111 protein-coding genes and 1 tRNA gene (1 of these 112 cut by a window edge) are annotated in these 109,860 nt (G+C 64.7%); 57 read left to right on the plus strand and 55 right to left on the minus strand.

All coding sequences use genetic code 11. The features are described 5' to 3' along the window. Positions 1-131 precede the first annotated feature (131 nt). Both AC0L3C_RS00260 and AC0L3C_RS00265 read right to left on the minus strand, forming a co-directional pair. Positions 132-1,985, minus strand: coding sequence for a potassium transporter Kup (locus AC0L3C_RS00260; RefSeq protein ID WP_473407098.1), 1,854 nt, complete (start codon positions 1,983-1,985; stop codon positions 132-134). Between the two features lie 215 nt (positions 1,986-2,200). Next, positions 2,201-2,458, minus strand: a complete 258-nt coding sequence (locus tag AC0L3C_RS00265) for a hypothetical protein (protein ID WP_473266511.1) — start codon at positions 2,456-2,458, stop codon at positions 2,201-2,203. A 247-nt stretch (positions 2,459-2,705) separates the two neighbouring features. Here AC0L3C_RS00265 and coaD point away from each other — a divergent pair, with 247 nt between their 5' ends. From coaD to queA, 5 genes are all read left to right on the plus strand, one after another. Continuing rightward, positions 2,706-3,200: a pantetheine-phosphate adenylyltransferase gene (coaD, locus tag AC0L3C_RS00270; protein WP_007610644.1), complete on the plus strand. Its 495-nt coding sequence runs from the start codon at positions 2,706-2,708 to the stop codon at positions 3,198-3,200. Between the two features lie 41 nt (positions 3,201-3,241). Beyond that, positions 3,242-3,805: a peptidylprolyl isomerase gene (locus tag AC0L3C_RS00275; RefSeq protein WP_473266509.1), complete on the plus strand. Its 564-nt coding sequence runs from the start codon at positions 3,242-3,244 to the stop codon at positions 3,803-3,805. 8 nt (positions 3,806-3,813) lie between these two features. Next, positions 3,814-4,239, plus strand: a complete 426-nt coding sequence (locus tag AC0L3C_RS00280; RefSeq protein ID WP_063996246.1) for a hypothetical protein — start codon at positions 3,814-3,816, stop codon at positions 4,237-4,239. Then, positions 4,236-4,700 (plus strand): peptidylprolyl isomerase, encoded by a 465-nt coding sequence (locus tag AC0L3C_RS00285; RefSeq protein WP_473266507.1) that lies wholly within the window; start codon positions 4,236-4,238, stop codon positions 4,698-4,700. Before AC0L3C_RS00280 ends, AC0L3C_RS00285 begins: the two co-directional genes overlap by 4 nt. A gap of 143 nt (positions 4,701-4,843) precedes the next feature. Next, on the plus strand, positions 4,844-5,926 hold the full coding sequence (gene queA / locus AC0L3C_RS00290) for a tRNA preQ1(34) S-adenosylmethionine ribosyltransferase-isomerase QueA (RefSeq protein WP_473266513.1): 1,083 nt from the start codon (positions 4,844-4,846) through the stop codon (positions 5,924-5,926). 106 nt (positions 5,927-6,032) lie between these two features. Here the strand turns inward: queA and AC0L3C_RS00295 are convergent, their stop codons facing one another. Together AC0L3C_RS00295 and AC0L3C_RS00300 are read right to left on the minus strand one after the other, a co-directional pair. Then, positions 6,033-7,070, minus strand: coding sequence for an aspartate-semialdehyde dehydrogenase (locus tag AC0L3C_RS00295; protein ID WP_473406853.1), 1,038 nt, complete (start codon positions 7,068-7,070; stop codon positions 6,033-6,035). Between the two features lie 220 nt (positions 7,071-7,290). Then, positions 7,291-7,893 (minus strand): PepSY domain-containing protein, encoded by a 603-nt coding sequence (locus AC0L3C_RS00300; RefSeq protein WP_473266503.1) that lies wholly within the window; start codon positions 7,891-7,893, stop codon positions 7,291-7,293. Here AC0L3C_RS00300 and AC0L3C_RS00305 point away from each other — a divergent pair. Beyond that, on the plus strand, positions 7,892-8,062 hold the full coding sequence (locus AC0L3C_RS00305; RefSeq protein WP_473266501.1) for a hypothetical protein: 171 nt from the start codon (positions 7,892-7,894) through the stop codon (positions 8,060-8,062). The two genes, AC0L3C_RS00300 and AC0L3C_RS00305, sit on opposite strands and share 2 nt — an antisense overlap. A gap of 81 nt (positions 8,063-8,143) precedes the next feature. Here the strand turns inward: AC0L3C_RS00305 and AC0L3C_RS00310 are convergent, their stop codons facing one another. Then, complete coding sequence (locus AC0L3C_RS00310) at positions 8,144-8,890, minus strand: TetR/AcrR family transcriptional regulator (RefSeq protein ID WP_473266499.1); 747 nt, start codon at positions 8,888-8,890, stop codon at positions 8,144-8,146. Positions 8,891-9,025: 135 nt separating this feature from the next. Beyond that, positions 9,026-10,210 carry a patatin-like phospholipase family protein gene (locus tag AC0L3C_RS00315; RefSeq protein WP_473406854.1) on the minus strand — a complete coding sequence of 395 codons (1,185 nt, stop codon included), beginning with the start codon at positions 10,208-10,210 and terminating at the stop codon, positions 9,026-9,028. Positions 10,211-10,438: 228 nt separating this feature from the next. On the opposite strand from AC0L3C_RS00315, the gene tgt reads away from it, so the two are divergent. After that, positions 10,439-11,587, plus strand: a complete 1,149-nt coding sequence (gene tgt / locus AC0L3C_RS00320; RefSeq protein ID WP_473406855.1) for a tRNA guanosine(34) transglycosylase Tgt — start codon at positions 10,439-10,441, stop codon at positions 11,585-11,587. Positions 11,588-11,620: 33 nt separating this feature from the next. On the opposite strand, the gene AC0L3C_RS00325 is transcribed toward tgt, so the two are convergent. Continuing rightward, the gene (locus tag AC0L3C_RS00325; RefSeq protein ID WP_473266492.1) at positions 11,621-11,839 is read right to left on the minus strand and encodes a hypothetical protein; all 219 of its coding nucleotides are present in this window, start codon (positions 11,837-11,839) and stop codon (positions 11,621-11,623) included. Between the two features lie 222 nt (positions 11,840-12,061). Between AC0L3C_RS00325 and cysK the strand changes: the two genes are divergently transcribed. Together cysK and AC0L3C_RS00335 are read left to right on the plus strand one after the other, a co-directional pair. Then, on the plus strand, positions 12,062-13,039 hold the full coding sequence (gene cysK, locus AC0L3C_RS00330; protein WP_473266489.1) for a cysteine synthase A: 978 nt from the start codon (positions 12,062-12,064) through the stop codon (positions 13,037-13,039). 3 nt (positions 13,040-13,042) lie between these two features. After that, positions 13,043-13,285, plus strand: coding sequence for a BrnA antitoxin family protein (locus AC0L3C_RS00335; protein WP_007610629.1), 243 nt, complete (start codon positions 13,043-13,045; stop codon positions 13,283-13,285). A 75-nt stretch (positions 13,286-13,360) separates the two neighbouring features. Here the strand turns inward: AC0L3C_RS00335 and AC0L3C_RS00340 are convergent, their stop codons facing one another. Both AC0L3C_RS00340 and AC0L3C_RS00345 read right to left on the minus strand, forming a co-directional pair. Beyond that, on the minus strand, positions 13,361-14,779 hold the full coding sequence (locus AC0L3C_RS00340; RefSeq protein WP_473406856.1) for a caspase family protein: 1,419 nt from the start codon (positions 14,777-14,779) through the stop codon (positions 13,361-13,363). A 219-nt stretch (positions 14,780-14,998) separates the two neighbouring features. After that, on the minus strand, positions 14,999-15,874 hold the full coding sequence (locus AC0L3C_RS00345; protein ID WP_473282331.1) for a DMT family transporter: 876 nt from the start codon (positions 15,872-15,874) through the stop codon (positions 14,999-15,001). Positions 15,875-16,025: 151 nt separating this feature from the next. Here AC0L3C_RS00345 and AC0L3C_RS00350 point away from each other — a divergent pair, with 151 nt between their 5' ends. Beyond that, the gene (locus AC0L3C_RS00350) at positions 16,026-16,424 is read left to right on the plus strand and encodes a RidA family protein (RefSeq protein WP_473266481.1); all 399 of its coding nucleotides are present in this window, start codon (positions 16,026-16,028) and stop codon (positions 16,422-16,424) included. 52 nt (positions 16,425-16,476) lie between these two features. Here AC0L3C_RS00350 and AC0L3C_RS00355 read toward each other — a convergent pair whose 3' ends face one another. The 3 genes from AC0L3C_RS00355 to AC0L3C_RS00365 form a co-directional block, all read right to left on the minus strand. Then, positions 16,477-17,004 carry a hypothetical protein gene (locus AC0L3C_RS00355; RefSeq protein WP_473406857.1) on the minus strand — a complete coding sequence of 176 codons (528 nt, stop codon included), beginning with the start codon at positions 17,002-17,004 and terminating at the stop codon, positions 16,477-16,479. Continuing rightward, positions 16,949-17,293: a hypothetical protein gene (locus tag AC0L3C_RS00360; protein ID WP_473266478.1), complete on the minus strand. Its 345-nt coding sequence runs from the start codon at positions 17,291-17,293 to the stop codon at positions 16,949-16,951. Before AC0L3C_RS00360 ends, AC0L3C_RS00355 begins: the two co-directional genes overlap by 56 nt. Before the next feature lie 225 nt (positions 17,294-17,518). Continuing rightward, entirely contained in the window at positions 17,519-18,106 is a 588-nt protein-coding gene (locus AC0L3C_RS00365; RefSeq protein WP_473266476.1) for a formyltransferase family protein, read from the minus strand. 187 nt (positions 18,107-18,293) lie between these two features. Between AC0L3C_RS00365 and AC0L3C_RS00370 the strand changes: the two genes are divergently transcribed. Both AC0L3C_RS00370 and AC0L3C_RS00375 read left to right on the plus strand, forming a co-directional pair. Further along, a complete protein-coding gene (locus AC0L3C_RS00370) occupies positions 18,294-18,581 on the plus strand; it encodes a hypothetical protein (protein WP_473266474.1) in 288 nt (95 codons plus the stop codon). A 338-nt stretch (positions 18,582-18,919) separates the two neighbouring features. Then, the gene (locus AC0L3C_RS00375) at positions 18,920-19,156 is read left to right on the plus strand and encodes a hypothetical protein (RefSeq protein WP_473282334.1); all 237 of its coding nucleotides are present in this window, start codon (positions 18,920-18,922) and stop codon (positions 19,154-19,156) included. Positions 19,157-19,159: 3 nt separating this feature from the next. Here the strand turns inward: AC0L3C_RS00375 and AC0L3C_RS00380 are convergent, their stop codons facing one another. The 4 genes from AC0L3C_RS00380 to AC0L3C_RS00395 all read right to left on the minus strand — a co-directional run bounded on the left by AC0L3C_RS00380 (position 19,160) and on the right by AC0L3C_RS00395 (position 22,247). Continuing rightward, the gene (locus tag AC0L3C_RS00380) at positions 19,160-19,462 is read right to left on the minus strand and encodes a hypothetical protein (RefSeq protein ID WP_007590765.1); all 303 of its coding nucleotides are present in this window, start codon (positions 19,460-19,462) and stop codon (positions 19,160-19,162) included. Between the two features lie 93 nt (positions 19,463-19,555). Further along, the gene (locus AC0L3C_RS00385; protein WP_473406858.1) at positions 19,556-21,598 is read right to left on the minus strand and encodes an acetoacetate--CoA ligase; all 2,043 of its coding nucleotides are present in this window, start codon (positions 21,596-21,598) and stop codon (positions 19,556-19,558) included. 118 nt (positions 21,599-21,716) lie between these two features. Beyond that, complete coding sequence (locus AC0L3C_RS00390) at positions 21,717-21,944, minus strand: hypothetical protein (RefSeq protein ID WP_007610605.1); 228 nt, start codon at positions 21,942-21,944, stop codon at positions 21,717-21,719. Positions 21,945-22,028: 84 nt separating this feature from the next. Beyond that, positions 22,029-22,247, minus strand: coding sequence for a hypothetical protein (locus AC0L3C_RS00395; protein WP_473406859.1), 219 nt, complete (start codon positions 22,245-22,247; stop codon positions 22,029-22,031). 141 nt (positions 22,248-22,388) lie between these two features. Here AC0L3C_RS00395 and AC0L3C_RS00400 point away from each other — a divergent pair, with 141 nt between their 5' ends. Both AC0L3C_RS00400 and AC0L3C_RS00405 read left to right on the plus strand, forming a co-directional pair. Continuing rightward, positions 22,389-23,498, plus strand: coding sequence for an AI-2E family transporter (locus tag AC0L3C_RS00400; protein WP_473406860.1), 1,110 nt, complete (start codon positions 22,389-22,391; stop codon positions 23,496-23,498). Between the two features lie 143 nt (positions 23,499-23,641). Next, positions 23,642-24,028: an NUDIX hydrolase gene (locus tag AC0L3C_RS00405; RefSeq protein ID WP_027518066.1), complete on the plus strand. Its 387-nt coding sequence runs from the start codon at positions 23,642-23,644 to the stop codon at positions 24,026-24,028. A 1-nt stretch (position 24,029) separates the two neighbouring features. On the opposite strand, the gene AC0L3C_RS00410 is transcribed toward AC0L3C_RS00405, so the two are convergent. The 4 genes from AC0L3C_RS00410 to AC0L3C_RS00425 all read right to left on the minus strand — a co-directional run bounded on the left by AC0L3C_RS00410 (position 24,030) and on the right by AC0L3C_RS00425 (position 25,550). Beyond that, a complete protein-coding gene (locus AC0L3C_RS00410; RefSeq protein WP_473406861.1) occupies positions 24,030-24,323 on the minus strand; it encodes an OapC/ArvC family zinc-ribbon domain-containing protein in 294 nt (97 codons plus the stop codon). 104 nt (positions 24,324-24,427) lie between these two features. Next, positions 24,428-24,667: a hypothetical protein gene (locus AC0L3C_RS00415; protein ID WP_473248989.1), complete on the minus strand. Its 240-nt coding sequence runs from the start codon at positions 24,665-24,667 to the stop codon at positions 24,428-24,430. Positions 24,668-24,823: 156 nt separating this feature from the next. Beyond that, a complete protein-coding gene (locus AC0L3C_RS00420; protein WP_007590794.1) occupies positions 24,824-25,066 on the minus strand; it encodes a hypothetical protein in 243 nt (80 codons plus the stop codon). A gap of 313 nt (positions 25,067-25,379) precedes the next feature. Next, entirely contained in the window at positions 25,380-25,550 is a 171-nt protein-coding gene (locus tag AC0L3C_RS00425) for a hypothetical protein (RefSeq protein ID WP_007590796.1), read from the minus strand. Positions 25,551-26,013: 463 nt separating this feature from the next. On the opposite strand from AC0L3C_RS00425, the gene AC0L3C_RS00430 reads away from it, so the two are divergent. Next, positions 26,014-26,676, plus strand: a complete 663-nt coding sequence (locus tag AC0L3C_RS00430) for a hypothetical protein (protein ID WP_473266458.1) — start codon at positions 26,014-26,016, stop codon at positions 26,674-26,676. Positions 26,677-26,863: 187 nt separating this feature from the next. Then, the gene (locus AC0L3C_RS00435) at positions 26,864-27,070 is read left to right on the plus strand and encodes a hypothetical protein (RefSeq protein ID WP_473406862.1); all 207 of its coding nucleotides are present in this window, start codon (positions 26,864-26,866) and stop codon (positions 27,068-27,070) included. A gap of 833 nt (positions 27,071-27,903) precedes the next feature. Here the strand turns inward: AC0L3C_RS00435 and AC0L3C_RS00440 are convergent. From AC0L3C_RS00440 to AC0L3C_RS00450, 3 genes are all read right to left on the minus strand, one after another. Then, a complete protein-coding gene (locus AC0L3C_RS00440) occupies positions 27,904-28,095 on the minus strand; it encodes a hypothetical protein (protein ID WP_473266454.1) in 192 nt (63 codons plus the stop codon). 47 nt (positions 28,096-28,142) lie between these two features. Further along, positions 28,143-28,526: a hypothetical protein gene (locus AC0L3C_RS00445; RefSeq protein WP_473266452.1), complete on the minus strand. Its 384-nt coding sequence runs from the start codon at positions 28,524-28,526 to the stop codon at positions 28,143-28,145. A gap of 116 nt (positions 28,527-28,642) precedes the next feature. Then, positions 28,643-28,999, minus strand: a complete 357-nt coding sequence (locus AC0L3C_RS00450; RefSeq protein ID WP_473282344.1) for a hypothetical protein — start codon at positions 28,997-28,999, stop codon at positions 28,643-28,645. A 283-nt stretch (positions 29,000-29,282) separates the two neighbouring features. Between AC0L3C_RS00450 and AC0L3C_RS00455 the strand changes: the two genes are divergently transcribed. Next, a complete protein-coding gene (locus tag AC0L3C_RS00455) occupies positions 29,283-31,136 on the plus strand; it encodes a caspase family protein (protein WP_473406863.1) in 1,854 nt (617 codons plus the stop codon). A gap of 278 nt (positions 31,137-31,414) precedes the next feature. Further along, positions 31,415-33,262 carry a caspase family protein gene (locus AC0L3C_RS00460; protein ID WP_473406864.1) on the plus strand — a complete coding sequence of 616 codons (1,848 nt, stop codon included), beginning with the start codon at positions 31,415-31,417 and terminating at the stop codon, positions 33,260-33,262. A 421-nt stretch (positions 33,263-33,683) separates the two neighbouring features. Here AC0L3C_RS00460 and AC0L3C_RS00465 read toward each other — a convergent pair. From AC0L3C_RS00465 to AC0L3C_RS00475, 3 genes are all read right to left on the minus strand, one after another. Further along, a tRNA-Lys gene (locus tag AC0L3C_RS00465) sits at positions 33,684-33,759 on the minus strand. A 316-nt stretch (positions 33,760-34,075) separates the two neighbouring features. Beyond that, on the minus strand, positions 34,076-36,751 hold the full coding sequence (locus AC0L3C_RS00470) for a glycosyltransferase (protein WP_473264638.1): 2,676 nt from the start codon (positions 36,749-36,751) through the stop codon (positions 34,076-34,078). Between the two features lie 214 nt (positions 36,752-36,965). Beyond that, entirely contained in the window at positions 36,966-37,559 is a 594-nt protein-coding gene (locus tag AC0L3C_RS00475; protein WP_473264639.1) for a beta-1-3, beta-1-6-glucan biosynthesis protein, read from the minus strand. Between the two features lie 330 nt (positions 37,560-37,889). Between AC0L3C_RS00475 and AC0L3C_RS00480 the strand changes: the two genes are divergently transcribed. Beyond that, positions 37,890-39,449: a glycoside hydrolase family 17 protein gene (locus AC0L3C_RS00480; protein ID WP_473406865.1), complete on the plus strand. Its 1,560-nt coding sequence runs from the start codon at positions 37,890-37,892 to the stop codon at positions 39,447-39,449. Here the strand turns inward: AC0L3C_RS00480 and AC0L3C_RS00485 are convergent. Further along, positions 39,409-39,789, minus strand: coding sequence for a hypothetical protein (locus tag AC0L3C_RS00485; RefSeq protein ID WP_063996284.1), 381 nt, complete (start codon positions 39,787-39,789; stop codon positions 39,409-39,411). The two genes, AC0L3C_RS00480 and AC0L3C_RS00485, sit on opposite strands and share 41 nt — an antisense overlap. A 184-nt stretch (positions 39,790-39,973) precedes the next feature. On the opposite strand from AC0L3C_RS00485, the gene AC0L3C_RS00490 reads away from it, so the two are divergent. After that, positions 39,974-40,120 carry a hypothetical protein gene (locus AC0L3C_RS00490; RefSeq protein WP_473264641.1) on the plus strand — a complete coding sequence of 49 codons (147 nt, stop codon included), beginning with the start codon at positions 39,974-39,976 and terminating at the stop codon, positions 40,118-40,120. Between the two features lie 24 nt (positions 40,121-40,144). Here AC0L3C_RS00490 and AC0L3C_RS00495 read toward each other — a convergent pair whose 3' ends face one another. Together AC0L3C_RS00495 and AC0L3C_RS00500 are read right to left on the minus strand one after the other, a co-directional pair. Next, positions 40,145-40,300 carry a hypothetical protein gene (locus AC0L3C_RS00495; RefSeq protein WP_473406866.1) on the minus strand — a complete coding sequence of 52 codons (156 nt, stop codon included), beginning with the start codon at positions 40,298-40,300 and terminating at the stop codon, positions 40,145-40,147. A gap of 114 nt (positions 40,301-40,414) precedes the next feature. Next, complete coding sequence (locus AC0L3C_RS00500; RefSeq protein WP_473406867.1) at positions 40,415-41,764, minus strand: hypothetical protein; 1,350 nt, start codon at positions 41,762-41,764, stop codon at positions 40,415-40,417. Positions 41,765-41,939: 175 nt separating this feature from the next. On the opposite strand from AC0L3C_RS00500, the gene glmU reads away from it, so the two are divergent. Further along, positions 41,940-43,307, plus strand: a complete 1,368-nt coding sequence (glmU, locus tag AC0L3C_RS00505) for a bifunctional UDP-N-acetylglucosamine diphosphorylase/glucosamine-1-phosphate N-acetyltransferase GlmU (protein WP_473406868.1) — start codon at positions 41,940-41,942, stop codon at positions 43,305-43,307. A 6-nt stretch (positions 43,308-43,313) separates the two neighbouring features. Here glmU and AC0L3C_RS00510 read toward each other — a convergent pair whose 3' ends face one another. Further along, the gene (locus tag AC0L3C_RS00510; RefSeq protein WP_063996287.1) at positions 43,314-43,532 is read right to left on the minus strand and encodes a hypothetical protein; all 219 of its coding nucleotides are present in this window, start codon (positions 43,530-43,532) and stop codon (positions 43,314-43,316) included. 219 nt (positions 43,533-43,751) lie between these two features. On the opposite strand from AC0L3C_RS00510, the gene glmS reads away from it, so the two are divergent. From glmS to AC0L3C_RS00525, 3 genes are all read left to right on the plus strand, one after another. Then, positions 43,752-45,578 (plus strand): glutamine--fructose-6-phosphate transaminase (isomerizing), encoded by a 1,827-nt coding sequence (glmS, locus tag AC0L3C_RS00515; RefSeq protein WP_473406869.1) that lies wholly within the window; start codon positions 43,752-43,754, stop codon positions 45,576-45,578. 89 nt (positions 45,579-45,667) lie between these two features. Beyond that, a complete protein-coding gene (locus tag AC0L3C_RS00520) occupies positions 45,668-46,438 on the plus strand; it encodes a DUF502 domain-containing protein (protein WP_473264647.1) in 771 nt (256 codons plus the stop codon). Between the two features lie 104 nt (positions 46,439-46,542). Next, positions 46,543-47,400 (plus strand): NAD(P)-dependent oxidoreductase, encoded by an 858-nt coding sequence (locus AC0L3C_RS00525; RefSeq protein ID WP_473264648.1) that lies wholly within the window; start codon positions 46,543-46,545, stop codon positions 47,398-47,400. 28 nt (positions 47,401-47,428) lie between these two features. On the opposite strand, the gene AC0L3C_RS00530 is transcribed toward AC0L3C_RS00525, so the two are convergent. Beyond that, complete coding sequence (locus tag AC0L3C_RS00530) at positions 47,429-47,944, minus strand: P-loop NTPase family protein (RefSeq protein WP_473406870.1); 516 nt, start codon at positions 47,942-47,944, stop codon at positions 47,429-47,431. A gap of 103 nt (positions 47,945-48,047) precedes the next feature. Between AC0L3C_RS00530 and panE the strand changes: the two genes are divergently transcribed. After that, positions 48,048-48,977 (plus strand): 2-dehydropantoate 2-reductase, encoded by a 930-nt coding sequence (gene panE, locus AC0L3C_RS00535; protein ID WP_473406871.1) that lies wholly within the window; start codon positions 48,048-48,050, stop codon positions 48,975-48,977. Here the strand turns inward: panE and recG are convergent. Beyond that, positions 48,974-51,082, minus strand: a complete 2,109-nt coding sequence (gene recG / locus AC0L3C_RS00540) for an ATP-dependent DNA helicase RecG (RefSeq protein WP_473406872.1) — start codon at positions 51,080-51,082, stop codon at positions 48,974-48,976. The genes panE and recG overlap by 4 nt on opposite strands. 184 nt (positions 51,083-51,266) lie before the next feature. On the opposite strand from recG, the gene AC0L3C_RS00545 reads away from it, so the two are divergent. Next, positions 51,267-51,557: an FAD assembly factor SdhE gene (locus tag AC0L3C_RS00545; protein ID WP_027518026.1), complete on the plus strand. Its 291-nt coding sequence runs from the start codon at positions 51,267-51,269 to the stop codon at positions 51,555-51,557. Next, positions 51,554-55,072: a transcription-repair coupling factor gene (gene mfd / locus AC0L3C_RS00550; RefSeq protein WP_473406873.1), complete on the plus strand. Its 3,519-nt coding sequence runs from the start codon at positions 51,554-51,556 to the stop codon at positions 55,070-55,072. The genes AC0L3C_RS00545 and mfd overlap by 4 nt, the downstream gene beginning before the upstream one ends. A gap of 125 nt (positions 55,073-55,197) precedes the next feature. On the opposite strand, the gene AC0L3C_RS00555 is transcribed toward mfd, so the two are convergent. The 3 genes from AC0L3C_RS00555 to AC0L3C_RS00565 all read right to left on the minus strand — a co-directional run bounded on the left by AC0L3C_RS00555 (position 55,198) and on the right by AC0L3C_RS00565 (position 59,867). Continuing rightward, positions 55,198-56,424 (minus strand): GGDEF domain-containing protein, encoded by a 1,227-nt coding sequence (locus AC0L3C_RS00555; protein ID WP_473264653.1) that lies wholly within the window; start codon positions 56,422-56,424, stop codon positions 55,198-55,200. A gap of 85 nt (positions 56,425-56,509) precedes the next feature. Continuing rightward, positions 56,510-58,012: an AMP-binding protein gene (locus tag AC0L3C_RS00560; RefSeq protein ID WP_473406874.1), complete on the minus strand. Its 1,503-nt coding sequence runs from the start codon at positions 58,010-58,012 to the stop codon at positions 56,510-56,512. 4 nt (positions 58,013-58,016) lie between these two features. Continuing rightward, on the minus strand, positions 58,017-59,867 hold the full coding sequence (locus tag AC0L3C_RS00565; RefSeq protein ID WP_473407099.1) for an extracellular solute-binding protein: 1,851 nt from the start codon (positions 59,865-59,867) through the stop codon (positions 58,017-58,019). A gap of 259 nt (positions 59,868-60,126) precedes the next feature. On the opposite strand from AC0L3C_RS00565, the gene AC0L3C_RS00570 reads away from it, so the two are divergent. Then, positions 60,127-60,927: an invasion associated locus B family protein gene (locus tag AC0L3C_RS00570; protein ID WP_007610528.1), complete on the plus strand. Its 801-nt coding sequence runs from the start codon at positions 60,127-60,129 to the stop codon at positions 60,925-60,927. A gap of 78 nt (positions 60,928-61,005) precedes the next feature. Here the strand turns inward: AC0L3C_RS00570 and hspQ are convergent, their stop codons facing one another. Beyond that, complete coding sequence (gene hspQ / locus AC0L3C_RS00575; RefSeq protein WP_007590865.1) at positions 61,006-61,338, minus strand: heat shock protein HspQ; 333 nt, start codon at positions 61,336-61,338, stop codon at positions 61,006-61,008. A gap of 106 nt (positions 61,339-61,444) precedes the next feature. Here hspQ and AC0L3C_RS00580 point away from each other — a divergent pair, with 106 nt between their 5' ends. Further along, positions 61,445-62,398 (plus strand): AEC family transporter, encoded by a 954-nt coding sequence (locus AC0L3C_RS00580; RefSeq protein WP_473282372.1) that lies wholly within the window; start codon positions 61,445-61,447, stop codon positions 62,396-62,398. Positions 62,399-62,405: 7 nt separating this feature from the next. Here AC0L3C_RS00580 and AC0L3C_RS00585 read toward each other — a convergent pair whose 3' ends face one another. Then, a complete protein-coding gene (locus AC0L3C_RS00585; protein ID WP_473406875.1) occupies positions 62,406-63,590 on the minus strand; it encodes a UbiH/UbiF family hydroxylase in 1,185 nt (394 codons plus the stop codon). A gap of 87 nt (positions 63,591-63,677) precedes the next feature. On the opposite strand from AC0L3C_RS00585, the gene pcsA reads away from it, so the two are divergent. The 3 genes from pcsA to AC0L3C_RS00600 all read left to right on the plus strand — a co-directional run bounded on the left by pcsA (position 63,678) and on the right by AC0L3C_RS00600 (position 66,226). Then, complete coding sequence (gene pcsA / locus AC0L3C_RS00590; RefSeq protein WP_473264656.1) at positions 63,678-64,445, plus strand: phosphatidylcholine synthase; 768 nt, start codon at positions 63,678-63,680, stop codon at positions 64,443-64,445. Next, entirely contained in the window at positions 64,442-65,176 is a 735-nt protein-coding gene (locus AC0L3C_RS00595) for a TerC family protein (protein ID WP_473282376.1), read from the plus strand. Before pcsA ends, AC0L3C_RS00595 begins: the two co-directional genes overlap by 4 nt. A 75-nt stretch (positions 65,177-65,251) precedes the next feature. After that, positions 65,252-66,226: a quinone oxidoreductase family protein gene (locus tag AC0L3C_RS00600; protein ID WP_473264658.1), complete on the plus strand. Its 975-nt coding sequence runs from the start codon at positions 65,252-65,254 to the stop codon at positions 66,224-66,226. A 166-nt stretch (positions 66,227-66,392) separates the two neighbouring features. On the opposite strand, the gene AC0L3C_RS00605 is transcribed toward AC0L3C_RS00600, so the two are convergent. Next, a complete protein-coding gene (locus AC0L3C_RS00605) occupies positions 66,393-67,589 on the minus strand; it encodes an acetylornithine transaminase (RefSeq protein WP_473406876.1) in 1,197 nt (398 codons plus the stop codon). Between the two features lie 403 nt (positions 67,590-67,992). On the opposite strand from AC0L3C_RS00605, the gene AC0L3C_RS00610 reads away from it, so the two are divergent. The 3 genes from AC0L3C_RS00610 (at position 67,993) to AC0L3C_RS00620 (ending at position 69,849) form a co-directional block, all read left to right on the plus strand. Beyond that, a complete protein-coding gene (locus AC0L3C_RS00610) occupies positions 67,993-68,940 on the plus strand; it encodes a hypothetical protein (protein WP_473406877.1) in 948 nt (315 codons plus the stop codon). Positions 68,941-69,065: 125 nt separating this feature from the next. Beyond that, the gene (locus AC0L3C_RS00615; protein WP_473406879.1) at positions 69,066-69,512 is read left to right on the plus strand and encodes a MerR family transcriptional regulator; all 447 of its coding nucleotides are present in this window, start codon (positions 69,066-69,068) and stop codon (positions 69,510-69,512) included. Beyond that, positions 69,430-69,849 carry a carboxymuconolactone decarboxylase family protein gene (locus AC0L3C_RS00620; RefSeq protein ID WP_473282430.1) on the plus strand — a complete coding sequence of 140 codons (420 nt, stop codon included), beginning with the start codon at positions 69,430-69,432 and terminating at the stop codon, positions 69,847-69,849. The genes AC0L3C_RS00615 and AC0L3C_RS00620 overlap by 83 nt, the downstream gene beginning before the upstream one ends. 83 nt (positions 69,850-69,932) lie before the next feature. On the opposite strand, the gene rimO is transcribed toward AC0L3C_RS00620, so the two are convergent. Then, positions 69,933-71,258, minus strand: a complete 1,326-nt coding sequence (rimO, locus tag AC0L3C_RS00625; RefSeq protein ID WP_473406880.1) for a 30S ribosomal protein S12 methylthiotransferase RimO — start codon at positions 71,256-71,258, stop codon at positions 69,933-69,935. A 111-nt stretch (positions 71,259-71,369) separates the two neighbouring features. On the opposite strand from rimO, the gene AC0L3C_RS00630 reads away from it, so the two are divergent. The 5 genes from AC0L3C_RS00630 to AC0L3C_RS00650 all read left to right on the plus strand — a co-directional run bounded on the left by AC0L3C_RS00630 (position 71,370) and on the right by AC0L3C_RS00650 (position 77,200). Next, entirely contained in the window at positions 71,370-71,960 is a 591-nt protein-coding gene (locus AC0L3C_RS00630) for an ANTAR domain-containing response regulator (RefSeq protein ID WP_007610503.1), read from the plus strand. Next, the gene (locus tag AC0L3C_RS00635) at positions 71,957-73,120 is read left to right on the plus strand and encodes a CmpA/NrtA family ABC transporter substrate-binding protein (protein WP_473406881.1); all 1,164 of its coding nucleotides are present in this window, start codon (positions 71,957-71,959) and stop codon (positions 73,118-73,120) included. Before AC0L3C_RS00630 ends, AC0L3C_RS00635 begins: the two co-directional genes overlap by 4 nt. Positions 73,121-73,452: 332 nt before the next feature. Beyond that, positions 73,453-75,231, plus strand: coding sequence for a NirA family protein (locus AC0L3C_RS00640; RefSeq protein WP_473264665.1), 1,779 nt, complete (start codon positions 73,453-73,455; stop codon positions 75,229-75,231). Further along, entirely contained in the window at positions 75,228-76,847 is a 1,620-nt protein-coding gene (locus AC0L3C_RS00645) for a sulfite reductase subunit alpha (RefSeq protein WP_473406883.1), read from the plus strand. Before AC0L3C_RS00640 ends, AC0L3C_RS00645 begins: the two co-directional genes overlap by 4 nt. 200 nt (positions 76,848-77,047) lie before the next feature. Then, positions 77,048-77,200: a hypothetical protein gene (locus AC0L3C_RS00650; RefSeq protein WP_007590908.1), complete on the plus strand. Its 153-nt coding sequence runs from the start codon at positions 77,048-77,050 to the stop codon at positions 77,198-77,200. Here the strand turns inward: AC0L3C_RS00650 and AC0L3C_RS00655 are convergent, their stop codons facing one another. The 3 genes from AC0L3C_RS00655 to pxpB are packed head-to-tail and all read right to left on the minus strand — an operon-like array spanning position 77,201 to position 79,769. Continuing rightward, positions 77,201-77,971 (minus strand): LamB/YcsF family protein, encoded by a 771-nt coding sequence (locus AC0L3C_RS00655; RefSeq protein WP_473406884.1) that lies wholly within the window; start codon positions 77,969-77,971, stop codon positions 77,201-77,203. A gap of 32 nt (positions 77,972-78,003) precedes the next feature. Next, positions 78,004-79,041 carry a 5-oxoprolinase subunit C family protein gene (locus tag AC0L3C_RS00660; protein WP_473406886.1) on the minus strand — a complete coding sequence of 346 codons (1,038 nt, stop codon included), beginning with the start codon at positions 79,039-79,041 and terminating at the stop codon, positions 78,004-78,006. Continuing rightward, positions 79,038-79,769: a 5-oxoprolinase subunit PxpB gene (pxpB, locus tag AC0L3C_RS00665; RefSeq protein ID WP_473406887.1), complete on the minus strand. Its 732-nt coding sequence runs from the start codon at positions 79,767-79,769 to the stop codon at positions 79,038-79,040. Before pxpB ends, AC0L3C_RS00660 begins: the two co-directional genes overlap by 4 nt. Before the next feature lie 247 nt (positions 79,770-80,016). Here pxpB and AC0L3C_RS00670 point away from each other — a divergent pair, with 247 nt between their 5' ends. Beyond that, positions 80,017-80,715, plus strand: a complete 699-nt coding sequence (locus tag AC0L3C_RS00670) for a ribonuclease activity regulator RraA (protein ID WP_473406888.1) — start codon at positions 80,017-80,019, stop codon at positions 80,713-80,715. A gap of 25 nt (positions 80,716-80,740) precedes the next feature. Beyond that, positions 80,741-81,145, plus strand: coding sequence for a (R)-mandelonitrile lyase (locus AC0L3C_RS00675; protein ID WP_473264670.1), 405 nt, complete (start codon positions 80,741-80,743; stop codon positions 81,143-81,145). 62 nt (positions 81,146-81,207) lie between these two features. On the opposite strand, the gene AC0L3C_RS00680 is transcribed toward AC0L3C_RS00675, so the two are convergent. The 3 genes from AC0L3C_RS00680 to AC0L3C_RS00690 all read right to left on the minus strand — a co-directional run bounded on the left by AC0L3C_RS00680 (position 81,208) and on the right by AC0L3C_RS00690 (position 83,617). Continuing rightward, positions 81,208-81,558 (minus strand): hypothetical protein, encoded by a 351-nt coding sequence (locus AC0L3C_RS00680; protein WP_473282392.1) that lies wholly within the window; start codon positions 81,556-81,558, stop codon positions 81,208-81,210. 180 nt (positions 81,559-81,738) lie between these two features. After that, positions 81,739-82,662: a DUF2147 domain-containing protein gene (locus AC0L3C_RS00685; RefSeq protein ID WP_473406889.1), complete on the minus strand. Its 924-nt coding sequence runs from the start codon at positions 82,660-82,662 to the stop codon at positions 81,739-81,741. 172 nt (positions 82,663-82,834) lie between these two features. After that, on the minus strand, positions 82,835-83,617 hold the full coding sequence (locus tag AC0L3C_RS00690; RefSeq protein ID WP_473406890.1) for a transporter substrate-binding domain-containing protein: 783 nt from the start codon (positions 83,615-83,617) through the stop codon (positions 82,835-82,837). Between the two features lie 138 nt (positions 83,618-83,755). On the opposite strand from AC0L3C_RS00690, the gene AC0L3C_RS00695 reads away from it, so the two are divergent. Then, the gene (locus AC0L3C_RS00695) at positions 83,756-84,253 is read left to right on the plus strand and encodes a DUF1993 domain-containing protein (protein ID WP_473264712.1); all 498 of its coding nucleotides are present in this window, start codon (positions 83,756-83,758) and stop codon (positions 84,251-84,253) included. A 33-nt stretch (positions 84,254-84,286) separates the two neighbouring features. On the opposite strand, the gene AC0L3C_RS00700 is transcribed toward AC0L3C_RS00695, so the two are convergent. From AC0L3C_RS00700 to AC0L3C_RS00725, 6 genes are all read right to left on the minus strand, one after another. Further along, complete coding sequence (locus AC0L3C_RS00700; RefSeq protein WP_473406892.1) at positions 84,287-84,784, minus strand: hypothetical protein; 498 nt, start codon at positions 84,782-84,784, stop codon at positions 84,287-84,289. Between the two features lie 186 nt (positions 84,785-84,970). Beyond that, positions 84,971-85,960, minus strand: coding sequence for a hydroxyacid dehydrogenase (locus AC0L3C_RS00705; RefSeq protein WP_473264673.1), 990 nt, complete (start codon positions 85,958-85,960; stop codon positions 84,971-84,973). A gap of 33 nt (positions 85,961-85,993) precedes the next feature. Next, on the minus strand, positions 85,994-87,094 hold the full coding sequence (locus AC0L3C_RS00710; RefSeq protein ID WP_473264674.1) for an ABC transporter ATP-binding protein: 1,101 nt from the start codon (positions 87,092-87,094) through the stop codon (positions 85,994-85,996). 6 nt (positions 87,095-87,100) lie between these two features. After that, on the minus strand, positions 87,101-88,012 hold the full coding sequence (locus tag AC0L3C_RS00715) for a carbohydrate ABC transporter permease (protein ID WP_018457902.1): 912 nt from the start codon (positions 88,010-88,012) through the stop codon (positions 87,101-87,103). After that, positions 88,012-88,950, minus strand: coding sequence for a carbohydrate ABC transporter permease (locus tag AC0L3C_RS00720; RefSeq protein ID WP_354047776.1), 939 nt, complete (start codon positions 88,948-88,950; stop codon positions 88,012-88,014). Before AC0L3C_RS00720 ends, AC0L3C_RS00715 begins: the two co-directional genes overlap by 1 nt. A 148-nt stretch (positions 88,951-89,098) precedes the next feature. Then, positions 89,099-90,439, minus strand: a complete 1,341-nt coding sequence (locus tag AC0L3C_RS00725) for an ABC transporter substrate-binding protein (protein WP_063996315.1) — start codon at positions 90,437-90,439, stop codon at positions 89,099-89,101. 483 nt (positions 90,440-90,922) lie between these two features. Between AC0L3C_RS00725 and AC0L3C_RS00730 the strand changes: the two genes are divergently transcribed. Next, entirely contained in the window at positions 90,923-91,711 is a 789-nt protein-coding gene (locus AC0L3C_RS00730) for a Spy/CpxP family protein refolding chaperone (RefSeq protein WP_473406893.1), read from the plus strand. A 111-nt stretch (positions 91,712-91,822) separates the two neighbouring features. Next, positions 91,823-92,200, plus strand: coding sequence for a response regulator (locus AC0L3C_RS00735; RefSeq protein ID WP_473406894.1), 378 nt, complete (start codon positions 91,823-91,825; stop codon positions 92,198-92,200). A 61-nt stretch (positions 92,201-92,261) separates the two neighbouring features. Here the strand turns inward: AC0L3C_RS00735 and AC0L3C_RS00740 are convergent, their stop codons facing one another. From AC0L3C_RS00740 to glk, 3 genes are all read right to left on the minus strand, one after another. After that, positions 92,262-92,417 (minus strand): hypothetical protein, encoded by a 156-nt coding sequence (locus AC0L3C_RS00740; RefSeq protein ID WP_473406895.1) that lies wholly within the window; start codon positions 92,415-92,417, stop codon positions 92,262-92,264. Between the two features lie 142 nt (positions 92,418-92,559). Then, positions 92,560-92,763: a hypothetical protein gene (locus AC0L3C_RS00745; RefSeq protein ID WP_018457896.1), complete on the minus strand. Its 204-nt coding sequence runs from the start codon at positions 92,761-92,763 to the stop codon at positions 92,560-92,562. A gap of 142 nt (positions 92,764-92,905) precedes the next feature. Then, the gene (gene glk / locus AC0L3C_RS00750) at positions 92,906-93,877 is read right to left on the minus strand and encodes a glucokinase (protein WP_473406896.1); all 972 of its coding nucleotides are present in this window, start codon (positions 93,875-93,877) and stop codon (positions 92,906-92,908) included. Between the two features lie 254 nt (positions 93,878-94,131). On the opposite strand from glk, the gene pncA reads away from it, so the two are divergent. From pncA to ilvD, 12 genes are all read left to right on the plus strand, one after another. After that, positions 94,132-94,770, plus strand: a complete 639-nt coding sequence (gene pncA, locus AC0L3C_RS00755) for a bifunctional nicotinamidase/pyrazinamidase (RefSeq protein WP_473406897.1) — start codon at positions 94,132-94,134, stop codon at positions 94,768-94,770. Between the two features lie 16 nt (positions 94,771-94,786). Further along, positions 94,787-95,902 (plus strand): alpha/beta fold hydrolase, encoded by a 1,116-nt coding sequence (locus AC0L3C_RS00760; protein WP_473406898.1) that lies wholly within the window; start codon positions 94,787-94,789, stop codon positions 95,900-95,902. Positions 95,903-96,052: 150 nt separating this feature from the next. Next, a complete protein-coding gene (locus AC0L3C_RS00765) occupies positions 96,053-98,086 on the plus strand; it encodes an NAD(+) synthase (RefSeq protein ID WP_473406899.1) in 2,034 nt (677 codons plus the stop codon). A 14-nt stretch (positions 98,087-98,100) separates the two neighbouring features. Continuing rightward, a complete protein-coding gene (locus tag AC0L3C_RS00770) occupies positions 98,101-98,487 on the plus strand; it encodes a GrlR family regulatory protein (protein ID WP_473264683.1) in 387 nt (128 codons plus the stop codon). Between the two features lie 109 nt (positions 98,488-98,596). Beyond that, positions 98,597-99,862 carry a DUF1236 domain-containing protein gene (locus AC0L3C_RS00775; protein WP_473406901.1) on the plus strand — a complete coding sequence of 422 codons (1,266 nt, stop codon included), beginning with the start codon at positions 98,597-98,599 and terminating at the stop codon, positions 99,860-99,862. A 462-nt stretch (positions 99,863-100,324) separates the two neighbouring features. Next, entirely contained in the window at positions 100,325-101,140 is an 816-nt protein-coding gene (locus AC0L3C_RS00780) for a sugar phosphate isomerase/epimerase family protein (RefSeq protein ID WP_473282417.1), read from the plus strand. A 30-nt stretch (positions 101,141-101,170) separates the two neighbouring features. Next, positions 101,171-102,808 carry an ABC transporter substrate-binding protein gene (locus AC0L3C_RS00785; RefSeq protein ID WP_473282419.1) on the plus strand — a complete coding sequence of 546 codons (1,638 nt, stop codon included), beginning with the start codon at positions 101,171-101,173 and terminating at the stop codon, positions 102,806-102,808. 3 nt (positions 102,809-102,811) lie between these two features. Then, the gene (locus AC0L3C_RS00790) at positions 102,812-103,795 is read left to right on the plus strand and encodes an ABC transporter ATP-binding protein (protein WP_473406902.1); all 984 of its coding nucleotides are present in this window, start codon (positions 102,812-102,814) and stop codon (positions 103,793-103,795) included. After that, complete coding sequence (locus tag AC0L3C_RS00795; RefSeq protein ID WP_473264688.1) at positions 103,792-104,784, plus strand: ABC transporter ATP-binding protein; 993 nt, start codon at positions 103,792-103,794, stop codon at positions 104,782-104,784. Before AC0L3C_RS00790 ends, AC0L3C_RS00795 begins: the two co-directional genes overlap by 4 nt. Further along, on the plus strand, positions 104,784-105,713 hold the full coding sequence (locus AC0L3C_RS00800) for an ABC transporter permease (RefSeq protein ID WP_456764320.1): 930 nt from the start codon (positions 104,784-104,786) through the stop codon (positions 105,711-105,713). Before AC0L3C_RS00795 ends, AC0L3C_RS00800 begins: the two co-directional genes overlap by 1 nt. 13 nt (positions 105,714-105,726) lie before the next feature. Next, the gene (locus AC0L3C_RS00805; RefSeq protein WP_473264689.1) at positions 105,727-106,587 is read left to right on the plus strand and encodes an ABC transporter permease; all 861 of its coding nucleotides are present in this window, start codon (positions 105,727-105,729) and stop codon (positions 106,585-106,587) included. A 281-nt stretch (positions 106,588-106,868) separates the two neighbouring features. Next, positions 106,869-108,719: a dihydroxy-acid dehydratase gene (gene ilvD, locus AC0L3C_RS00810; protein ID WP_473406904.1), complete on the plus strand. Its 1,851-nt coding sequence runs from the start codon at positions 106,869-106,871 to the stop codon at positions 108,717-108,719. A 1-nt stretch (position 108,720) separates the two neighbouring features. On the opposite strand, the gene AC0L3C_RS00815 is transcribed toward ilvD, so the two are convergent. Continuing rightward, on the minus strand, positions 108,721-109,860 hold the final stretch of the coding sequence (locus AC0L3C_RS00815; protein WP_473406905.1) for an autotransporter outer membrane beta-barrel domain-containing protein. 2,271 nt of this gene lie beyond the right edge of the window; only the last 1,140 of its 3,411 coding nucleotides appear in the window; its start codon lies off the right edge, out of view; it ends in the stop codon at positions 108,721-108,723.

Consider the following 109,860-nt stretch of genomic DNA (forward strand, 5'->3'; position numbering starts at 1 on the left):
CTCTGGGGCGCCGCCCGGGTGCTGGGCGGCACCCCCGGTGACCCCGGTGGCGCCCTACGAAAACGCGGGGACTCTCCGCGCGGCGCAAGAAACCCGGATTTCGCTTCACTCCATCCGGGCTACGAACTGCCCTAAATCTCCAGCTCTGTGCCGAACTCCACCACCTGCTTGGTCGGCACGCCGAAGAACGCGGCGGAGCGTTCGGCGTTGCGTTGCAGGAAGGCGAATACGGTTTCGCGCCAGACCCACATGCCCGGCACGTCCTCGCGCGGGATGATGGTTTCGCGGCCGACGTAATAGGTGATGTCGGAGAGGTCGATGCCGGGGAGCTTGCCCTGGCGGCAGGCCAGGGTCAGCCCTTCGTAGATCGTCGGGTTCTGCATGAAGCCGTAATGCAGGACGACGCGGGTAATGCCGGGAATGATCTCGATCACCTCGATGCGGTCTTCGTCGGCGATGTGAGGAAGTTCCTCGATCAGCACGGTGACCAGGACGATGCGCTCGTGCAGCACGTGGTTGTGCTTGACGAACTGGGTCAGCGCCAGCGGCACGCCGCGGGGCGCCGAGGCCAGGAACACGGCGGTCCCGGGGAGTCTGGCGCTGCACTTGTTGACCGCGGTCTCGATCAGATCCTCTTCGGGCTGGCGCAGCTTCGCGCGTGCCGCTTCGACGAGCTTCACGCCGCTTCGCCAGGTCAGCATCAGGAAGGCGACGAGGGCGGCGAGCATCAGTGGAAACCAGCCGCCCTCGAACAGCTTGATCGAATTGGCCGAGAAGAAGATCACGTCGATCACGAAGAAGAATCCGTTCACGGCCACCACGAGCCATGGCGAATAGCCCCACTGGATCGCGACCAGGGCGGCGAGCAGCGTGGTGATCGCCATCAACAGCGACACCGCGATGCCGTAGGCGCCGGCCAGCGCATCCGAGCTGCCGAAGCCCAGGACGGCGCCGAGCGTTGCGGCGGCGAGCAGCCAGTTCACCAATGGCACATAGATCTGGCCGATCGCGTCGCTCGTGGTGTGACGGATCTGCATGCGGGGCAGGAAGCCGAGCTGGATCGACTGCTGCGTCAGCGAGAACACGCCGGAGATGATGGCCTGCGAGGCGATCACGGTTGCGACCGCCGAGAACGCGACCAGCGGATAGTGCAGGGCGTCAGGACAGAGCTGGAAGAACGGATTTTCGATCATGGTGGGATCGGTGATCAGCAGCGCGGCCTGGCCGAAATAGTTCAGCACCAGCGCGGGGAGGCAGATCGCGAACCAGGCCAGCCGGATCGGCAGGCGGCCGAAATGCCCCATGTCGGCATACATGGCTTCGCCGCCGGTCACCGCGAGGAAGGCGGCCCCCAGGATCGCGAAGGAGACATGAAAATCCTGGTGGATCAGGAAGTCGAAAGCATAGAGCGGGCTCAGCGCCGCCAGCACCGCCGGCGCCTTGACGATGCCGTGGATGCCGAGCGCTGCCAGCACGAAGAACCAGGCCAGCATCACCGGCCCGAAGATGCGGCCGATGAAGCCGGTGCCCTGCTTCTGCATCATGAACAGTCCGATCAGGATGACGACGGTCACGGGCACAACCGCCGGCGCGAGCGATGGTGCGTCGACCTTCAGACCTTCGATGGCTGAGAGCACCGAGATCGCCGGCGTGATCGCGCCATCACCGTAGAGCAGGGCGGCGCCGACGAGGCCGACGACCAGCAGATGCGCGCGCCAGGTACCGGGTTGGGCGTTGCGGGCATGCAGCAAGGCCAGCAGGGCGACGATGCCGCCTTCGCCGCGGTTGTCCGCACGCAGAATCAACAGCGCATATTTCAGCGAGATGATCAGCAACAGCGCCCAGAGGATCAGGGAGGCAACGCCCAGAACGGCATCGTTCGTCAATGTGCCGCCGTGGGCGGCAGCCTTGGCGGCTTCCTTCAGGGCATAGAGGGGGCTGGTGCCGATATCGCCATAGACCACCCCGAGGGCGCCCAAGGTCATGGCAAGCGGCAGTGGATCAGGTTGATGGCCGGAGGCGACTGCGGGCGTACTGGACAATGGTAACCCCCCGATGGGTTCGCGCCCGACGGGTCATTCCGGCGGGCGCGAGCATCGGGCAGTCTGCGACGGGACGTCGCAAATATCCATGGGTTATCTTTGCGGTTTATCGTTGGGACTAATCGGGAGGTTTCCTGACGCGAAACTGACAGCCCGCGCTACGGAGTGCGGTTGGCGGTCACGAGGCGGGCCTCGCGGATGTCGGCTTTGGTGCCGGCCTGGCGAAGGCAGGACGCCTCGAAATTCGGCCAGGCCTGCCGCGAGCAGTCCTTGCCGATAGTGCGGATATCGAGCCGGTCGCCCTTGGCGAGCGGTTGCGGCACGCTCGCTTCGACGGTGGGGGCGAAGCCGGGCAGGAGGGTGAGGGCGGCAGCAACACACGCAGAGATGGCGATCGCCGAAAAAGCCTTGATCATGACTGTCCCCTGTGATGCGGCCGCTACGCCCAGTGTGCGGCCCGTCGTTCGTTGGCCGGATTAGTAACCATGGCCAGTTTCCGGACGTCTTCGCGAACGCGGGAAATGGTTTCGTTCGCGCTCCGTTTTGTTTCGTGGCCGCCCTCAGGACGAAACAATTCAGCGCATTCCGACACGGTTTTGCGGAAAAACCGCCAGGGAACCGGACCGGCTTGCCGGGCCGGGCAGGGCGCGGTAGGACGTGGCCATGCCCCGCATTGCCTTCTATCCAGGTTCCTTCGACCCCATCACCAACGGCCATCTGGACGTGGTCCGGCACAGCGTGTCGCTGTGCGACAGGCTCGTTGTCGCGATCGGGGTGCACCCCGGCAAGAAGCCGCTGTTCTCGACCGAGGAGCGGCTCAAGATGCTCCATGACGTCTGCGGGCCGGTGGCGGCCCAGGCCGGCTGCGTGCTCGAAGCCGCGACGTTTGACGATCTGTCGGTGACATCGGCGCGCAAGCACGGTGCGACGATCATGATTCGGGGCCTGCGCGACGGCACCGACCTCGACTACGAGATGCAGCTCGCCGGCATGAACGAGGCCATGGCGCCCGAGGTGCATACGGTCTTCCTGCCGGCTTCTCCCATGGTCCGCCCGATCACCGCCACTTTAGTGCGCCAGATCGCAGCCATGGGCGGGGACGTCTCGGCTTTCGTCCCGCCGCTGGTTGCGGCCCAGCTCAAGGCAAAATTCGCCTGATAACGGCGCGTTTCCTTTCTCATCTCTGATCCGGAGTTATCATGATCCGAATTCTCGCATTTGTTGCCGCGGTTCTGTTCGCGGTGCCGGCCTTCGCGCAAGCCTTGCCGGCCGGCCTCGACAAGGCCAACGCCATCGTCATCGACTCCACCAAGGGCCGCATCGTCATCAAGCTGAGACCGGACCTCGCGCCCCAGCACGCCGAGCGCATCAAGCAGCTCGCGCGCGAGGGCTACTACAACAACGTGCCGTTTCACCGCGTCATGGACGGCTTCATGGCACAGACTGGTGACGGTCAGAACTTCAACGGCACCGGCGGGTCGAAATATCCGAACCTGAAGCAGGAATTCTCCAAGGTGCATTTTGCGCGCGGCATCGTCGGCATGGCCCGGCGCGGCGACAGCGTGGACACCGCCAATTCGCAGTTCTTCATCATGTTCGCCGACGGCGGCAGCCTCGACAACCAGTACACCGTGATCGGCGAGGTCGTGCAGGGCATGGACGTCGTCGACAAGCTCAAGAAGGCGCCTCCCGGATCGAGCGGCGGCACCGTCACCGATCCCGACAAGATGGTGAAGGTGCAGGTCGCTTCCGACATCAAATAGGAGAGACGATGGCGCGCTGCGGTGGCAAGCTCCTGCTGGTTGCCGCGGTGCTGCTGCTCGGCGTTCCCGGCGCAATCGCCGAGGACGCACAGGTCAACACCATCCAGGACATCTTCCGGCATCTGCGCACCTGCTGGAAGCCGCCGCCCGCCGCCAGGGCCCGCCCGATCGACATCACCGTCGTCGTGAGCTTCAACCGGGCCGGAAACATTCTGGGCCATCCGAGGATTACCTATGAATCCGCGGAGGCCTCCGACGAGGACCGACTGCAATACCGGGTCGCGGTGATGGAGGCATTGCAACGCTGCACGCCGATGCCATTTACCGATGCGATGGCCGGCGCCGCTGCGGGGCGTCCATTCGCGATCCAGTTTCGCAACCGCAAATCTTCACCTGACAGGACTTCACCCCCAACCCAAGAGAGACGAGCATGAGCGCCACCGAAAACACCCTGATCCTCGAGACCACGCAGGGCCCCGTCACCATCGAGATGCGGCCTGATCTGGCGCCCGGCCACGTCGCGCGCATCAAGGAACTCGTGCGCGAAGGCTTCTACGACGGCATCGTGTTCCATCGCGTGATCGACGGCTTCATGGCGCAGACCGGCTGCCCGCAGGGCACCGGCACCGGGGGCTCCGGCAAGAAGCTGAAGGCCGAGTTCAACAAGGAGCCGCATGTGCGCGGCACCACCTCGATGGCGCGCGCCGCCAGCCCGGATTCCGGCGACAGCCAGTTCTTTATCGTGTTCGACGACGCCCGCTTCCTCGACAACCAGTACACGGTGTGGGGCAAGGTCACCGAGGGCATGGAGAACGTCGACAAGATCAAGCGCGGCGAGCCCGTGCAGAACCCCGACAAGATCGTCAAGGCGCGGATGGCGGCGGATAAGGAGTAAGCGTTCAACCCTCATCCTGAGGAGCGCGGAACGCGCGTCTCGAAGGATGAAGGCCCCGCTGCTGCAGCTCGGCCTTCATGGTTCGAGACGGCGCTACGCGCCTCCTCACCATGAGGGTCCAACTGTACGGCCCCGAGCACGCGATGCGCACCGACCTCTTCGATTTCCACCTGCCGCCCGAGCGCATCGCGTTGCGCCCGGCGAGCCCGCGCGACTCCGCGAAGATGCTGGTTGTCGATCACGGCACGTTGCGCGACCAAATCGTCGCCGATCTGCCGCAATGGCTGAGGCCGGGCGACCAGCTCGTCGTCAACGACACCAAGGTGATCGCGGCGCAATTGAGCGGCCGTCGCATCGGCCGCGAGACCGAGCCAAAGATCGAGGCAACGCTGATCAAGCGCCTCGACGGCTCGCGCTGGCAGGCGCTCGTGAAGCCTGCCAAAAAACTCACAGCCGGCGACCGCATCCGCTTCGGCAATGAGGGCAAGGTCTGCCTGCTCGGCCATCTCGACGCCGAGGTCGAGGCCAAGGGCGTGGAAGGCGAGGTGACGCTCTCATTTTCGTTTCACGGCCCGACGCTGGATCAAGCCATCGCCGATCTCGGCAGCCCGCCGCTGCCGCCCTACATCGCCTCGAAACGTACGCCTGACGATCGGGATCTCGCCGACTACCAGACCATGTTCGCGGCGAATGAAGGCGCCGTTGCCGCGCCGACAGCCGGCCTGCATTTCACGCCGGCGCTGGAGCAGGCGCTGCACGCGCGTGGCGTCGGCATCAACCGCGTCACGCTGCATGTCGGGGCAGGGACCTTCCTGCCGGTGAAGGTGGACGACACCGAAGGCCACAAGATGCACGCCGAGTGGGGCACGCTCTCGGCCGAGACGGCGGAACGGCTCAACACCGCGCGCAAGAACGGCGGCCGTATCATCGCGGTTGGCACCACGTCGTTGCGCCTGCTCGAGAGCGCAGCCGGCGAGGACGGCACCATTGAGCCGTTCGCCGCCGAGACTTCGATCTTCATCACTCCCGGCTATCGCTTCCGCGCCGTCGATATTCTACTGACCAATTTCCATTTGCCGAAATCGACACTGTTCATGTTGGTGTCGGCGTTCTCCGGGCTGGAGACGATGCAGCAGGCCTATGCACACGCGATCGCGACCGGCTATCGGTTCTATTCGTATGGCGATGCGTGTTTGTTGTTTCGGGCGAGCGGTAGGGTGGGTTAGCGAAGCGTAACCCACCACTGTTTGTCTCCGCGGAAGCGAAAGAGGCGGGTTCGCCAAGCGGACTGCGCTTCGCGCAGCCGCCTGGCTAAGCACCCTACGATACCCGCTACGCCATCTGCCGCTGCGGCAGGAGCTCCGCGATCTGCACCGCGTTGAGTGCAGCGCCCTTGAGCAGCTGATCCGCCGCCACGAACATCGAGATCGAATGCCCGGAGGGGTCGCTGAGGTCCTTGCGGATTCGGCCGACCAGGACGTCGTCCTGACCCGAGGCGTCGATCGGCATCGGAAAGTAGTTCTTGGCTCGGTCGTCGACGATCTTGACGCCGGGCGCTCGCGCCATGATGGCGCGGACCTGGTCCTCGGTGATCGGCTTCTCGCATTCGAAGGTGATGGCCTCGCAATGAGCCCGCAGCACCGGCACGCGCACGCAGGTGACGCCGATCGCGATCTTGTCGTCCTCGAAGATCTTGCGGGTTTCGTTGATGACCTTGGTCTCTTCGTCGTTGTAGCCGGTGTCGGGGTCGATCGCCGTGTTGTGGTTGAAGAGGTTGAAGGCGTAGGGATGCGGCATCACCTTCGGCGTATAAACCTGCCCGTTGAGGTTGGCGCGGGTGGACTCGACCAGCTCGTCCATGGCGGCAGCGCCGGCGCCGGAGGCCGCCTGGTAGGTCGAGATGATTACGCGCTCGATGCGGTTGTTTTGGTGGATCGGCCACAGCGGCACCAGCGCCGTAATGGCGGCGCAGTTCGGGTTGGCGATGATGCCCTTGTGGTCGCGGATGCGGTTCGCGTTGATCTCGGGGATCACCAGCGGCACGTTCGGGTCCATGCGGAAGGCGGAGGAGTTGTCGACGACGACGGCACCCGCCTTGACCGCGATCGGCGCGTACTTCTTGGAGATGCTGCCGCCGGCGGAGAACAGGGCGATGTCGACGCCTTCGAGGGCGCGTTCGGTCAGCTCCTCGATGACGACGTCTTGCCCGCGGAACGACACCGTCTTGCCGGCCGAGCGGGCGCTGGCCAGCGCCTTGAGCTTGCCGACGCGAAAGCCGCGCTTGTCCATGGTGGCGATGAATTCGGCGCCCACCGCACCGGTGACGCCGACAATCGCGACGACGGGATCGTTACTCACTTTGTCCTCCATTGATTTGAGAATTCAGACAACAAAAAAGCCCCGGACCAACGAGGGCGGGGCTTCGGTAGAGTAGATTGCGTTCTAGTCGACGACTACACGCGCACGCCTCCCCGGGCCCCGAAGGCCGTGGTGGTTTTAGTCGTGCGTTTGGTGGTCGCGAACATGGCGGGAGCTTATGCGGGAGAGTTTTGCGCCCGTCAATGGCTTTTCGGCGGAATTGGCGCTACCGCTATTTGGTCCGGGCGCCCGGCGGTTCGAGGATGACCTCCTTGAGGTTGTCGCCACTGATGACGACGATCGCGAAATTCAGCCGGCCGCGTTCGCGCACCAGTCCGCCGCTGATCGCCTTGCCGGAGGCCGCGCGTTCGGCGACGTCCACGGCATCCGCCAGACGGTGCTTGATGGCACCGAGCGCTGCGAGGTTGCTGCGGTCGTCGAGGTCGAGCTCGGCGAGGGGCAGGGCGGCTTCGCCGCCGACGAGCTCGCCGGTCGCGGCATTGATGGTGTGGCGCCAGATCCGGTCGTTGTGCAGTGTCTTCACCCGGTAGACCGGCACGCCGGAGGCTCCGTCGAAACTCACATCCGCCGTGGTGGCACCGGCGTGGCGGGCTTCCGCAATCGCCATGGCCTGGTTGATCGAGATCGACGAGCTGCGGAATCGCTCGATCTCGCGACTGACCGCTTGGCGGTCGACCTCAGTGTCACCATCTGTGTCGCTATGAAGGGCGGTCGGCGTGCCCCCGCTCACGATCGCCCGCGCCGGCGCCGGGAGGAGGAGTGCGGACACGGCGATCGCGAGCAATCCCGAGATCCGTCGTTTGGCTGTCGTCATGCTCGAAACCCTCGGCCAGCGAGTGTGCCGGATGATCGTAAAGAATTTGCGGCCGACCTTGGGCATCGGTCGGCCGCTGAGCGTCGTGACGGGCTATTTCCGCCGCGGCGATCGAGGCGGTGCGGACCTCTTTGGGGCTGGTGAAAAAGCGATCCGCATCGCCCTATAATTAAACCATACCGTATCGTTTTGTTTTGGTCAACGGCGCGGGCGCGGAATCCCGTGGGAAGATCGCAGCCTCACGGAATTGTCAGCGGGATGGGCGCCGCCGCCGCGCGGTCTTGGCGGCGTCCTGAAGGCGGTCCGGAGGGCCAAGCGCACCGGCCAGGAACAGCTTGATGGCAACCCGCATGCGCTTTTCGGCGTCTTTCAGCTCGAGCGTCGTTCCGAACGTCGCCATGCGGTGGGTGTGCCCCACGACGACGTCGAGAAACACCTCGGCTGCGATCGTGGTGTCTTCGATGTCGAGCGCGCGTTGCGCCACCAGATGGTCGAAGAAGCGTGCCGTGGTGGCGACGGCCTTGAGCCAGCCTTCCTCCTTGCCGAGCTTGGCGATGTCGGGGAAGTTGATGGCCTGCGACGTCATCATGCGGCTGAAGGCGACGGCATCGGGACCGCAGGTGAATGTCAGCATCTCGCGCCCGATCTCGACCAGCCGCTGCTCGACCGAGATATCCGAGGCGCTGCCGAGCTGGGTCTCGGCAGCCGCCGATAGCGGTGCAAGCCATCGCGCGATCTCGCGCCGCAGCACGGCGGCGAACAATCCGCGCTTGTCTCCGTAACGGGCATAGACGGTGGGCTTGCTCACCCGCGCGGCTTCCGCGACCGCATCGAGCGAGGTGGCATCGAAGCCGCGATCCAGGAACAGGCGGGTGGCGACCTCGATCAGCCGCTGATCGCGCTCGATCGCGGCGCTTTTCGTCGGCCGGCCGCCGCGCGATTTCGGCACCTCGCGCCGCTGAGCTGCCGGTCTGGTCCTGGTCGCAGTCAATCCCATGCCCAATGATTCCTGCGCGGTCGTGACATCAGTGGTTGCTCTATAACGCGCAGCAGCGGGTGCGTCATGGCTAATCTGGCCGAATGAGCCCCATCGTCAACCGTCTCGGCGCGGCCCCGTTCCTCAGCGAGCGTGTCACGGAAGCGTTGACGTCCAGGCTTGGCCTGACGCCGCCTTCTCGTATCCGTACTGATACAGCGCCCGCATATAGGCGGTGTCGAATCCTTCCGAGGGGGCGGCCGGATAGTCGCGCGCGATGTAGGAGAGATGGAAGCCCAGGCGGTTGCGCCTGGCAAAATCATAGGTCGAGAAGATGATTGAGCGGGTCTGCGACTGGGTGATCGACGACAGGCTGCGTGAGGCGACGTCGATGGTGCTGTTGGAGACGAGCTCGAAATTGCGTTCGATCTTCTTGTTGACGAGGATGTAGATGTCCAGCTTCGCGGGGCCGGGCAGGCGACTGCCCTGGAAAAGCAGGGCTTCCGGCAGCGTCAGCACCGGGGCCGTCACGCCGCCGTCGACATGCATCTCCTGAAACCTGCGGCCCTCGCCTTCGGCGTCGATCATGATCGGCGGAAACACCAGCGGTATGCTGGCGGAGGCCGCCATCACGTCGCGAAACAGCTTGAGCGCCTCGGGTGTGCCGACCGCGGCGATCCTGCCCATGTCCCAGATTGCCGTGCGCTGGGTGTCGAGATCTGTCGTCACCACCAGCAGCCTTCGGCCCTTGGCGTTTTCACGGGCGACCTGCGCCATGATCTCCCGCCCGACATAGCGGGCGACGAGTTCGCGCAGCCGCGTGTTGCCGAACAGACCGGATCCGAACAGCACGCGCATGATGCTGGGATCACTCAACAGGCTCTCGGCGACGCCGCTGGTGTAGACCTCCTTCAGCGTGTCATCATATCGCGAGCCGAGAAACGCGAAAGGTGCGATCAGGCCGCCGGTGCTCACGCCCGAGACGACAGAGAAGCTGGGACGCGTTCTGGCCGCGGTCCAGCCGTTCAGCACGCCGACACCATAGGCGCCATCCGCGCCGCCGCCTGACAGCGCCAGGTAGGACTTGGTCGCGGTGCTGGTGTCCTTCTCGAAGCTGAATTTCGTGATGGGTTCGTCGGCGTAGCGCCGGAGGCCGTCGATATCGAGCACGCGCGACGTGCTGGCTTCGGTGGCCGTATAGGGCGTGCGGGGCAGGGAGGTGCAGGCGCCGAGCGCCAGGCTGCACGTCAGGACCAGGAACCCGAACAGGCGAGCGCCGGTCTGCCTTGTCCAGCCATGCGAACGGGAGGACGGCTCAGTCGAACTTGATGGGAAGGGCATTGTCGGTGGCTGGCGATCACGTGTCTACCGCCGCCGGCAACATCGCCGCGGCATCTCGTCCAACCCCCGAGGTAAAACTACACTGTGTCGTTTTGTTTAACAAGCGCCGACGCGCACAATTCCGTGTCCCAGATGTTGGTGGCCGTTGTCCCAGTCTGATGCATAAGCCGGCCGAAGCATCGCCTGAGCGGGTTGATCGGCCTGCTCCGACACGCAATAAGCACCGTCATGAATCGTCCTGACACCGGCCTGCCCAATCATTTCGAACTGCTCGCCACCGATGGCGCCGCGCGCACCGGGCGCCTGACCACGCCGCACGGCGTGGTGCGCACGCCCGCCTTCATGCCGGTCGGTACCGCCGGCGCGATGAAGGGCATGCACTGGCGCGAGGTGCGCGAGGCCGGTGCCGACATCGTGCTCGGCAACACCTATCATCTGATGCTGCGTCCCGGCGCCGAGCGGATCGCGGCACTTGGCGGCCTGCCGACATTCACCGGCTGGAACGGGCCGATGCTGACGGATTCCGGCGGCTTCCAGGTGATGTCGCTGGCGGATCTGCGCAAAGTCAGCGAGCAGGCCGTGACGTTCCGTTCGCATATCGACGGCGCCAAGGTCGAGCTGTCGCCGGAGCGCTCGATCGAGGTGCAGCGTTTGCTCGGCTCCGACATCGCCATGCAGATGGACGAATGCGTGCGACTGCCGGCCGAGCGCGCCGACATCGATCGCGCGATGCAATTGTCGCTGCGCTGGGCCGAGCGAAGCAAGCGCGCCTTCGAGAGCGCGCCCGACGGTTACATGCTGTTCGGCATCGTGCAGGGCGGCGACATCTCCCAGCTTCGCCATGCCAGCGCGCAAGGCCTCATCGAGATCGGATTCCATGGCTATGCGATTGGCGGCCTCGCCGTCGGTGAGCCGCAGGCCGTGATGCTCGCGATGATCGACGAGACAGCGCCGCTGCTGCCGAAAGAGCGGCCGCGCTATCTGATGGGCGTCGGCACACCCGACGACATCCTCGAGGCGGTCAAGCGCGGCATCGACATGTTCGACTGCGTGATGCCGACGCGCAATGGCCGGCACGGCGTTGCCTTTACACGCTTCGGCCAGGTTAATTTGCGCAACGCGCGCCACGCCGACGATCCCCGTCCGCTCGACGAAGAGAGCTCCTGGCCGTCGGCGCGTAGCTACGCGCGCGCCTATCTGCATCATCTCGTCAAGGCGGGCGAGACGCTGGGTGCGATGCTGCTGTCCGAGATCAATATCGCTTACTACCAGTCCCTGATGCAGGGCATCAGGGACGCGGTCGCACAGGGAACGTTCGAGGAGTTCTATCGGCGTACGCGCGAGGACTGGGCGAGGGGCGACATCGCCCCGCGCTAGGTCAATTCCGCAAGGTTGGATGAAGAGGAAACGTCAGTTGCAGACGATCCGCTGCTTGACGGCGTGCTTGGTCACGAAGCCGTAGCCGCAATTGTCGCAGGTCCAGAGATAGCTGATCAGGTGTTCCGACACATACGCAGAACCTTCGGCGGCGACCATGGAGTCGGCGCAGACGGGACAGGTGGGCAACTCACTGCACCGCGGAGCGCGGTTCGGTGCGACGGTCGACAACATTTCAGCGACTGCTGACATCGTGGTGACCTCCCAGCTTTGAGACCTAAGTCTAACATAAGCAGAATCAGTTGACGAGGTCGCAACACAAATGCGTTGGTTTTCTGATAATTACAGCTCACGTGATTTTGCGATGCAGCGTATTTAACATGTGCCGCAATGTCGCTTGCGTGTCGCCGCAGGCTGTCTCTAACTGCGCAACAGCTGCAACAGAAGCACAATCATCGCCACAGGGAGTTCATCATGGACGCATCGTCCACCACGGGTGCAGCGCACCAACCCGGCCGCGGCCGGATCTATGACTCGATCGTCGATGCTTTTGGCGACACGCCGATCGTGCGCTTGCGCCAGTTGCCGGGTATGCATGGCGTGAACGCGACCATTTTGGCAAAGCTCGAATATTTCAATCCCGCCGCAAGCGTGAAGGATCGCATCGGCGCGGCGATGGTCATCGCGATGGAGAACGCCGGCATCGTCAAGCCCGATACCGTGCTGATCGAACCGACCTCCGGCAATACCGGCATCGCGCTGGCCTTCGTCGCGGCGTCGCGCGGCTACAGGCTCAAGCTGGTCATGCCGGAGTCGATGTCGATCGAACGACGCAAGATGCTGGCCTTTCTGGGCGCTGAGCTGGTGCTGACACCGGCCGCGCAAGGCATGAAGGGCGCGATTGCGACGGCCGAAGAGCTGTTGAAGACGACGCCGAATTCGGTGATGCCGCAGCAGTTCAAGAATCTCGCCAATCCCGAGGTGCACCGCCGCACCACCGCGGAGGAGATCTGGAACGACACCGGCGGTAACATCGACTTCTTCGTCGCCGGCGTCGGCACCGGCGGCACCATCACCGGCGTCGGCCAGGTGCTGAAGCCGCGCAAGCCCTCGCTGCGCGTGGTCGCGGTCGAGCCGGAGGAGAGCCCGGTGCTGTCGGGCGGCCAGCACACGCCGCACAAGATCCAGGGCATCGGTGCGGGCTTCGTGCCTGACATCCTTGACCGCTCGGTGATCGACGAGATCCTGAAGATCAACTCGACGACGGCGATCGAGACCTCGCGGGCGCTGGCGCGGCATGAGGGCATTCCGGGCGGCATCTCCTCGGGCGCGGCGATCGCCGCGGCCCTCGAGATCGGCAAGCGGCCGGAAGCTGCGGGAAAGACCATCCTGGCTATAGTGCCGTCCTTCTCCGAGCGGTATCTTTCGACGGCTCTGTTTGAGGGAATCTAGGACATGGCGGATCAACCACCGAGGCGGCCGCGGACGTTGGGCGACGCCAGGACGGAGGCCGAGGCGGCGTTCAAGAAGGTGACGGCGAAGGTCGCTGCGGCGCCGCCGAAGCAGAACGTGGCGCCGGGGGTCAAGGAGCAGGTCACGCTGCGGATAGACCAGGACGTGCTCGAGCATTTCCAGTCCGGCGGGCCCGGCTGGCAGGATCGCATCAACGAGGCGCTGCGAAAGGCCGCGGGGAAGTAGACGCCAAAGGTTGAGGGACTCGCAACGAAAAAGCCCGGCGCGAGCCGGGCTTTTGTATTTGCGATTGGCCTCGCCTCAGCGGCGGAACATGCCGCCCATCATGCCGCCGACCACACCGCCGACGAAGGCTGCGCCAGCGTCGCCGCCGCCGCGATGCTGGGCCGGTGCGCTCTGCGCCTGGGCCGGGGCACGTCGGGCCGGCTTCGCGCTTTCATCGCTCGCAGTGGCCGGCGCGGAGGCCACGATCTCCGACAGCAGGGCCTTGTGCTGGAGCTTGTTGAGATAGCCCGTCGACGGATAGCCACGTGCCGCCTGCCAGCGCTTGAGCACTGTACGGGTGTCCTCGCTGAACGCGCCGGTGACCTTGGTGTCGAATCCAAGTCCGGTCAGGCGACGCTGCACGTCGCGGCGCTGGCCCTTGTCGAGGCCGATCTGGTCCTCGGTGAGTTGGCTGGCGTCGTCGGTAAAGGTAGCAGGATCGACGCCGGCGTTGAGGTTGCGGGTCGTCGTCGACGGGCCGCTCTTGATCGCGGCGAGCCGCGCCAGTGCCAGCGCCTTGAACTGGCCGTTCGGGTAGGTGGAGAGGTAGGCGTTGAGCTCTTCGGGCTTGTTGCTCTCCTTGACCGAGCGCCAGTATTCGAGCTCGACACCATCCGAATTGCCGCCCGTTGCCGCGGGCACGACGCCAGCAGCCGTCGGTGCCGCATTGGCGACCTGCGTCGTCGGAGCCTGGTTGAGATAGACCGCGCCGATCAAATTGGTGTGGCCCCAGGGGAGCTGCCCCTTGTGGGTCTCCTCATTGACCTGGGCGCGGACCGACGTCATCGCCTGCTGGATCTCGACACCGGGCTTGGTGATGTTGTCGATCAGCGCACGGGTGAACGGGCTATTGTTGCCCTCCTGGCCGTCGAGCGCGGTCTGGCCCGGGCCGGTGGCGAACGCGATCAGCGTGCCTTCGCCGGATTTCATCTCGGCAAGACCGCTCTGTACGTTGACGCTGCGAGTCGCGGAGTTCGACTTGATCTTGGCGGCGAACGGATTGTCGCGGCAGGCGTCGAGGAAGACCAGCTTGACCTTGGCGTCGCCCATGGTCTGCTCTAGCGTCAGATCGATGTTGATGGCGGCACCGAGCTTGACGTCCATCTCCGATTTGATGTCGGCGTCGACAGGCAGAAGATAGTTGGAGCCGCCGACCGCGATGCCGTGACCGGCATAATAGAACACTGCGACATCGGAGCCCTGCGCCTTGCGGCCGAAGTCGAGCAGCTTCTCCGTCATCTGGTCGCGCGAGAGGTTCGAACCTTCGATCACCTCGAAGCCGACATTGCGCAGCGTTGCCGCCATCGCCTTGGCGTCGATCGGCGGGTTCGGCAATTGTGCGACGTTCTTGTAGGTGCCGTTGCCGACGACGAAAGCAACACGGCGGTCGGCCTTCGCGGCACTGACCGACAGTGCCATGCACATCAGCGACGCGAGGAGGGTGAGAGTGCGCATCTGGAATCCCCAACAGAATCGAAATTGGCAGGCAGCAACAAATTGGCAACGAACTTACACGAAGAGCCCGATTTGGCCACCAAGACTTGGCGCCACCAAAACGGCAGTTCGTCGCGTTCAACCCGCTGCTGTGTGGCAGAATGTGCACGATGGAGTCCCTCTCCAGCGTGATCCAAATCACACGGCCACTTGGTTTTGTCGCGCGAGGCGGCGCGAGGTTCAGCGCGCGCGGGCGGGAAACGGCGAAGCCGGCTTTAGATTCAGGAGATTGCCGAACAGGATCAGCGCGGCGCCGACCAGCGTCCAGGTGTCAAGCCGCTCCGAATACAGCAGCCAGCCAGCGGTCGCGGTCAATGGAACCCGCAGGAAGTCCATGGGAACAACGATGGTCGCATCCGCATAGCGCATCGCGCTGGCGAGGCAGTAGTGCGAAAACGTGCCGCAGACGCCGATCACGCCGACCCATGCCCAGACATAGGCGGAGGGCCACGTCCAGACGAACAACGTCGGAATCAAGCCCGCGACCGATTGCACCACCAGCATCCAGAACAGGATCGATAGCGCACTTTCGGTACGGGTCAGCGATTTGACCAGCACCATGGACACGCCAAAGCCCATCGCGGCGCCGAGCGCAATGAGCTGACCGGGATTGATCTCGCCGGTGGCGGGTCGGACGATGACGATCACACCGAAAAGGCCAAGCGCGATGGCGGCGATCTTCCACGACGTCATGCGCTCAGAGAGGAGGCTCGCTGCGAGCAGCGCCGTCCAGATTGGCATGGTGAACTCGATAGCCACCACTTGGCCGATCGGGATCAGCGTCAGCGCGAAGAACCAGCCGAGCTGCGCAACATAGTGCACCAAATTGCGCCCGATGTGCTGCGGCAGGCGCGATGTCCTGAGCACCTTGAAGCCGCCGGCCCGATAGATGATCGGCGAAAGCAACAGGAAGCCTAGCAGCGAACGCACTTCCATGATCTGAAATACGTTCAGCTCGCGCGTGGTCTCGCGCCCGGCGACCGCCATGACCAGCATCAGCGACAGCCAGCCCGCCATCCACAGGGCAGCCATCGTTTTGGACGGTGTGGTGTTCATCGGCGCGGGTGTGGGAGGCGAGGGTCCTGAGGGAGGGCCGGTATCGGCGACATCGTCGCCGTTTGCAACGGCCAAATCTGCCGGTGCAGCGATGCATGGCGGCGTGCTAAGGCATCACCGAACAACGAGAAAAATCGGGAGATCTTCGCTTATGGACATCTTGCAGCCGGCCGAGTGGAAAAAACCGCGCGGCTTTTCCCATGGTGTCGTGGTCGAGGGGCCGGGCCGCTGGGTGGTGCTGGCCGGCCAGACCGGCAGCGACGAGACCGGCAATTACGCGCCTGACATGGCAGCGCAGGTCGGGACCGCGCTGAAGCGGATCATCAAGCTGCTGGGCGAGGCCGGCGCCGGCCCCGAGCATATCGTCCGCCTGACCTGGTACCTGACCAGCCGAAGCGAATATGAGGCAGCCGGGGCCGGCATCGGCGCGGCCTGGAAGGAAACGCTGGGGCGCAATTTCCCGCCCTCGACCTTGCTCTACATCGGCGGCCTCGTGGACGACCGGGCCAAGGTCGAGATCGAGGTCACGGCGTTCGTGCCGGGCACATAAAAAATCGACCCGGCGAGATCGCCGGGTCGATTGTCAATCTACTCGTATCGGGCTAGCGCGACAGCGAGATGTTGGCGCCGCGGAACTGGCTGTCGGCGCGCATCGTGACGTTCTGCTTATTGCCGGACGTCTTCAGCGAGATGTTGGCGTTGAAGCCGGCGGTGGAGGCGAGCAGCTCATAGTTTCCGCCGGCGCCGCGACCTGAAAGGGAGCCGCTGATATTGCGGCTGGCCTCGGACCAGCTGCCTGCGATGGCGCTGCCTTCAGCCTTGACGTTGGCGCCGAGGTTGAACTTGTAGGCGTCGCTGGCGCAGGTCAGAGACAACTCCATAGTCGGTCCGATCGGAGCGTATTTGGCCCGGCAGCGGATCCGCTCGGTCGAGCCGTCATCCAGGGTCACCGTTCCTGAGCCGCTCCAGCTGCCGGCCAGCGGGGCGAACGGACCGGACTGGGCCTTGCTCTCGGAATTGGCAATTCCGGCCGCAAACATAACGGCGGCCGCGAGACCGCTGGTCAAGATTTTTCTATTGGCGCGATGCTTCCCATCGCCCGCTGCACGGTATGCCTGCAGATGCTCCATTCCACTTCCCCGATCCGGCGTTGCCGCTGAGTTGACCGTTGGCATATGCACCATTGATCGAAACTTTCACAAGACCCTCCCGGCCGATGGTGCCGGAAACGTTAGCGCCGGGGGCGGTGATCTTGCCGTCGGCAACCGTCAGCAAGGAGCTTGCGGTCGGCTCGCAGGAACCGCTCTTGGTGACGATGGTGACCTGCCAGTTGCCATCATAGGGAGTCTGGGCGAAAGCGGGCGCGGCGAGGGAGATAACTGAAGCGGCACAGAACGCCGCAATGCGAGCAAAACGCATAAAATCCGTCCTTGAATTTGTCTGATATGCTGACCCTTATTCGGGCCAAATGTGACGGAAATTTGGTGCGGTGCCAAATCGAAAATTGTTCCTGTGGGAACAATGGTTTATTTGGGTTTCCGGCTGCAATTTTCGAAGCAGAATCAACGCCCCTTCACGTTAAGGGTAAACGTCGGGACAGCGACTCAGGAAACGGGCTCAGGAAAGGGGATCAGGAAAGGGGCTTTAGGAAAGACTTGGCGCCGAGGTCGCGAACTGCTCGTCCTGAGTCTTGGACGGCAGCGCCTTGTGGACCTTGGCATAGTCGATCACGTCGGCCAGCAATTTGAGCCCGAGCGGGGCCAGCGCGCGCTCCCACAGCTCCCGGGCCGTCTCGCCCTTCTTGACGAAGCACCACTCCTGGGCGGCGATGGCGCCGGCGTCCATGCGGTCGGCGAGGTGATAGATCGTGCCGCCCGCGATCGGATCGCCTTCCTTGATGGTCCATTCCACGGCCGCCTTGCCGCGGTGGCGCGGCAGCAGCGAGGGATGATAGCCGATCCCGCCCAGCTTCGCTGCCTCGAGCGCGTCCTTGCCGATCCGGGCGTGGCTGTGCGCGGTGACGATCAGATCGGTGTCAGGGGCGATCTCGGAGGCGACCACCAGCTTGGGATTGGCCTGGACCACGACGTCGATGCCTGCCGCCTTGGCGGTTGCGGCGAGACGATCCTCGGCGTCGGCCACCACGACCCGCACGATCGAGACACTGTGCTCCCGGAGCATGTTCAGGGTGGTCACGCCGAAATGGCGGGAGCCGACGAGGGTAATGCGCATGGGTGTCCGATCCGTCTCGCAACTGCGTCATCTCCCGATAACACGTCCGGACGTCCTGTCACCACCCGCGCCGGGTTTGCGCCGGTTATCAACAATGCGCCGGGCGAGGGTGCGATGAATTCCGCGATTGCGGCGCCGGCCGGTCCGGTGCTTCCATGCGCGCATGGCATCGGCTCGGAGCGAACGCATGCGGAGCGCGTGGTTTGTCCTTCTCGCGGCCCTGGTCGCAACCACTCCGGCGTACGCCGGCGGACCACCCTATCCGGCGGTTCCGCCCGAGGTTGGGGTGGCACCGTTCATCGGCCCGACCTGGGACACCTATCGCTGCGCGGAAGGGCCGGTCATCAATTTCTATCACGGCGCCTATTACGGCGAGGAGCCGCCGGCACTCTATCGGGGCTACGTGTACCGGCCGCATTACCGCTACAGCGCCTACCGCAGGCTGCCGCGCAAATATTTCTGCGCCACAGACTAGCCGTGCCACGCCGCCACGGTCGGGCGTCGATTAGAGATAGGCCTGTTCCTGTGTTTCGTTTTTAACACAGAGATCCAGGATTTGCCGTTAGAACGTGGATCCACCGGGGCTGGCGACATTTCAACCCGCATTCGTTTTCGAACCCGGATTTGGCCGCTGGCGTAATTGCCAGCGGCTTTTTCGTGTTCGGCCATCACGAAATCATCTGACGGTAACATGATCTCAACCAGCTTGGCGTATCGACGAATCCGTCGCGGATTTGTATTGCGTACCGCGACACCGAGATCGTCCCGCCGGCGTGGGTGCGCCGTGCGGGCTTTTTCGCCGGGACCGATTTCATGCCGAGCGCGATTGAGCAGATCGTCGACGTCTATGTCCGACTGAAGAACCGGCGCGGCCTCGACGAGCTGATGATGCACAGACAGCGGCTTGCGGTCGATCTGAAGAGCAGGTCCGGCTACGACTTCAGCCTGCCGATCGGCCAGATCGACGACGAGATCGCGATCATCGAAGCCGGCCTCAGCCGGCTCAAGGCGGGCGATACCGCCGCGACGGACGACGGCCGGCCAGTTTGACGCTCAGTCGCGCCGGCCGCCGTCGATGACGGTGAACAACGGCCGTGCCGAGGTCGGCTCGACCAGCAATTCCTCAACCAGCGCGGTCGCCGCATCGACATATTTGCGCGTCGGCTTGTCGAGGGGGCGCGTGGCCTCGTCGTCGAGCGCGACCTTTGCGGCCTCGACCAGCTTGCGCATTCGCGCGGCGTGGTCATCGCCCGCCGTCAGCGTCGCGCGGGCCAGCGAGCGCAGCACGAACAGCTCGCCCTCGAGGCGGAGCAGACGGTCGTTGAGCCTGGTGAGGACGGCGTTGAGGTCGGCCATGGCGCGCGTTCGTTTTCGGAAGATCCATCCTGCTCTAGCGGCGATCGGTGAACGGAGTCCAAACGACATCGGCGCAATTGGGGCGATCTCCGCTCAAGGTGCGCTCCGCGCCAGATAGTCGCGCGCGAAGGCGAGATACCAATCGAGGCAGGCGGGATTGGCCATCGCCTCCCGGTTGATGACCTTCTCGACGGGCTGGCCGAGCAGCAGCTTCTTGATCGGCAGCTCCTGCTTCTTACCCGAGAGCGTGCGCGGAATCTCGGCGACCGCAAAAATCTCGTTGGGCAGGAAGCGGCGCGAAAGGCCTGCCTCGATCGCCTTGTTGATCCTGGCCCGCATCGCCTCGTCGAGCGCGACGCCTTCACGCAGCACCACGAACAGCGGCATGTAGCTGTCACGGCCGAGATATTCGAGATCGACGACGAGGGAATCCAGCACCTCGGGCAAGGCCTCGATCGCGGAATAGAGTTCGCTGGTGCCCATGCGCAGGCCATGCCGGTTGATGGTGGCATCGCTGCGGCCATAGATGATGCAGGAGCCGTCCGGGTCGACTTTGAGCCAGTCGCCGTGCCGCCACACGGGCCCGCGGCCGCTGCCGTCGAAATTGTCCGGATAGGTCTCGAAATAGCTCGCGCGATAGCGCGCATCGCCCTTGTCGTTCCAGAAATAGAGCGGCATCGACGGCATCGGCTCGGTGCAGACGAGCTCGCCGACCTCGCCGATGACGGCGCGGCCCTGTTCGTCGAAGGCTTCCACGGCAGCACCCAGCAGACGGCACTGCATCGCACCCGGCGTCTGCGGCAGTTCGCGATTGCCGCCAATGAAGGCGCCGGCGAAATCCGTGCCGCCGGAGATGTTGGCCCACCAGATATCGGCCTGCGCCTTGCTGCCATTGGCCTTCGCGAGCGCCGCGAAGCGGTCGTTGAACCAGGCTTGCGTGTCGGCGCTCAATGGAGAGCCGGTCGAGCCGAGACAACGCAATCGCGAGAGATCGCCGGCGGCGAGGTCAACCTCGGCCTTGGCGCAGTTGGCGAAGAACGCCGCGCCCGCGCCGAAGAAGGTCGCTTTGGATTGCGCGACGAAGCGCCACAGCGTGGTCCAGTCCGGCTTGTCCCTGGCGCCGCCGGGACTGCCGTCGAAAATGCAGCAGGTGGTGCCGCTGAGCAGGCCGCCGACTTGCGAGTTCCACATGATCCAGCCGGTCGAGGAGTACCAGTGATAGCGCTCGCCGAACGAGTTCTCGTGGTAGGAGCAGCCGAGATCGTTGTGCAATCCCAGCAGCGCCAGCACCACGATGACGATGCCGCCATGGCCGTGCACGATCGGCTTCGGCAGGCCGGTGGTGCCGCTGGAATAGACGATCCAGAGCGGATGATCGAACGGCAGCCACGCGGGCTCGAACGCGTCGATCTCCGCGCCCGTCGTTGCGACAATGTCGGAGAGCAGGGCGTCCGCCGCTGCGGGCGCGGCCTCGCCGTGCAGGATGACGTGCTCGACCGTCGGCAGCGATCGCTGCAACTCGGCGAGGACGTCTTTGCGATCGTGCCGGCGGCCGGCATAGGTGACGGCGTCGCAGGCGATCAGCACTTTGGGTTCGATCTGCTTGAATCGGTCGATCACGGCTGGCGCGGCCATGTCGGGCGCGCACACGCTCCAGACCGCGCCGATGCTGGCGCTCGCCAGGAATGCGATGATGGTCTCGGGGATGTTGGGCAGATAGGCGGCGACGCGGTCGCCGGGCTTGATGCCTTTTTCTTTGAGATGCAGTGCGAGGGCAGCGGCCTTGCGCCGCAGCTCCGGCCAGCTCGTCTCGCAAAGCTTGCCGTCCTCGCCACAGCTGACGATCGCGGGCAGGCCGGCGGCATCCGCCGCGTCAACATGGCGAAATACCTGCCGGGCATAGTTGACCTGGGCGCCGGGAAACCAGACCGCGCCGGGCATCTTGCGCTCGGTGATCACGGCCGCAAACGGCGTTGGCGATTGCAGATCGTAATAGTCCCAGATGCTACGCCAAAAGCCGTCGAGATCGCGCACCGACCATTGCCGCATGTCCTCGTAGCTGGCGAAGGTGAGGCCGCGCTGCTCGGCGAGCCAGGTGCGGTAAAGGGCGATCTGCGGAACGAAAGCTGCGGTCATTGCGTGTCGGCTTCAGTTGCGGGGCGGCGAGTTTAACCGGCGCCGCAGAGGAGCAGAAGCCGCAGTTTGGGCAGGCCGCTTTGACGGGAGTAGCTGGTCTGGGTCCGCTGGAAGCAGCCTACCAACCGGCCCCGGCCCAGCGCCGTCCGAACACGGGTGGCTTGGTCTTCACCGCTTCCCAGCCGAAGAAATGGTGCTTGCCGGACCATGTGTGCACCACGCCGCTGCAGATGCTGCACTTGAAGCTGCCGGAATGGGCTTCGGCGTGCTCCTCCCGTGTCGCGGTGTAGTTCATGCTGCAACCCGCGCAGGTGAATTCTTCGATCGTCCAGATGGTATTGGCCATTGCACCGAAAGTGTTTTGGGGGACCTCGGTGGAAGCCTAGGTGCGCGCCTTTGCAACGGCGTAAACCGGTCGGCCGAAATCCGGTTAACCGTCGTTAATGCTCCGCATGTCCCGGTCGATGCGCATCTGCACGCGCCTGATGGCGAGCAACGGCAGCCTGCCTTGCACGCGCCCGCAGCGGGCCCTGTCGCCGACGGCATAGGCGTAGCGCCAATAGCCCGGTGCGGCGTTTGGCTTCAGCGAAAAGTGGACGCCGCGGTGAATGCCTGCGTGGGTGACGGGCTCTCTGGGGCGGCGTGCCATCGTCTCGGAATGCACAATGGCCCGATGTGTTCCTAATCGCCGGTTCGGGCCGGCCCGGTCGTCTTGACGCCGGGTGCGCGGCTGGCAATAACGCTGGGCCGCGCAAGTGCCGGAACCCGCGTCAATGCCGCAAGGAAAGCCGTGCCCGTGAAAAGTCTGCGTCAGCTCCTGACGGGCGAGGACATCATCCAGCTCGTGATCCGCGTCGGCCTGCTCGGCCTGCTGATCATCTGGACCTTCCTGATCATCCGCCCCTTCGTGCCGATCCTTGCCTGGAGCGGCGTGCTCGCGGTCGCGTTCTACCCGGCCTTCAGCTGGGTCGCGAAGATTCTGGGCGGCCGGCCCAAGACCGCAGCGGCGATCCTGACCCTGATCACGCTCGGCGTCGTCATCGGTCCTGCGACCTGGCTCGGTATCAGCGCAGTGGACGGCGTGCGCGAGCTGGCGCACCAGCTCGGCACCGGCGACCTCGCGCTTCAGTCGGCGCCGGAGCAGCTCAAGTCGTGGCCGCTCGTCGGCCCCTGGCTATTCGACCTCTGGGAGCAGGCCTACAACAACATCCGCGCAGTGCTGCGCGAGGTGGCGCCTTATCTCCAGCCGCTGGCGGGACCGCTATTGTCGCTCGCGGGCGACGCCGGCGTCGGCACGCTCCAGTTCCTGGTCTCGGTGTTCGTGGCCGGCTTCCTGTTTCCGCACGGGCCGAGGCTGGTCGCGGCCGGCCGCGGCTTCCTGTTTCGCATCGTGCCCGAACAGAGTGAGCATTTCCTGGGGCTCGCAGGCGCGACCATCCGCGCCGTGGCGCAAGGCGTGATCGGCGTCGCGATCGTGCAGGCACTGCTCGCCGGCATCGGCTTCAAGCTTGCCGCGGTGCCGAGCGCAGGCCTGCTCGCCTTCATCGTGCTGCTGCTCTCGATCGTGCAGATCGGCGCCTTCCTGGTGCTGCTGCCGGTGATCATCTGGATCTGGACCGCCAAGGACGTCACCACTGCGCTGCTGCTCACCGTGTTTCTCGTCGTCGTCGGCTTCCTCGACACCATGTTGAAGCCGCTGGTGATGGGACGCGGCCTGACCACGCCGACCATCGTCATCTTCGTCGGCGTGATCGGCGGCACGCTCGCCCACGGCATCGTCGGCCTGTTCATCGGCCCGATCATCCTGTCGGTGGCCTGGGAAATGATGATGGCCTGGATCAGGACGGAGGACCGGGCCGAGGCGGGATCGAGGGCGGGGACAGCGGCGGGCGAGGGTTGATCTGGCTCCCTCGAACGGCGGGATCTGCCTGCCGGGTTCGATCAGACCTGGCGGCCTTCCCCATGTGATCAAGGTCCACGGAACTTGTCTATCCGACTAGACAAGTTACCATGGGCTCGATTCTTTTTTCGATTACGGCGGACATGGCGAAGTCTTCCAAACTGGTTGCCGCCAAGCGCGGCAAGGTCTTGTTGGTCAGACGCCGGTCGGACGGCCTGTGGATGTTCCCGGGCGGCCGCAAGCGTGCGCGCGAGTCCGACAAGGACTGCCTGCGGCGGGAAATCAAGGAAGAGCTGCCCAAGCTGAAGCTCGGCCGGATCAGCCTCTGGAAGGAAGTGACGGCCAGGAACAAGCGCTCCGGCCGCAAGATGAGCGACGCGATCTTCATCGCCAAGGGCGCCAAGGGCAGGCTCGCGATCGGCGACAAGAACGAGATCGACCGCGCCGTCTGGCAGAAGCCGCGCGGCATCCGCCTGACGCCGACCTCACGCTATATCCGCGACCGCCTGTTTCCGCGGAAGCGCGGGTGAGCTAGTCCTCCTCGGCTTCCGACGACGCGTGCTGTATCCGTCCGGTGTGGGCCCGCGAAGAATTGGCGCGCGCTTGCGGCGCGGACACCCTGGCCATTTCGGTTTCGCGCTGCTCCTTGCGAGCCTTGCGCGCGCGCTTCATGGCCTCCTTGACCTGAGGGTTCGGCGAATCCTCGGCGAAGAACAGCACCACCTCGCAGCTCGGACATTGCCTGGAATAGCCGTCCTGCAACCGTCCCGCGCGGTCGCGGAACACGGTCTTGCAGCGCGTGCACTGAATCTGGACGAAACTCATGCGCGGTCGATCGACGATGACTGATGGAAATGGATCGTCAGGTGATCCCAAATGTCTGAAGAAAGCCTGAACGGGTCGGCGAGTTCAAGCCGCTCCATCAGCCGCTATTGCTTGGCCGCTATCGTGTCCAGGCAATGGTTGAGATAGACGGTGCGATCCCTGGGCAGCACCTTCTCGAGATCCGCCTTCAGCGCGCATTCGCGCTGCCGCATCTGCTCGGCCCGCCGCTTCTCGGCCGCCTCGCGATATTCGGGAGCAACCTTGTTGGGATCGACGAGGGCCTGCGAGCGGGCGGGAGCCGTCACGGCGAGTGCAATGGCGGTGATGATAATGAACTGTTTCAAATGAGCCTCCGTTAAAAGGCTCATTCTAGCGCTCGGGCGGCAAGGGCTCAAACGGCAAATTCGCCGAGACACCCGGCAGCGCAGCTGTCCGCGGAAAGTCGCCGGCACCTGGCAGAGTTGATTTCAACTACCTGAAGTTGGGACGAGGGGAGGCGCTCACTTCGGGACGTGGTCGATCTTGTGGCCGAGATGCCCGGTGTCGTGATCGCGACGCAGCTGGCTCAGCGAGGTCTCGTTCAGCTGATGCAAGACCTCGCTGAGTTCAGTCGTATCCGGATAACCGGCGGCAAAACCCTTACCGTAGATCTTGCGCAACGTACCGACCAGCGTGTTGCCGTGCTTCTTGCTGATCGCGCCATCCTTGTCGCGGTGGCGGTGATCCAGGCCCGTGTCCTTCATGGCTTTCTCCCTGAGCGGCGTCTGCGCGCCTGGAGAGAGCGTGCTCCCAAACAAGTTGATTGGCAACGGCACGGCGCCGCCGTTGAGCATCGTCAAGGTGTGGAAAGATCGAAGTCTGTGTGAAGCGGTTCACAAGCGGTTGTCGAGATCGCTGCTACGAAGGCTTCATTGCTTGACCAATTGATATTTTGAAAACGCCCCAGCGCTCCACCAGGCGCTGGGGTTTTCACGTCCGAGTCACAGCCACGGCCAGAGCGCGCGACGCGCGATCGGATGGGCGGGTGGTTTCCGAATGCTGCCGAAAGGCGGGCGACTACGCGGCTTGCTCCTCGAACGAGGTGTAGACCTGGCCACCTGGACCAATCACCTGAACGCCCCAGCATCCGTCGGCGATGAGCTCCTTGGCCTTCTTGAGGGCGGCGGTGAGTGACAGCCGCTTGAGGCTGACGATTCCTGCCGTGTCGAAACCGCTGATTTCAAACATGCCGCTCCTCCCTGTTTTGTCGAATCCTACACTTTTTGAGCGGGTTGTCTCGCGGCTTTTGGGACTGGGATACAAAACCGCGAAAACAACCCCATGCACAGTAGCTAAGTCCTGCTGGCGCAACGCTTTCTTTTTGGCGCACGGCGGTCTTGCATCCGGTTGAGACGCCGGTTGACGCGTCGGGCAAAACAGGGGTAGTCTGCCAAATTCGGAAAATCCGCTTCCGGCCTTGGCGACGTCCCGGGATCGGGAGGAGCTCTTGTACGGCATGCGAGTCATGTCCGTCGCACGGACCCCGTAGTCGGCCGGGGTGGCGGGGTCTGCGGAAGGCCGCGGCCGCTAACGTGGAATTAAGCTGAAAAGCCCACAATTTTAGACAGTTGTAGATGGGTGCTGCGTAAGGGAGCCGTCGCGAGGACGTTCCGGCGACGGCTTCCTATTGCTCTCATTTGGGGTCAATGCCATGACCGCGACTTTCGAAACCCAAGGCCTTGTCGAACAGCTCGACCCTGCAGCACTGGCTGCGGCCATCGCGGCCGACGAACCCGCAAGCTCGGACGCTCCAGAACCGGTCAAGCGGTCCAGCCGGACGTCGGTCATGGCACTGTCGGTATGTGCCCTGGCCATCAACGGCGCGGCGGCGATCTACACATGGCCCTCGGGCGTGCCATCGCTGAATCTGAGCAGCCTGGCTGATCTGCTACCGCGGCAAGAGGCTTCAGCGCCAAAGCCGGATCCGGTTGTCGCTGCCTTGAAGGATATTCAGTCGACCCAGCAGCAACACACGGCTTCGCTGCAGGAGAGCAACCAGGCACTGCAGCAAAACGCGGCTGTGCTGCAGGCGGATTCGATGGTGCTGCTTTCGCTGCGACAGAGCATCACGGACGAACGGGTCGATGTGAAGAAGGTATCTTCCCAGCTGTCCACGCTGATCGCGAAGATCGACGCGCTGCAAAACACCATGATGTCGGACGTCACGTCCTCCGTTCGAAGAGCGCATGCGCGCTATGGGCTGTCCGCCGCCATCCGCAAACGGATCGCCCGGCAGTCGAAATCGGTCGGGCCGGTTTCGGTTGGAGGCGCTCCGCTCAGCACGCCGGCGACAGTTTCAGCCCCCGAAAGCTGAAGGCAAGTCAAGCAAATCACTCAAGCAAATCATCTGGGGCTGCGTGCGCGATGCTGGCCGCGGGGTCGCGATGACGAGCTCCGCCGGTCCACGCGCAGGCCTCGACCTAGCTTTAAGAAATCGTTGGACGACGGTGCTATATTGGATACAACAACGCCTGTCTCAGCGTCAGTTGCGTCCGGAAGTCATGATTACGTACAAGCAGTACCATATCGAACGACTTGAGCACGGGCCCAAGCGCTGGATTGCGCGCATCACGCGGACAGACGGCCAGAACATCCGCACGATTCTGCCGGCGACCGAGCTCCCCTACCTCGATACGAAGCCGACAACGTCCGCCGAGGAAGCCGAGGCGCTCGCCAAGGAAGGCATCGACTTCGGCGGCGTGGTGTAGTCCGGCGTCGCGGTCTCCTGATTATCGTTCGCGAATTCGACGGCGACTTCATCGGCAGCGGTGGTGCGGTCCGTGCAGCTTTATCCGTTACCGGTGATCTGCTCGACATGGTCGTTGATTGCTACGATCAGCGGCGCGCTGGCATTCACGCGTATCCAGTTATGGGTACAGGCCCTAGCGCGAGATCAATAGACCGTTCATCGAAGGGGTAGAGCTACGGAGGATACGGCAACAGAAGGTGCTTTAGTTCGTCGGCCTCGCTCGCCAGCCGTTTTCCTGATGGGGAATGGTGGCAGTGATATCGACGTCTCTCACAGCGGATTGGCGCCACGCTGCCACCCCGAAACACAGGGTCAGAGTCATAGCGGTCGCCAGCAGCAGCACGGACAAAAACTGGCTCACGCGCCCCCCACAATCAGAACATCTCTGAGTTAGCGAGCACGCACAGGCGATTCGGAAAATGCAGGCGCGCTGACCTGAAGGCAGTTTTCCCCAGGTTGTAAAACGGTGGATTAGCACCTTCGACCTTGCGCCCGCCGCGGCTCCGGAGCCGCTATTGCAGGCCGGCTTTTCACCCGAAAACTATTGTGGCTCGGTTGGCTTATCTCGCTCATGGCTCTCGGCTTCGGCGGCCGCGCACGCATCCATGCCATGGCATTTGCTTAGATAGTACCGGGTGCCCGCGAAGATGGAGCAAACAACCACCACGGAAACCAGCAGGAAGATCATCCACCGTCGGTTCAACATTCCCATGACCTTTTGCACCCTCCATCCGACGCGGCCCGTTCGCCCGACCGGCCCAACCAGGCGAGGCGAAGGGGCGTAAGCTCAAATCAGACCTTGCGCTTCGGATTTAGCTTAGCCTCACGCTCCAGCCGCTCGGACTTCAGGCGTTTGAGGTTTTCCTGAAACTCCGGCGTGGCTTGACTGTCGGCTATCGTCTGCCTCGATCCTATTGGATTGAGGGTCCGTCGCTCGGCTTCGTCCGCGACTTGTTGCTCGGCCGAACGTTTGGGTTTGATCATTTGCTTTTTGCCTTCAGGCGAGATTGACCAAGCGGTCGCCGGTCAATTCATTTTCGATTTGGCCGGTCGCGTCGAACGTTCTGGAATTCCTCGGGCCCCTTGACGAGCCGCCGCTTGCGGCTGGCCTGGTCATCCGGGCTCGCTTTGTTGTCTTTGAGCTTGTCGATCGCGTTGCCCGCCATTTCCCGAGCCCGCTCGGACGAGGCCTTGGCGGCAGACGTGACCCCTTGGGCAGGGGCGGGTTTGCCCAAGCCAATCTCCACCAGCCGACGGATGGATTCAGAGCGAGCCGGAGTGTCCTCCTGCCGCGACGCCCATGCGTCGATCTGAACGACAGTCGCCTCCGGCCAGCGCGTGCCGATCTGGACGCCCTGACCAGTCGCGGGGCGGCCGCGATGTTTTTTGGCACGAATCTTTTTTGCTGGTTTCATTTTATTTGGTACCAAAAAATCAGGCGGAGGTGAAGCGCGAACTTCCGATCAATGTGCTTGTTTAGCGCACTGTTATCGCATCAATCCCACGCAACATCGTGATCGCAGATTTGCTGTCAGGCGGCGCCCCGTAGAGGAAGCGCCAGTTGTACAGCAAACGGTCGGGAAGCATTGGCCTGGACGAAGGCCTGCAAGGCCGGAGTGATCTCGCTACTCGTGACACGCACGGCAAGCTCATCTGCGATCTCGCTGGTGGCATCGCGAGACCAGCCCTCGATCGCGTTGAAGGCGACAATACGGACCGGATAGGCATACTGCCCGGAGAGCAGGTCGCGGATGATGGTCTCGACGTCGGTGTCCTGCTCGTCGGTCTCGCGCCAGGAGCAGCCGGCGCGCGCGCCGAAGTCCTCCAGCACCAGGTAAATTTCCCGGTCGAGCCGATCCAGCGGCACAATCGACGGCGCATGACGCATGACGCAACTCCTACGAAAGAGGAGCAATTGCGCTGCCATGGGGATCGTTCCGTTCCCGCGTGAGGGGTAAGGCTCATGCGAAAAAAAGCTGTCCGCTGAGGCGGCCTTATTCCTTGTCCTCAGTCCAAGTGCGGTCGCCGCACCGGCACTCATAGACCCGGACCGTCAGCCCGCGCATTTTCCGAGCACAGCTCAGGACCGGATTGTGACGATGGTCACAGACCAGCCGCTTGCCTTCCGAGAGGGTCCGAATACTCTGATCACATTGTGATTTGGGACATTTATGGGCGCGCTTCGGCTTTTGGGATTGTTCCTTTTCAGCGTCTGGCTCGGCGCCGCTCCTGCGCAGGCCGAGCGCCGCGTTGCCTTGGTGATCGGCAACTCCGCCTACAAGAGCGTGCCCCGGCTCGCCAATCCCGTGAACGACGCCACGCTAGTCGGCGGCATGTTCAAGAAGGCCGGCTTCGACGTTGTCGATACCAAGCTCGATCTCAGCGTCGTCGAGATGCGCAAAGCCCTGCGCGAGTTCGGCGCCAAGGCGCGGGATGCGGATGTGGCCGTGATCTATTACGCTGGCCACGGTATCGAGCTGGACGGCAACAACTACCTCATCCCCACGGACGCCGCGCTCGAGACCGACACAGACGTGTTCGATGAGACATTCCCGCTCGATCGGGTGTTGTTTGCGATCGAGCCGGCCAAGCAGCTCAGGCTCGTCATCCTGGACGCCTGCCGCGACAACCCGTTCGCCAAGACGATGAAGCGCACGGTGGCCTCGCGCGCAATCGGCCGCGGCCTTGCCAAGATCGAGCCAACCAGTCCGAACACCATGATCGCTTTTGCCGCCAAGGCCGGCTCGACCGCCTCGGACGGCGACTCCAGAAACAGCCCGTTCTCCACGGCCTTGGTCGAGCGTCTGCCGACGCCAGGCCTCGACCTGCGCAAGGCCTTCGGGTTCGTCCGCGACGACGTCCTCAAGAACACCGGCTACAAGCAGGAGCCCTATGTGTACGGCTCGCTGGGTGGCGACGACGTCCCGCTGGTCCCGGCGAAGCCGGCAGTCGCTCCTGGACCGCAGGCAAGCCCTCAGGATGCGGTTCGCAGAGACTACGAGCTGGCATTGCAGGCAGGCGAGAAAGACGCATGGCAGGCCTTCCTGCGGACGTACCCGGATGGCTTCTATGCTGATCTCGCCAAGGTCCAGTTGAGGAAGATCGAAGCCGAGCAGACGCGCGCCGCTGCCGCCGATAAGGCCCGGCAGGCCGAGGATGAGAAGGCCCGGCTTGCGGCGGACCGCGCCAAGAAGGCCGAGCAGGACAAAGCGGCTGCCGCCGCAAAGATTGCCGAGGACGCTCGGCTTGCTGCCGAGAAGGCCAAGCAGGTCGAAGAGGCGAAAGCCGTCGCTGCCGAGCAGCGAAGGAAGGACGCCGAGGCAGCAGTCGCCAAGGCCCTGGCCGACAAACAGTCTGCCGAGAAAGCTCTGGCTGAGAGGATCGCGAGCGACAAGGCGGCTGCTGATCAAGCCGCAAAACTGGCGGCCGAGAAGAAGGACCAGAGCGAGAGCGAGCAGAAGGTCGCGGCCCTTGCGCCGACCTCATCGCCGCCGAGCTTGTCTCCGCAGGAGACCGCAAAACTGGTGCAGTCCGAGCTGCGCCGGGTCGGATGTCTATCCGCCGCTGCTGACGGAGACTGGAATGCCTCATCACAGAGATCGCTCTCGATCTTCAACAAGTACGCCGGAACCAAGTTCGACGCCAAGCTCGCGAGCCTCGACGCTCTCGATGCGATCAAGGCCAAGCCGGGCCGGGTCTGCCCGCTGATCTGCGACCATGGCTTCAGAGCTGATGGCGACACTTGCGTGAAGATTACCTGCCGCGCTGGCTATCGCGTCAACGACAATAACGAGTGCGAGAAGGCGGAAGATAAGAACCCGGCTGCTACGCGAAATGACGTCAAACAGCGAAACGAACAGCGCAAACAAGTAGAAGCCACGCCGTCCAAGCCGCAGGCTTCCGGACAATTGATCTGCAACGACGCCGGCTGCCGCCCCGTCAAGAGTGGGTGCCGACTAGAGCAGGCCTCATCCGCAGTCAACTCGCGCAGAACCACCGATCGAGCTGTCGAGGTGTGCAATTAAAAGTCGGGGAGCCCGCCTGGGCTCGCTTGATGTTGCTGGCTCACTCAACCGCGACAGGCGACTTTCGCTTGTGACCCATACCGTACAGCGGTAGAATCGTGCCTCGTTGGCTGTCAGAGGCAAATCGGACGCCGGTCCGCTTCAAGTCCACCGCCGCCTCTGGCCTGTTGCAGAGGTTCGACGACCAGCCGGACCATGAGCGTGATCAGAATCACACAACAGTAGCTTGCCTTTCGATAGGCTCTACATACGCTGCGCACATATTGCTCGGGGCTTCGATGGGCGCGTTTCGCTGGTTTTTATTGTTCTTTTTCATGTGGCTGACCTGCGGCTCTGCGCAGGCCGAGCGCCGCGTTGCCTTGGTGATCGGCAACTCCGCCTACAAGAGCGTGCCCCGGCTCGCCAATCCCGTGAACGACGCCACGCTAGTCGGCGGCATGTTCAAGAAGGCCGGCTTCGACGTTGTCGATACCAAGCTCGATCTCAGCGTCGTCGAGATGCGCAAAGCCCTGCGCGAGTTCGGCGCCAAGGCGCGGGATGCGGATGTGGCCGTGATCTATTACGCTGGCCACGGTATCGAGCTGGACGGCAACAACTACCTCATCCCCACGGACGCCGCGCTCGAGACCGACACAGACGTGTTCGATGAGACATTCCCGCTCGATCGGGTGTTGTTTGCGATCGAGCCGGCCAAGCAGCTCAGGCTCGTCATCCTGGACGCCTGCCGCGACAACCCGTTCGCCAAGACGATGAAGCGCACGGTGGCCTCGCGCGCAATCGGCCGCGGCCTTGCCAAGATCGAGCCAACCAGTCCGAACACCATGATCGCTTTTGCCGCCAAGGCCGGCTCGACCGCCTCGGACGGCGACTCCAGAAACAGCCCGTTCTCCACGGCCTTGGTCGAGCGTCTGCCGACGCCAGGCCTCGACCTGCGCAAGGCCTTCGGGTTCGTCCGCGACGACGTCCTCAAGAACACCGGCTACAAGCAGGAGCCCTATGTGTACGGCTCGCTGGGTGGCGACGACGTCCCGCTGGTCCCGGCGAAGCCGGCAGTCGCTCCTGGACCGCAGGCAAGCCCTCAGGATGCGGTTCGCAGAGACTACGAGCTGGCATTGCAGGCAGGCGAGAAAGACGCATGGCAGGCCTTCCTGCGGACGTACCCGGATGGCTTCTATGCTGATCTCGCCAAGGTCCAGTTGAGGAAGATCGAAGCCGAGCAGACGCGCGCCGCTGCCGCCGATAAGGCCCGGCAGGCCGAGGATGAGAAGGCCCGGCTTGCGGCGGACCGCGCCAAGAAGGCCGAGCAGGACAAAGCGGCTGCCGCCGCAAAGATTGCCGAGGACGCTCGGCTTGCTGCCGAGAAGGCCAAGCAGGTCGAAGAGGCGAAAGCCGTCGCTGCCGAGCAGCGAAGGAAGGACGCCGAGGCAGCAGTCGCCAAGGCCCTGGCCGACAAACAGTCTGCCGAGAAAGCTCTGGCTGAGAGGATCGCGAGCGACAAGGCGGCTGCTGATCAAGCCGCAAAACTGGCGGCCGAGAAGAAGGACCAGAGCGAGAGCGAGCAGAAGGTCGCGGCCCTTGCGCCGACCTCATCGCCGCCGAGCTTGTCTCCGCAGGAGACCGCAAAACTGGTGCAGTCCGAGCTGCGCCGGGTCGGATGTCTATCCGCCGCTGCTGACGGAGACTGGAATGCCTCATCACAGAGATCGCTCTCGATCTTCAACAAGTACGCCGGAACCAAGTTCGACGCCAAGCTCGCGAGCCTCGACGCTCTCGATGCGATCAAGGCCAAGCCGGGCCGGGTCTGCCCGCTGATCTGCGACCATGGCTTCAGAGCTGATGGCGACACTTGCGTGAAGATTACCTGCCGCGCTGGCTATCGCGTAAACGGCGATAATGAATGCGAGAAGGCACCGGAGAAGAGCCCAGTTGCCACGCGCGAAGAAACAAAGAGGCGGGATGCTGGCAGGCAGATCGAGACTGCTCCAGCGAAGCCTCAGGGCAGCGGTCAGATGGTCTGTAACGGCGCTGGCTGTCGGCCGGTTCGCCCGGGTTGCCATCTGGAAGTTTATCAACAAGGTAAGCACGGGGCTGGGAGCTGGGGCATGAACCAAGAGGTGTGCAACTGATCTCTCGTCCGCCCCAGCACGGCGTGACCCTTGGTGCTCCAGTCGGGCTTGACATCGGCGCCGCGCCCGCCGCAGGCGGAGCAGACGTAGCGCTCCTCGATCTCGCTCAGCCTCATTTCATCGCCCCAAGTGTCGGCGCTGACCGCGACGTGATGGCCGCAATGGCACCAGACCAAGACGCCGCTCAGGCCCATCTCGCGCAGCTCGCCGAAGGTGATCTTCTGCTCTCGCATCCGGCCATCAAAACGCAGGCGGTGACGGGGAGCAATTGACGGTTCGTCGGGAGGGCGGGAATGCCCCATCAAACCGCGCTCAATGCGGCCGGCAAGCTGTGTCTACAGCGGCAATCGATTTGCAGACACAGTGCAGACACAGAGGTTTTGTCGGAGAGCGCTGTTTCGATCTAACATATTGATTTGGTTGGTGAGCGCGCTGGGGCTCGAACCCAGGACCCCGTGATTAAAAGTCACGTGCTCTACCGGCTGAGCTACGCGCTCCCATGGCCGCTGATGGCTTCAAAGAAATCGCCATCGTCTTCGGTCATTTGGAAAAGCATGTCTTGCCGCCACATCGACGCAAGCGTTGCGGAAAAACCGGCTGTTTCCGGATCATGCTTTCGGCCCGCGCTGTGTAGGGGGATGGGGCGCGGAGGTCAATAGCTCGGGTGGTTGCCGAAGTTGAAGGCAACAGCGGGAATTCGCTCGCCGTTTCCAATGCTTGAGCCGGGATTTTCAACCGGAATGGCGGGCCGCCATCCACGCCGAAGAACCCGCGACGTCCGCCCATGGGCCGGATGCCGCGTTTGGAGCCCCGTCAGTTCGCTTCTCGCCGGACCTCGCTCGGCACCGGCACTTGCTGCGGCGTGCCGGCGGGGGTCGGTAGCGCGACCGGGCGCAGGCCGATCAGCTCGGCAGTGCGGATCGCGCTGTCGCGCCAGAACTGGAACGAGTTGATGCGGCTGAGCTCGAGGATGGCGATCGCGACCGCAGCCAGGAACGGCAGGCTTTGGAGCACCAGCACGCCGGCGAAGATGTAGATCTCGGTGATCTGGCGATAGCTGTTGGAGGCCACCAGCACGCCGGCGCCGATCAGGAGCAGGGCGCCGATCACAGCCTCCCAGAACGCCTGGAACTCGATCGACATCCTGGACAGGCCGCCCTTGGACGTGCGCGCGAACGCGATGTGCTCGGTGATCAGTCCCTGCGCCACCGCGCGCGACACCGTCCACTGCACGCTCATCGCCGCGATCATCGCGCCCAGCATCTGGCCGGGCTTGATCGCGACGCGCGCGCGGTACATCGACAAGAAGTGCGCGAGCGAGACGATGAAGGCGCCGATGATCGGCAGCGTCAGGATCTTGTCGGGAATGGCGATGTCGGCGAAGGCGACGATCGGCACCCAGACGAGATTGAGCAGCGCCACGACCACGCCGAGGCTTTCGGCACCCAGCCAATTCAACCAGCCGAGGCCATATTCGCGCTTCTGGTCGGGCGTCAGCCGGCTCCGTCCGGGCAGGAAGTTCCGCCAGTGCTTCTTGACGATCTGGAGGCCGCCATAGGCCCAGCGGTGACGCTGCTTCTTGAAGGCCTCGTAGGTGTCGGGGAGCAGCCCCTGGCCGTAGCGGTGGTTGGTGTAGTGCGTGGTCCAGCCGAGCTGCTGGATCGAAAGGCCGAGATCACTGTCCTCGCAGATCGTGTCGGACGACCAGCCGCCGGCCATGTCCATCGCGGCGCGGCGGATCAGGCACATCGTGCCGTGCACGATGATGGCGTTGGTCTCGTTGCGCTGGACCATGCCGATGTCGAAGAAGCCGGCATATTCGCCGTTCATGATGTAGTGCATGATCGACAGGTCGCCGTCGCGATGTTCCTGCGGCGCCTGCACCAGGCCGACGCTGGGATCGGCGAATGCCGGCACGAGGTCCTTGAGCCAGTCGGGATCGACGACGTAGTCGGCATCCAGGATGCCGATGATCTCGGCGTCGACGGCGGTGCGGTCCATCGCGATGCGGAGCGCACCGGCCTTGAAGCCCTGCACCTTCTCGGCATTGATGAACTTGAAGCGTTCACCGAGCGCGCGGCAATGATCCTGGATCGGCTGCCAGAAGGCAGGGTCCGGCGTGTTGTTGATGATGACGACGCATTCGTAGTTCGGATAATTCAGCCGCGACAGCGCATCGAGCGTCTGCTTGAGCATCTCGACCGGCTCGAAATAAGCGGGGATGTGGATCGAGACCTTCGGAAAGTAATTCTCGGGCACGTTCTCGACCGGCTTGCCTTTCGCGAGCAGCCGCTGCGGCGGCCGGCCGAACGCGACGGCCGCGATCTCGTCGATGCGCGCCATCGCGATCAGCACGAGGGGAACAAGCAGGATCATGCCGAGCGTGAGCGCGAAGGCGGAGCCGAAGATGAAATAGTGCCCGTTCCAGAACGCGAACACGGTGGCGGCCCAGGCGCCGACGCCATTGGCGGTGGCCGACAGCAGGAACGCCTGCTTCGCCGTCGGCTGCTGCAGCCGCAGGATCGGCAGCGACAGCAGGATACCGACCAGGAGGGCGACACCCATCAGCTTCCAATAGTCGGGATTTTGCACCGGGCCGGTCCAGGCGAATTTCGGCTCGCGGCTGGCGTTGAGGATGCCCCAGTACGGACCGACGCCGCCTTCGAAGTATTTCCAGGGCTGATCGATGGCCTCGACGATGTTGTATTCCATGCCGATGGCGTCGGCGCGGCTGACGAAGTTGCGCAGGGTCAATGCCTGCTGGAACGGACCTGGGTCGGCGTTGCGCAAATTGTAACCCGCGCTCGGCCAGCCGAACTCGGCGATCACGATGCGCTTGCCGGGGAACAGGTTACGCAACAGATTGTAGCGGTCGACGGCCTGGTCGACCGCCTGGTCCGACCGGAAGTTTTCCCAATAGGGCAGCACGTGGGCGGCGATGAAGTCGACGTTGGAGCCGAGGTCGGGATTGTCGCGCCAGATGTTCCAGATTTCACCGGTCGTGACGGGCACGCGGACCGAGCCCTTGACCTTCTTGATCATCTCGATGAGGTCTTCGACCTTCTGCTCGCCGCGGTAGATCACCTCGTTGCCGACGACGACGCCGTTGACGTTGCTGTTCTTGCGGGCGAGCTCGATGGCGGCCTTGATCTCGCGCTCGTTGCGATCCTTGTCCTTGTCGATCCAGGCGCCGACGGTGACCTTGAGGCCGAACTCGGCCGCGATCGGCGGCACCAGTTCCACGCCGCCCGTGGACGAATAAAGACGGATCGCGCGGGTCATCGTCGACAGCGTCTTCAGGTCGGCGCGGATTTTCTCCACCGTCGGAATGTTGTCGATGTCGGGATGAGCCGAGCCCTCAAACGGCGCGTAGGAGACGCTGGGCAGCAAGCCCTTGAAGTCGGGCGCGGGTTCCTTGTCGCGCAAGACTCCCCAGAGGCCGGCGTGGAGCGCGGACACAAGCAACAGAACGGCGGCGACAACCCGCATCGCGGCTAAACCAAAAGGGGCTGAGGGGGCAGGGAAGCGGATCCGACCCCGAGATCCGACCAAGTCCGCGGCAAATGGAGCATACCTCTGCCGCGCGGTTTCACAACTGTCATCGCCTCATGACCGTATGAGGGCATGCACATCTCGAAATTCGCAGCAGTGCCAATTGCCTCTATCGCCGATCGTTCCTGAACGCAGGCTGAAACAATCGCGGCTATTTCGGGGGCGCCGGTGACGCGCTTGCCGCGGGCGAGGGGCTCGCGGCCGGCTGCGGCTGCGCATTGCCGGCGGCCGGCGCGGCAGGCTGCGAGGCCGCGGCTGCCGCCTGTTGCGGCTGCGACGCCGGGTTGATCCAGCAAGCGTGCACACGGCTGTCCAGGGTCTCGGCGACCTTGGGATCGATCTGGCCGCCGAAGCGGGTCAGGCAGCGGAACGCAGCCTGGATGTGGCCGCCGGGACAGCCGAAGCGGTCGTAGAGGTCGAGATGGCGGAATGCGGTATCGAGGTCGTCCCGCCACATCAGCCGCACCACGCGCCGGCCGAGCCAGACGCATTCGGGGTTGCCGGCCGGGCCGCCGATGACCTGGGCTGCTTCGGCGAATTCGTCGGTGCGGCGTTGATTCTGGGCGGCATCCTTGGCGGCGGCATCGGCGGGCTGGGCGGCTGCCTTGCTCTGGTCGGGGGCGGGCGTGCCGCTCTGGGCGGAGGCCGCGCCGATACCCATCAGGATGACAAGGGAAGAAACGGCCAAGGTGGCGGCGAACTGCCGCAGGACCGCATTTCGTAACTCGAACACCCGTTGCCGCATGAATTCCCCAATATATCACTGACCGTCCGCGTCAGGACCTTCGCGGACGCGCCTGCGTGATGGCGTCCAAATGGGTCTCCAATGCGGCGGAAAAGTCCTCACGAGTCCATGGCCTGAATCTGGAATTTTGTCCAGCAAAGTCACGATCCTAGGCCTCGGTCGAACGGCCGCAGGTAAATTCCTCAGGGGAGGGAAGGATCCATAACGGAGTCACCCCCTTGGCAGATGGCGTGCTAGCAGGTAATCGACGGCCCTTCGCGGAGGACGGAACCGATTTCTCTTCGTACGCCACTGGCGCTTCTGCTCGTTTCATTGGGTGCGATCGCTGCCGTGTGGTGGTGGCTTGCCACGCCGATCTCGCTCGCGCGCGCCCCGATCGATCCCGCCGACAAGGTCCAATGCGTCTCCTACGCGCCGTTCCGCGGCGAGCAGTCGCCGCTGAACGCATGGACTCATATCGAGGCCGACCAGATCGAGCAGGACCTGCGCCAGCTCAAGGAGATCACCGACTGCGTCCGCACCTATTCGATGGAGAACGGGCTCGACCAGGTGCCGGCGATCGCGGCCCGGATCGGCGGGCTGAAGGTGCTCCAGGGCATCTGGCTCTCCAGCAACCGCACCAAGAATTTCGAGCAGGCTGCGCTCGCCATTCGTCTTTCCAAGGATTTCCCCGGAATCATCACCAGCATCATCGTCGGCAACGAAGTGCTGTTGCGCGGCGAGATGACGACCGCGGACCTCGTCTCCATCATCCGCTCGGTGAAGGCCCAGGTCAGCGTGCCCGTCACCTATGCCGATGTCTGGGAGTTCTGGCTCAGGAATCGCGAGATCTATGACGCCGTCGACCTCGTCACGATCCACATCCTGCCCTATTGGGAGGACTTCCCGGTCAAGGCGAAGTTTGCCGCCTCCCACGTCGAACAGATCCGCGAGCGCATGGCCGTCGCGTTCCCCGGCAAGGAGATCCTGATCGGCGAAACCGGCTGGCCGAGCGAAGGACGCATGCGCGAAGGCGCGCTGCCGTCGCGCACCAACCAGGCGCGCGTGGTCTCGGAGATCCTGAGTCTCGCGAAAGCGCAGAAATTCCGCGTCAATCTGATCGAGTCTTACGACCAGCCGTGGAAGCGCAAGCTGGAAGGCACCGTCGGCGGCTATTGGGGCCTCTATGACTCGGTGCGTCGGAGCCTGAAATATCCGCCGGGCCAGCCGATCAGCAATTTCCCTTACTGGAAATGGTATATGGGCGCCGGCATGGGCCTCTGCGTGCTGGTGTTCGCTGTCGCCGGCCTGACGTTGCGGCGCAGGCCCTGGACGCCGCGCTTCTCGGCGTGGCTCGGTGTGGCGATCTCGGCGACCTCGGCAGGCATCCTGCTCGGGATCGGCGCCGACAAGATGTACTACGAGAGCTACGGCATCGGCGGCTGGCTGCTCTGGGGCACGCTGCTCGCGGCCGGCATCCTGTCGCCGATCTTCTGCGCGCAGGCGATGGTGATCGGCCGCAGCCTTCCGACCTTCCTCGATCTGCTCGGTCCGCGCGAGGGCCGGAAATGGTCGAAGCTCACCGCCGTGCTGGGTCTGACGCTGGCAGTGACGGCGGTGATCGCGGCGCAGACCGCGCTCGGCTTCGTGTTCGACCCGCGCTACCACGACTTCCCCTACGCCTCGCTGACGATGGCGGTGGTGCCGTTCGCGCTTTTGATGTTGAACCGGCCGCAGATCGGCCAGCGTCCGATCGCGGAGTCGGTCTTCGCCGGCGTGCTGACGCTGTCGGCGGCCTATGTGCTCTTCAACGAGGGCCGCGACAATTGGCAGTCGCTGTGGACCTGCGCGATCTATCTCTTGTTCGCGCTCACGCTGTGGCGGGCGCGGGCCGAGCAAATCCAAGAATGAGCAGGCCGATCGCCAGGCCCGACAGCACTACATTGTAGAGCACGATGCCGAGGCCGGCGGCGATGATGCCGACGGTGAGCAGCACGATCGACGGCCGCATCAGGTTCAGCGTTGCCACTACCAGCGCGACAATGCCGAACACCGAATTCTTGAACAGCACGGTCGAGACCGAGCGCGCCTTGCAGACCAGGGTCTGAAGCCCGGCGTCGCAGGCGAGACCGACCTGCGAGTTTTCGATTCCGAGGTAGCGCAGATAGAGCGCATAGCCGACGGATGCGAAGCCGACGACGATCAGGAACTGCACCTGGTAGGGCGTGAGGCGGAAGGGCTTTTTTGTCATGGCGGCAATATGGTCGGGAAGGTGGAACGGGGCAACAGGGAAGGTGAGTTTATGTCGGTCGCGGGCGGTTCCGGGACGAGCAAGGCGGCCGCGCCTGGCCCCAAGATATCCAGGAACAGGCTGGGGTCGCGCCGGTTCTGAATGGTGTGACCGCACGAACGCATGCTGCATGCAAGGAGCGAGCATGGAAAAGCCAACCCAGCAGCAATTGGACGAACTCAAGAGGCTGAGCAAGGAAGCTCGGGTCGAGGATTGGTCGGAGCTCGTCCGGTCGAAGGATGAAGCTGAGAACCGCATTCGCGACCTGAAGGAAAAGGCCCGCATCGAGTAGGTGATTGCGCGCGCCAATGAGCTCTCAAGGGCGAGTTTGCATCGGCTGGTTCTGGTCCCTCAGCCGACGTTCGTATTTTTCCGCCAAGGCCAGCAATCGCTTCTTGATATAGGGGTCGGCCTGTTCGGCCAGCTCGCGGATGAGCGCGAGGTGCTGGCGCAGAAACGTCTCGTCCGCCATCTCCGCTCCGAATCATGTTCGTCGCGGATACTGCCGTTTCGGGTTGGAGGCCTTCGTATCGTTTGATACGTCGGCCGCGAGACCGTTTTCACCGCCACAGAGTGGATGCCGCGCCTACCGCCTGAAGAACGATGACAGCGTCGATCCCGCCGACGCGGTCTCCGGCTTCGGCTGTGCGGCCGGCTGCGCCGCAGGAGCAGGCGCGGGCTCCTCACGCTTCGACGAGCGTTTTGAGGAATAGCTGCGGCGATGCTTGTCCGGCTTGGCGGCGGGCGCGGGCGCCGGGGCGGTTTCGGCTTGCGGCACCGAGTCCTGGGTCTTGTCGGAGTTCTTCTCTTGGACTCGATCCTGAGTCTTCTCTTGTTTTTCCTGGCCGCCGCGCATTGACAGCCGCTGGCCGTCGAACACCGTCGTCTCGCAGTGGCGGTCGTTCTCGGCGAGGCCGGCGCAGAGTTTTGCTGCAGCCGCGGCGTTGATCAGCGGGCCGGCACCGAGGCGGAGCTGCATGCCGAGGCCGGTGTTGCCTTCCTTGATCATGATGATCGGCCGCAGCGCTGCGATTTCGGGATTGGATTTGGTGAGCCCGCGCCACAATGCGCGCAGGCCGTCGAGCGAGTTGGCGCCACCGAGATCGATCGCAAAGCGCGTCTGCTGGACCGCAATCGCGGGAGCCTCGCTTTCGGCGGCCTCCGGCGGCTTGGCTGGTGCCGCAGCGACTTCGATCGGCGCGGGCGCCGGATCGGGCTTCTTCTCGGCAGCCTTCTCAGTGGTCTTCTCAGTGGCCTCGTGCTGAACCAGTTTCGGGGCGGCCGGATCGGGCGGCGCCATGATCGATTTGGATGGGACCAGCGGAAGCATCGGCAGTGCCGAATTCGTCGCCGGCAACTGCGCGACGAGCGAGGCTGCGGCCGCGCTTTGTGGCGGCGGGCTCGACGGCTCCTTTGTGGCCTCGGCGCGCGGCTTGTCGTTGGCCGGAGCCGGCGTCGAGGCGACCGGCGCGATGCCGGGCGCCGGCGGTCCGATCAAAGCCGGCGCGTCCTGAGGTTTCGCAACGGACGCCTGCGGCGGCGTTGTCGTCTGCTTGGCGATCGCGCCGGTGACGGAATCGAGCCCCTGCTCCAGCACGGTGACGCGCGAATAGAGCCGGTCGCGATCGGTGTTCAGCGTCTCGATGGCGGAGGCGAGGCGGCGGGCCTCGTTCTGGCTCTCCTTGCTCAGCATCTGGAGCCGGTCGGCCTGGCGCGCGAGATCGGCGGACGCAACCTGGTCGCGCCGCCAGCCGAGCTGGGCCTGATTGGCGAACACGGCAAGCACCACGGCGCCGACGGCCGCCACGCCCCATGAGCCCAGCCGCCACATCATGCCGCGATCGAACGAACTCTCCTCGGCCACAAGTTCGGAGAACAGCCCGCCGGTCTCCTTGGCGCCGAAGGCATCCGCCAGTGGGTCGGAATCCTTTGCCATGAACGTTAAGTGCCCAACCCCTGTCCGGCTTCCCCGAATCAATCAGGGAACATTAACAGGAAAAGCGTGTCGCACTTGAACTCCGGGCGTTTGCGGGGGTAGCAAGGCGATAGCTGATGAGGGCGGCCCGTCGCCCGCTGGCGCCGATTGATTCGGCCGGATTGACAGGATTTCGATGACCGCCCGTTCCAGCCTCACGATCGTGCTCGCCGCCGGCGAAGGCACGCGTATGCGCTCTCACCTGCCGAAAGTGCTGCATCCGGTCGCGCACCAGAGTCTGCTCGCCCACGTGCTCGCCGCGGCGCCCAGGGGAACCGGCACCTCGCTCGCAGTCGTGATCGGACCCGACCATCAGGCGGTGGCGGACGAAGCAAAGCGCATCCGCCCCGACGCGCTCACCTTCGTGCAACAGGAACGGCTCGGTACCGCGCATGCGGTGCTGGCGGCGCGTGATGCCATTGCGCGGGGCGTGGACGATTTGCTGATTGCGTTCGGCGACACGCCGCTGATCTCGGCCGAGACCTTTGCGCGGCTGCGCGCGCCGCTGGCCAAAGGCGCCGCGATTGCGGCGCTCGGCTTCCGCGCTGCCGATCCCACCGGCTATGGCCGCTTCATCGTCGAGAGCGACCGCCTGGTCGCGATCCGCGAGCAGGCCGATGCCAGCGCCGAGGAGCGCAGGATCGACCTCTGCAATGCCGGGGTCATGGCGATCGACGGCCGCCGCGCGCTCGGGATCCTCGACAAGATCGGCAATGCGAATTCCAAGGGCGAATATTATCTGACCGACGCGGTCGGCGTTGTCAGCGAACAGGGATGGGATGCCGTGGTGATCGAAACCAGCGAGGACGAAGTGCGCGGCATCAACACCAAGGCGCAGCTCGCCGAGGCCGAAAGCGTGATGCAGGCGCGGTTGCGGAAAGCGGCGATGGAGGCCGGCGTCACGCTGATCGCGCCCGAAACCGTCTATCTTGCCGCGGATACCGTGTTCGGCAAGGACGTCACGATCGAGCCCTTCGTGGTGATCGGCCCCGGCGTTTCGATCGGCGACGGCACGGTGGTGCATTCCTTCTCGCATATCGTCGAGACCAAGCTCGGCAAGAAGGTCTCCATCGGCCCTTATGCGCGGCTGCGGCCCGGCACTTCGCTCGGCGACGGCGCGCGCATCGGCAATTTCGTGGAGACCAAGGCCGCGACGCTGGAGGCCGGCGTCAAGGTCAACCATCTCTCCTACATTGGCGACGCCACAATCGGCGCCAATTCCAACATCGGCGCCGGCACCATCACCTGCAACTACGACGGCTTCAAGAAGCACAAGACGATCATCGGGCAGGGCGCCTTCGTCGGCACCAACTCCTCGCTGGTCGCACCGGTGACCATCGGCAACGGCGCCTATATCGGCTCGGGCTCGGTGATCACGCGCGACGTGCCTGATGACGCCATGGCGCTGGAGCGTAGCCCGCAGACCATCCGCGACGGTGGTGCGGCGCGCTATCGCGAGATGAAGACGGGTGGCAAAAAGCTTGAAAAGAAGCCGGCGAAATGAGCGCCGCTATTCGTCGTCGGCGAATTCCGAGAAGATCGCGCGCGTCAGGCGCCAGCCACGCGCCTTGGCACGCTTGGCCGGCTCGCCGGCGGCGTGCTTGATGAAGACGGGCTTGCTTTCCTTGCCGCGCTGGGGCGGCGGCCAATGCGCAAGGTGCGTGCCGGTGGTCTCGCTGGCGCTCACCGACATCGATGACAGACCTTTGCGGTTGGATGAGCCTTTCATGGCCTCTCTCCTTGGTACGCAAGGGTTGGCCAAATTCGTTGACAACAAGTTAATGCGCGCGGTTTAAGGCTCAGCCAGTTCGACGCAGGCGAGGCGCCTTGCCGTCGGTGCTGTCTCAATCAGCAATAATTATTGAGTATCTGGTTCCTTAGGAACTTCGCTAAAAACCGAGCGCGTCGTTTAGGCGATTTTTCGACGATTTGGGGGATATTGATCCGCATGTGCGGGATTGTCGGCATTCTCGGGCGCGAGCCGGTTGCAGAGCAATTGGTGGATTCGCTCAAACGTCTTGAATATCGCGGCTATGATTCCGCGGGCGTCGCCACGCTCGAGGGCAAGCATCTCGAGCGCCGACGCGCCGAGGGCAAGCTGAAGAATCTGGAGAAGCGGCTGGAAGCCGAGCCGCTCAAGGGCACGACCGGAATCGGTCACACCCGCTGGGCCACCCACGGCAAGCCGACCGTGAACAATGCGCATCCGCACGCGACCGAGCGCGTCGCCGTCGTTCACAACGGCATCATCGAGAATTTCCGCGAGCTGCGCGAGGAGCTCGAGAAGAAAGGCACGGTGTTCCACACCCAGACCGACACCGAGATCGTGCTGCATCTCGTCGACGATCTGCTCACGCGCGGCAACAAGCCAGTGGAAGCGGTGAAATTGACGCTGGCGCGGCTGCGCGGCGCCTTCGCGCTCGGCTTCATCTTCGCCGGCGAGGACGATCTGATGATCGGCGCCCGCAACGGTCCGCCGCTCGCGATCGGCTATGGTGACGGCGAGATGTATCTCGGCTCCGACGCCATCGCGCTCGGCCCGTTCACCGACACGATCAGCTATCTCGAGGACGGCGACTGGGTCGTGCTGACCCATACGAGCGCTGCGATCTTCGACAAGGACGGCCACGCCGCCCAGCGCGAGAAGACCAAGCACGCTGCCTCGACCTCGCTGGTCGACAAGGCCAACTACCGCCACTTCATGGCCAAGGAGATCCACGAGCAGCCGGAAGTGGTCGGCCACACGCTGGCACGCTATGTCGACATGGCGACCGAGCGGGTCTTGCTGCCAGCCAAGCTGCCGTTCGACTTCAAGGACATCCAGCGCATCAACATCACGGCCTGCGGCACTGCGAGCTACGCCGGGTTCGTCGCAAAATACTGGTTCGAGCGTTTCGCGCGCGTTCCGGTCGAGGTCGATGTCGCCTCCGAATTCCGCTACCGCGAGGCGCCCTTGCGCAAGGGAGATCTCGCGATCTTCATTTCGCAATCGGGCGAGACCGCCGACACGCTGGCCGCGCTGCGCTACGCCAAGGATCAGGGCGTGCACACGGTGGCCGTCGTCAACGTGCCGACCTCGACGATCGCGCGCGAGAGCGAGACCGTGCTGCCAACGCTGGCCGGCCCCGAGATCGGCGTCGCCTCGACCAAGGCTTTCACCTGCCAGCTCATGGTGCTGGCAAATCTTGCGATCGCGGCCGGCAAGGCCCGCGGCGAACTGTCCGACGAGGACGAGACCAAGCTCGTCCACGGGCTCGTCGAGATTCCGCGTTTGATGTCGGATGCGCTCACCACCGAGCTCCAGATCGAGAAGCTCGCGCGCGAGATCGCCAAGTCGCGCGACGTGCTCTATCTCGGCCGCGGCACCAGCTTTCCGCTCGCCCTCGAAGGCGCGTTGAAGCTGAAGGAGATCTCCTACATCCACGCCGAGGGCTATGCCGCCGGCGAGCTCAAGCACGGCCCGATCGCGCTGATCGACGAGACCATGCCCGTCGTCGTCATCGCGCCCTACGACCGGGTGTTCGAAAAGACCGTCTCCAACATGCAGGAGGTCGCCGCCCGCGGCGGCAAGATCATCCTGATGACGGACGCCAAGGGCGCGGCGGAGGCGACCGTCGAGTCCCTCGTCACCATCGTCATGCCTGATATGGCGGCGGCGTTCACGCCGATGGTCTACGCCGTCCCGGTTCAGCTGCTCGCCTATCACACGGCGGTCATCATGGGGACCGACGTCGACCAGCCGCGCAATCTCGCGAAATCCGTGACCGTGGAATAGGCAGAAGGGTCGAGTGCGGAACGCTTCGTGGTCTTCCAAAACCTGCTAGAAGACCCTAGCTTGGACGAAGCGACTGACCTGGAACCCGAATGACCCCCCGTGACGACGCGCCAGCGCCTCTTGATCCCGTGCCGGAGCCGCATACCGGCCTGATGGGCCGCTTCCGCAATTATTTCCTCACCGGTCTCGTCGTGACGGGACCGGTTGCGATCACCTTTTATCTGGTCTGGTGGTTCGTCACCTGGGTTGATGGCGTGGTGCGGCCGTTCGTGCCGCTGGCCTATCGGCCTGAAACCTACATGCCGTACGTCATCCCCGGCTGGGGACTGATTGTCGCATTCTTCACGTTGACTCTGGTCGGCTTCCTCGCGGCCAATTTGATCGGGCGGACGCTGGTCGATGTCGGCGAGACCTTCCTCGGCCGCATCCCGGCGGTGCGCGCCATCTACCGCGGCCTGAAGCAAGTGTTCGAGACGCTGTTCTCGGGCAAGGGCTCGAGCTTCCGCAAAGTCGGCCTGGTCGAGTTTCCCTCGCCGGGCATGTGGTCGATCGTGCTGATCTCGCAATCGCCGAACGAGGATGTCTCCCGCAGCCTGCCGGGTCAGGAGGAGCACGTCTCGGTGTTCCTGCCTTGCTCGCCGAACCCGACCACCGGCTTCTTCTTCTACGTGCCCAAGAGCAAGATTGTCGAAGTCGACATGAGCACCGAGGATGCCGCGACCCTGATCATGTCGGCCGGCGTCGTGCAGCCGGGCTCGGCGCCCGATTCGAAGAAGGCAGCGGCGCTGGCGGGCATGGCGAATGCCGCGCGTATCGCCAACGCCTCGGCGCTCCAGCCCCAGCCTGCGAAGGTGGAGTAGGGCCATTCCTCTGCGGGATGGCCGCCGTTCACGCGGGTGTCCCGTCCTCTGCTAGTCTCCGATTGAATTGAGCGCGTTGCTCGGGATTCGATCTGGAGTGCACGATGTCCAAAACCATTGCGATCCTCGCGCCCGGTGCCATGGGCAGTGCCGTGGCCCGTCGTCTCGGCGACCACGGTGCGCGCGTGCTGACGTCGTTGAATGGGCGGAGCGAGGCGACGTGCAAACGCGCGGCGGATGCCGGCATGATCGGCGCCGAGGACGACGCGATCGCGGACGCCGACATCATCCTCTCGATCGTGCCGCCGGGCGAAGCCGTGGCGCTCGCCGAGCGGCTGGCGGGGCTGATCGTCCGGCGCGAGAAGAAGCCGGTCGTGGTCGATTGCAATGCCGTCAACGTCGATACCGTGATGAGGATCGAAGAGATCATCGGCTCGGCACAGGCGCCGTTCGTCGACGCCGGCATCATCGGGTTCCCGCCCCAGCCCGGCGGCAAGAGCCCGGCCTTCTACATGTCCGGCGAGCACGCCAAGGACGTCGCCGTGCTGAAGGACCTCGGGCTCGACGTGCGGATCGTCGACGGGCCGGTCGGGGCCGCGTCCGCGCTGAAAATGTCCTATGCCGGTATCGTCAAGGGCCTCGCCGGGATCGGCTCGGCGATGGTGGTCGCGGCAACGAAGGCGGGAGCTGCGGACGCGCTGCGCGACGAACTCGCACTCAGCCAGCCCGCGGTACTGGCCCGGCTCGAAGTCGCGCTGCCGGACATGATCCCGAAGGCCTATCGCTGGGTTGCGGAGATGCGGGAGATTTCCGGCTTTCTCGGCCCCGATCATCCGGCCAGCCAGGTTTACGAGGGCTTTGCACGCTGGTTCGAGCATCTCGCCGAGGACGCGAAAGGCGAGGCGGCGGATACCGACCTGATGAAGGCATTCGCCGCGCGTATCGTGCAGAAGAAATCCTGATCGTCCGGTCTCACGTCACGGCCATCGATCATGTGCCGTGCACCGAATCCAGAAAACCCTGGATATCCCGATCGCGTCTCAAGCGCACGACCGGGACGTCAGCGCCGTACTGCACACGCTCGGCCTCGATGATAGGCGCGCGCTCGGTGTCGTAGCGCCACGCCTCGCGCATCAATTTCCAATCGAACTGTTCGGGACACCCTTCCGGGAGGTCAGGCCGGGTCTTGTCGCGATCGAAGGCGGAGCGCAGGAGAATGCGCCACTGGCAGAGCCAGCGGGGGCGGTTGATGACGACCAGCGTATCGGCGCGCGCGAGCGTGAGATCGAAAGCAAGTCCCGAGAAGCTGCCGTCGACAACCCATGCGTCGCCCGCGATCGCATCAGTGACGCGCGCCCGGAAGCTCGGTTTGTCCGATGGCTTCCAGCCCGGCCGCCAGTAGAGCACGTCGAGATGCACCACCGGCAGCCCGAGCTTTCGCCCGAGATTCCGGGAGAGGCTCGTCTTTCCGCTACCCTGACAGCCTACGACGATGATCCGGCGCATCGCTGCAAGGTTTCACGAAAACAGTCGAGGCGGAAGATTGGATTTCAACTTGCCGTTCCAGGGGCGGGATGGCTGAATGGCCGCGTTTGACATGGGAGTTCGAATGAGAGTGCTCGTCATCGGCGCGGGAGCGCTTGGAGGCTATTACGGAGCGCGCCTGGTCCGGGCCGGCAGCGACGTGACCTTTCTGGTGCGGGCCGGGCGTGCGGAGCAATTGCGGCGGAATGGATTGCAGGTCGTGAGCCCGCACGGCGATTTCGCCGTGCAGCCGAAGATCATTCTGGCCACCGATCTCAAGGAAACGTTCGACGTCGTGTTCGTCGGCGTGAAATCCTACTCGCTCGACGATGCGATGGCCCAGTTTGCCCCGGCGGTCGGCGCCGACACGATGATTTTGCCGATCCTCAACGGGCTGAAACATGTCGACGCCCTGACTGCGCGGTTCGGCGCGAGCTGCGTCCTCGGCGGACTCGCGAACGTCAGTGCCGGGCTCGATGCGGATGGCCGTGTCGTTCAGTTCATGGCCAACCAGACCATCGTCTTCGGCGAGGTCGAGGGTTTGTTGAGCGAGCGTGTGCTCGCCCTGGAGACGCTGCTGCATGTGCCCGGTATCGACGTGCGCGCCAGCGAAGCGATCATGCAGGACATGTGGGAGAAGTTCGTTCAGCTGAGCACGCTCGCCGGCATCACCTGCCTGATGCGTGCAAGCATCGGAGACATTCTGGCCGTGCCGAACGGCGAGCAATCCATCTTCCGCCTGTTCGCCGAATGCTGCGCCGTCGCGACGGAATCGGGTTTTGAGCCGCGAGCGCCTTTCATCGAGTTTGACCGGAAGCTGTTCACGACCCCGGACTCCCCGCTCAAGGCCTCGATGCTGCGTGACATCGAGCGCGGCTCGATCACCGAGGCGGAGCACATCCTCGGCGATATGGCCAACCGGGCCCGTGCGCTTGATATCGACACGCCGCTGCTGGATCTCGCCCGCGCGCATCTGGCGGCTTATGAGGTTGGGCGGCAGCGAGCGGCCAGCTAACCCGCCCCGATCAGCGGGATCGCTTCATCGCGCTCATACAGATACAGCAGGCATCGCAGGGCCTCGCCGCGCTCGCCCTTGAGTTTCGGATCGTCCTTGAGGATGCGCAGCGCCTCGTCGCGGGCCTGGGTGATGAGCTGGCCGTGCACCTCGGAGCGGGCGATGCGGTAGCCGGGCAGGCCGCTCTGGCGCACGCCGAGCACATCGCCTTCGCCGCGCAGCTTCAGATCTTCCTCGGCGATGCGAAAACCGTCGGTGGTCTCGCGGATCACCTTCAGCCGCGCCTTCGACATCTCACCGAGTGGCTCGGAGTAGAGCAGCAGACAGGTCGAGGCTTCCGAGCCGCGGCCGATGCGGCCGCGGAGCTGGTGCAGTTGGGCGAGACCGAAGCGTTCGGCGTTCTCGATCACCATGATGGTCGCCGCCGGCACGTCGACACCGACCTCGACGACGGTGGTCGCGACCAGCAGGCCGATCTCGTGGGCGGCGAACTGGCCCATGACGCGGTCCTTCTCCGTGCCCTTCATCTGGCCGTGGACGAGGCCGACGCGATCGCCGAAACGCTTTTGCAGGCTTTCGAAGCGCTTGGTGGCATTGGTCAGGTGCTCGGTGCCCTCGGCCTCGGATTCCTCGACCAGCGGGCAGATCCAGTAGACCAGCTTGCCGGATTCGAGCGCGCGGCCGACGCTGTCGGTGACCTCGCCGAGGCGGCTCATCGATATGGTGCGGGTTTCGATCGGCTGGCGGCCGGCCGGCTTCTCCCTGAGCTCGCTGATGTCCATGTCGCCGAAATAGGTCAGCACCAGCGTGCGCGGGATCGGCGTGGCGCTCAGCACCAGCACGTCGACGGCCTCGCCCTTTGACGTCAGCGCCAGCCGCTCGCGCACGCCAAAGCGATGCTGCTCGTCGACGACGGCGAGGGCGAGATCGTTGAAGATCACGTCGTCCTGGATCAGCGCATGGGTGCCGACGAGCAGGTCGATCTCGCCGGCTTCGAGTTGTGCCAGCAGCTCCCGCCGCTCCTTGCCCTTTTCGCGGCCGGTGAGGATCGCGACCCGCATGCCCGCGCGCTCGGCGAGCGGCGCGATGGTCTTGATGTGCTGGCGCGCCAATATTTCGGTCGGGGCCATCAGGGCCGCCTGCTTGCCGACCTCGGTGACCGCAGCGGCGGCCAGCAGCGCGACCACGGTCTTGCCGGAGCCGACGTCGCCCTGGAGCAGGCGCAACATGCGCACCGGCTGTTGCAGATCGTCGGCGATGGCGGCTGCCGCGTCGCGCTGCGAGGACGTCAGGGCATAGGGTAGGGCATCGATGATCTTGTTGCGGAGGTGCCCGTCGCCGGCGTTGCGCACACCGGCAGGGCGCCGCAATTGCGCGCGAATCAGGGCAAGCGCAAGTTGCCCGGCGAGGAGTTCGTCGAAGGCGAGGCGCGACCAGAACGGCTGGTCGGGCAGAATGTCAGTGAGGTCCACCGGCTGGTGCACGCGGGTGAGCGCCTCGGTGATCGGCGGGAAGTTGCAGCGCCGCAGCACTTCCGGGCTGATCCATTCCGGCAAGGCCGGCAGCTTTTGCAGAGCCTGCGCGACCGCGCGGCGCAGCGAGCCGAGTGCAAGACCTTCGGTCAAGGGATAGACGGGATCGATGCCGGAGAGTTTTGAAATCGCCTCCTCGTCCAGCACCCGGTCGGGATGCACGATCTGCGGAATGCCGTCGTACATCTGGAGCGTGCCGGAGACGAAGCGCTTCTCGCCGATCGGCAGCAGCTTCTCGACATAGCCGGGCTTTGCGCGGAAGAACGTCAGCACGACGTCGCCGGTATCGTCGCTGGCGTAGACGAGGTAGGGCGCGCGGGCATTGCGCGGCGGGGGTGGGCGGTGACGGTCGACCGTAACCTCCAGCGTCACCATGGTTCCCTGCATGGCGTCGACGATCTTTGGCCGCGCGCGGCGGTCGATGACCTGGCTCGGCAAATGCAGCAACAGATCGACCAGCCGCGGCGTCTCATTGCGGCTGAGCAGATATTGCAGCAGCTTGTCCTGCTTCGGACCGACGCCGGGCAGGCTGGTCACGGGGGCAAACAGCGGGTTGAGAAGGCTGGGGCGCATCAGGCGAATCTAGGACCGTTTTCGCTCGTCATGCCCGGCTTTATGCCCGGCATCCACGTGTTTTTTCGTGTCCCTGCGGCGGCAGCGGGCCATGATAAATCGAGGGCTGACATGGCCCGTCCGAGTGGCTATATCACCCCGGCCCGGCACGTCCGGGCTTTTGGCGTTTGACTGGAATTGAGACATGACGGGAACGACACGATCGAGCAATGGGCTGGACGACCGCCGCAAGCGGCTTCTGTTCCGCTGCTGGCACCGCGGCACGCGCGAGATGGACCTGATCCTCGGTCGCTTCGCGGATGCCGAGATCGGCAATCTGTCCGAAGACGAGCTGACGCAGCTCGAGACCCTGCTCGAAGAGGCCGATCCCGACCTCTATGCCGCCATCACCGGCGACAAGGTGCTTGCCGCCGAAGTCATCGGCCCGCTGTTTGCGCGCATCAAGGCGTTTCCGATCGCGGACCGCGACGTATGAAGCAGGGGATGAAATCGCCGGCCGAGCTGCTCACGCCCGGCCGCGCGCTGACGCTTGCCAATGTCGCCGAGGGTGCCGAGGGCCTCGTTGTCTCCGATCTCGCGCGCGCCATCGCGGCGCGGCCGAAGAAGCCGGCCGTCAGCCTCGCGGTGATCTGCCGCGACGGACCGCGGATGCAGCAGCTGGAACGTGCCCTGCAATTCTTCGCGCCCGATTTGCCCGTGCTGACTTTCCCGGCCTGGGACTGCCAGCCCTATGACCGCGTCTCGCCGCATGGCGGCGTGCTCGCGCAGCGCCTGACGACGCTGGCACGGCTTGCGTCCCTGACCGGTAGCGACAAGCCGCTGATCGTGCTGACCACGGTCAACGCCGTCGTTCAGCGCGTGCCGGCGCGCGACCTCGTTGCGGCGCAGGCGCTGTCGGTCGCGCCGGGCAACGTCGTGCCGATGGACACCATCGTCGCCTGGCTCGAACACAACGGCTACAACCGCTCCTCGACCGTGCGCGAGCCCGGCGAATATGCGGTGCGCGGCGGCATTCTGGACCTGTTTCCGGCCGGCCTGGAACAGCCCGTCCGTTTCGACTTCTTCGGCGACAGCCTGGAATCGATCCGCACCTTCGATGCCGAGACCCAGCGCACGCTGCTCGACATGCGCGCGCTCGATCTCGTGCCGATCTCCGAATTCCAGCTCGTCACCGACACCATCCGCCGCTTTCGGATGGGCTATGTCGCCGAGTTCGGCGCGCCCGAGCGCGACGATGCGCTGTACGAGGCCGTCAGCGAGGGCCGCCGTCATCCCGGCATGGAACATTGGCTGCCCCTGTTCCAGGACCGGATGGACACGCTGTTCGACTATCTGCAGGGCGCGGCGATCGCGATCGAGCCGCAGGTCGAGGATGCCGTCCGCGAGCGCTTCAAGCAGATCCTTGATTATTACCAGGCACGCCGCGATGCGATGGAGCATCCGGGCGGCGGCGCCATCTACAAGCCGCTGCCGCCTGACCGGCTCTATCTGACCGAGGAGGAATGGGGCAAGCGCGAGAGCGGGATGCCGCTGGTGCGGCTGACACAGTTTTCGGTACCTGCCGATGGTACCAGCGTGCTCGATGCCGGGGCACGCAAAGGCCGCGACTTCGCGCCGGAGCGCAACGATAGCAAGGTCAACGTCTTCGAAGCCGTCGTCGCACATGTGCATGGGCTGCTGACGAGCCGCAAGAAGGTGGTCATCGCGCTCTGGACGGAGGGCTCGCGCGACCGTATGACCTCGATGCTGCGCGATCACAAGCTCACGCCTGTGACCAGCGTCAACAGCTGGCGCACGGTGCAGGCGACCCCGCGCAACGAGACCATGCTCGCCGTGCTCGGCCTGGAAAGCGGTTTCGAGACCGACGAGATCGCGCTCATCAGCGAGCAGGACATCCTCGGCGATCGCCTGGTCCGGCCGCGCAAGGCGAGCCGCAAGCTCGACAATTTCATCTCGGAGGTGACGAGCCTTGCCGCCGGCGACATCGTGGTCCACGTCGACCACGGCATCGGCCGCTTCATCGGCCTGCAGACGCTGGACGTCGCCGGCGCGCCGCATGACTGCCTCGAGCTGCATTATGCCGCCGAGACAAAACTGTTCCTGCCAGTCGAGAACATCGAGCTGCTGTCGCGTTATGGCTCCGACCAGACCACGGTCGAACTCGATCGTCTCGGCGGCTCGGGCTGGCAGACGCGCAAGGCCAAGCTGAAGAACCGCATCCGCGAGATCGCGGGCGAGCTGATCAAGATCGCCGCCGAGCGCCACCTGCACGAGGCGCCGAAGCTGCCGGTGCAGCCGGGCCTCTACGACGAGTTCTGCGCGCGCTTCCCCTATGACGAGACCGAGGATCAGCTTGGCGCGATCGAGTCCACGCTGAAGGATCTCGAGCTCGGCCGTCCCATGGACCGGCTGATCTGCGGCGACGTCGGCTTCGGCAAGACCGAGGTGGCGCTACGCGCCGCCTTCGCGGTCGCGCTGGAAGGCAAGCAGGTCGCGGTCGTGGTGCCGACCACGCTGCTCGCTCGCCAGCACCACAAGACGTTCACGGAGCGGTTCAAGGGTTTCCCGGTGCAGGTCGCGCAGGCCTCGCGCCTGGTTCCGGCCAAGCAGCTCAATCTGGTCAAGAAAGGCCTCACGGACGGCTCGGTCGATATCGTCGTCGGCACCCACGCGCTGCTCAGCAAGTCGATCAAGTTCCGCGACCTCGGCCTGCTGATCGTCGACGAGGAGCAGCATTTCGGTGTCACCCACAAGGAGCGGCTGAAGCAGCTCCGCGCCGAGGTGCACGTGCTGACGCTGTCAGCGACGCCGATTCCGCGCACGCTTCAATTGGCGCTCACCGGCGTGCGCGAGCTCTCGATCATCGCATCGCCCCCGGTCGACCGCCTCGCGGTCCGCACCTTCGTCGCCCCGCACGATCCGCTGATGATCCGCGAGGCGCTGCTGCGCGAGCGCTATCGCGGCGGCCAGGCGTTCTACGTGGTGCCGCGCATCGACGACCTCGCCGAGGTCAAGGACTTCCTCGACAAGAACGTGCCGGAGATGAAGGTCGCGGTCGCGCACGGGCAGATGCCGCCCGCCGTGATCGAGGACATCATGACCGCGTTCTACGACGGCAAGTTCGATATCCTGCTGTCGACCACGATCGTGGAATCCGGCCTCGACATTCCCAATGCCAACACGCTGATCGTGCATCGCGCCGACATGTTCGGCCTCGCCCAGCTCTATCAGCTCCGCGGCCGCGTCGGCCGTTCCAAGCTGCGGGCCTATGCGCTGTTCACGCTGCCGGCGCAGCAGAAGATCACGGCGCAGGCCGAGCGCCGGCTCACCGTGCTGCAATCGCTGGAGACGCTGGGCGCGGGCTTCCAGCTCGCCTCGCACGACCTCGACATCCGCGGCGCCGGCAATATCCTGGGCGAGCAGCAGTCCGGCCATATCAAGGAGGTCGGCTTCGAGCTCTACCAGTCGATGCTGGAGGAGGCGATCGTCAACCTCAAGGCCGGCGTGTCCGAGCCCGCCGCCGATCGCTGGTCGCCGACCATCACCATCGGCATGCCCGTGCTCATTCCGGAGGACTATGTCGGCGATCTCTCGGTGCGGCTGTCGCTCTACCGGCGGCTCGCCGACCTCGACAGCGAGGAGGAGATCGAGAACTTCGGCGCCGAGATGCGCGATCGTTTCGGCGTGCTGCCGGACGAGGTGCGCTATTTGTTCAAGGTCGCCGCGATCAAGGCGTTCTGCCGTCAGGCCAATGTCGGCAAGATCGACGCCGGCCCGAAGGGCGCCGTGATCGCCTTCCGTGATAATTCATTCGCCCATCCCGATCGGCTAGTGAGCTTCATCCGCAGCCACGGCCAGGCCGCGAAGGTGCGGCCCGACATGAAGGTGGTATTCCTGCAGGACTGGGAGACGCCGGAAGAGCGCCTGGCCGGCACCACCGAGATCATGCGCCAGCTGGCGCAGCTCGCGCAGAGCAAGAAGGCGGCGTAGGCTTCAGGTCTCACCACGTCATTGCGAGCGCAGCGAAGCAATCCAGACTGTTCCCCGCGGAAAGATTCTCGATTGCTTCGCTACGCTCGCAATGACGGTGTTTGTTGTGGCAGCTCGCGAGGTACCTACGAGGCCGCGCGCGACGCGTCGGCCGACAGCCGTCCGAGCAGCGACCGTGCCGTATCCGACGGCGATAGCGAATCCACCGAGACGACGGGATCGCTCCGCATCTCGTGCTTGCCATTGGACGTGTGCCGCATCACTGCAGAGAGACGGCGGGCGATCATGTGCGCGGTGCGGAAGTCGGTCTCCGCGAACACGACGATGACCGAACCGTCCTTCTGCGCCACGCCAAAATCCATCTGCCGCATCAGGCGGCTGAGAATGCGCGCGGCATCGAGCTGGGCGCGGGAATTGCCGGGGTCGAAGGCGAAGCGCGCGACCGAGAGGCCGCCGCCACGAGCCAGCGTCTGCTCGACCGCCTTGGCAAAATCGCGCGCAAAGGCCTCCACCGTGAGCAGGCCGCTGCGCGGGTCGAGCCAGCCGCCGGCATCGATCGAGCGCAGCGTGCGGCTCAGTTGGGCTTCCATCGCGTGTTGGCGGATCAGGGGCAGCGCGTTGGCGGCGACCTTGGCCGGCTCGCCGGGGATCAGCTCGAGATTGGGCAGGTCGTAAGTCTGCGTGAGCTGATGCGCAGTGACGATCACGGGCAGGCTGCGGAAGCGGGTATCCTCGGCGAGCACAGTGAGGAAGGCATCGGTCACGCGGGCGGTAAAACCTTCGGCGAGCACGACGCCGTCGAGGTCGCGGGTGTTGAGATGTTTGGCCGCGGCCTCGATCGAGAGCGCACCGACGACGCCGACGCGCTCGCCGAGCGCGACGGAAAGCGCAGGGTAAGCCGCGCCGCGGCCGATCAGAAGCACCGTGGCATCCCGAATGGGATCGGCCTCCGGCAGGGCGACCTTCACCTCGGGCAGCCGGCGCAGCACCGTGGCATGAAGCGTGCGAATGCGCAGCGCGGCGCGAAGCCGCGCGATCAGGCGTTCGGAATGGCCGACGCGCGAGGAGGAGAAGGGCAGGGCGTTGTGCGGGAGCGCGCCTGCCGCATCCAGCGCCACGAAGGGAAGGTAGGGCGATTGCTCTGCGATCTTCCTGGCGAGCAGCGCCAGATGCGGCTCGTGCCCGGCATCCATCGCGGCGAGAACCACGGCCGGCTGCACCTCTTCGACCGCGCGCGTCGCGCCGGCCCAGCCGGTGTCGATCACAGGGAAGAATCGCGCCTCGTCCAGCGCCGCGATGAAGGCCGGCCGCTCGCCATTGGACACAAACAGGATCGGGCCAGCCTGGGACATCGAGAGACTCTGATCACGCGACAGGTGCCGCGCAATCTAGTCCGGCCGCCTTAATGCAGCGTCAATGGAACAGTCGAAATGACCCTCAACCCGGCCCGGAACGGTCGCGAAAAGCTTCGACCATCAGGGGGTTAAGCCCGAGTTCGCTGAGCGCCTCGCGGGCGCGGGCATTGTCCTGGGCGCGGCCCGCGAGCCGGTGACCGGAGAGCCGGTCAGGCAGCGCGGTCAGCAGGGCGCCCTGGCCGAGCCGGCGCGCCCATTCCTGGAGGTCGTTGGAGAGGAAGCGGTAGCCGCCGACCGCCATGATCCCGGAGGGCGGGGCGGTGATGCAGATCGCGCCGCTGGGACGGTCGAGCCTCGCGGCATATCCGGTGTCGACGTAGTCGCGTGGCGGCTGCGCGATCAGGCTGTCGCCGACCGGCGGCGGCGGAGCGTAGGCCGCGATCGGCACCATCGGGCCGCGCAGCCCGAGCGTGCCCTTCGGCGTCAGCAAAATCTCGCCGGCGATCGACGAACCCGACTGCTCGCGCGGCGCGCCGTGCGGTCCCGGCATCACCGGCACCGGCATGCCGTCCTCGCCACGCCGGGCGCCGAACAATCCGGCCTCGCCGAACAGATAGACGTCAGTGAACGGCGCGTGCGGCGCGATCCATGCCTCGCTCGCCGCCACCTGCTCGGGGGCACGCCACAGACCGATGACGTTGCGCAAGGTCGGCATCCGCGCCGCCAGATCGGAATCGCCGAGCCGCTGGGCAAATTGCGCCGGTGCGATCAGCACGTCGCATTCGTGCGCGTTGATCTGCTGCTCCAGCACGTCGTTCTCGAACGGATGATGCAGCGCCAGCGTGCCGCCGCACAGCAGCCACACCGCGAGCGAGGAGGCGAGCCCTGCGAACGACATCGGCGTGAACGCCGCCATCACGGTCGCGCCCTGCCTGATGTCGGCTTCCAGCGACATCGCGAGCCCACCGGCGATCAGGCTGAAATGCGGCCGCGGCACCGGACGAAAGCCTTCCGCGGTGACGTCGAAGGAGATCATCGCCGCTTTGCGGCCATCCTGAATCACGGCGCGCGCGGTGCCGGGCGGACGGGCCTGCACCTCGTCGAGCGAGGCCATGCCTTCGGGCAGGTTGGTGCCGAAGCCGCAGACATGGCGAATCGAGAAGGCTTCCGCGGCCGCGTGCATTGCGAGATCGGCATAGCTGACGCCGTCGACCGTGCTCATGGTGACGATGGCGCGCGCCGCGGTGCGGTTCAGAGCGGCGGTCAGTTCTGCATGGCGCCAGAGCAGCGGCAGCACGGCAACGACGAGGCCGGCGCGATGGGCGGCAAGAACGGTGAGCACGAACTCGACCGTATTCGGCAGCTGGATGGCGATGACGGAATTGGCCGGCAGGCCTGATTCGACGAAATAGGCGGACAGCGCCTCGATGGCCGTATCAGCCTCGGCATAGCTCATCCGCCGCGGCTGGAGCCCGGTCACTCGGAACTTGTTCAGGGGGTCGAGCAGAGCGGTCGCGTGCGGCTGCCGCATCAGCGTGCGCTGAAACAGCGTGTCGAGCGTCGGCGATACGGCTGGCTGGTTCACGGCGTCACTTTGCTTGATGAGCTTGCGGCGGCCCCTTCGACCACCAGGTCTCCGGCAAATAGCCGGACAGCGAGGTGGCCTCTGGCCGTTCTATCCGATTCCAGCGCGCGATCCATTGCTCGGATACGTTAAACAGGGGGATTGTATAGAAACCGGAGATCAAAGCGCGATCGAGCGCCCGTACCGCGGATACGAAATCCGTATGTTCACGGGCTTCCAGCAGCGCGGCGATCATCGCGTCGATCGCGGGATCCCGCGCCCCCATGTAGTTGCGGGTGCCCGGATTGTCGGCGGCAGCGCTCCCCCAGTAGAAATATTGCTCGTTGCCGGGCGACAGCGACTGGTCCCAGCGGTTCTGGATCATGTCGAATTCGTAGGCGAGACGGCGCTGGTCGAACTGCACGGGATCGACCGATCGCACGCTCGGCTCGATGCCGGCGCGCCTGAGGTCGCGCTGGAAGGCAAGCGCGACGCGTTCCTGATCGCGGGTCGTGACCAGGATCTCGAAGGTGAAGGGCGCCTTGGTCGCGCGGTTGCGCAGCACGGTGCCGTCGAGATCGTAGCCGGCCTCCGACAACAGCTTCAGGGCCGCGCGTAGCGTGGTCCGGTCGCGGCCCGAACCGTCGGTCACCGGCAGGCGGTAGCTGCCGTCCATGATGTCAGGCGGGATCTGCGCGGCGAACGGCTTGAGCAGCTCGCGCTCGCGCGCATCGGCGGGATGGCCATACGCTGACAGATCCGAGCCAGCAAAATAGCCGGCGACGCGCGAGTAGAGGTTGAAGAAGTAGTTCCGGTTGACCAGCTCGAAATCGAACAGCAGCGTCAAGGCCTGACGCACGCGGATGTCGCCGAAGATGGGACGCCTCGTGTTGAACACCAGAAATTCGGAAGGTTGCGGCACGCCCGGCTTGAAGGTGTCGCGGATCACGTCGCCATTCTTCGCCGCGGGAAAGTCGTAGCCGTCGTGCCAGCGCAGCGGCTCGTGCTCGATGCGGAAATCATAGAGGCCGCGCTTGAAAGCTTCGAACTGGCCGTTGGCCTCGCGAAAATAGTCGAGCCTGATCTCGTCGAAATTGTAGAGCCCGCGATTGATGGGGAGGTCACGGCCCCAATAGTCGGGATTGCGGGTGAGCGTCACGCTGGCACCGGGCCTCACCGAGGTGACGCGATAGGGGCCTGAGCCGACCGGGCCCGTCAGCGTCGTCTCCTCGAAAGCCGCGACGTCGACCGCGTGTTTCGGCAGGATCGGCATCAGGCCGAGGATCAGCGGCAGTTCGCGGTCATTGGCTCCCGCAAGGTCGAAGCGAACGGTGAGGGGATCCAGCGCCTCGGCCTTTGCCACCTTGCCGTAATATTGCCGGTGGTTGGGGCGGCCGTGGTCGCGCAGCAACTGCCAGGAGAACAGCACGTCCTCGGCGCGGACCGGCTTGCCGTCCGAGAAGCGGGCGCGGGGATCGATGTGGAACGTGACAAAGCTGCGCTCGTCATCGGTCTCGACCGATCTGGCGAGCAGTCCGTACAGCGTGAACGGCTCGTCATTGCCGCGCGCGAGCAGGCTCTCGACCACGTAGTTCCGGACCGGCTGCACGGCCAGTCCCTTGACGATGAAGGGATTGAGGCTGTCGAAGGTGCCGAGAACGCCCCAGGTCAGCCGGCCGCCCTTGGGGGCGTCAGGATTGACGTAAGGCATATGGGTGAAATCGGCAGACATCGCCGGCTTGCCGTGCATGGCGATGGCGTGGGCTTCCTCGGCCCCTGCGCCGCTGGCCGGGAGCCCCAAGGCGAAAGCCAGGATACAGAGGCGGACGCAAAGACCTTCAGGACGGCCCTCGAGAAGGCGCTGGAACATGAACATCTGCACACGTTGATTCGAGGACCGCAGGCCTGAATCCTATCACAGGGATTTTCCCCGGGGCGTACGCCAGCGCGCGGCCAAAGACGCTTGTCGGCATTGATCTTTTCGTCGGCCACGTTAAGAAGGCGGGCAATCGCGCACGAGCGCCGAGCCGTCACTTATCCGCCTCATTTGACGGGGAGAGAGCCGCGCCCAACGTGGCCAGGCTCGGTGCGTCGAAGCGGTTCGGGCGCTTCCCGTTCAGAAAGGGTTTTCCGCAATGAATTTCCGTTACTTGGCCGCGTCCGTCCGGCCGCGCGGGCGACTTCTCGCCCTGTTGACGGCGACGGCGTTGGCCGTCCCGTTTGCCGCCGAGGCCCAGGCTCCCGCTCCGGGTGCTCCCGCGCCCAAGGCGGCTCCGAAGGCCGCTCCGAAGGCCGCCCCAAAGGCGCCGGCCCCGGCCGCTCAGGCACCCGCCCAGCCGGCTCCCGCCCAAGGCGCTCCGGCGCAGCAGGGCGCGGCCCAGCCGGCCGATCAGCAGATCCAGCTGATCTACGCCCCCTGGACCAAGTTCTGCCTCAAGGGTCAGGACGCCAACGCCAAGCAGGTCTGCTTCACCGGCAAGGACGGCCGTATCGAGTCGGGCCAGCCGGTCATCGCGGCCGTCATCATCGAGCCGGAAGGCGAGCCGAAGAAGATCCTGCGCGTGACGCTGCCGCTCGGCATGCAGTTGGTGCACGGTACCCGCATCATCGTGGACAACAATCCGCCGTTGCAGAGCCCTTATGTGATCTGCTTCCAGAACGGCTGCATGTCCGACTACGAGGCCACGCCCGAGTTCATCAACAACATGAAGAAGGGCCAGAACCTCGTTGTTCAGGCGATCAATGCCAACGGCGCACCGCTGACCTTGCCGCTGCCGCTCGCCGGCGAATTCCAGAAGGCCTATGACGGTCCGCCGACGGATCCGAAGGTGTTCGAGGAAACCCAGAAGAAGCTCCAGGAAGAGCTTCAGAAGAAGGCTGACGAGCAGCGCAAGAAGCTCGAGCAGCAGGGCACGCCGCCCGCCGGCCAGAAGTAATCGGGACCCAATCCCGGACATGAAAAGGCGCTCGGTTTCGAGCGCCTTTTTTGCTGGCCAGTTGATGGCTGCGAAAACTCAGTTCAGCGACGGATTGCGCGGGCGATAGCCGCCGGTCTTGTCCTTGACGAAGATCTCGGCGACCTGGGAATGCCGGACCGGTTCGCCGGAATCGTCCGGCACGAGATTCTGCTCGGAGACATAGGCGACGTATTCCGACTCCGAGTTCTCCGCGAGCAGATGATAGAACGGCTGGTCCTTGTGGGGCCGCACCTCCTCGGGGATCGACAGCCACCACTCCTCGGTGTTGTTGAATTCCGGATCGATGTCGAAGATCACGCCCCGGAATGAGAAGATCCGGTGGCGCACGACCTGTCCGATCTGGAATTTGGCGGTCCGCGCTTTAATCATTCCCCGTCGATAGACCAGGATTGTGGCCGATGCTAGTGCCCTGATCTGGAATTAACCCGCGGGTGCGGGGCAGATAACCCCCCAATCTTCAGAAAACACTTCATCAATGGTCGATATCCTCAATCTAGCTCTACCTTATTTTGGCTTGATCTTCGTTGGTTTCGCCTGTGGCAAGGTCAAATCCCTGCCGGAATCGGGCCTCGCCTGGATGAACTTCTTCCTGCTCTATGTGTCGCTGCCGGCGCTGCTGTTTGCGATCATGTCGAAGACGCCGTTCTCGGAATTGAACAACCCGCCATTCCTGGTCGCGACCACGCTGTCGACCGTTGCGGCGTTCACACTCGCGCTGGTCGTCGGCAAGGTTCTCGGCGGGCTGACGCTGCGCGAGGCGACGCTCGCCGGGCTCTCCGGCGGCTACGGCAATATCGGATACATGGGACCGGGGCTAGCGCTCGCCGTGCTCGGGCCGAAGGCGTCGGCGCCGACTGCGCTGATCTTCTGCTGCGACAGCATCTTCCTGTTCACGATCGTGCCGCTGCTGATCGAGCTTTCCGACCGCGATCATCCCTCGATCGTGCATGCCTTCGGCGTCGTGCTGAAGCAGATCGTGCTCAACCCGCTGATCATGTCGGCCTGTTTCGGCGCGGCCTTCGCATCGCTGCATGTCGAGATGCCGGTCGCGCTCGATCGCACCATCACGTTCCTCCAGAACGCAGCCGCCCCGACCGCGCTGTTCGTGCTCGGCGTGACCGTGGCGCTCCGCCCGTTCGATCGGGTCCCGTGGGAAGTGCCGGGCGTGATCGCGATCAAGCTCCTGATCCACCCGCTTGCGGCGTTCGGCCTGATGCTGGCGTTCGGCCCGTTCGCGCAGCCCTGGGCCGCGACCGCCGTGCTGATGGCCTCGCTGCCGCCGGCGCTGAACGTGTTCGTCATCGCCCGGCAGAACGACGCCTGGATCGAGTCCGCCTCCGTCGCGGTGCTGCTCGGGACGTTTGCGTCCGTGGTCACCCTGACCAGCGTGATGTGGGCGATCCAGACTGGTCGGCTGGCGTTTCCTTGAGCGGCGGTTACTTCCGCCAGGTCGGCGTCAGGCCTTCGCGCATCGCAAAACGCCGGAGCGGGCCGATCGCGCCGAGCAGGTGCATGCCGACCGCGCGGACCGGCTGGAGCGGCAGGAAATCGTTGAGCAGCGAGCGGTTGGCGATGTCGATCGCAAAGGTCCGGCTCAGGATGTCCGGACGCCGGGCCCGGTCGTAGCGCTTGAGCACGTCTGCTGCGCCGGGATCCTGGCCCGATGCGATGGCGTCACCTGCAAGCCTCGCAATGTCGGCGGCATCGCGGAGGCCGAGATTGAGACCCTGGGCCCCGATCGGGGGAACCACATGGGCGGCTTCGCCGACCAGCGCGATGCGGTCGCGGCCGAAGGATTTGGGACGTTCGATCGCCAGCGGGAACAGATGGCGGCCCGGCTCGACCGTCATGCGTCCGAGGACCGAATGCGACTGCTTCTCGATCGCGGCGGACAATTCTTCGTCGGTCAGGCCGCGAAGCCGCTCGGCGTCAGCAGGCGCCGAGACCCAGACGACGCTGGAGCGATCGCCGGGCAGGGGCACGAACACGCAAGGACCGTGCGGGGTGTGGAACTCGGTCGAGACGTTGCGATGGGGCCGCGCGTGGCCGACATTGAAGGTCAGCGCCGTCTGGGTCAGCTCGCGCCGCGTCACCGCGATGCCGGAGGCTTCGCGGCAGAGCGAATGCCGGCCGTCGGCGCCGACCACGAGGCGGGCCGAGAGAAATTGCGCAGCGGCGGTGCGGATTGCGACGTCATCGGCTTCGATGACGACAGTTTCGGCCTCGTCGTCGAAACGGACGAGACCGGGCAGTTCGGCCGCGCGCGCTTCCAGCGCCAGCATCAGCGAGCGGTTGTCGATATTGTAGCCGAAGGCATCGAGGCCGATTTCGTGGCAGGAGAACCGGACCTCAGGCGCGCGGAAGAGCCGGCCGGTGTCGTCGACGAGCCGCATGATTTCCAGCGCGGCCGCCTTGTCTTTGCAACGCGGCCAGACGTCGAGGCTCTCCAGCAGATCGACGGAGGCACCGAGTAGCGCCGTGGTTCGATTGTCGGCATAGGGCATGCGACGTGCCACCAGCGCGGTCCGTGCGCCCGCCTGCGCCAATGCGATAGCCGCGCTAAGTCCCGCCGGTCCGCCGCCGATTACGGCGGCGTCAAAGAGTGTCGATGCATCTGTCATGGAACGACATTGGACACGGCCCGCGGCAAATTCAAGCCCACTCATATTTCCCTGATTTTATGACGAATTGTGCAACCGGACGCCGCAATGGCTTATGTGCAAACCGGTGTCATTCTGATAGCAGAAGCCATGGACAGCCAAGAGGATTCCCTGAAGCCCAGGCCCGCGATCCGCGCCGCTGCCTTCTCGGTGCACATCTTCACCGCGTTCGGTGCGGCGATCGCGCTGCTGGCGATGCTCGAGGCCGTGCGCGAGCACTGGGCGGCGATGTTTCAATGGCTGGGCGTCGCCCTCATCATCGACGCGATCGACGGGCCGATTGCGCGCCGGCTCAACGTCAAGGACGTGCAGCCGAACTGGTCGGGCGACGTGCTCGATCTCGTGGTCGATTTCGTCACTTACGTCTTCGTGCCGGCCTATGCGATCGTGGCCAGCGGCTTGCTGCTGCCGGTCGCGGCACCCTTGCTCGGCGTCGCCATCATCGTCACCAGCGCATTATATTTCGCCGATCTGCGCATGAAGGCGGACGACAATCATTTCCGCGGTTTTCCGGCGCTGTGGAATGCGGCGGCGTTCTACCTGTTCCTGCTGCACTGGCCACCGCTGCTCTCGACGCTGCTGGTCGCAAGCCTGGTGGTGCTGACCTTCGTGCCGTTCCACGTGCTGCATCCGGTGCGCGTCGTGCGGCTGCGCTGGCTGACGATGTCGCTGATCGCGATCTGGGCTCTGCTCTCCTTCTACACGCTGCAGATGGACTTTCGCGTCGGCACCGGCGTGACTGTCGCGCTCTGCGCGATCGCGCTCTGGATCAGCTTCAGCGACGCATTGATACGGCTGACAAGATCCTTCGCATGATGCACCTGTTGACCAGCCCCGAAGCCTGGGCCGCGCTCCTCACTTTGACCGCGCTCGAAATCGTACTCGGCATCGACAACGTCATTTTCCTGTCAGTGATCGTCTCGCGCATTCCCGAGAAGCAGGCGCACCGCGCCCGCCAGATCGGGCTCGCGCTGGCGCTGATCTTCCGCATCATCCTGCTGAGCCTCCTGGTCTGGCTGATCGGCCTGACCGCCCCGGTGTTTTCATTTTCGGGTTACGGCTTCTCGTGGCGCGACCTCATCCTGATCGGCGGCGGCCTGTTTCTGATCGCGAAGGCGACGCACGAGATTCACGGCGAGGTCGAAGCCGATGACGGCGAGGGCGGCGGGAAGCCCCCTCGCAACGCTTTCTTCTGGGTGATCGTCCAGATCGTGATCATCGACATGGTGTTCTCGCTGGACTCGATCATCACCGCGATCGGCATGGCGCAGGACCTCGAGATCATGATCGCGGCCGTCGTGATCGCCTGCCTGATCATGTACATTTCGTCCGGTCCGGTGTCGCGATTCGTCGCGGAGCACCCGACCACGAAAATGCTGGCGCTGGCCTTCCTGGTGCTGATCGGCGTCGCGCTGGTTGCGGACGGATTCCAATTCCACATCCCGCGCGGCTACATCTATTTCGCGATTGCGTTCTCGGCGGCGGTCGAGTTCTTCAACGTGCTGGCGAAACGCAACCGCAGGAAAACCGCCAAGCCGTCGGTCTAGGCGTTCCAGCCGGCGTCGAGTTGACAAGGCGGGCGCGATGTCTTTCGCTGGTCCGCCAGAAGAGGAGGTCAGGTGATGACCAAAGCCGTCCGTGTGCACAAGGTCGGAGGCCCCGAAGCCCTGGTCTATGAGAGCGTCGATGTTCCGGCGCCCGGCCCCGGCGAGGTGCGCATCCGCCAGCATGCCGTCGGCCTGAACTTCATCGACGTCTATTACCGCACCGGCCTCTACAAGGCGCCGGGGCTGCCCTTCATCGCCGGCAACGAGGCCTCGGGCGAGGTCGTCGCGGTCGGGCCGGGGGTGACGAATTTCCATCCAAGCGACCGCGTCGCCTACTACCACAATCTCGGTGCCTATACCGGGGAGCGCAACATCCCCTGGGAGCGGCTGGTCAAGCTGCCCGACCACATCACCTACGAGCAGGGCGCCGTGCTGATGCTGAAGGGGCTGACGGTCTGGTATCTCCTGCACAAGACCTTCAAGGTCGAGCCGCATCATCGCGTGCTGATCCATGCCGCGGCCGGCGGCATCGGCCTGCTCGCCTGCCAATGGGCGAGGGCCATGGGCGCCCACGTCATCGGCACCGTCGGCTCGCGCGAGAAGGCTGCGCTTGCCGAGGCCAATGGCTGCGACCATGTCATCCTCTACAACGAGGAAGACTTCGTCGCGCGCGTCAAACAGATCAGCCGCAACGAGGGTTGCGACGTGGTCTATGACGGCGTCGGCAAGGCGACGTTCCCGGGCTCGCTGTCGTGCCTGAAGCCGCGCGGGATGTTCGTCTCCTTCGGCAATGCCTCAGGCCCGGTGCCGCCGTTCTCGATCGCCGAGCTCAACACCCACGGCTCGTTGTTTGCGACCCGGCCCAAGCTCAACGACTATATCGGCACGCGCAAGGAATTGCTGGAAGGCGCCGACACGCTGTTCGCCGCCGTCATCAACGGCAAGCTGCACGTGCCGATCAACCATGCCTACGCGCTCAAGGACGCCGCCAAGGCGCATATCGATCTCGAAAGCCGCAAGACCACGGGCGCGTCGATCTTGAAGCCGTAGTACTTCCGGCATCATCCGCTCCCGTGTCCCGGACAAGCTGCAACGCGTAAGCGTTGCGGCGCAGAGCCGGGAGCCAGATGCGGCACACAATGTGGAGAGATGGGCCCCGGCTCTGCAGCGCACCGCCGAAGGGGCGCTGCGCTGCGTCCGGGGCACGAGACAGACCTTACGCCACGCGCCGTGCCGCGCCGGCCCTGGTCAAGATCCCGTCGAGACAATCGATCATCTCGGCGATCTCAGCTCGCGTGACGTTCAGCGCCGGCATGAAGCGCAACGTGTCGACCTGTGGCGCGTTGAGGAGCACGCCGGCCTCGAACGCCTGCGCGACGATGCCGGGTGCGATCGGCAGCTTGAGGTCGAGCGCGAGCAGGAGGCCGCGGCCTCGCACTTCGCCGAGCCCATGCCGCGCCGAGACCTTCTGCAATTCGCTTTCGAGCAGCAGTCCGGTTTCGGTCGCGGTCTTCAGGAAATCCGGCTTGCTGACTTCGTCGAGCACCGCGAGCCCCACCGCGCACATGATCGGGTTGCCGTTGAACGTGCCGCCCTGGTCACCGTGCTCGAAGCAGGCCGCGCGTTCGGTCGCGAGCAGGGCTGCGAGCGGCACGCCGCCGCCGATGCCCTTGCCGAGCGTCATGATGTCGGGCGCGATGGCTGTGTGCTCGTAGTGGAAGAGCTTGCCGGTCCGGCCCATCCCGGTCTGGATCTCGTCGAAGATCAAGAGGAGGCCGTGCGCGTCGGTGAGGGCGCGCAACTCTTGCAAGAACTGATCGGTCGCCGGCCACACGCCTGATTCACCCTGGATCGGCTCGAGCATCACAGCGACGGTGTTGTCGTTGATCAGCTTTTCGACCGACGCGATGTCGTTGAGCTTCGCCTTCTTGAAGCCGGCGACCTTCGGCTCGAATAGCGGCTCAAAGGCCTTCTTGCCCGAGGCCGACATCGTCGCCAAGGTGCGGCCGTGAAAGCCGCCTTCGAAGCTGATGATCTCGAACGCGCCACCTCTGTGGATGCTGCCATATTTGCGCGCGAGCTTGATCGCGCCCTCGTTGGCTTCCGCACCGGAATTGGCAAAGAACACCCGGTCGAACGCGCTGTTTGCGACCAGTGCCTGCGCGAGTTTCAGGCTGGGCTCGTTGTAGAAGGCCGGGCTTGGCGTCAGCAGCCGCTTGGCCTGCGCGGCAAGCGCGTCGGCGATCGCGGGCGGGGAGTGGCCGAGGCAGTTCACGGCCCAGCCCTGCACGAAATCGAGATAGCGCTTGCGGCTGTCGTCCCAGAGGTAGGAGCCGGCGCCGCGGACGAACACGGTTTTGGGCCGAGCGGTGATGTCCATCAACGCGTCATACGGATGGGTGGCGTTGGTCATGTCGAACTCCTCTTGAGGCGGGGGAAAGGGTGCGCGAACAGCAAAAAGGCCGCACCTTGCGGGTGCGGCCTTTTCGAAAACTTACGCTGAATTCAGTGCTTCAGCGGCGTCGTCGGACATGGCGCACCCTCTCATCGTCGCGGGAGCGACGACGGAGCATTTCGGTGCGCTGATGGGTCCGAGCATTGATCATGGGGCGCGGCAATACATGCGAATGGTGGGACTTGTCAAGCGGCGGTTTGCAGGACACACGCCCGGCGTGCATGGGGCAGGAGAGAGATGCGCGCCTTGAAACCATCACGTCTCTAGCGCGTTTGTGATCAGCGAACGCGAATTGGCTCGAACCGAACGCATGACGGTTCGGACCAAGAGGGGCGGGACCAACCAGATTGTTTTTAAAGCCTTGTCCGACACGCCTTATTCGATCGACCTCGACAGCATTCGCGGCGCGTTTCCGCCGGGTATCGAGGCGCCGCCGCTGTTGCTGGACTTCGCCGGCTGGCTGAAGGGACGGCCCTGGGGCAGCGTCGGCTGCTTCTCGCTGCAGGGCCAGTTTTCCGATCACGCCCCCATTGTCGACGGCAGTCCCTTGCGCGACAGGTTTTCGCTGTTCATGCGGCTGCCGGATGGCTCGGCTGTTGGCGGCTGGTATGGCGCGGGTCTCGACCGCGACAATCCGCCGATCGTGGGGCTTGGGTCCGAGGGCGATTACGCGCTGCTGGCGCCGAGCCTCGATGGCCTGCTCGCAAAACTGACGTCGCAACAATTCGACAAGGCGTGGCACGATCTGCTGCCGCACGACGACGTCGAATGCCAAACGGTCGAGCTCGCGCAATGGCTCACCGGACGGCTGAGCGGGGAGACGGCGGCGCCCGATGACGATCCGTCGGAGTTGCCCGACTTTCGCGGCTTCATGGAAAAATGGAGCCGGGATCGCGAAGACTACTGGGCCAATCATCGCTTGATGGCCGAACTCGGCTGGCGCCTGGCCGCGCATCTGCCGAAGGGCAAGAAGCCCTGGGACAGGACGAGCTTCGAGATCGCAATCGTCGGCAGGCAATACCAGGCGCGTGTCCTGACCGGCGGGCCGCAGCCGTTCGAGGAAGCCGCCTCGATCGAATCCCTGCTGCGCGATCTGCGTGAGGAGATGCGGAAGGCGCAGCCCGAGCTCGGGCTGTGGTACGCGATGAAATTCGGGCTCCATGCCGACGGCCGGGTGATGCCAAACTTCGAATACGATCTGCGCCCGAGCATCGATGGCGAGCCTGCGAAACTATCCGAGGCGCAAGCCGATCTCGCCCGCGCACCGCGGCCGGAGCGCTGGGTGCCGAAATGGCTGGCGGGATCTTGAGGCTCGCAATCACGCGATGCCGCCGCCCAGCCGGCGCGCCGAAATCTTTGCACCTTCGATCCCCCTTGACTTAGAGCGCGCTCGAAGGGGTATCTGTACATGCGTCAGTACGAGAACGGGCACACATGAAGATCGGCGACCTCGCAAAACGAACCGGCCTGTCGACGCACACGCTGCGCTATTATGAGCGCATCGGGCTGCTGCCATACGCCGACCGGGATCGCTCCGGCCAGCGCGACTTTGACGCATCGATCCTCACATGGATCGAATTTCTCGGTCGGCTCAAGACCACGGGAATGCCGATCCGGGACATGTTGCGTTACGCGGCGCTTCGTGACGAAGGCGACCCTACCGGCACAGGCCGGCGGCAGATCCTGGAAGTCCACCGGGAACAGGTGCGCACGCAGATTGCCGAACTCCAGGAATGCCTGCTCGTCCTTGACACCAAGATCGCCGGCTATGCCAGCGATGAACAGAGGACGAACGAAAATGACGCACGCCTCAACACAAGACGAAAGCCGCTTCGATCGCGGCCAGCGGGCCCTGTCACGCATCGACGGCAGAGCTGGTGAAGCGGTCGTTGCCTCACTCGCCGACATTGCTCCGGATTTCGCACGATACGTGATCGAGTTTCCGTTCGGTGACATTTACTGCCGCCCGGACCTCGGCCTGCGCGATCGAGAGATCGCCACGATCGCCGCGCTGACGGCGCTCGGAAATGCCGCGCCTCAGCTCAAAGTGCATCTCGAGGCGGGTCTGAATGTCGGGCTGTCTCGCGACGAGATCGTGGAGATCATCATGCAGATGGCCGTCTATGCGGGCTTCCCGGCGGCGCTGAACGGGCTGTTCGCAGCCAAGGAAGTATTCGCCGCGCGTGACGAACAGCAGGCGTCGGGAGAAGCGACATGACCGCGTAGTTCGGCACGCACAGCATGAACGCCGGCTGCTGGAATGCCTGAGGCGCGCCGGTCTTGCCGGCCGCAGCCGGAATCTCAGAATCCCGCGACGCTGCCGTGCAGATCGTACTGGTCGGCGCGTTCGATCTTCGCGGTGACGATCTCGCCGACGCGCAAGGGTCGGCGGCTCGACAGGTAGACGGCGCCGTCGATCTCCGGCGCATCGGCCTTGGAGCGGCCTTTTGAGACGGTCGGCCCGACCTCGTCGACGATGATCTGCTGGCGCGTGCCGACCTTGCGCTTCAGCCTGCGTGCCGAAATCTTCTGCTGGCGCGCCATCAGCGCGTTGTAGCGCTCCTGCTTGATCTCTTCCGGCACGGGGTTCTCGATCGCGTTTGCGGTCGCGCCGGCGACGGGCTCGTATTTGAAGCAGCCGAGCCGATCGATCTCGGCCTCGTCCAGCCAGTCGAGCAGATAGGCGAAATCGGCATCGGTTTCGCCGGGGAAGCCGACGATGAAGGTCGAGCGCAAAGCGAGATCGGGACATTGCTCGCGCCAGCGCTTGATCCGCGCCAGCGTCTTGTCCTGCCCCGCCGGGCGCTTCATCGCCTTCAGCACCTCGGGGCTTGCGTGCTGGAACGGGATGTCGAGATAGGGCAGCACCTTGCCCTCGTTCATCAGCGCGATGACCTCGTCGACATGCGGGTAGGGGTAGACGTATTGCAAGCGGACCCAGGCGCCGAGTTCGCCGAGCTCGCGCGCGAGGTCGATGAATTTGGCGCGGACCTGGCGATCCTTCCACGGGCTCTCGGCGTATTTGAGATCGACGCCGTAGGCCGAGGTGTCCTGCGAGATCACCAGCAGCTCCTTGACGCCGGCGCCGACCAGGCGCTCGGCCTCGCGCAGCACGTCGTTGGCGGGTCGCGAAACCAGGTCGCCGCGCAGCTTCGGAATGATGCAGAAGGTGCAGCGGTTGTTGCAGCCTTCGGAAATCTTCAAATAGGCGTAGTGCCGGGGCGTTAGCTTGATACCCTGCGGCGGCACCAGATCGAGATGCGGATTGTGGGCGGGCGGCAGCGCGCGATGCACGGCGTCCAGCACGCTCTCATATTGCTGCGGGCCGGTGATGGAGAGCACGCCGGGATAGGCCTGCTCGATCTGCTCGGGTTCCGCGCCCATGCAACCGGTCACGATCACCTTGCCGTTCTCGGCCATGGCCTCGCCAATCGCCGAGAGCGATTCCTGCTTGGCGCTGTCGAGGAAGCCGCAGGTGTTGACGATGACGATGTCGGCCCCGTCATGCTTGCGCGCGAGCTCGTAGCCCTCGGCGCGTAGACGCGTGATGATGCGCTCGGAATCCACCAAAGCCTTGGGGCACCCGAGCGACACGAAGCTGACCTTGGGCGCAGCCGTCTGATCCATATCCAAATCTGCCTGATTGACAGGGTTGAGCTAGTCCCAATTGCCCATAATTACAACCCTTTGCATGGCCGGCGGGCATGCTATGGATGAATCACTGGTGGTGAGTGAGCAATGAGCGCCGAACAGTCGCCCAAAATCGTGATCGTCGACGAAAGCCCGATCCGGGCTGCGATCCTCGAGGAAGGGTTGCGCGAGGCCGGATTCACGCAGATCGTCCATATCAGCGAGATGCAGAGCCTGCTCGCCCGTATTTATGCGGTCGATCCTGACATCATCCTGATCGATCTGGAAAACCCCAGCCGCGACGTGCTGGAGGCGATGTTCCAGGTCAGCCGCGCCGTGAAGCGGCCGATCGCGATGTTCGTCGACCAGAGCGATTCATCCTCGATCCAGGCCTCGGTCGAGGCGGGGGTGTCCGCCTATATCGTCGACGGGCTGAGGAAGGAGCGCATCAAGCCGATCCTCGATCTCTGCGTGTCGCGCTTCAATGCCTTCGCAAAACTCCAGGAGGAACTGGAGCGCACCAAATCGCAGCTCGAGGATCGCAAAGTCATCGAGAAGGCCAAGGGCATCCTGATGAAGGTGAAAGGCCTGACCGAGGACGAGGCCTATGTGCTGCTGCGCTCCACTGCGATGCGCGAGAAGAAGAAAATCGGCGAGATCGCCCAGTCGATCATCACCGCGTCGGAGATGCTGAAATGACCGCTCCCCTCCGCATCGGGTTCATTCCGCTGGTCGATGCCGCAGCGCTGATCGTTGCCGTCGACAAGGGATTTGCCGCGGCCGAAGGGCTCGAGGTCGAACTGGTCCGCGAGGTCTCCTGGTCCAACGTGCGCGACAAGCTCAATATCGGCTTGTTCGACGCCGCGCATCTGCTCGCGCCCGTCGCGATTGCGTCCTCGCTCGGTCTCGGCCACGTCAAGGTGCCGATCGCGGCGCCCTTCAATCTCGGCATCAACGGTAACGCAATCACGGTCTCGCCGGCGCTTCATGCCGCGCTGATGGAGGAGATCGACGGCGACCGGTTCGATCCGCTCGCCACGGCAAAAGCGTTGGCGCGCGTCGTCGCCAAGCGGCGCAAAGCGGGGGCCGATCCGTTGACCTTCGGCATGACCTTCCCGTTCTCGACTCACAATTACCAATTGCGGTTCTGGATGGCGGCGGCCGGCGTCGATCCCGACGAGGACGTGCGGCTGGTGGTGTTGCCGCCGCCCTATATGGTCGACAGTCTCGCCAATGGGCATGTCGATGCGTTCTGCGTCGGCGCGCCCTGGAATTCGATCGCTGTCGATCTCGGGATCGGCCACATCCTGCATTTCGTTTCCGACATCCTGGCCCATGCGGCGGAGAAAGTCCTGGCGCTCCGCCAGGTCTGGGCCGACAAGAATCCGGAGGTGGTCGCCAGCCTGGTGCGCGCGGCGGTGAAAGCCGCCGAGTTCATCGAGCATCCGGAAAACCGGACCGAAGCGGCGCGGATCCTGGCGCAGCCGGAGCGGATCGGCGTCGATGCCGAAGTCATTCAGCGCACCCTCACGGGACGCCTCAAGGTTTCGCCGGACGGCACCTTTCGCGAGAGCGGCAGCTACCTTCTGGTGGGACGCGAGGAAGCAGGGCGCCCCGATCCGGTCCAGGCCGCCTGGCTCTATGCGCAGATGGTGCGCTGGGAACAGACGACGCTGACGCCCGACGGCGTCAAGACGGCGATGGCCGTGTTCAGGCCCGATCTCTACGACGGCGCCCTCGGCCGCCGGCCGCCCGCCCAGGCCCCCGCGGCGTTCGGCGCATTCGCCGGCCCGGCCTTCGATCCCGCCAATATCCGGGGGCATCTCGAGGCCTTCGAGGTGGGCCGCTGGAAGGCGTGATTCGGGCCTGCATCGTTTTTGAGCGCTGGAGATCCGAGTCTAAATTTTAGGCCGACTGCTCGAATTTCATGAGAGTTCCAGAGCCCAGAGTTCCCCAGGGCGCCCTTAATTACCTGATACGACACGCATTTTCATTTCGTCGAAGCTGGCACGCAACTTGAATGTTGCAGTGCGGCCAGCCTGTCACAGATGCCTGCTGAGCCAAGTCCCCAGCAACGAAGCTGATCGGACCGTTGGGTGCACAGCCGGCTCTCGAGCCAGCCGAGCTCCTCGCGGGTCGTGCACTTTCCCTCGATACCACCCAGGTGGCCGCAGGAGCTTCGTTACTGACCATGAAACTCGACACTGTCTCAGTCGACTTTACCGACGACCAGAAACGCTACCTCGAAGGCTTCACGACCGGTCTGCAGATCAGCCGCGTCGGTCGCGGTCTCGGCGGCGCCGGCAAGGCGAGCGCCGAGCCGACCGGTCCCGATGCCGTGCACATCAAGGCGCAGGACAAGGTCATCGCCGCGGGCAAGAAGCTCGCCGACCAGGAGAAGGTCAAGCGCGACGAGCATCCCTTCGATGCCTATCCGCGTCTCCGCCAGCAGGCGCTCGACAATACGCCGCCGAGCCCGGCAGACAATTTCCGCTGGCGCTATTACGGCATCTTCTATGTCGCGCCGACGCAGGACTCCTACATGTGCCGTCTGCGCATTCCGAACGGCATCATGAAGCACTGGCAGCTGGCCGGCGTTGCCGATCTCGCCGATGAAACGTGCGGGCCCTATAGCCACGTCACGACGCGCGCCAATCTTCAGCTTCGCGAGATCCCGCCGAAGAACGCCGTGAATCTGATCGAGGGCATTCAGGACCTCGGCCTGTGTTCGCGCGGCTCCGGCGCGGACAACATCCGCAACGTGACGGGAACGCCGACGGCAGGCATCGATCCGCAGGAGCTGATCGACACACGGCCTTATGCGCGCGAGTGGCACTACCACATCCTGAACGATCGCTCGTTGTATGGCTTGCCGCGCAAGTTCAACGTCGCCTTCGACGGTGCCGGCAGGATCGCCGTGCTCGAGGAGACCAACGACATCGCTTTCACGGCGTATGAGGTGAAGGACGGTTTCGGCGTCGAGCCCGGGGTCTGGTTCCGCCTCGGCCTCGGCGGCATCACCGGTCACAAGGATTTCGCAAAGTACTCTGGCATTATCGTCAAGCCGGAGCAGGCGACCGCTGTTGCGGACGCCATCGTGCGCGTCTTCATCGAGCACGGCGACCGCACCAACCGCAACAAGGCGCGGCTGAAATACGTGCTCGACGCCATGGGCCATGACGGCTTTCTCAAGCTGGTCGAGGAACGGCTGAAGACACCATTCACGCGTGTGCCGGAAGAGGCGTTTGCGCCGCGGCCGGCCGCCGACCGCATGGCGCATATCGGCGTGCACAGGCAGAAGCAGGACGGCTTGAACTGGATCGGCGTGTCGCTGACGCTCGGCAAGATCAGCTGCGATCAGATGCGGGGCCTCGCCAAAGTGGCGCGGGACCTCGGCGACGGCGATGTCCGTCTGACCGTCTGGCAGAACCTGCTGATATCAGGGGTGCGCGACGAGAATGTCGAGCTTGCCGTCGCGGCGATCAAGCAGATCGGGCTTGCGGTCGAGGCCTCGCACATCCGCGCCGGCCTGATCGCCTGCACCGGCAATGCCGGCTGCCGCTTTGCCGCCTCCAACACCAAGCGTCACGCCGCGGAGATCGGCGACTGGTGCGAGGCGCGCGTCAACATGGACAAGCCGGTCAACATCCATGTCACCGGCTGCCACCATTCCTGTGCCCAGCATTACATCAGCGACATCGGCCTGATCGGGGCGCGCGTGCCTGTCAACGAGGAGGACACGGTGGAGGGCTATCATCTCTTCACCGGCGGCGGCTTCGGTCCTGACGCCGACGTCGGGCAGGAGGTCTACCACGACCTCAAGGCCGAAGACGCACCGAAGACGGTCGAAGGGCTGCTCAAGGCCTATATCGCGCATCGCTCGTCTCCCGACGAAACCTTCCTGTCCTTTGCGCGCCGCCATGACGGCGAAACGCTGCGCAAGCTTGCCGATGCACAGGTGTCCGCATGAACCAGATCAGCCCTCCCCCGAAACTCGACATCATTCCTACGAGTGCCCCGTTCTCCGACGCGCAACGCTCCTGGCTGAACGGCTTTTTTGCCGGGCTGCTGTCGCCTGAGGCAGCCGCGCCGCTGTCGGCCGAGCAGGGCGCCGCTGTCATGCAAGCCGGTGACGGCGACGACGGTGAAGCGCCATGGCACGACCAGACCATGCCGATCGCCGATCGGATGAAGCTCGCCGAAGGGCGCCCCGTGCGGCGCAAGATGATGGCGGCGATGGCGCAGCAGGATTGCGGGCAGTGCGGCTACAATTGCCACGACTATTCGGAGGCGATCGCGAGCCGCAGTGAAGCGCGGCTCAACCTCTGCGTCCCCGGCGGCAAGGAAACCGCGCGGATGCTGAAGTCGCTGCACGAAGAGCTGGACAAGGCGCCGGCGGCCAAGGCTGGCGACAAGGCGTCCGACGAGGTCGACGCGGTCGCGGCCCCCGCCGTGACCGTGACGATCGCCGAGCCCGGCCGCTCGCGCGACAACCCTGTTGCGGCGACCTTCCTGTCGCGCCGTCTTCTCAACAAGGGAAAATCCGAGAAGGAAACCTATCACGTCGAGTTCGATCTTTCCGAGAGCAAGCTCGACTATGTCGTCGGTGACAGTTTTGGCGTGTTCGCCCGCAACGAGCTCGGCCTCGTCGATCAGGTCATCGCGTTGCTCGGTGCCTCCCACACCACCAAGGTCAACGGCAAGACGCTGCGCGAGGTTCTGATCGACGACGTTTCGCTGTCGCCGGCACCCGACACGCTGTTCGAGCTGCTCTCCTTCATCACTGGCGGCGCGCAGCGCGAGAGGGCGCGGGCACTGGCGCAGGGCGAGGATCCCGATGGCGACGCCGCCACGCTCGACGTCATGGCGGCGTTGCAGAAGTTTTCGGGTACGCGGCCGCATCCCGAAGCCTTCGTCGAGGCGCTGGAGCCGCTGCAGCCGCGGCTCTATTCGATCTCGTCCTCGCACAATGCGACGCCTGGAAAGCTGTCGCTGACGGTCGATTGCGTGCGCTACATGATCGGCAAGCGCAAGCGCATCGGCGTTGCCTCGACCTTCCTCGGCGAGCGCATCGCCGAGGGCGAGAAGCTCAAGGTCTATGTGCAGAAGGCGCACAATTTCGGCCTGCCGCAGGATCCGAAGACGCCGATCATCATGGTCGGCCCCGGCACCGGCATTGCGCCGTTCCGCGCCTTCCTGTTCGACCGTAAGGCGACCGGCGCGCCCGGCAAGAACTGGCTGTTCTTCGGCCACCAGCGCAGCGATTGCGATTTCTTCTACCAGGAGGAGCTCAACGCGATGAAGACCTCGGGCCTGCTCACGCGCATGTCGCTGGCCTGGTCGCGCGACGGCGAGAAGAAGTTCTACGTGCAGGACCGCATGCGCGAGGTCGGCCGCGAGCTGTGGACGTGGCTCGCCGAGGGGGCGCATCTCTACATCTGCGGCGATGCCAAGCGCATGGCCAAGGACGTCGAGCGCGCCCTGGTCGATATCGTCGCCCAGTTCGGGGCGCGTTCGACCGACGAAGCCGTCAGTTTTGTCGCCGAGCTCAAGAAGACGGGCCGGTTCCAGGCTGACGTCTACTAGCTGTCATCCTACCGTCATCCGGGCCGGTTCCAACTGGCTCGGATTTGAACGAATAAGATTCTCGGAACTGGCAGGCGAAGAGAATTTGCTCCTGCGATGCTGGGTTTTCAGAGAACCCGCATCGCTATTTCCGCTGCTCTCTTGCCCGCCACCCCGGTTGATCCCTCATAATCCCGCAAATGGGGCGTTGGAGATCGACCATGCGCGAACTATCGGCGGAAGCCAGGCTGCACTTCTACGCGCGCTCGCTCTCGCGGCGGACCGGGGCGAGCGTGCATCATGCCGCGATGTACAGCGCCTTCGCCGTCATCGCTGCCATCGTGTTCGGCACGCTGTCGGTGCACCCGTTCTGATCACGCCCCGCGCTTGAACGGCGCGACCTCGATCCCTGCATCCTTTAACGCCTGCCGCAGGCCGCGCGCGATGTCGACGGCGCCCGGCGTATCGCCATGGATGCAGACCGTGTCGGTTCGCATCTTGATGACCTTGCCCGTGACCGAGACCACCGCGCCGTCCTGCACCATTCGCACCACGCGGTCGGCGATGGCCTTGGCGTCATGCAGCACCGCACCGGGGTTCTTGCGCGAGACGAGATTACCGTCGTCCTCGTAGGCACGGTCGGCGAACACCTCGTGCACCATGGGCAGATTGGCGGCTTCGCCAGCCTTCACCAACTTCGAATTGGCGAGCACGACAAAAATCAGGCTGGGATCGACCGCCTTGATGCCGGCGGCGATCGCCTTCGCCGTCATGTCGTCCTCGCAGGCGACGTTGGAGAGCGCGCCATGCGCCTTCACATGCGTCACCTTGTGGCCGGCCGCGGTCGCGATCGCCTGCAACGCGCCGATCTGGTAGGCGACGAGGTTCTCGATCTCGGAGGCTTTCAGGCCCGCAATCGGGTGGCGGCCAAAACCGTGCAGGTCGCGATAGCCGGGATGCGCGCCGACCGAGACGCCGCGCGCCTTCGCCAGCTCGACCGTGCGGCGCATGATATCAGGGTCGCCGGCGTGGAAGCCGCAGGCGACGTTGACCGAGCTCGCCAGTTCGATCATGGCGGCATCGTTGCCCATCTCCCACGCGCCAAAACCTTCGCCGAGATCGCAATTGAGATCGATCGTCTTCATGGGCTGCTCTCCATCTCTGGTCGTCTTGTCGTTTACGGCTCGGCCGCAACCTGCCAGGTTCCGGCGTCGACGGCACTGACAGCATAGCCCGCGACGTTGGCATCGCTGAGCGCTTCGATGTTGAGCGCGACGGTGTCGGCGGAGCGCAGGCGATCGGGCAGGTTGCGGATCAGTTGCACAAATTTCCTCGCCTCGTCCTGTGCCTCGGCCATGCTGACCGCCTTGAAACGGAACGCCGTTCCCGCCGATGTCTGCGCGAGACGGCCGACATCGGCCGTGATCACGGTCGCGATCTTCGGGTAGCCGCCGGAGGTGCCGCGATCCATCATCAGCGCGATCGGCGCCCCGTTGCCGGGCACCTGGATGCTGCCGTTGACCGTGCCGTCGGAGACGATGTTGTGGCCGTGCAGATGCTTGATCGCGGGACCTTCCAGCCGGTAGCCCATGCGATCGGACGTCGCCGAGATCTTCCACTCGCTGTCGAGGAACAGCGCCTTGTTGGCGTCGTCGAACTCGTCGTCCTGCGGTCCCAGCAGGACGCGGATCGGGCCGCTCGATGGCTTCGGCAATTCGATGCGCAGTTCCGGTGCACCGCTTGCGGCATCGACGGTGAATTCGTCGCCGGCCTGCAGCGGGCGCGGGTAGGGGCTGCCGAGACCGGCACGCGCGTTGACCGCGAGACTGCCGAACACCGGCTCGCCCTTGATCCCGCCTTCGATCGCCAGATAAGTGAACGCGCCGCCGCGGGCAAAGCCCAGCGCCAGCGTGTCGCCGTCCTTCAGCGTCACCGATGTGTCCATGGCGACTGGACTGCCGGCGACGTCCGCATTGCGCGGCGCGCCTGAAATCGCGACGCGCACGGCACCGTCGCGCGCGGTGAACGAGGCGCCGAACGGGCCGACCTCGACAACGGCTGCGAACGGTTCGTTGCCGACAAGCGTGTTCGCTGCCGCGAGCGACAGGCGGTCCATCGCTCCGCTCACCGTCAGGCCATAGCGTTGCGCGCCATGGCGTCCGCCGTCCTGGACCGAACTTGCGGGCCCGATGCTGGCGATCACGAGCCGGCTCATGCGACCACCTGCTCGGCAATGATCTCGCCGGCCTCGGCGGCGCGGTCCTGTTCCTCGAACGTCTTGTGGTCGATGGCGAAAAACGTCACGCGATCGCCGGGTTCGGTGAGGAAGGTCGGATTGCGGTGGAGCTGATAGGTTCGCACCGGCGTCCGGCCGAGCAGGTGCCAGCCGCTCGGTGCTGCCAGGCACTGGATTCCGGCCTGGATGCCGCCGATCGAGATCGTGCCGGCAGGCGTCAGCAGCCGCGGATTCTGCCGCCGCGACATCTGCAGGGATTTGTCGAGGCCGCTGAGATAGGACCAGCCCGGCGTGAAGCCGATCATGGCCACCTTGTAGTCGCCGGCGACGTGGCGCGCGACGATGTCATCGGGTGTGGTGTTCAGCGCCTTCGCGACGTCCTCGAGATCGATGCCGTGCTCGCCGCCATAGGCGACGGGAATGCGCCAGCGGCGCGCCTTAGTGGCCGGCGGCAGCGGCTGACTGGCGAGCGCGAGCAGCTTTTCGCCAAGGGCGTCGAAGCCGATCTTGCCGGGATCGTAATGCACCAGCAGCGAGCGATAGGTCGGCACGGACTCGGTGATGCCTTCGATCAGGCTTGCTGCGAGCGCCTTGTCGAGCGCCAGCACGCGCTGGTTGGCGTCGTCGTCGATGGTACGGCTGAACTCGACCGTGACGGCGCTGTCGCCACTGGGCAGCAGGCGGGGCGGGGGAAGCGTCGCGGACATGGGCTGTCGAAATCGGGCTTCTGGAGATACGCGGGCTCGGCCTTGAGCGTCGCTTGTTCCTGCTTCGCGTAAATGCGCCCGCAAGTCCAATAAATTAATGCAGGGGGAGGCGATAAAGCCTTGTTATCGCGACGCATAACTGCGCTGCGGCCCTGCATGATTGGTATCCTCTTGGGCCTTGACGCAAGGCCCGCACCCCGCAAGATGCGCGCGTTCTTTCCCGCCCATCCGGAGCTCGTCTGTTTCCATGTCGCTGTCCCCCGAAGCCCGCAAGACCCTCGCCGGCATCACCACTGCCACCATCACCACGGTCCTGCTGAAGAAGGGCCTGCGCAACATCTGGATGCGCGGCGCGCGTCCGCTGCGCCCGGGTCTTCCGCGCCTGGTGGGACCGGCCTTCACGCTGCGTTTCGTGCCGGCGCGGGAGGATCTGGCGACGCCGGAATCATGGTCGTCGCCGATCTCGACCCGCACCGCGATCGAGGCGATGCCGGAGGGCTGCATCGCCGTGGTTGACGCCATGGGCATCACCGACGCCGGCATTTTCGGTGACATCCTGTGCGCGCGCATGATGAAGCGCGGCGTCACCGCACTCGTTACCGACGGCGTCGTGCGTGACGTCGAGGGCGTGCTCGGCACCAACCTGCCGGTCTGGTGCGACGGCTATGCCGCGCCGCCGTCAGTCGCCGGCCTGACCTTCGTCGGCTGGGGCGAGCCGATCGGTTGCGGCGGCGTTGCCGTGTTCCCGAACGACATCGTGGTCGCCGACCAGGACGGCTGTGCGCTGATCCCGCAAGCGATGCTTGAGCACGTGCTCAACGAAGGTGTCGAGCAGGAGCGGATGGAAGCCTGGATCGTCAACGAGGTGAACAATGGCGCGGTGCTCCCGGGCCTCTATCCCATGAACGCCGAGACCAAGGCGCGCTACGCCGCAAGCAAGAAGTAATCGGGAAAGAAGCGAGGTAAATCCAATGGAGATCACTGTTGCAGGCACGCGGCCGACACGCCGTGCGCCCGGGGAACACTTCACCGGCACGGTGTGGCAGGACCCCGTGATCATGGCGCCCGCCCCAGCGCGGCTGAACTGCTCACGCGTCTCGTTCGAGCCGGGCGCGCGTACCAACTGGCATCACCATCCGCTCGGGCAGACGCTCTATGTGATTTCGGGGGTTGGCCGGGTGCAGTCCAAGGGCGGGCCGATCAGGGAGATCCGTCCCGGCGACACCGTCTGGATTCCACCGGGCGAGCTGCACTGGCACGGCGGGTCGCCGACCAACGGCATGACCCATATCGCCATGCAGGAAGCGCTCGACGGCGTGTTCTCGACCTGGCTGGAGCCCGTGACCGACGCGGAATACGGCGCGGCGGTCGGCTAGTTTGCGTGACCCGGCTTTGCGCAGCGACGCTTTGCGTCGCTGTTCGTCCGGGACACAGCACCCTACATCCGCTCCGCCGTCCACGTGCCCGTGCACATGCTGCCGCGCCAGGTGCCGGAGCCCGAAGTGCCGCTGAGCCGGCCGAAGCCGACGGCGCGCTTGATGCCGGTGCTCAAGGTGACGTTGATGCTGCCGGCGTCCGCGACGCGGCCTGACGCCGTCACCATGGCGCTGCTCGAGGCGATCTGACCGTTGTTGATGCCGATCGCGACGGTCGAGCCGTTACCGCAGGTCTCGCTGGACGACGAGATGCGGACATTCCATGCGCCGTCAAAAGTGCTGGCTCTGGCCTGCGCGGCCGGCAACGCGATGACAATGATGGTGGCGAAGAGAGCCTTGCGAAATCCGTTCATGACACGCCCCTGGGGTTGATCATGCGGGCATCGTGTCACGGCCTCGGAACTGGCGATGTGAGGGCTGTCACGCGCGCGACGGGCTCTGTGATGTCGCGCACGTCGCAATCGATTTGGCGGGCGAAAGCAAAAGGGCCCGCATTGCGGGCCCTTTGTCTCGGTCGGAGTGTCGCCCCGAAGTCAGTTCACCCGCGTCCAGGTCTGGCCGCCGCAGAACATGCCGCCAAAGGCGCAGCCCTGCACGCGCAGGCGATCGGTGCCCTTCAGCGCGATGGTTGAATCATAGGTCGAGCCGGAGTTCGGATCGAGGATGCGGCCGGACCATTTCTGGTCCTTGTTCTGGTCCTTGCCGGGCTTCATGTTGATCAGGACCTGCTCGCCATTCTGGTTCGATTTCGAATCGACCGAGTAGCCGCAGAGATTGCTGCCGCATTGCTCGATCCGGACCTTGCCCTCCTTCTCCTCGGTGAGCCAGACGCCGAGCGGTGAATTGAGGTCGCGCGTGGCCGCGGCTGCGGGAGCCGGCGGCGCGACGGCAGCCGATTGAACGGGGGCGGGCGCAGGCGCCGGGACGGGAGGCGGAGAGGGCGCGGGAGGCGCGGCTGCGACGGTCGGGGCGGGCGGCGGCGGCGGTGCGGGCGGTACTGCGGCTGCCGTCGGGGCAGCACTCGGGGCCGGCTGAGGCGGCGGCACCAGCGCGTCTTCGGCCGGAGCGTTATTAGCCGTGGTGGCCGGAGGCGCCGGCGGGGCCGGAGGAGCGACGGCCACGGGGGCTCGGACGGGAGCTTGGACAGGAGCCTGCTCCGCCGCCGGAGCCGCCGGAGCCGCCGTGACCGGCGCCGGGGCCGGCGCTGGATTGGCGGGCGCCTGCGGGTCAGCCTTGGCTTGTTGCGGTGCCTGCGGGTCCGCTTTTGGAGCTCCCTTGGCATCGTTCTTGGTTTTCTTCGCCTTGCCCTGGCCGGTGTTGTCGTAGACGCCGGGGATTTGCACCGTGCCGCGGTCGGGATCGATGCGGATGGTACGCCCGCCATAGTCGAAGGTGTACTGCGCCTGCGCAGCGGTGCTCGCCAAAAGGAATGCGGCCGTGGCCAACAGCTTCCTCATTTCGCATCTCCTGAAACAGGTGGTCCCCGCACCGACGCTTACGCCCCGGTTCGATCGCAAAAAGTGATCTAGATCACTGTCACCGTATGAGTCGTGCTCCGGCGGTTGCGGGTTCAATAACACCGGAGCCGGTCCAAAGTTTGGCCGGGCCAAGCGACAGGAGGACGCGGTCCTAATCGAACCAGGCGGCGTAGATCTTCTTGTAGCTGCCGTCCTGCATGGAAATGTGCAGCCATTGGTCGACGAACGCCTTCAGCGCCATGTCGCGCTGGAGCCAATAGGCCTTCTCGGAGAAATCGAACGGCTTGTCGGGATGCACCGCGCAGAGCACGCCTTGATGCTGCTTCTGCTGGTAGCGCGTCTCGGAGGCGTCGGTCATCATCAGGTCGGCATTGCCCTTGGCGATCTCGTCGAAGATCACGGTATTGTCCGGGAAGACGGTGATGTCGGCGTCCTTGATGTTGGCACGCGCGAAGCGCTCGTTGGTGCCGCCGGGATTGACGATCACGCGGGTGCCCTTCTTGTCGATGTCGGTGATGCTCTGGTATTTGCCGACGTCGGCACAGCGTGCGATCGGCGTCTTGCCCTCGCGCATGATCGGCGTGGAGAAGAAGCCCTTCTTCTGCCGGTCGAGCGTGACCGAGACGCCGCCCATCGCGATGTCGAACTGATCGGCCTCGAAATCCTTCATCAGCTTCGGCCAGGCCGTCGGCACGAATTCAACCTTGACGCCGAGCGCCTTGCCGAGTGCTTCCGCCATGTCGACATCGAAGCCGTTGAACTGCTGCTTCGTCTTGTCGAGATAGGTGAAGGGCTTGTAGTCGCCGGTCATTCCGACGCGCAATGTGCCGCGCTTGACGATCTCGTCGAGGCGGGACGGCGTCGCCTGCTGTGCCTGCGCCGAAAGGTTTGCCAGCAGGAGCACGGCCAAGGTCACCAAAATTCGACTGGTCATTCGAACGATCATCTCTTTTCCACCCATGCCCAAGCTGTCATTGTGCAGCTCTCGATGCTTGTCTTGAGGCTTGGATTTAGACCAGATGCCCGTCGCTGGCGAGGCAGAAGTGAAGGGAATTTTGAAGTGACGATCTCGATGTATGACGCCTCGGTCGGACTCTTCGTGCCGTATCTGCGCAATCTGTCCGCACTGCTCGACAAGGGCGTTTCCTATGCCGAAGCCCGGAAGTTCAACCCGGCCGTCCTGCTCGGCATGCGCATGGCGCCCGACATGTACGATCTGGCGCAACAGATCGGCGAAGCCTGCCGCCATGCCACCGTCGCCGCGGCCTTGTTGGCCGACCGCGAGCCGGTGACGCTGCCGGTGCTGGAGCACGACATGGCCGGGCTTCAGGCCCGCATCGCGACGTCGATCGAGTTCATCGAAAGCCTGCCGCGCGCGGAGATAAATGCTGCGGCGGACCGGAATGTCTTCTTCAAGCTGAAGAACGGGACCGAGTTGCCCTTCACCGGGCGGACGCTGCTGCTGACCTTCAGCGTCCCGCAATTCTTCTTTCACGTCACGACGGCCTACGACCTGTTGCGGCACGCAGGCGTCGAGCTCGTGAAGAAGGATTATCTCGGACGACGATAAGCCGAACCGGCATCCCCTTCGCGCGAAAGCGCGCTAGGCTTCGCCCTTGCGCTCGTAATCGGCGAGCGAGCTGCGGCCGGCGATTTCGCTGCGCAGCTCTTCGAAGCGCCGATGGGCCTCGTCCTCATGCGCGTCGACGAAATGCACCGCGGCTTCGCCGGTCATCGGGCCGCTGACCACGGGTACCGACTGCTCGCCGATCGTCTCGTGGACGTAGAACTGGCCGTCGTCGCCGCGATGGACCGTCCATTTCAGACGGATGGCCACCATCGGCCCGGGGCCGACCTTGCTGTAGCCGTCGGCGTCGGTGTGCTCCGGCACCAGGGGCTGCTCCTCGACCACCGGATGCTCGTCGACCACAGGGTGCTCGTCGGTGACCCCATGCTCACCGGCAACCACCATTTCGGTCACGGTGACCGTCTCGGTCTCGCGCACGGTCTCGGTCTCGCGTGCGACGAGGACGGGTTCAGGGTGCTCCAGGATGCTGGCGATGGTCGCCAACGCGTGGTCGGTCGGGTCGATCTCTGACAAGGGTCCATCCTCCAGCTCGACGCGGCCGGCAAGTCTGTCCCACTGCCGCCGCGGCCGGACCTATTACGCGGGTTTGATTAAGGCTGAGTGAGGGCTCGATCTGCACCAAAATGGGACTGATTCTGGCGTTCCGAAGGCGGGCGGTTGATCGCCCGCCAATGCGCACCGCCCGCCTGGGAGAGCAGCTCAGCCCAGGACATCCTGATTGATGATGTTCTGCCGGATGGGATCGCCGTCCAGCACACTCAGGATGTTGCGCGCGGTCTGCTCGCTCATCCGGCTCACCGCCTCGACCGTGACGCCGGCGACATGCGGGGCCATGATGACGTTGGGTAGCGCGAACAGCGCGTTGCTGACCGGCGGCGGCTCGACCTCGAACACATCGATGCCGGCACCGGCGAGCTTGCCCGAGACCAGTGCGTCGTACAGCGCCGCTTCCTTCACGATGCCGCCGCGCGCGGTGTTGATGAGATAGGATTTCGGCTTCATCCGGCCGATCCTGTCAGCATCGAACAGGCCGACGGTCTCCGGCGTCTTCGGGCAGTGGATGGTGACGAAATCGGCGTGAGGCAGCGCGGCATCGAGATCGGCGACCGGCTCGCAGCCTGCTGCCTTGATCTCTGCGGCTGCCTTGTAGGGATCATAGACCTGCACATTCATGTCCATCGCCAGGCAGCGCTTGGCGGTGCGGGTGCCGATGCGGCCGAAGCCGATGATGAGGACGGTCTTGCCGTAGAGATCGAACGGCAGCATGCCGAGGCGGTCGGCCCATTTGCCGTCCTTGACGCAGGAATGCATCTCCTGCGCACGTTTTGCCAGTGTCAGCATCATGAACAGCGCCTGCTCGGCGACCGAGGGCGAGTTCGCGCTGCCCGCGACCATCAGCGGCACCTTGCGGCGGGAGAGGGCCGGGACGTCGACGGCGTCGTAGCCGACCCCGATCCGGGTCACCACCTTCATGTCCTTCGAGGCTTCGAGCTCGGTCTCGCCGAAAGCGGTGGCGCCGAGCGCCACGCCATGGACCGGCGCGTGGCTCTTCAGCAGGGCCTCGAAATCCCTGGCGGATATCAGGTTCGGAAACTCGATGAGCTCGATGTCATCTCGCTGGGTGAGGAGGACGCGTGCCCCTTGCGACAAAGTTTGCGTGACAAAGATTTTCTTCTTATTGGTCGACATCGTCCCTACCTGCGCGAGTTTCTTGGCCGGCCGTCACAAGACGGCGCCGGTCGCCTCGTTTAGCAGGTGCATATTGTTGAGGTCCATCGCCAAACGCATGGGGCCGCCGTCCTTGGCGCCCGCATTGGGATCGACACGGCCGCAGATCGGCGTGCCGTCCAGTCCGAAATAGACCAGCGTCTCCATTCCCATCGGCTCGGTGACATCAAGCACCGTGTCGAAGGTCTCGACACCCGGCTCGAGATGCGCGTGCGATTCCGTGAGATGTTCGGGACGGATGCCGAGCAACAGGTTCTCGGCTCGGGGCAGTGCGCTGTAACGGGCGGCGCGGGCCGGCGGCAACGGGAATGAGATGCGGTCCGTCAGGCGGACGTTGAGCTTGCCGCCGACGTCCTCGAGCCGGCACGGAATGAAGTTCATCGCCGGCGAGCCGATGAAGCCCGCGACGAAGCGCGTCGCCGGCTTGTGGTAGAGCTCGTTCGGGGTACCGATCTGCTCGATCCGCCCCTTGTTCATCACCACCACGCGATCGGCCAGCGTCATCGCCTCAACCTGGTCGTGGGTGACGTAGACCGTCGTGGTACGTACCTTCTGGTGCACCTTCTTGATCTCGATCCGCATCTGCACGCGCAGCTTGGCGTCGAGATTGGACAGCGGCTCGTCGAACAGGAAGACTTTCGGGTTGCGCACGATGGCCCGCCCCATGGCGACGCGCTGGCGCTGGCCGCCGGAGAGCTGCTTCGGCTTGCGGTCGATCAGGTCGGTGATGTCGAGGAGGCGGGCGGCCTCCGTCACCCGCGCCTTGATCTCGGCCTTGGGATAGTGCTTGAGCCGGAGCCCGAACGACATGTTCTCCGCGACCGTCATGTGCGGGTAGAGCGCGTAGTTCTGAAACACCATCGCGATGTCGCGGTCCTTCGGCGGCACATCGTTGACGACGTCCCCGCCGATCATGATGTCGCCGTCGGTGATGTCCTCGAGCCCCGCGATCATCCGCAACGTCGTCGACTTGCCGCAGCCGGAGGGGCCGACGAGCACGATGAACTCATGGTCGGAGATGTCGAGATCGATGCCGCGCACCGCCTCGACGTCGTCGTAACGCTTGACCACCTTCCGCAACGCAACCTCAGCCATAAGACATCAACCCTTTGTCGCGCCGGCGGTCAGGCCGGCAATGTAATAGTCCATCAAGAAGGCATAGATGACCAGCGGCGGGGCAGCGCCAAGCAGCGCGCCCGTCATGATCTGACCCCAGTTGAAGACGTCCCCCTTGATCAGCGTGGTGGTGATACCGACCGGCAGCACCAGCTGGTCGATGGATGTCGTGAACACCAGGGGATAGAGGAACTGCGCCCAGGACACGGTGAAGGCGAAGATGGTCGCTGCGATCAGGCCGGGCAGCGCGACGGGGATGAAAATCCGCGTCAGGGTCTGGAGCCATGAGGCGCCGTCGATGAGCGCCGCCTCGTCCAGCTCCTTCGGGATCGAGGCGAAATACCCGATCATGATCCAGGTGCAGAACGGCACGGTCAGCGTCGGATAGATGAACACCAGCACGTACCAGCGGTTGAGAAGAGTGATGCCGGTGACGTCCTGGACCACCGCGAGCATCTTGAACAAGGGAATGAACAGGAGGCTGTCCGGGATCAGATAGGTGAGAAAGACGCCGGTCGCGAGCGTCGCCGAGCCCCAGAACTTCATCCGCGCCAGTGCAAACGCCGCCGGAATGCTGATCAGCATCGTCACGATCACGACCACGATCGAGATCATCGACGAATTCCAGAAGAATCGCAGGAACTGGTTCGAGGTCAATAGCTCGACATAGTTCGACAGGGTCGGATGAAAGACCCACCACGGATTGGTGGCGGCCGAGATCTCCGCGCTGCTCTTGAGCGAGGTGATCAGCATGTAGATCGGCGGGATCAGGAAGAAGATCGCAAACAGCACCAGGAAAAAGTACGACCAGCGCAGCGCCCAGGTGCGGTCGCGGCTCATACTCCGAAGCTTGACCTTGCGTGTCGGTCCGGCCTTGTCGATTGCGAGGGTGCTCATCAGGCTTCGTTCCCACGTTTGTTGACATCGCGCAGGATGAAGACCGCTGCGACGGCGAGGATCGGCACCATGAACAGCGAGACGCAGGCGCCGAGCGGAATGTCGCTGCTCTGGATGCCGACCTGGAACGCCCATGTGGCGAACAGATGCGTCCGGTCGAGCGGACCGCCGGAGGTGAGGATGCGCACGATGTCGAAATTGGCGAAAGTGACGATCAGCGAGAACAACGTGGTGATGGCGATGATGTTGCGCATCATCGGCAAGGTGATGTGCCAGATCTTCTGCCACCAATTGGCGCCGTCGATCGCTGCGGCTTCGTAGAGCTGGTCGGGTACGGATTTCAGCGCGGCCAGGTACATGATCAGGAAGAACGGCGCGCCGTACCAGACGTTGACGAGAATGACGGAGAAGCGCGCCCAGAAGGTGTCACCGAGCCACGGGATCGGACCGATGCCGAAGAACGATAGCGTATAGTTGAAGGCGCTGTAGGAAGGGTCGAACAGCCACAGCCATGCCAGCGTGCTCATCGCCGGTGGGATCACCCAGGGCACCAGCAGCATGCCGCGCCATTTACGTTGCTTCTTGCCGGGAATGTTGTGGACGAAATGCGCGACGATGAAGCCGATCAGCGCCTTGAAGACCACGGCGGTAATCGCAAAAATGCAGGACTGCCTCACCACCATCCAGAACGTTTCGCGCTTGAACAGGAAGGTGAAGTTGCTGAGGCCGACGAACTTGGTCATCGCCTTGTTGAGCGTCGCCAGGTAGACCGAATAGAAGGCGGGATAAAGCACGAGCAGGGCGATCAGGAGGATCAGCGGCAGCGTCAGAAAGAACGCGACGGTCGATTTCCGTCCCATTGCATTGCGCAGGCTCGCCCGTTTGCGCGGGCTTGCAGCTCGAGCGAGACGGCCTTGCTCAACGACGACATCGGCCATGACGATAGCCTCTTTTGCAGGACACGTAGCGGGATATCTAGAACGGCGAAGCCGGCGCAGCCGTCGGCTTCATTCGGCAAGCGGATCGAGCGAGGAGTGCCTCGGCGGCTCACGCGCGAAGCGTGAACCGCCATGGCGCATACCCGGCTCAGGTCCGCATGAAGCCTTCGCACTCGCCTTCGGCCCAGGCGAGCGCGGTTTCCAACTTCTCTCCTTGCGCAAAGCGCAGCGCCATCTTGGTCAGCGTCGCCTGGAAGTAGATCTGCTGGGCGATCTTCGGCGGCGCCGGAGACGCGGCGATCGACATCGTCTGCTGCTTGTAGGGATCCGGATAGTGGAAGAGCGTGCCCTTCGGCGGCCCTTCCTCGGCCCAGGTCTTGAACTTTGTCATGTTCGCGTAGGCCGGCAGATCGTACCCGCCGCTCGCCGCGACGAACTTCTCGATCGCCGCTGGCGAGGACAGGTGAACGAGCAAGCTCTTGGCCGCTTCCTTGTTCTTGCCAAAGGCCCAGACGCCCCAGAAGTACGGCAGGAAGGGCGCAAAACGTCCCTTCGGACCGGACGGGAAGCCGTGCGTCCAGCACTGTTCGGCGACTTGCGGTGCGTCGCGCTTGGCGACCGCCCAGGCACTCGGCGGATTCAGGATCATCGCCCCGCGGCCCGAGATCAGCCATTTGTTGTTGGAGGCATCGTCCCAGGACGGTGCATCCGTGGGCAGGACGGCGATCAGCTTCTTGTAGAATTCGAGTGCCTGCCGCACTGCGTCGGTCTTGACGGTGATATCGCCCTTGGCGTTGACGAGCTCGGCGCCGAACGACTGGAAGATCGCGCCGGCGGTGTCGACGCTGTCGGTGGTCTCGCCGAGACCGATGCCGAAGGGGAAGCCGGCCTTGTGGCAGGCCTCGGCCGCCTTCAGGAACGTCTCCATGGTCCAGTTGTCCGCCTTCGGCGGAGCGCCGATTGGATACATCTCCTGCACGTCGATGCCGGCGTGCTTCTTCATCAGATCTATGCGGGAGCAGGGGCCCTTGATCTGGCTTCCCGGCGTCGCGGGCACTGCGAGCCATTTGCCGCCCGACCGCCCGAGATATTTGACGGTGTCGTTGACCTCGCCGTTCTGCTTGATGAGCGGCTCCATGACGTCGTTGAGCGGTTCGAGATTCTCGGAATAGGCGTGCGGCCACCAGCTCGGCATCTGGAGAATGTCGTGACCGGACTTGGCCTGGGCCTCGGCCGCTGCCGTCAGCTCGATCTTCTTGTTGTTGCTGGTGATGTAGTCGATCGAGACCTCGACCTTCTCCTTCTCGCCCCATTCCTTGACGAGCGCGGTGGAGGCATCGTTGGCGCCGGGCACCCAGTGGTCCCAGAAGCCGATCGAGAGCTTGCCGGCGGCGTAAGCGCCTCGGACATAGGGCGCCGTGATCAGCGCCGCGGAGGACAGTGCAGTGGCAGCCACAAATTGACGTCGCGTCAGTGTCTTGCGTGACATCTCGTTTCCTCGCTTGGGTGTTTTATTGTTCTGGCGTTTCCTCTGAACTCTTCCGAGTTCTACTTTTGATTTTCTTTTTGAAAGTTTCTTGTTCGACGTTTCTTGTTGATGCCGTCGGCTTCGAAGGCAAATTGGTAGCGCGATCAGATCATGATTGATTGCGTCTGTCGAGAAAACCGAACGGCTTGCGCCTAGAACTAACGTTGTGTCCGGGAACGCGGCAGCGCCCTCGACATCATGCGCGGGCCATGAACCACGGCCGGTTGTTTTGCGACGCACACTCGGCGCTGGCGCGCCAGACCGACATGTGCGCAATTACGCCGCAGTTTCCAAGGAGCCTGCATAAGCACCTCGCGGCAAAGACTTTTCGGGCGTGGATAGCAATTGCCCGTGGCTAGACCTCGAAGCGGTGAAAACGATAGAGTTGCAACTGGCAAGTGGTTCTCACCCCAACAGCCTAATCAGATCGAGATGGAGACCAGAATGATCAACCCGGCGCCGCCCGCGCGGCCTAACCTGCGACGATGGTTCGCGCTGGGATCCGTTGTCGTGTTGCTGCTCGGCGCAGCCGCGGCGAACGCTCAAGGCCTGGTCAAAGGGGTTCAGGAAGGAGCGGCAGCCGGGAACAAGGCGGCAGGTCCGGTCGGCGGCGTGCTTGGCGGCGCGATCGGCGGCGTGGTCGGTGTCTTCACCGGCGTGCTCGGCGTTGGCAATAATGGCAATCAGGCGCCTGCAGCCAAAGATGCGAGCAAAGACGCAAGCAAGGATGCGGCCAAGGACGCCAAGCAGGGCGCCGGCAAGGACAAGGACGCCAAGAGCGCCAAGGCGGGCAAGGGCGCCAAGGCGAGCAAGGAGGCGAAGAACGGGCCGCAGGACAAGGATGTCACGGTCCTGACCCAGACCGGCGCGCCGCAATTGACCGCCGACCAGATCGTCACCAACAGCGACTCCTATATCGAGCGGATCAAGACCGAACTGAACCTCACGCCCGAGCAGGAGAAGCACTGGTACGGCTTCTCGAGCGCCATGCACTACCTCGGGCATAACGGTGCCGAGCGGCTCAACCTGCGGGTTGCGCGCGCCAAGCGGGATCCTCCCGACGACATCGTCGAGCAGATGCGCAACGAGGCCCAATTCCTGATCGACCGCGCTGCCGACCAGCGCAATGTCGCCGATGCCGCCGAGCCTCTCTATTTGAGCCTCGATGACAAGCAGAAGCAGGTGTTCGTACAGGAGATGGTGCGGCTCAGCCACGAACGAGGATTGGATTGATCAAGTTGAATCGGATCGGGCGCGTCTGAATTAACGGCGCCCGCCACGAATTCGTGAATCCTCTTCGCGATTCGGTTATGATTAGCTTCGGAAGCTGATGGCGGGGTTGATATGGCGGACGGACTCTCCGTTTTCCTGGTCGAAGACGAGACGTTGATCCGGATGATGATGGCGGACATGGTGGGGGAACTCGGCCACCACGTCGCCGCGGAAGCGGACAATGTCCGGGACGCCAGTGCTTTCGCCATGACCGCACAGTACGATCTTGCGATCCTCGACATCAATCTCAAGGGCGTCTACGTCGATCCGGTCGCGGACCTGATCGAGCGTCGCGGCAAGCCGTTTCTGTTCGCCACAGGCTATGGTCCGGAGCTGCTGCCGTCCTTGCTCCGACGTCGGCCGATCCTGCGCAAGCCGATTTCGATCGATCAGCTAAAGGCGATCATCGATTCGATGTTTCCGGAAGCGCTAGCGAAGACGCCGCACTGAGACCAAAAACAAAATGGCCGCCCGTCAGGGCGGCCATTTCGCGACGGAATGCGTCGCGGTTTCACATCAGGCCGGCGCCGAGATCGATGCCGCGCGCCATCAGGCCGAACGAGGCGACCAGGCCCGTGCAGCAAAACAGCAAGATGGTCTTGAACGAAGAATCGGCCAAACGCGTTTCGATGGTGGCCGGCATTGCGCCGATCGAAATCATGCTCATGTTCATTCCCCCCTTTGTTGCCCCTGAATTGCATCAGGTAAGGGAACTCCTAGAGCAAAAAGTTTGACGCGAGCTTTCGAGGGATCGTTAACGAAATGGCAATTGATGCCGCGTTTTCGGGCACTGGAGCGCGTTCACTCGTTCAGTGGCGCCCGTTCTTCAGCACCGTAGCGATGGTGTGGGCCGTCATGGCCGCGCGGTCCGAAGCGCGCTGGGCGGCGAGCCGGTCACGCGCCTTTTCCTCGATCAAGAGCTCGATCAGGGCCAGCCGCTTGCCCTCGTCGTCCGCCTCGAGCAGCAGGCGGTGATAGCGGTGATAGTCGAAACCCAGATCCTGCTTACGCATGTCACGCCCCCGCAACTACGCCACACACAAGCCAGGATTGTTTCTCATCCGGGACGTGCGCGCAAGCACGATCCCGCGTCGCGCGCGCGTGCTCGTTAATCAGCTGTGAATTGCTGGAACCCGCGGCCGGAAGCGCGCGCCGTTAAGGTTGGTTGTGCTCCGCGAACATCGTCAGTCCGACGAAACTCGCATCGGGTTTCGTGACCAGCCTGGTCGGGATGTCGCGGAGATAGTCCTGGAAGCGCCCCTTGGCTTCGAAGCGCGCCCGGAATGCGGAGGCTGCAAGGAAGTCGGGAAAGCGCGGCACGATTCCGCCGGCGATATAGACGCCGCCGCGGGCGCCGAAGGTGACCGCGAGATTGCCCGCGACCGAGCCGAGAATGGCGCAAAACATCTCCAGCGTCTTGCGGCTGAGCTCGCAACTGCCTTCCAGGGCCGCCTTCGTGATAGCGGCAGCATCGCGATGCGGCACCTGCGCGCCTTCCACTTCGGCCAGCGCCTCGTAGAGGCTTTGCAGACCCGAACCGGACAAAGCGCCACGCTCGATGGAGACATGGCCGAGGCGTCGGCGCATGGACGCGATCACGCGTTCCTCGCGCTCGTCCTCCGCCGGCAGGGTCGCGTGGCCCGCCTCGGTGACGACGGCCAGCCGAGAGCCGTGGCGCTCGACCAGGCAGGAAACGCCAAAGCCGGTTCCGGGTCCGACAACCAGCAACGGCTCTCCGGGAAGGCCATCTTGTCCGCCGAGCGGGATCAGGTCGGCGGACTGCAGCGCGGGCAGCGACCAGGCCACCACCTCGAAATCGTTGAGAACATGGACGCTGTCGAAGCCGAGGGCCGGCTGAAGCTCGTTGCCGTCGATGACCCACGGGCTGTTGGTCATGACGCAGCGGTTGTTGGTCACCGGGCCCGCGACGGCCAGCACGGCTCTTGGGGGCGGTTTGCCGCCGGAGCGACGCGCGAGAACATCGGCAATGGCTTCCCGGACGGTTGGGAAGTCTGCCACTTTCACGTAGTCGATCGGTCCGGTCTGGTCGCCCTGGCTGAGCGCGAAGCGCGCATTGGTGCCGCCGATATCGGCGAGAAGAATCTGTCCTGTCTTGCCGATTGTCATGTGCATATGGCTGCCGCAGCCCTTTTGGCTGCGGGAACCGCTTCCTCCACTCTATCCGATCGCAAGATGCGAACGGCTTTTCAGAATCCGTCCCCGGGTCGATCTAGTCAACACGCATCAGCCCAAACTGTTGCATCCGGGGACCGACGGAGGCATTTGCGCAGATGGCCGCACCTGCGGGTGGTTGCGAAGCAGCGCGGGAAGATCGACACTGGAGGCGTGCGTTCGGCGCCCGTCGCGCGGAATGGCCTGCAATGGACCTTGCGATGAAGATTTCCGACCGGGACGTGTTGCTGGTCATCGACGTGCAGAACGATTTTTGCACGGGTGGGGCGCTCGCGGTGCCCGGCGGCGAGAAGGTCGTCCCCGCCATCAATCGGATCGCCCAAAAATTCGCCAATGTGGTGCTGACCCAGGACTGGCATCCCCGCGATCATGTCTCCTTTGCCCCGAACCATGCGGGCAAACAGCCGTTCGAGACCATCGTGCTTGACTACGGCGTCCAGGTGCTGTGGCCGAGCCATTGCGTCCAAGGCAGGGCGGGCGCTGAATTTCACCGCGATCTCGACGTCACCCGCGCAAGCCTGGTGGTGCGGAAGGGGTTTCGGCGCGGCATCGATTCCTATTCGGCGCTGTTCGAGAACGACCTGAAAACGCCGACCGGGCTGCTCGGATATTTGCGGGAACGCGAGCTGAACACCGTCTTCATCGCCGGCCTCGCGTTCGACTTCTGCGTCCGCTTCTCGGCGGAGGATACCCGCAAGGAGGGATTCGAGGTCGCCGTCATCGAGGACGCTTGCCGCGGAATCGATCTCGACGGCTCGGTGGCCGCGACCCATCAGAGTTTTCGGGAGCGCGGTATTTCGCTCGTCAGCTTCGAGGCCTTCCTGTGAGGACCGCGAGATAGCCATGGCGGAGAAGACCGGCAAACAGCAGCGCGCACCGGGCCCGGTCCCGGATGACCCGCTGCTGTGGCCGTTCGCTGCGGCTCGGCTGGCCATGGACGCCTGTTTCGGATGGCTCGAGCGCGGTCCGCCGGAGCAGCTCGACAGCAGCCTGCCGTGGACCACGCCCAACTCCGTCGCGCTGGAGCTTGCGACCATGCGCCTGCGCGATTGCACGCGGACGGGGTCCGGCCAGCCGGCACTGGTCTGCGCGCCCTATGCCCTGCACCGGGCCCTGATCGCCGACTTCGCGCCCGGCCACAGCGTGGTGCAGTCCCTGCAGAATGGCGGCATCGACCGGGTCTATCTCACCGACTGGCGCTCGGCCGCACCCGACATGCGCTATCTCTCGATCGACAGCTATCTCGGCGATCTCAACGTCGCCATCGACGAGATCGGCGCGCCGGTCGATCTCGTCGGCCTGTGTCAGGGTGGCTGGCTGTCGCTGCTCTATGCGGCGCGCTTTCCCGCCAAGGTGCGGCGGCTGGTGCTGGCAGGCGCGCCCGTCGACCTCTCGATCGACTCCAGACTGTCGCAGCTCGCCCGCACCGCACCGGAGATGGTCTATGACCAGCTCGTCGCCCGCGGTGGCGGCAATGTCAGCGGCGAGGAGATGCTGCGGGTCTGGTCGAAAGCGCCGAGTCGCGACGATATCGCGACGGCGCTGCAGAGCGACCTCTGCGGCGAAGAGGGTGCGGCGCTGCTGGCACGGTTCGAGCGCTGGAACGCCGAGCCTCTCAATCTGCCCGGCACCTATTATCTCGAAATCGTCAACTGGATCTTCCGGGAGAACCGGATCGCGCGCGGCCAATTCACGGCACTCGGCCGCGTGATTGATCTGAAGGACGTCAAGGCGCCCGTCTTCCTGCTGGCCGGGCTCGATGACGACGTCGTGCCGGCTGCGCAGGCGCTCGCCACCGCCGGCTTGCTCGGCATACCACCGGCTTTCATTGCAGCGGCCTCCGACCCCAGCAACCATCTTGGCCTGTTCATGGGCGCGCGGACGCATGCCCATGCCTGGCCTCGGATCGCCGAGTGGCTGCGCGACGATCTGCCCGGCATGCTGGTGCGCAGGGCCTGAGACTGCCCCCAAAGGGCCCGGCGCCGGGCAGCGAAGCTGCAAATCCGTTATGCATGCCGTTGAATGGCCTGCACGGGGCCATGCCGATGGGTTAAATGGAGTCCAGAGCTGGCGGAGGCCGGTCGCGACGAGACAAAGGGACTGTGCTCGATGAGTTTCCACTCGATCTATGCCCACGGATTTGTGCGCGTGGCGGCCTGCGTCACCACCTCTCATGTGGCTGATCCCACGGCAAACGCGGCTGCGGTTCTGGCGGCAGCGAAGGACTGTCACGCGCAATCGGTGGCAGTCGCCGTGTTTCCCGAACTGTGCCTGTCCGGCTATGCGATCGAAGATCTCGTGAAGCAGGATCCGCTGCTCGACGCGGTCGAGCGCGGGCTCGTGGCCATCGTCGAGGCATCCTCGGCCCTGATGACCATCCTGATCGTCGGCGCACCGCTGCGCTTTGGCAATCGTATCTACAATTGCGCGGTCGTCATCCATCGCGGCAAAGTCCTCGGCGTGGTGCCCAAGAGCTACCTGCCGACCTATCGCGAATTCTACGAGGGACGGCATTTCGCCTCCGGCGCCGGCATCGTCGGAGAGATGGTCGCCTTTGGCGGGCTGCACGCCCCGTTCGGCGTCGACCTCCTGTTCGCGGCGGAGGACGTACCGGGCCTGACCATCGGCGTCGAGATCTGCGAGGACATGTGGATCCCGGTCACGCCGGCCTCCGAGCTCGCGCTTGCGGGCGCGAGCGTGCTGATCAATCTCTCGGGCAGCCCGATCACGATCGGCCGCGCCCGCTCGCGCGCGCTCTTGTGCCAATCGACTTCGGCGCGCTGCCTCGCGGCTTACGTCTATTCCGCCGCCGGGGCAGGGGAATCGACCACGGATTTGGCCTGGGACGGCCAGACCTCGATCTACGAGAACGGCGTGCTGCTGGCCGAGGGCGAGCGGTTCCGGCAGGGCGGCCAGATCACGCTAGCTGATGTCGATCTCGACCTGCTCAGGCAGGAGCGCGCGCTGATGGGAACCTTCGACGACAATCGCCGGCAGCGCGAGGGCTTCTTTCGGAAAGTCAGCTTCGCCCTGAAGCCGCCGGCCGCCGATATCGGCTTCCTGCGCAAGATCGAGCGCTTTCCGTTCGTGCCGAGCGACGAGAGCCTGCTCGAGCAGGACTGCTATGAGGCCTACAACATTCAGGTCGCGGGCCTCGTCCAGCGCATGCGCGCGACCGGCACCAAGCGCGTCGTCATCGGCGTCTCGGGCGGGCTCGATTCCACCCACGCTTTGATCGTCGCCGCCAAGGCCGTCGACCTCCTTGGCCTGCCGCGCGAGAACATTCTCGCCTACACCATGCCGGGCTTTGCCACCGGCAGCGAGAGCAAGACCAATGCGCTGGCGCTGATGAAGGCGTTGCAGACGAGTTGGCAGGAGCTCGACATTCGCACCACGGCGACGCAGATGCTGAAGGACATCGGCCATCCCTTCGGCAAGGGCGAGAAGGTCTACGATGTCACATTCGAGAACGTACAGGCGGGTCTGCGCACCGACTACCTGTTCCGGCTCGCCAACCATCATGGCGGCATCGTGATTGGCACCGGCGATCTCTCCGAACTCGCACTGGGCTGGTGCACCTACGGCGTCGGCGACCAGATGGCGCACTATAACGTCAACGCCGGGGTGCCGAAGACGCTGATCCAGCATCTGATCCGCTGGGTGATTGCTTCCAAGCAGTTCAGCGACGACGTCAACCAAACGCTTGGATCGATCCTGTCGGCCGAAATCTCGCCGGAGCTGGTTCCGGCCGAGCCTGGCGAGAAGCCGCAGAGCACGGAAGCTTCCGTCGGTCCCTACGAGCTCCAGGATTTCAACCTGTTCTACACGCTGCGGTTCGGCATGCGGCCGTCCAAGATCGCCTTCATGGCGCTGCAGGCGTGGAAGGACGTCGCGCGAGGCGAATGGCCGCCGGCGTTCCCGAACGATCGGCGCAAGGCCTATGACCTTCCCGAGATACGCCGCTGGCTGGAGGTGTTCTTGCGCCGCTTCTTCGCTTTCAGCCAGTTCAAGCGCTCGGCGATGCCGAACGGACCCAAGGTGTCGGCCGGCGGCTCGTTGTCGCCGCGTGGCGACTGGCGCGCGCCGTCGGATTCGAGCGCGGCGGCTTGGCTTGAAGATCTCGAACGGAACGTGCCGGTTTGAACGGGAGATGAGCGATGTCGGCCGGCGATGGGCCCGAGCAGGGCGGCAACCCACAGAACGTCCTCAACGGCCTCTACATCTTTGAGATCGAGATGCGCGACGGCAAGCGCGGCCAGGCCAAAGGCGTCGTCGTGCTCTGCGATGGCCGCATCATGGGCGGCGACAGCTATTTCTACTACACCGGCGGCTACACTTTCCGGAACGGGAAATGGCGCGGCGATATGACCGTCAATCAGCACACCGAGGCCGTCGGCAAGCCGCTTGCGTTCGGCGGCAGGGAAGTGACCTGCGGCTTTTCAGGCGACTATTCCGCCGACGGCGCCGAGGTCGAAGGCATGGCGCTGGTCGGCAAGACCAGTGTGACATTCACGGCGCGGCTCACGCTGAAGAACCCGATGTGAGACCCGCCTGAGATGTGAGACCGGCGTAATCGGTCCTCGTTCCTGATCAGGAACCTTCGCACCCACAGAGCGTTCGCGTCTGTTGTTGCGAATTCCGAGGAGAGGGACCATGCGCCAGCACTTGATGTTATCGACCGCAGCTATCGGACTGATGCTTGCTTCCGGCATCGCCTACGCCCAGGCGCCCGGTGAGCGTAGAGACGAGCCGAGACGGACCGAGGAGCCGGCGAAAGGCGCCGCACCGCAGCGCGGCGGCGCCCAGGAACGTGTTCAAGAGCACGTTCAAGAGCGGGCGCAGGGCGCCCAGGAGAGATTGCACGGCGCTGACCGCGAGGAGAAGGGCGGCGCTGCCAGGCAGGACGCGAGTGACGACAAGCGCCAGCCGGCCAGTTCGGCCGAGCGCAACCAGCCGAAGTCGAGGGATCAGGCACAAGACTCCCGCGAGCCTTCACGCGATCGCAGCCGCGACGCCGAGAACACGAAGCCGGGGCGCGACGGCAAGAGCAGCGCCGAGACGAAGCAGGACAAGACCGCGCCGCAGAAAACAACGGCCGAGTCCGACAAGTCCAAGTCCGGTACGTCTAGTCAGCAGAACGAGCGCACGGGTGCCGCGGCCAACCAGAACGAGCGCAACCAGACCCAGCCGCCGCGCAACGCGGCTGAGCAGCAGCAGCCGGCACAGCAGAACAACCGACCGGCAACCGCGACCGACACGAACCGGACGGCCCAGACCAACAACGCGCAGACCGCGCCTGCCAATTCGGGCACGCAGACCAATCAAGCCAACCAGACGAACCAGACCAACACGCAGACCAATCAGCAGACCCAGGTCTCGTCCGAGAAGCAGGTGCGGATCTCCGAAACGGTGAGCCATGCACGCCTGGCGGAGCCGGAGCGCAATCTGAACATCTCGATCCGGGTCGGCGAGACCATTCCCTCGCGCGTGCGTCTCCACAGGCTTCCGCCCGAGATCGTCTCGATCGAGCCCGAATATCGGGACTACGAATATTTTACGACGGGTGACGACGTCGTCATTGTGGAGCCGCGGACGCATCGCATCGTCAGCCAGGTGCCTCGCGATCCGTCGCGCGCCCGTGCCCAAATGAGCGGCGGCACCTCGTCGAGCATGGCGGCGGCCGGCGCCAGCAACGTGAATTGCCAGATCATGCGGCGTGACGCCTCGGGCAATGTGGCCCAGGCAGAGCCCTCGACCGTAGGCTCGACCGCGCGAACCGATTCCTTGAGCGTGACTGTCCAGATGCCCGGCGGCGGCTCGTCCGCGCCGATCGCCCTCGGCGCTCCCGCCGGCAACATCGTGGTCGCGACACAAGGGCAGGGCGACTGCACGGTGACGATCGAGCCGCAGACGCGATAGCGCCCGTGTCGGCATAACGACGCCAAAACGACTTCGCGCCGCGCGGCTGATCAAGCCGGCGGCGCGAAATCACGTTCAATCTAGAAAGTCCCGAGGTCCGGAGTGCCTAGGAGTCCGGACCTCGTAACCTTGCCCCAGCCTTTGATCCCCCCGCCCCATGTGGTCCCCCAACCCCGTGGTGCGCGATCAGAGGGTGATGCCCTTGGAAGGCCGCCGATCGATGTCCCGCGATGTACGCGACATCGGAATAGGATTCCATTCCGGATCACTACGGACTCGAACGCGCTTGATCCGCGCGCGGATGCATGCGTCTGCACGCCGCACTCGCGTTGCCTTTATTCGATGCACGCGATCGCGGGGATGTCCACATCTCCTCAGCGCCTCGGAACCTGCATTTCACCGGCCTGTCATTTAACTGGTCTAGCGCTGCTCCCGTCATTGTTGACGGCCGAGGAGCAACCCATGTCGAAGCCGGTACTGGGCGCCGCATTGTCCTTCAAATCGATCCCTGCGCATCGCGACTGGCTTCTCGAACGGCAGCGCGACCTCGAGATTCAGGATTTCTTTCGCGCGGACTTGCTCGACGGCGACTGGCGAAGTGCTGCTAGCGAAATCAAGCAGATGCTGTCAGGTCATACCGGCCGGCTCGGCATCCACGGACCGTTCTGGGGCTTCGCGATCGGTAGCCACGACCCGATGATCCGCCAAGTGGTGACGAAACGCCTGCTTCAGGGCCTCGAGGCCGCCGAGTTCCTCGGCGCGACGCAGATGGTGATCCATTCGCCGTTCACGACCTGGGACCACAACAACCTCGACCTCTATCCGGATAATCGCGGCAATCTCGTCGAACGCGTCAAGGCGACACTCGCCGAGGTGATCGTGCGCGCCGAAACCATCGGCTGCGAGATCGTCATCGAGAACATCGAGGACAAGGATCCGCGCGATCGCGTGCGCCTCGCCAAGGCGCTCGAAAGCAGCAAGGTGCGGGTCTCCCTCGACACCGGCCACGCCAACTACGCGCACATCTCCACCGGCGCGCCGCCGGTCGACTACTATGTCGAAACCGCCGGCGACATGCTGACGCACGTCCACCTGCAGGACACCGACGGTTTTGCCGACCGGCACTGGGCCCCGGGCGAAGGCAATATCCCGTGGGTCACCGTGTTCCGCGCGCTGGGCCGGCTGAATTCCAACCCCCGGCTGATCCTCGAACTTCGCAATCACAACGACGTCCGCCCTGGCGCAGCCCATCTGGCCGCGCTCGGTCTCGCCGAATAGCCGACCAAAAAACCGGCAGGGGTTATCATCATGAGCAAGCTCACGCGTCGTACCATCCTGAAGTCCGGCAGCGTTGCCGCAGGCACGCTGCTGCTGCCGCGCTTCGCGATCGGGCAGGCGGACAACCGTCCCTCGGTCACTATCGCGGTGCAGAAGGTGACGAATTCGAACGTGCTCGACGTGCTGCGCGAGCAGTCCAATGTCGGCGAGCGCGTCTTTTTCTCCTCGATCTGGGAAGGCCTGATCTCCAAAAACTGGCGCGGCAGCCTTGAGGCCGTGCCGGGGCTTGCCACCGAGTGGCGCCGTATCGACGACCAGACTGTCGAGGTGAAGCTGCGCCAGGGCGTCAAATTCCACAATGGCGACGAGCTGACGGCGGAGGACGTCGTCTTCACGTTCAGCCGCGAGCGCATGTTCGGTGAGACCGAGGCCAAGAGCCGCAGCACCATCCAGGCCTTTGAGAAAATTCCGACGCCGCGTCCGGGCAAGGAGCTGCCGCCGGACGTTCCGGCGGTTGCACGCCGGATCTGGCCGGATCTCGTCCGCGTCGATGCCGTCGATAAATACACCGTGCGCTTCTACAACGCGACGCCCGACGTCACGATCGAGGGTCGGCTGTCGCGCTACGGCTCAGATATCGCGAACCGTCGCGCCTGGGCTGAATCCGTGAGCTATCTCGACTGGGCGCGCAAGCCTGTTACCACCGGGCCCTACAAGGTCGTCGAGCTCAAGCCCGACGTGTCGCTGACGCTGGAAGCCCACGACGAATATTGGGGCGGCCGTCCACCGCTCAAGCGCATTCGCTTCCTCGAGGTCCCGGAGGTCGCGAGTCGCATCAACGGGCTGCTCTCGGGCGAGTATCAGTTCGCCTGCGACATCCCGCCGGACCAGATCGCGGGCATCGAGAAGAACGCGGCCTTCGAAGTGCAGGGCGGCACCATCCTCAATCATCGTCTGACCGTATTCGACAAGAACCACGCCCAACTCGCCAATCCACTTGTAAGGCGCGCCTTCACTCATGCCATCGACCGTCAGGCGATCGTCGACAGCCTGTGGGCCGGTCGCACACGCGTCCCGAAGGGCCTGCAGTGGGAGTTCTACGGTGACATGTTCAACGCCGACTGGAGCGTACCGACCTACGATCCGAAGCTGGCGCAGGATTTGTTGAAGCAGGCCAACTACAAGGGCGATCCCATTCCCTATCGCCTGCTCAACAATTACTACACCAACCAGGTCGCGACCGCGCAGGTGCTGGTCGAGATGTGGAAGTCGGTCGGTCTCAACGTCCAGATCGAAACCAAGGAGAACTGGTCGCAGATCATGGAACGTGCGCCGACGCGCGCGGTCCGCGACTGGTCGAACTCGGCCGCCTTCAACGATCCCGTATCGTCGCTGGTTGCCCAGCACGGACCGAACGGCCAGCAGCAGCAGATCGGCGAGTGGACCAATGCCGAGCTGAATACGCTCTCGGAGTTCCTGGAAACCTCGATCGATCGGGCCGCCCGCAAGAAGGCGTTCCGCCGCATGCTGGAGATCGCCGAGCGCGAAGACCCGGCCTATACGGTGCTGCACCAGAACGCGACCTTCACGGCCAAGCCGAAGTCGATCAAGTGGAAGGCGTCGCCGGCCTTCGCGATGGATTTCCGCGCCGGCAATTTCGAGGCCTGATCGGTGGCGCCGCTGATCAGCATTAAGGACCTCAGCGTCGCCTTCCACGGCGTGCCGGTCTTGCGTGGTGTCGATCTCGCCTTGCACAAGGGCGAGGCCCTGGGCCTCGTCGGCGAGTCCGGGTCGGGCAAGTCGGTGACGTGGCTTGCGGCACTCGGCCTCTTGCCGCGGAATGCCCGCGTCTCGGGCTCCGTTCGTCTCGACGGTCGCGAGATCCTCGGTGCGGCGGCCGCCGAGCTCGATCGTATCAGGGGCGGGCGCGTCGCCATGATCTTCCAGGATCCCGCGAGCGCACTGAATCCCGTGCTGACCATCCGCAGGCAGCTCTGCGAGTCCTTGGCGCTGCATCGCGATATCTCGGGCGGCGCGGTGAAAGCGGAAGCGCGGCGGCTGCTCGATCTCGTCGGCATTCCCGACGCGGCGCGCAGGCTCGAAGCCTATCCGCATGAGTTCTCCGGCGGCCAGGTCCAGCGCATCATGATCGCGATGGCGCTCGCCGGAAATCCCGACCTGCTGATCGCGGATGAGCCGACTACGGCGCTCGACGCCACGATTCAGGCGCAGATTCTAGAACTGCTCTCGACCATCCGCCGCGAGATGAGCATGGCGATGGTCCTGATCAGCCACGATCTTGGCGTCGTCGCCGAAAACTGCGACCGCGTGGCCGTGATGTATGCGGGCCGCATTGTCGAGGAGGCGCCGGCGAACCAGCTTTTCGCCGATCCCGTCCATCCCTATGCGCAGGGCCTGATCGGCGCGCTGCCGCCGCTTGACGGGCCGAGGCGCCACCTGACCGCCATTCCCGGAACGGTCCCCGATCCCGCGAGCATGCCTGATGGCTGCGCCTTTGCGCCGCGTTGTGCGCTCGCAGAAGCGCCGTGCGGCATTGTAGCCCCAACCCTCGCGCCGATCGCGGCGGATCGCGCCGCTGCCTGCGTTCGCGCCGAGGCTTCGCGTCGCGCGCTGCTCGGGATGGCTGCCGAATGAGCCGTCCGCTCGTCGACGTGGCCTCGATCTCGCGCAGCTACAGCATGGGCTCCGGGATGTTCGGCCGAAGTACCGCCGTTCATGCGGTCGATGGCGTGTCGCTGACGATCCGCAAGGGCGAGACGCTGGGCCTCGTCGGCGAGTCCGGCTCGGGAAAGTCGACCACCGGCCGCATCGTACTTGGCCTCGAGCCGCCGGACCATGGCGAGGTTCGGTTCGACGGCAAGCCGATGGCCGCGCCCGGAACGACCGCATGGCGTGCGCAACGCGCGCACATGCAGATGATCTTTCAGGATCCGCTGGGAGCACTGGACCGGCGGTTGCCGGTCGCCGCGCAAATCCGTGAACCCCTGGATATTCACGGCCTCGGGACGCCCCTCGAGCGCGAGGAGCGGGTCCGCGAATTGCTGCGCGCGGTCGAACTGACACCCGCACATGGTGCGCGCTATCCGGGCGCGCTCTCCGGCGGACAGCGCCAGCGCATCGTGCTGGCGCGGGCGCTGGCGACAAAGCCGGATTTCCTCGTCTGTGACGAGCCGGTCAGCGCGCTCGACGTCTCGATCCAGGCGCAGGTGGTGAATTTGCTCGCCGATCTCCAGGCTCAGCTTGCGCTGACCTTGCTCTTCATCAGCCATGATTTGCGGGTCGTCCGGCAGATCAGCAATGTGGTGGCCGTGATGTATCTCGGCCGCATCGTCGAGATCGGCAGCGCCGATGATCTGTTCGCGCGGCCGGAGCACCCGTACACGCAAGCACTGGTCTCGGCATCGCCCGCGCCGGGCCGCCGCAGCGCAGGCCGCATTGTGCTGGCAGGCGATCCGCCGAACCCGGCGGCCCGTCCTCAAGGCTGCGCCTTCCATCCGCGCTGTCCGCGCGCGATCGCGCGTTGTGCAAGCGAGGTGCCAGCGCTGTCCAACGTCGGTGGCGACAGGCAGGTCGCCTGCCACCTTGTGGCGGGGCCGCACGTCGAGACGCGGGATGCGGCGTGATGGGACGCTATTTCGCCATTCGGATCGGACGCGCGGCGTTGACGATCGTGCTCGTCGTCACCTTCGCCTTCGTGGTGTTGCGTCTCTCGGGCGATCCCGCGCTGATGATTTTGGGACCGGAAGCGCCGCCGGAAGTCCTCGCCGCCTTCCGCAGGGCGTGGGGCCTCGATGATCCCATCTGGTTTCAGTATCTCGACTATTTTGGAGCGATCGCCAAAGGCGAGCTCGGCCGTTCCATGCGTGACGGGCGGCCTGCGATCGAGCTTGTGCTGGAGCGGATACCGGCAACGCTGGCGCTGACGCTGCCGGCCTTCGCATTCAAGGTCGCGCTCGGCATTCCCGCCGGCATCTACGCGGCGCTGCACCGAGGCTCCGGCATCGACCGCGCGGTGATGATGACGGCGGTCGCCGGCTTCACCGTGCCGAGTTTTGTGCTGGCGCTGCTGCTCGTGCTCGTCTTCGCGGTGCAGCTCGGATGGCTGCCCTCGGGCGGGCAGGACAGCTGGCGTCACGCCATCCTGCCGATCGTGACACTCAGCCTTGGCGGCGCCGCGGTGCTGGCGCGCTTCACCCGCAGCGCCATGCTGGAGGTGCTGGGCCAGCCCTATATCCGCACCGCCTCGGCAAAGGGCGTGCCGTGGCGAAAAGTCGTGACGTCGCATGCGCTGCCGAACGCGGCGATTCCGACAGTCACCATTCTGGGCTTCATGGTGGGCACGCTGATCGCGGGCGCGGTCGTGGTCGAGAGTGTGTTTTCGTGGCCAGGAGTAGGGCGCCTGCTCGTCGTCGCCGTCGCCAACCGTGACCTCGCCGTCGTGCAGTGCATCCTGTTGCTGGTGGCGATGACCATGGTCACCTCGAACCTGATCGTCGACTTCCTCTACGGCTTCCTCGACCCGCGGCTGCGCGCCAAGGGGGCGCACGCATGAAGGGAGCGCATGCATGACTGACGCAACGCTGAAGGACGCGTCGGCCCGCCGCCGCATGAGCCTCCCGGCGATCCCGGTCTCGGTCGCCATCGCGATCGGCTGGATCGTCGCGATGCTGGTGATCGCGGCCTTCGCCGAGAAAATCGCGCCGTATGGCTACACCCAGCTCGACCTTCGCAATCGTCTCGCTGCTCCCGGCAATGTCGCGCACTGGCTCGGCACCGACGAGCTCGGCCGCGACGTGCTGTCGCGGCTGCTCGTCTCGATCCGCATCTCGCTCCTGATCGCCTTTGGCGCCACGGCGATCTCCGCCATCGTCGGCACTATGCTCGGCTTCCTCGCCGCGCATTTCCGCGGGCCCGTCGAGCAGCTGGTGCTGATGTTGTCCGACTTCCAGGCCAGCATGCCCTTCCTGATCATGGCGCTCGCGGTGCTCGCCTTCTTCGGCAATTCGCTGCCACTCCTGATCGGCTTGATGGGATTTTTCGGCTGGGAGCGCTACGCCCGCATCGCGCGGGGCCTTGCCATCTCGGCCAATGCGCAAGGCTATGCGGCGGCGGTCCGCCAGCTCGGCGCGACGCCGGCGCGGATTTACCTCCGGCATATCTTGCCCAACATCGCCTCGACCCTGATCGTCTCGACTACGCTGGTCTTTCCCGAGGTGATCCTGATGGAGTCGGGCCTGTCCTTCCTGGGCCTCGGCGTGCAGCCGCCGATGACCAGCCTCGGCAACATGGTCGGCTACGGCCGCGAGTACCTGACCCGGGCGCCCTGGATCATGCTGGCGCCGGCCACCACCATCGTGGTGACCACGCTGGCGGTCTCCGTCATCGGCGACTGGCTGCGCGACCGGCTCGATCCCGAGCTGCAATAGGACTTCAGCTCTCGTGTCCCGGACGCGCGAAGCGCGAGCCGGGACCTAGGAGGCCATAGCACTCGCTGCCAGATGGGCCCCGGCGCTGCAGCGCACCGTCGAAGAGACGCTGCGCCGCGTCCGGGGCAGGTGAGAGTCCCCGCGCCGGGAGCAGGGGAGCCCTGTCCGGCCCAAGTTCCCGTTGCGCGCGTTCCCCCCGTGCGCTATCCGGCCGGAAAGGCCTGAGGCGGCTTCGAAATTTTGCCGCGCCCGGCCAGCCAAACCCGAGGACGGAAACCGCCATGCCAGCCTATCGCTCCCGCACCACCACCCACGGCCGCAACATGGCGGGCGCCCGCGGCCTCTGGCGCGCGACCGGCATGAAGGATGGCGATTTCGGCAAGCCGATCATCGCGGTGGTCAATTCGTTCACCCAGTTCGTGCCCGGCCACGTCCATCTGAAGGACCTCGGCCAGCTCGTCGCCCGCGAGATCGAGCAGGCCGGCGGCGTGGCGAAAGAGTTCAACACCATCGCGGTCGACGACGGCATCGCCATGGGCCATGACGGCATGCTCTACAGCCTGCCGTCGCGCGAACTGATCGCCGACAGCGTCGAGTACATGGTCAACGCCCATTGCGCCGACGGCATGGTCTGCATCTCCAATTGCGACAAGATCACCCCCGGCATGCTGATGGCGGCGCTGCGGCTCAACATCCCCGCCGTGTTCGTCTCGGGCGGACCGATGGAGGCCGGCAAGGTCACGCTGCAGGGCAAGACCAAGGCCGTCGACCTGATCGATGCCATGGTCGCCGCGGCCGACTCCAAGGTCAGCGACGAGGACGTCAAGGTGATCGAGCGCTCGGCGTGCCCGACCTGCGGCTCGTGCTCGGGCATGTTCACGGCCAATTCGATGAACTGCCTCACGGAAGCCCTTGGCCTTGCGCTCCCCGGCAACGGCACGGTGGTCGCGACCCACGCCGACCGCAAACGCCTGTTCGTCGAGGCCGGCCACACCATCGTCGATATCGTGCGCCGCCACTACGAGCAGGACGACACTAGCGTGCTGCCGCGCAATGTCGCGAACTTCAAGGCGTTCGAGAACGCGATGACGCTGGACATCGCGATGGGCGGCTCGACCAACACGGTGCTGCATCTGCTCGCCGCCGCCCATGAGGGCGAGGTGAAGTTCACCATGCAGGACATCGACCGACTGTCGCGGCGCGTGCCCGTGCTGTGCAAGGTCGCGCCGTCGGTCGCCGACGTGCATGTCGAGGACGTGCATCGTGCCGGCGGCATCATGGGAATTCTGGGCGAGCTCGACCGCGCCGGCCTGATCGACACGTCGGTCTCGACCGTGCACGCGCCGACGATGAACGACGCGCTGGAGCGCTGGGACATCAAGCGCTCGAAGAGCGAGTCCGTCCGCACCTTCTTCCGTGCCTCGCCCGGCGGCATCCCGACCCAAATCGCCTTCAGCCAGGAGCGTCGCTACGACGAGCTCGACACCGACCGCGAGAAGGGCGTGGTCCGCAACCTCGAGCACGCCTTCAGCAAGGACGGCGGTCTTGCCGTGCTCTACGGTAACCTCGCGCAGGACGGCTGCATCGTGAAGACCGCCGGCGTCGACGCCTCGATCCTGAAATTCTCCGGCCCCGCCCGGGTGTTCGAGAGCCAGGATGCCGCCGTGGAAGGCATTCTGGGCGGCAAGGTCGTTGCCGGCGAGGTCGTGGTCATCATCTATGAAGGCCCGCGCGGCGGCCCCGGCATGCAGGAGATGCTGTATCCGACCAGCTATCTGAAATCGATGGGCCTCGGCAAAGCCTGCGCGCTCGTCACCGACGGACGCTTCTCGGGCGGCTCGTCGGGCCTGTCGATCGGCCATTTGTCGCCGGAAGCTGCCGAAGGCGGCAACATCGGTCTCGTCAGGACCGGCGATCGCATCGCCATCGACATCCCGAACCGCAGCATCACGCTGGAGGTCTCCGACGAGGAGCTGGCCAAGCGCCGCGCCGCGGAAGAGGCGAAGGGCGATGCCGCCTGGCAGGCGATCGGCCGCAAGCGCAATGTCTCGACCGCGCTTCAGGCCTACGCCGCGCTCACCACCAGCGCCGCGCGCGGCGCGGTGCGCGAGGTGAAGCGGCGCGCGCGCTAGGTCAGAACGCCCAGGAGAATTTGCCCTTGGCGGCGTGATCGGTGACCGTGTTGCCGATCTGACCCACATAGGAGAGGCCGACCGTGATGTGTCGGCCGATCGCAAGATCGAAGCCCGCCTCCGCGAGCAGCGAGTCGCGCGCAACCGGCACACCCGCGATCGTGAACGGGGCCGGGGCGACCTGGAACGCCATCACGGCAGCCGGGGTCACGTTGTTGAATGCATGCTGCCAGGCGACGGTCGTGCGGGGGATCAGCGTCATGTCGTGCGCCAGCGGCACGAAGGTCGCGGCGCGCCCGCCGAGCGTCGCATAGCCGGTTTCGAAGGTCTGCGCCGCAACGTTCAGCGCCGCCGGGCCGCCGAGTTCGGCGGTGGCATCCGTGTGCACACGCACCCAGGCAGCCCCGGCAAACGGCTCCAACGCAACCTTGCCGAAGGGGATTCCGTAGCCGATCTCGCCGAAGATCTGCCCGGTGCTGCCGTCAGTCCGTGAGGTCAGGCGATCAGCGAAGCCGACGATGTTCACCAGCCGATTGGTGTCGATCGTGTGGAACGCATACGCGCCGCCCGCCCGCAGGTTGACGTTGCCGAAGCGCCAGCCGCCATAACCGGCAATGTGCGCGGTATCGACATTCGAGGAACCACGACCGTCGAGCATATTCTTGGTGCCAGTATAGCCTGCGGCCATTCCGAGACGGCCAGCGCCGCCGACGCGCGTATCGAAGCCGGTGATGAAGCCGGCAAGATCCCGCCGCACGCCGGCTGCATTGCCATCGCCATTGAAAGTGCCCCAGGCGCCCAAGCCCTGGGCCCAGAACACGGTGTCGGAGATCGCTCGCGGCGGCGCCATCGGCGCCTTCGTCACAATCGGCGATTTGCCGTAGGCGAGTGCGCTCTCCATCGCGTATGCCGCGAACGCGGCCTGCGATCCGCCGAACGACAGCGCGGCCATGGAGTCGATGTCGCCTCCATACGAGGCCTGCCGCAGCCGCCCCAGGATCGCGCCGCGCATCGCCAGGCTGTCATTCGCCAGCGTGCCGACCGTCGAGGCGTGCACCTCGCCCGAAAGTTGATCCAGCGCGGCGTTGAGTTGCGGCGAGGTCAAGCCAATCAGCGCCGAGAATGCGCCGCTGCCGCCGAG

The sequence above is a fragment of the Bradyrhizobium sp. WSM4872 genome (assembly GCF_055811715.1).

Excerpts from the sequence above, each read along its gene's own strand:
- AC0L3C_RS00260 (WP_473407098.1), bottom strand. The coding sequence starts at position 1,985 with ATGACCTTGGGCGCCCTCGGGGTGGTCTATGGCGATATCGGCACCAGC.
- AC0L3C_RS00265 (WP_473266511.1), bottom strand. The coding sequence starts at position 2,458 with ATGATCAAGGCTTTTTCGGCGATCGCCATCTCTGCGTGTGTTGCTGCC.
- coaD (WP_007610644.1), top strand. The coding sequence starts at position 2,706 with ATGCCCCGCATTGCCTTCTATCCAGGTTCCTTCGACCCCATCACCAAC.
- AC0L3C_RS00275 (WP_473266509.1), top strand. The coding sequence starts at position 3,242 with ATGATCCGAATTCTCGCATTTGTTGCCGCGGTTCTGTTCGCGGTGCCG.
- AC0L3C_RS00280 (WP_063996246.1), top strand. The coding sequence starts at position 3,814 with ATGGCGCGCTGCGGTGGCAAGCTCCTGCTGGTTGCCGCGGTGCTGCTG.
- AC0L3C_RS00285 (WP_473266507.1), top strand. The coding sequence starts at position 4,236 with ATGAGCGCCACCGAAAACACCCTGATCCTCGAGACCACGCAGGGCCCC.
- queA (WP_473266513.1), top strand. The coding sequence starts at position 4,844 with ATGCGCACCGACCTCTTCGATTTCCACCTGCCGCCCGAGCGCATCGCG.
- AC0L3C_RS00295 (WP_473406853.1), bottom strand. The coding sequence starts at position 7,070 with ATGGAGGACAAAGTGAGTAACGATCCCGTCGTCGCGATTGTCGGCGTC.
- AC0L3C_RS00305 (WP_473266501.1), top strand. The coding sequence starts at position 7,892 with ATGCTCGAAACCCTCGGCCAGCGAGTGTGCCGGATGATCGTAAAGAAT.
- AC0L3C_RS00300 (WP_473266503.1), bottom strand. The coding sequence starts at position 7,893 with ATGACGACAGCCAAACGACGGATCTCGGGATTGCTCGCGATCGCCGTG.
- AC0L3C_RS00310 (WP_473266499.1), bottom strand. The coding sequence starts at position 8,890 with ATGGGATTGACTGCGACCAGGACCAGACCGGCAGCTCAGCGGCGCGAG.
- AC0L3C_RS00315 (WP_473406854.1), bottom strand. The coding sequence starts at position 10,210 with ATGCCCTTCCCATCAAGTTCGACTGAGCCGTCCTCCCGTTCGCATGGC.
- tgt (WP_473406855.1), top strand. The coding sequence starts at position 10,439 with ATGAATCGTCCTGACACCGGCCTGCCCAATCATTTCGAACTGCTCGCC.
- AC0L3C_RS00325 (WP_473266492.1), bottom strand. The coding sequence starts at position 11,839 with ATGTCAGCAGTCGCTGAAATGTTGTCGACCGTCGCACCGAACCGCGCT.
- cysK (WP_473266489.1), top strand. The coding sequence starts at position 12,062 with ATGGACGCATCGTCCACCACGGGTGCAGCGCACCAACCCGGCCGCGGC.
- AC0L3C_RS00335 (WP_007610629.1), top strand. The coding sequence starts at position 13,043 with ATGGCGGATCAACCACCGAGGCGGCCGCGGACGTTGGGCGACGCCAGG.
- AC0L3C_RS00340 (WP_473406856.1), bottom strand. The coding sequence starts at position 14,779 with ATGCGCACTCTCACCCTCCTCGCGTCGCTGATGTGCATGGCACTGTCG.
- AC0L3C_RS00345 (WP_473282331.1), bottom strand. The coding sequence starts at position 15,874 with ATGAACACCACACCGTCCAAAACGATGGCTGCCCTGTGGATGGCGGGC.
- AC0L3C_RS00350 (WP_473266481.1), top strand. The coding sequence starts at position 16,026 with ATGGACATCTTGCAGCCGGCCGAGTGGAAAAAACCGCGCGGCTTTTCC.
- AC0L3C_RS00355 (WP_473406857.1), bottom strand. The coding sequence starts at position 17,004 with ATGGAGCATCTGCAGGCATACCGTGCAGCGGGCGATGGGAAGCATCGC.
- AC0L3C_RS00360 (WP_473266478.1), bottom strand. The coding sequence starts at position 17,293 with ATGCGTTTTGCTCGCATTGCGGCGTTCTGTGCCGCTTCAGTTATCTCC.
- AC0L3C_RS00365 (WP_473266476.1), bottom strand. The coding sequence starts at position 18,106 with ATGCGCATTACCCTCGTCGGCTCCCGCCATTTCGGCGTGACCACCCTG.
- AC0L3C_RS00370 (WP_473266474.1), top strand. The coding sequence starts at position 18,294 with ATGCGGAGCGCGTGGTTTGTCCTTCTCGCGGCCCTGGTCGCAACCACT.
- AC0L3C_RS00375 (WP_473282334.1), top strand. The coding sequence starts at position 18,920 with ATGCCGAGCGCGATTGAGCAGATCGTCGACGTCTATGTCCGACTGAAG.
- AC0L3C_RS00380 (WP_007590765.1), bottom strand. The coding sequence starts at position 19,462 with ATGGCCGACCTCAACGCCGTCCTCACCAGGCTCAACGACCGTCTGCTC.
- AC0L3C_RS00385 (WP_473406858.1), bottom strand. The coding sequence starts at position 21,598 with ATGACCGCAGCTTTCGTTCCGCAGATCGCCCTTTACCGCACCTGGCTC.
- AC0L3C_RS00390 (WP_007610605.1), bottom strand. The coding sequence starts at position 21,944 with ATGGCCAATACCATCTGGACGATCGAAGAATTCACCTGCGCGGGTTGC.
- AC0L3C_RS00395 (WP_473406859.1), bottom strand. The coding sequence starts at position 22,247 with ATGGCACGCCGCCCCAGAGAGCCCGTCACCCACGCAGGCATTCACCGC.
- AC0L3C_RS00405 (WP_027518066.1), top strand. The coding sequence starts at position 23,642 with ATGGCGAAGTCTTCCAAACTGGTTGCCGCCAAGCGCGGCAAGGTCTTG.
- AC0L3C_RS00410 (WP_473406861.1), bottom strand. The coding sequence starts at position 24,323 with ATGAGTTTCGTCCAGATTCAGTGCACGCGCTGCAAGACCGTGTTCCGC.
- AC0L3C_RS00420 (WP_007590794.1), bottom strand. The coding sequence starts at position 25,066 with ATGAAGGACACGGGCCTGGATCACCGCCACCGCGACAAGGATGGCGCG.
- AC0L3C_RS00425 (WP_007590796.1), bottom strand. The coding sequence starts at position 25,550 with ATGTTTGAAATCAGCGGTTTCGACACGGCAGGAATCGTCAGCCTCAAG.
- AC0L3C_RS00430 (WP_473266458.1), top strand. The coding sequence starts at position 26,014 with ATGACCGCGACTTTCGAAACCCAAGGCCTTGTCGAACAGCTCGACCCT.
- AC0L3C_RS00435 (WP_473406862.1), top strand. The coding sequence starts at position 26,864 with ATGATTACGTACAAGCAGTACCATATCGAACGACTTGAGCACGGGCCC.
- AC0L3C_RS00440 (WP_473266454.1), bottom strand. The coding sequence starts at position 28,095 with ATGATCAAACCCAAACGTTCGGCCGAGCAACAAGTCGCGGACGAAGCC.
- AC0L3C_RS00445 (WP_473266452.1), bottom strand. The coding sequence starts at position 28,526 with ATGAAACCAGCAAAAAAGATTCGTGCCAAAAAACATCGCGGCCGCCCC.
- AC0L3C_RS00450 (WP_473282344.1), bottom strand. The coding sequence starts at position 28,999 with ATGCGTCATGCGCCGTCGATTGTGCCGCTGGATCGGCTCGACCGGGAA.
- AC0L3C_RS00455 (WP_473406863.1), top strand. The coding sequence starts at position 29,283 with ATGGGCGCGCTTCGGCTTTTGGGATTGTTCCTTTTCAGCGTCTGGCTC.
- AC0L3C_RS00460 (WP_473406864.1), top strand. The coding sequence starts at position 31,415 with ATGGGCGCGTTTCGCTGGTTTTTATTGTTCTTTTTCATGTGGCTGACC.
- AC0L3C_RS00470 (WP_473264638.1), bottom strand. The coding sequence starts at position 36,751 with ATGCGGGTTGTCGCCGCCGTTCTGTTGCTTGTGTCCGCGCTCCACGCC.
- AC0L3C_RS00475 (WP_473264639.1), bottom strand. The coding sequence starts at position 37,559 with ATGCGGCAACGGGTGTTCGAGTTACGAAATGCGGTCCTGCGGCAGTTC.
- AC0L3C_RS00485 (WP_063996284.1), bottom strand. The coding sequence starts at position 39,789 with ATGACAAAAAAGCCCTTCCGCCTCACGCCCTACCAGGTGCAGTTCCTG.
- AC0L3C_RS00490 (WP_473264641.1), top strand. The coding sequence starts at position 39,974 with ATGGAAAAGCCAACCCAGCAGCAATTGGACGAACTCAAGAGGCTGAGC.
- AC0L3C_RS00495 (WP_473406866.1), bottom strand. The coding sequence starts at position 40,300 with ATGGCGGACGAGACGTTTCTGCGCCAGCACCTCGCGCTCATCCGCGAG.
- AC0L3C_RS00500 (WP_473406867.1), bottom strand. The coding sequence starts at position 41,764 with ATGGCAAAGGATTCCGACCCACTGGCGGATGCCTTCGGCGCCAAGGAG.
- glmU (WP_473406868.1), top strand. The coding sequence starts at position 41,940 with ATGACCGCCCGTTCCAGCCTCACGATCGTGCTCGCCGCCGGCGAAGGC.
- AC0L3C_RS00510 (WP_063996287.1), bottom strand. The coding sequence starts at position 43,532 with ATGAAAGGCTCATCCAACCGCAAAGGTCTGTCATCGATGTCGGTGAGC.
- glmS (WP_473406869.1), top strand. The coding sequence starts at position 43,752 with ATGTGCGGGATTGTCGGCATTCTCGGGCGCGAGCCGGTTGCAGAGCAA.
- AC0L3C_RS00520 (WP_473264647.1), top strand. The coding sequence starts at position 45,668 with ATGACCCCCCGTGACGACGCGCCAGCGCCTCTTGATCCCGTGCCGGAG.
- AC0L3C_RS00525 (WP_473264648.1), top strand. The coding sequence starts at position 46,543 with ATGTCCAAAACCATTGCGATCCTCGCGCCCGGTGCCATGGGCAGTGCC.
- AC0L3C_RS00530 (WP_473406870.1), bottom strand. The coding sequence starts at position 47,944 with ATGCGCCGGATCATCGTCGTAGGCTGTCAGGGTAGCGGAAAGACGAGC.
- panE (WP_473406871.1), top strand. The coding sequence starts at position 48,048 with ATGAGAGTGCTCGTCATCGGCGCGGGAGCGCTTGGAGGCTATTACGGA.
- recG (WP_473406872.1), bottom strand. The coding sequence starts at position 51,082 with ATGCGCCCCAGCCTTCTCAACCCGCTGTTTGCCCCCGTGACCAGCCTG.
- AC0L3C_RS00545 (WP_027518026.1), top strand. The coding sequence starts at position 51,267 with ATGACGGGAACGACACGATCGAGCAATGGGCTGGACGACCGCCGCAAG.
- mfd (WP_473406873.1), top strand. The coding sequence starts at position 51,554 with ATGAAGCAGGGGATGAAATCGCCGGCCGAGCTGCTCACGCCCGGCCGC.
- AC0L3C_RS00555 (WP_473264653.1), bottom strand. The coding sequence starts at position 56,424 with ATGTCCCAGGCTGGCCCGATCCTGTTTGTGTCCAATGGCGAGCGGCCG.
- AC0L3C_RS00565 (WP_473407099.1), bottom strand. The coding sequence starts at position 59,867 with ATGTTCATGTTCCAGCGCCTTCTCGAGGGCCGTCCTGAAGGTCTTTGC.
- AC0L3C_RS00570 (WP_007610528.1), top strand. The coding sequence starts at position 60,127 with ATGAATTTCCGTTACTTGGCCGCGTCCGTCCGGCCGCGCGGGCGACTT.
- hspQ (WP_007590865.1), bottom strand. The coding sequence starts at position 61,338 with ATGATTAAAGCGCGGACCGCCAAATTCCAGATCGGACAGGTCGTGCGC.
- AC0L3C_RS00580 (WP_473282372.1), top strand. The coding sequence starts at position 61,445 with ATGGTCGATATCCTCAATCTAGCTCTACCTTATTTTGGCTTGATCTTC.
- AC0L3C_RS00585 (WP_473406875.1), bottom strand. The coding sequence starts at position 63,590 with ATGACAGATGCATCGACACTCTTTGACGCCGCCGTAATCGGCGGCGGA.
- pcsA (WP_473264656.1), top strand. The coding sequence starts at position 63,678 with ATGGCTTATGTGCAAACCGGTGTCATTCTGATAGCAGAAGCCATGGAC.
- AC0L3C_RS00595 (WP_473282376.1), top strand. The coding sequence starts at position 64,442 with ATGATGCACCTGTTGACCAGCCCCGAAGCCTGGGCCGCGCTCCTCACT.
- AC0L3C_RS00600 (WP_473264658.1), top strand. The coding sequence starts at position 65,252 with ATGACCAAAGCCGTCCGTGTGCACAAGGTCGGAGGCCCCGAAGCCCTG.
- AC0L3C_RS00605 (WP_473406876.1), bottom strand. The coding sequence starts at position 67,589 with ATGACCAACGCCACCCATCCGTATGACGCGTTGATGGACATCACCGCT.
- AC0L3C_RS00615 (WP_473406879.1), top strand. The coding sequence starts at position 69,066 with ATGAAGATCGGCGACCTCGCAAAACGAACCGGCCTGTCGACGCACACG.
- AC0L3C_RS00620 (WP_473282430.1), top strand. The coding sequence starts at position 69,430 with ATGACGCACGCCTCAACACAAGACGAAAGCCGCTTCGATCGCGGCCAG.
- rimO (WP_473406880.1), bottom strand. The coding sequence starts at position 71,258 with ATGGATCAGACGGCTGCGCCCAAGGTCAGCTTCGTGTCGCTCGGGTGC.
- AC0L3C_RS00630 (WP_007610503.1), top strand. The coding sequence starts at position 71,370 with ATGAGCGCCGAACAGTCGCCCAAAATCGTGATCGTCGACGAAAGCCCG.
- AC0L3C_RS00635 (WP_473406881.1), top strand. The coding sequence starts at position 71,957 with ATGACCGCTCCCCTCCGCATCGGGTTCATTCCGCTGGTCGATGCCGCA.
- AC0L3C_RS00640 (WP_473264665.1), top strand. The coding sequence starts at position 73,453 with ATGAAACTCGACACTGTCTCAGTCGACTTTACCGACGACCAGAAACGC.
- AC0L3C_RS00645 (WP_473406883.1), top strand. The coding sequence starts at position 75,228 with ATGAACCAGATCAGCCCTCCCCCGAAACTCGACATCATTCCTACGAGT.
- AC0L3C_RS00650 (WP_007590908.1), top strand. The coding sequence starts at position 77,048 with ATGCGCGAACTATCGGCGGAAGCCAGGCTGCACTTCTACGCGCGCTCG.
- AC0L3C_RS00655 (WP_473406884.1), bottom strand. The coding sequence starts at position 77,971 with ATGAAGACGATCGATCTCAATTGCGATCTCGGCGAAGGTTTTGGCGCG.
- AC0L3C_RS00660 (WP_473406886.1), bottom strand. The coding sequence starts at position 79,041 with ATGAGCCGGCTCGTGATCGCCAGCATCGGGCCCGCAAGTTCGGTCCAG.
- pxpB (WP_473406887.1), bottom strand. The coding sequence starts at position 79,769 with ATGTCCGCGACGCTTCCCCCGCCCCGCCTGCTGCCCAGTGGCGACAGC.
- AC0L3C_RS00670 (WP_473406888.1), top strand. The coding sequence starts at position 80,017 with ATGTCGCTGTCCCCCGAAGCCCGCAAGACCCTCGCCGGCATCACCACT.
- AC0L3C_RS00675 (WP_473264670.1), top strand. The coding sequence starts at position 80,741 with ATGGAGATCACTGTTGCAGGCACGCGGCCGACACGCCGTGCGCCCGGG.
- AC0L3C_RS00680 (WP_473282392.1), bottom strand. The coding sequence starts at position 81,558 with ATGAACGGATTTCGCAAGGCTCTCTTCGCCACCATCATTGTCATCGCG.
- AC0L3C_RS00685 (WP_473406889.1), bottom strand. The coding sequence starts at position 82,662 with ATGAGGAAGCTGTTGGCCACGGCCGCATTCCTTTTGGCGAGCACCGCT.
- AC0L3C_RS00690 (WP_473406890.1), bottom strand. The coding sequence starts at position 83,617 with ATGACCAGTCGAATTTTGGTGACCTTGGCCGTGCTCCTGCTGGCAAAC.
- AC0L3C_RS00695 (WP_473264712.1), top strand. The coding sequence starts at position 83,756 with ATGTATGACGCCTCGGTCGGACTCTTCGTGCCGTATCTGCGCAATCTG.
- AC0L3C_RS00705 (WP_473264673.1), bottom strand. The coding sequence starts at position 85,960 with ATGTCGACCAATAAGAAGAAAATCTTTGTCACGCAAACTTTGTCGCAA.
- AC0L3C_RS00710 (WP_473264674.1), bottom strand. The coding sequence starts at position 87,094 with ATGGCTGAGGTTGCGTTGCGGAAGGTGGTCAAGCGTTACGACGACGTC.
- AC0L3C_RS00715 (WP_018457902.1), bottom strand. The coding sequence starts at position 88,012 with ATGAGCACCCTCGCAATCGACAAGGCCGGACCGACACGCAAGGTCAAG.
- AC0L3C_RS00720 (WP_354047776.1), bottom strand. The coding sequence starts at position 88,950 with ATGGCCGATGTCGTCGTTGAGCAAGGCCGTCTCGCTCGAGCTGCAAGC.
- AC0L3C_RS00725 (WP_063996315.1), bottom strand. The coding sequence starts at position 90,439 with ATGTCACGCAAGACACTGACGCGACGTCAATTTGTGGCTGCCACTGCA.
- AC0L3C_RS00730 (WP_473406893.1), top strand. The coding sequence starts at position 90,923 with ATGATCAACCCGGCGCCGCCCGCGCGGCCTAACCTGCGACGATGGTTC.
- AC0L3C_RS00735 (WP_473406894.1), top strand. The coding sequence starts at position 91,823 with ATGGCGGACGGACTCTCCGTTTTCCTGGTCGAAGACGAGACGTTGATC.
- AC0L3C_RS00740 (WP_473406895.1), bottom strand. The coding sequence starts at position 92,417 with ATGAGCATGATTTCGATCGGCGCAATGCCGGCCACCATCGAAACGCGT.
- AC0L3C_RS00745 (WP_018457896.1), bottom strand. The coding sequence starts at position 92,763 with ATGCGTAAGCAGGATCTGGGTTTCGACTATCACCGCTATCACCGCCTG.
- glk (WP_473406896.1), bottom strand. The coding sequence starts at position 93,877 with ATGACAATCGGCAAGACAGGACAGATTCTTCTCGCCGATATCGGCGGC.
- pncA (WP_473406897.1), top strand. The coding sequence starts at position 94,132 with ATGGACCTTGCGATGAAGATTTCCGACCGGGACGTGTTGCTGGTCATC.
- AC0L3C_RS00760 (WP_473406898.1), top strand. The coding sequence starts at position 94,787 with ATGGCGGAGAAGACCGGCAAACAGCAGCGCGCACCGGGCCCGGTCCCG.
- AC0L3C_RS00765 (WP_473406899.1), top strand. The coding sequence starts at position 96,053 with ATGAGTTTCCACTCGATCTATGCCCACGGATTTGTGCGCGTGGCGGCC.
- AC0L3C_RS00770 (WP_473264683.1), top strand. The coding sequence starts at position 98,101 with ATGTCGGCCGGCGATGGGCCCGAGCAGGGCGGCAACCCACAGAACGTC.
- AC0L3C_RS00775 (WP_473406901.1), top strand. The coding sequence starts at position 98,597 with ATGCGCCAGCACTTGATGTTATCGACCGCAGCTATCGGACTGATGCTT.
- AC0L3C_RS00780 (WP_473282417.1), top strand. The coding sequence starts at position 100,325 with ATGTCGAAGCCGGTACTGGGCGCCGCATTGTCCTTCAAATCGATCCCT.
- AC0L3C_RS00785 (WP_473282419.1), top strand. The coding sequence starts at position 101,171 with ATGAGCAAGCTCACGCGTCGTACCATCCTGAAGTCCGGCAGCGTTGCC.
- AC0L3C_RS00795 (WP_473264688.1), top strand. The coding sequence starts at position 103,792 with ATGAGCCGTCCGCTCGTCGACGTGGCCTCGATCTCGCGCAGCTACAGC.
- AC0L3C_RS00800 (WP_456764320.1), top strand. The coding sequence starts at position 104,784 with ATGGGACGCTATTTCGCCATTCGGATCGGACGCGCGGCGTTGACGATC.
- AC0L3C_RS00805 (WP_473264689.1), top strand. The coding sequence starts at position 105,727 with ATGACTGACGCAACGCTGAAGGACGCGTCGGCCCGCCGCCGCATGAGC.
- ilvD (WP_473406904.1), top strand. The coding sequence starts at position 106,869 with ATGCCAGCCTATCGCTCCCGCACCACCACCCACGGCCGCAACATGGCG.